Raw genomic sequence first — 115,343 nt, 5'->3', positions numbered from 1 at the left:
GAGCCACGCATACCCCGAGCCGAACCGCGCGACGCCGGCGGCGATGAAGTCGCGGCGGAACCTCTCCCAGCCGCCGAGCCCCGCGATGAGGTCGCCCACGTCGCCGGAAGGCGGGGGGCCGCCGCCGTCCGGCCTCATGCCCTCCCAGAAGAAGGTGTGATTCCAGACCTGAGCTGCGTTGTTGAACACCGCGCCCGAGCTCGCGCGCACGACATCGACGAGGGGCCCGCTCGCCTCGGGCTTGCCCTCGATCAGGCTCTTGAGCTTCGCCATGTAGCCCTTGTGGTGCTTCTCGTAATGAAACTCGAGCGTCTCCCGGCTCATGGCCGGCTCCAGCGCGTCCTTGGGGTAGGGGAGCGGCGCGACCGCGAAATCCATCGTGTCCTCCTTGTCTCGTCGGTGCGCGCTGCGAGGAGGCGCGCGCCCTTCGACCCTCGAACCTCTCGAACCCGGGGCGCTGCCCGTCAATCCGCGCCGGCGCCGGGATCCCCGCGTCGGCGCCGGCGGTGCCCGCCCGCCCCGGCGGCGCGGCGCCGTCGAGCGACCTCGCGTCAGCCCGGGCGGTCGCTCGACGGCGCCGCGCCGCCCACGGCGCCCGTCACTTCGCCTTGCGCTTGCCCGAGCGCGCCGGCGGCGCCGCCTCCGGCTCCACCGGCGCCTTCTCGGACCGCGTCGCCATCGCCACGACGCGGCCGAGCTCCTCGCGGAGCGCGTCGGCCTCGCTGGGGCCGAGCTGCTCGCGGACGTGCTTCTGGGTCCGCTCCCAGAGCGGGAACGCCGCCTCGATGGCGCGCTCGCCCTGGCGCGTGAGGAAGATGAGGCGGACGCGCGCGTCGTCGGGCGCGCGCGCCACGCGCAGCAGACCGGCCTTCTCCAGCGGCACGAGGTTCCGCGTGAGCGTCGTGCGGTCCATGACGAGACCGTCCGCGAGCGCGCTGAGCTTCACGCCCCCGTCGCCGCACGTCGCGACCGCGGCGAGCATCGTCAGCTGCGTCGACTGGAGCCCCGCGGGCCGCAGGCTCTCATCGTAGAGCCGCGTCAGCGCGCGGGACGCGCGGCGCACGCGCACGAGCGCGCACTGGTTGGCGATGGTCTGGGCGGCGCGCGCAAAATCAACCACAAAAGTGTATGTACACTGTCAACAGCGAGCCCGTCAAATCCAGCCGTTCAGGACTGCTTGACATCTGTACAGGTGCAGGTACACCTATCCCGTCAACGCGGCGCGCCTTGTCGGCTCGACGCGCTGGCTCGGCCAGGCCCTGAGGGCCGTGGCGCGCTCCGAGCGATCGGACGATCGATCGATCCGCCAGCCGTCCGGGCTGCGGTGGCGCCCCTGCGCGCACCGTCGCGCGGCCGGCGGTCGTGCGCTCGCCGGTGGCGCGCGGGCGATTGCGTGTAGGTACACATGTTTTGACGGTCCAGACGGCGCAGCGGTGAGAGACGGACGAGGCGCGGCGCCGGTACGCGGCGCCGGGTGTGCGTCGTCGTCCACGCCGCGCGCGAGGGCCGCGAGGAGACGATTCATGGGCGCGTTCTTCGTCGTTCCGTATTGCGTGAAGTTCGAGGACACCATGGCTTACGGGAGCCATCACTTCCTCACCAACTTCCGCTTCCAGTGCATCGCGCGGGAGACGCTCTACTTCGCCGAGGCCGCTGACGGGACGCTCCCGCACGAGGACGATCGCGCGGCGATCCGGCTGCTCACCACCGAGGGGTACAGCCGGAACCTGGCGCCCGTCCGCGTGGGGGAGCGCGTCGCGATCTTCATGACGCTCGGGGCCGTCACGCGCTCGAGCGCGTACGGCTACTTCCGCACGGTCCGGTTCGACGGCGAGCCGGTGGCGTGCGGCTACCAGCGGATCGTCGCCGTCGCGGCGGCGAGCGAGGAGCTCGCGCCGCTGCCCCGATCGGTGACGATGCACGCCGGGGCCCTCGACGAGCGCGTGGCGCACCCGCGCTTCGTCGAGCTCGCCCTGCGCGGCGGCTCGGCGCTGCGCGAGCTCTTCCCCGAGCACCTGCTCCAGCACGCCATCGAGGTGGCGCGCGGCCCGCTGCACGCGTCGCACCCGCACCGTAAGCAGTGGGGCGCGGAGGATGCGTCGGCGCGAGGAGGCGAGCCGGCGCGGGGAGGCGAGCCGGCGCGAGGAGGCGAGCCGGCGGAGGGAGGCCGCGCGAAGGTGGCGCTGCTCCTGCCCGGCCAGGGCTCGTTCGATCTGCGGCTCCTGCGCGGGCTCCACGCGCGCTTTGACGCCGCGCGCGAGGCCGTCGCCGCCGCGGAGCCCGCGGCGCGCGAGCTGCTCGGCGCGTCGCTCGCGGCGCTCGTGGCCGGCGGCGAGGCCGAGGCGCGGGCGGCGCTCGAGGCGTGCGCCGACCTCGACCAGCTCGGCATCCTCGTCCAGGGCCACGTCGCCGCCGCGCTGCTCCGGTCCGCCGGGCTCGCGGCCGACGTCGTGGCCGGGCACAGCTTCGGGGAGATCGCCGCGCTGGCCGCGAGCGGCGCCTTCTCCCTCGCCACGGCCGCGGAGGTCGTGTGCCGGCGGGTGCTCGCCCTCCGCAGCGCGCCGCCGGGCCGCATGCTCGCGGCGCACGCCGGCGCCGACCGCCTGCGCGACGAGGTGCAGGCGCTGGCCCGGGACGACGTGTTCGTCGCCGTGGCCAACGGGGCCGACCAGGCGGTCGCCTCGGGGACGGCGGACGGCATCGCGGCGCTCGAGCGGCGGCTCGCGGGCGCGGGCGTCCGCGCGACCGTGCTCGCGAGCCGCTATCCGTTCCATTCGCCCCTGCTCGCGCCGGCGATCGGCCCGTTCGCGAGCGCCCTCGGGCGCGCCGCCGCGGCGCGGCCGGCGCTCGCCACGTTCTCGCCGATCGATCGGGTCCACTACGGCGAGGGGCCGCTCGCGCCCGCGCGCCTGCTCCCCATGCACCTCGTGACGCCGCTCGACTTCGGAGCGGCGGTGCGCGACCTCGTCGCGGCCGGCTGCCGCACCTTCGTCGAGTGCGGCGGCGGCAGCACCCTGACCGCGCTCGTGCGGCGGAGCGCGCCGCAGGAGCCCGGCCTGCGCGTGATCTCGACGTTCCGCGCTGGCGAGGACGTCGCGGCCGAGCACCGGCGCGTCGTCGAGGCGCTGCGCGCCGCGGGGCACCCGCTGACCGAGGTCGCGCCGCTGCCCGGCGACGACCGGGACGCCCGCCGCCCGGGCGCGGGCGCGGCGACCGCCGGCGGCGCCGCCTCGCCGGAGGGCGCCGTGCCGATCGCGATCGTCGGCATGGGCGCCGTGCTCCCGGGGGCCGGCGGCGTCGACGCCTACCTGGCGCAGCTGCTCGCCGGCACGAGCGGGATCGTCGACAGCGGCGAGCGGAACCCGGCGCTCGCCACCGACTTCCTGAGCCCCGGCGGCCGCGCCGCCGACAAGACCTACAGCCTGCTGACCGGCACCGTCGACGCGCTCGGGCCGTACGCCGAGCGCACCGGGTACGACGCCCGCACCCTCGAGCGGCTGCCCAAGACGGCGCGCATGCTGGCGTGCGCGCTCGCGGAGGCCAGGTCGCGCGCGGACGTGCTCCGCGACCGCGCGCCGCTGCGGATCGCGTGCCTCCTCGGCTCGACCGCGGACGGCTCGATCGAGCACGACGAGGCGACGCTGCTGCTCGGCGTCGAGCGCGCGCTCGCCGGCGTCGCCGCGGACGCGGCGGCCCGCGCGGCCGTGGTGGGCGCGCTCGCGGACGAGCTCGGGCTCGACGCCGAGCGGCGCGCCGCGTGCCGCGGCCACCTCGAGCCGCTCGCGCGCGTCGTGCGCGACGTCGTGGGGGAGGGCGTGCACACGGTGGTCGTCGACGCCGCCTGCGCGTCGTCGATGCACGCCGTACACCTCGGCGCCGCGATGCTGCGCCGCGGCCTCGCCGACGTCGTGATCGCCGGCGGCGCCTACCAGCCCGGCCCGACCAACGCGTGCCAGTTCTCGCAGTTCGGCGGCCTCTCCGCGACCGGCAGCCGCCCGTTCGACGCCTCGGCCGACGGCGTCGTGTTCGGCGAGGGCGCCGCCGTCGTCGTCCTCGAGCGGCTCGACGACGCCTGCGCGCGGGGGGATCGCGTCGACGCCGTGCTGCTCGGCAGCGGCCTGTCGAGCGACGGCCCGAGCCCGTCGGTCACGGTGCCGCAGCGCCGCGGGCAGACACTGGCGATGCGGCGCGCCTACGCGCAGGCCGGCGTCGCGCCGCGCGCCGTGCAGTACGTCGAGGCGCACGCCACGGCGACGCCGGTCGGCGACGCCACCGAGTTCCAGGCGCTCGCGGAAGTGTTCGCTGACGACGCCGGCGACGCGGGCGCGCCGCGCATCGCCCTCGGCAGCGTCAAGTCGCTGCTCGGCCACACGGGCTGGACCGCCGGCGTCGCGTCGCTCATCAAGGTCGTGCTCGCGATGCGGGAGCGCACGCTCTTCGCGCAGCACGGGTTCAAGGCGCCGAGCGGGCGCATCGACCTCTCGGGCTCGCCGTTCGCCATCGCCACGGCGGCCGCGCCTTGGACGCCGTGGACGACGGAGGGGACCGCCGAGGGCGGCGGCACCCTGCGCGCCGCGCTCGACAGCTTCGGCTTCGGCGGCACCAACGCCCACCTCGTCGTCGAGGAGTTCCGGCCCGGCCGCCGCGCCTCGCGCCCGCCCCCGCGGGGCGCCGGCCGCGCGCTGTGCGTCGTCGGGCTCGGGGCCGTTTTCCCGGGGGCCGGCGGGGCGCCCGCGGACGCGCCCTCGGGCGTCCTCGCGTTCGACGAGCGCGCGCTGCGGCTCCCGGCCGGCGCGCGGGTCCTGCCGGACGCGCTCGAGGAGATGGACCCGACGCAGCTCCTCGCGGCCATGGCCGCCGAGAAGGCGCTCGCGGCGCTGCCCGCCCGCGAGATGGGCGACCGCATCGGCGTCGTCGTCGGCCACGAGGGCAAGACCCGCCGCGGCGCGCGCGCCAACGAGCGGATCTTCGGCGATCGCGTGGCCCGGGCGCTCCGCGCGCGCGGCGTGAGCCCGGCGCTCGCGGGCCGCGTCGTGGACGCGCTCCGCGCGGGATCGCCCGCGACCGGGCCCTACACGCAGCCGGGCAACATGCCCAACATCATCTCGGGGCGCGTCGCCAACGTCCTCGGCCTGCGCGGGCCGAACTTCGTGGTCGACACCTCCGCGACCTCGCTGCTCGACGCGCTCGCGGCCGCGGATCTCGTGCTCGACGGCGACTGCGAGGTCGTGCTCGCGGGCGCGGTCAACGCGTTCAGCGACGAGGTCGCCCGCGGCGCTTCCGCGGCCGACGACCCGCGGCCGGTGGGCGAGGCGGCGCTGCTCGTGGCGCTGTGCACCGAGGACACCGCCGCGCGCAACGCCTGGCCGGTGCTCGCGCGCCTCCACGTCGCCGCCGGCGGCGCGGAGGGCGGCCTCCCCGGCCGGGAGCTCTCGGTCGGCGGCCCGGGCGCGCGGCTGCGCGGGGCCGAGGGGGTCATCGAGCTCCACGCGGCGATCCGGGGCGCGGGCGTCGATCGACGGGCTGCCGCCGCGGTCGTGCGCTGGCCGTCCGACCCCCGCGCCGTCCAGGTGGCGCCTGCTGGCGCCGTCCAGGTGGCGCCTGCCGGCGACGCCCAGGTGGCGCCTGCCGGCGACGCCCAGCCCGCCGCGGCTGCCGCGCCCGCGGGCTTCACGACGGGCACGCCGATCCAGGTCTACGTCCCCGGGATCGCGCCCGCGCCGGCGAGCGGGCCCGCGGCGCGCGTCCCGTCGCGCGTCCTCTTCGTCTGCACCGACGCGGCGCTGGTCGCAGACGCGCGGCGCGCGGCGCCCGCCGGCGCGCGCGTCCTCGCCCTCGCCGGCGAGGCGGCGCCCGCTGCGGCCACGGCCGAGCCCGGTAGCCCGCGTTCCCTCGCGGCGCCGGAGGCCGCGGCCGGCGACGGCGGCAGCCCGTCGATCGACGCCCGCGACGAGGCGCGGCTCAGCGCGTCGCTCGCCGCCCTCGCGCCCGACGATGTCGACGCGGTCGTCGTGCTCACCCGCGCCGGCGACGCGCGCGCGTTCGTCGACGGCGCGCCGGGCTCGTACCGGCCGGCTCTGCGCGCGCTGTTCGGCGCGGCGCGCCGCTACCACGACGCCATCGCGCGCGGCGACGTGTGGTTCGCCGCCGTCGTCGTCGGCGCCGTGGACGCGGCAGCGCGGCTCGCCCCGCTGAGCGGCGCCGTCGGCGGCTTCGTGAAGTCGCTGGCGCGCGAGCTGCCGGGCGGCGACGTGCGGGTCGTCCACACCGACGCGCGGGACGTCGCGGCGGCGCTCGGCGCGCTCTCCGACGAGTGGCGGCGCGCCCGGCCGGCCGCGCCCGAGGAGGTGGTCGATCTCGGCGGCGCGCGGCACGCCGTGCAGCTCACCCGCGCCTCGTCCGCGCGGCCTGCCCGCGCGCGCGAGCCCCTCGGCGCCGACGCCGTCGCGCTCGTGACCGGCGGCGCGCGCGGCATCACGGCGCAGTTCGTCGAGGGCCTGCTCGACCGCTTCGGCTGCCGCGCCGTGCTCCTCGGGCGCTCGCGGCTCGAGGACGCCCCGCCGCGCACGGTCGCGATGACCGACGCGGAGTTCGACGCGTACGAGCGGGACTTCTACGCCGAGGCGCTGCGCGAAGACCGGGGCGCGCGGATGGTCGCGCTGCGCGAGCGCTACGCGCGCATCCGGGCGGCGCGCGAGGCGCACCGCGTCCTCGCCCACCTGCGCTCCCGGGGCGGGATCGTCGATTACCACGCCGTCGACGTCACGCGGGCCGAGGACGTGGACCGCGCCGTCGCGGCGGTCGCGGCGGCGTACGGCCGGGTCGACCTTGTCGTGCACGGCGCCGGCATCCAGGCGTCGAGCCGGCTCACGTCGAAGTCGCTCGACCTGTTCGAGCGGATCGTCGACACGAAGCTCGCCGGCCTCGCCCACCTCCGCCGCGCCCTCGCGCGCCACCTGCCCGCCGCGCGTCCGCACGTCCACCTCGTCACGTCCGCGTTCAGCGTGCTCGGGAACGACGGGCAGCCCGACTACGGCGCGGCCAACGAGGCGATGAACCGCGCCGCCGCGTACTTCGCGGCCGAGGCGGACGCCGGTCCGTGGTCCAGCATCGCCTGGCTCGGCTGGAACGGCGTCGGCATGACCGCCGGGTCCGAGTACAGCGCGCTCGGCGCGGCGCGCGGGCTCCGGGGCGTCGAGCCGGAGGAGGGCCGGCGCATCTTCCTCGACCTCGTGGCCGAGCGCCCCGTCGGCGCGGCGCAGGTCCTGCTCACGGACAGCGAGATCGAGCGCTTCGCCCCGCGCATTGCGGCGGCGGGCGCGCCGGCCAGCGCTCCGTCGGCGGTCGCGCCGAGCAGCACCTGGACGCTCGATCCGCGCGTCGACCCGTGGCTGGCCGACCACCGGGCGCGCTCGAGCGCCGTCGTGGCCGGCGCGTTCCTTGTCGAGCTCTGCGTCCGGCACGCGCTCGCGACGGCGGCGGAGGGCGGCGCGCTCGTCCGCGAGGTCCGCGACGTGCGCTTCCTCGAGTTCCTGCGCCTGCCCGACGGCGCGGCGCGCGACGTGCGCGCGGTGACGACCCGCCGCGAGCGGCTCGCCGGCGGCCGCGCCGCGTGCGCCGTCGAGGTGCGCGGCGACTTCGTCCACCGGTCGGGCGTCGTCCTCCGCGCCAACGTCGTCTTCGCGACGTGCGTCGTCGAGCTCGGCGCGATCCACGGCGGCCGCGACGCCCTCGCGCCGCGCCGCGCCGCGCGCGTCGACGGGCCCTTGTTCCGCGATCCCTACGCGAGCCCCGGCTCGCCGGTCCGGCACGCGGGCTGGTTCGATCACGTCGGGTCGTTCGTGCTCGGGGCCGCGCTCAAGTCCGCCCGGCTCCAGCTCACGTCCGACCCCGCCCTGGAGCGGCAGCGCGCGGCCGCCACGCCGTTCCTCCTGCTCGACGCGCTCCTGACGCTCGGCACCCTGCGCCGCGACGAGTCGGGCGCGTTCCCCGTGTGCGCCGCGGGCGGGGTCGACCGCATCCGCTTCGGCGCGGCCGCGAACGACCTCGCGATCCGCGACGCGGGCGGCCCGGTCCGGCTCGTCGCCACGGTGCCGGCCGCCGCGGACGATCGCGTCCTCGGCGCGTGGGCGCAGGCGCTCGACCCGGCGGGCGGCGTGCTCCTCGACGTCGAGGGGCTCGAGGGGCGCGTCGTCGGGCGCGTGGCCGCGGAGGCGCGCCCGGCGGCGCCGGCGTCGCTGTCGTCGATGGGGGCGCTGTGACGCCGCCGCTCGCGATCGCCGTCGCGCGGGCGGACGCCGACGCGGCGGCGCGCCTCGAGGCGTACCTGACCGAGGGCGAGCGCCGCGCTTGCGCTGCGCTGCGCGTCGCCGCCCGGCGGGCGCAGTCCGCGTGCGCGCGCGTCGCGGCGAAGTGGCTGCGCCTGGAGCTCGCGGCCGGCCGCAGCGCGCCGCTCGTCGCGCTGGACGCGGCCTCGCTCGAGGCGCACCCGCGCGCGGACTACCTCGCCTGCGCGGTCTCTGGCCCCGGGGGCGGCGCTCCGCGGTTCGAGGACGGCGCGTTCGCCGTGTCGCTCTCGCACGCCGGCGACCGCGCCGCGGCGGCCGTCACCACGGCGGGCGCCGTCGGCGTGGACGTCGAGCGCGTCGAGGCGCGCGCGGCGGCCTTCGCGGACGAGCACTTCACGCCGCGCGAGCGCGAGGGGCTCGCGCGCGGCGCGGCGGCCGGCGCGGATCGCGCCGCGCTCGAGACGCTGCTCTGGAGCGCGAAGGAGGCGCTCTACAAGACGGGGGCGCTCGCGCTGCCGGCGCGGTTCTCCTTCCGCGACATCGACGTCGCGTTCCCGCCGGGGGGCGCGCGCCTCGCGCAGCCCTCGGTCCGCTCCTTCGCGCTGAGCGCGCGGGGCGGGCAGTTCTTCGGCCGGGCCGTGCTGACCGGTGCGTTCGCGCTCGTCGCGACCGTCCCGGTCCCGCCGGCCGTCGCTCCTGGATGAATGTCACCCACCCATCACGCCAATCACGAGGAATTGACGATGCAATCTCATGATCTTCTCGAACACGTTCGCTCCGTCTTCGTGCGCATGACGCGCTATCCCGACGAGGTCGTCGTCGCCGACGCCGACCTGGAGCAGGACCTGGGCATCGACTCGGTGAAGCGCGGCGAGATCCTGGCGACCTTGCGCGCCGATTTCGGCCTCCCGGACGCGCTCAAGGCGACGCCCGACGAGCTGCGCACGGTGGCCAGCGTCAGCGACTTCCTGTCGCGAACCATCTCGGCTCGTCCAGGCGCCACTCCCCCGAACGGCGATGCGGGCGGCGGGGGGCGCGCGGAGGCCGCCAGGCCCGCGAACGGGCACGGGGAGGCCGCCAGGCACGCCGGGTACGCCAACGGGCATGGGGAGGCCGCCGGGTACGCCAACGGGCATGGGGAGGCCGCCAGGCACGCGAACGGCCACGTGGAGCCCGCCAGGTACGCGAACGGCCACGTGGAGCCCGCCAGGCACGCGAACGGCCACGCGGAGCCCGCCAGGTACGCCAACGGCCACGTGGAGCCCGCCAGGCCCGCGAACGGCCACGCGGAGCCCGCCAGGTACGCCAACGGCCACGTGGAGCCCGCCAGGCACGCCCCGGCCGCCCGGGCCGCGCTCGCGGGCAAGACGGTCCTCGTGACCGGCTCGAGCCGCGGCCTCGGCCGCGCCATCGCGACGAAGCTCGGGCGCACCGGCGCGCGGGTCGTCGTCAACAGCTTCCACTCGCGCGACGACGGCGAGGCGGTCGCCGACGAGATCTGCGCCGCCGGCGGCGACGCGGTGCACGTCTGGGGCTCCGTCGCCAACGTCGCGCACATCGACAAGCTCTTCGAGACGATCGAGCGCGACGTCGGCGAGCTGCACCACTTCGTCAACAACGCGTCCAACGGCCGGTTCGGCCCCCTCGAGCAGACGACCCCGGAGCACTGGGAGCTGGCCTTCCGCACGAACGTCATCGGCTACCACCAGTGCGCCCTCCGCGCGGCGCGCCTGATGGAGCGGCGCGGCGGCGGGCGCATCGTCGCGCTCTCGTCGAACGGGTCGTCGCGGTACCTCGAGCACTTCGGCGCCATGGGCGCCGTGAAGGCCGCCGTCGAGTCGCTCACGCGCGCCCTCGCCGTCGAGCTCGCGCCGCGCAACGTGCAGGTCAACTGCGTCTCGGCCGGGCCGATCTACGGCCACGTCACGAGCAACTACCCGGATCACGAGCGGATCCTCCCGTACTGGGAGTCGCGCACGCCGGGCGGCCGGCTCTGCACCGAGGAGGACGTCGCCGACGCCGTCCTGCTGCTCCTGTCCGACGGGGCGCGGATGATCAACGGCGCGACGCTCACCGTCGACGGCGGAGGCTCCCTGTGCATCTGAAGGCCGCGATCGCCGGCGCCGCCCCGCGCCTCGGTCGCCTCATCGCGCGTCCACCCGGGTTTGCTTGCATCGACTTGCGTCAGCTTGCGGAGAAGGAGGAGTCATGATTGCCAATCTCTATCGGCAGCCCCCGGGCCCTGGCCCGCTGTCCAGCCTGCGGTACCTGGCGAATTTCAGGACCGGGGACATGCGTCATTACGAGGAGCTCTTCGCGCGCCACGGCGACGTCGTGCGCCTGCGGGCGCCCGGCGCCGAGGACTTCATCATGGCGTTCCACCCGAACGACATCGCGCACGTCCTCCGCACGAACATCCGCAACTACCCGAAGGGCAAGCGGTATCACGAGCTCGCCCACGTGCTCGGCTGGGGCCTCGTGAACAGCGAGGGCGACCTCTGGCGGCGCCAGCGCCGGCACGTGCAGCCCCAGTTCAACCACGCCAACACCCTCAAGTTCGTTCCCATCATCGTCGACCACATGGAGGCGGTGCTGCGGCGCTGGGACGCCCAGCCGGACGAGTTCGAGCGCGACATCAACGACGACATGATGGATGTGACGTTCGGTATCGCGGGCGAGGCGTTCTTCGGCGCCGCGCTGCAGGCCCACACCGACACGGTCCGCGAGGCGTTCAAGTACGCGCTGTCGATCGCGCTCAAGCGGATGTACTCGCTGGTCAACCCGCCCCTCTCCTGGCCGCTGCCGAGCCACCTGCGCTTCCACCGGGCCATGGAGCGCGTTCACACGGTGATCGACGACATCATCGACGGCTACCAGCGCGGCGCGGGCGACGCCGACAACGTGCTCGTGCGCCTCATGAACTCGGTCGATCCCGAGACGGGCGCGAGGATGGACCGCGCGCAGCTCCGGGACGAGATCAAGACCATCCTGATGGTCGGGCACGAGACGTCGAGCGTCACCGCCTCCTGGGCGCTGTACCTGATCGCGCAGCACCCCGAGGTGAGCGCCCGGCTCACCGACGAGATCGATCGCGTCCTCGGCGGCCGGGCCCCGACGGCGAAGGACTTCGAGTCGATGCCTTACCTCGGCATGGTCTTCAACGAGTGCCTCCGGCTCCTGCCCTCCGTGCCGTTCATCCTCCGCAGCCCATTGGAGGACGACGAGCTCGGCGGCTACCACGTCGCCGCGGGGTCGACGGTGGCCATCGTCCCGTGGGTCACGCACCGGCACCCGGACTTCTGGGCCGATCCGCTGCGATTCGACCCCGAGCGCTTCGCGAACTACCGGCGGAGCGCGGACGACAAGCTCGCCTTCATCCCCTTCGGCGCCGGCCAGCGGATCTGCCTGGGCGAGTTCATGGGCCAGCTCGAGGGCAAGATCATGGTCGCCATGGCGCTCCAGCGGTACCGGCTCCGGCTGGTCCCCGGCTTCGACCCGCGTTGCCGCGGCTTCATCTCGCTGCAGCCGGTGAACGGGATGCGGATGATCCTCCGGCGGCGCGAGCCGGTGAGGGCGGCCCGCGCGGCGCCCGCGGGTCGGGGGCAGTCCGCCGCGGCGGAGCCCGCGGCCGCGGAGCCCGTGGCGGCCGCCGCCATGAGGGCCAATGGCTGCCCGTTCAGCGCCCGGGCGTGACACGGCGCCGATCGCGGGCAGGGCCGGGGTCCCGCCTACGGCGCCTGCTCGACCATCGCGCTCCCGCCCTGGCGGCGGACCGGCTCGGCGACCGCGGTCACCGTGCCGTCGCCGTTGAAGCGGAGCGCGGTGGCCGCGCCGATCTCGCCCCCTGTCGTGTTCGCGTCGGAGAACACGTGTCCCAGGGCGCTGAGCCCCTCGGCCTCCGGCGTGCCCAGGAACGCCGTCTCCGCGTCGCTCGACCCGTTGCTGGCGTTGCGCTGCGAGATGCGCGGCGCCGCGAGCGCCTTGTCGATCGGCAGGCCCAGGTCGATGGAGCTGACCAGGATCTGCAGCACGGTCGTGATGATGGTGGACCCGCCCGGCGAGGCGAGCGCGAGCTCGGGCTTGCCGTCCTTCATGACGATCGTCGGGCTCATGCTGCTGCGCGGCCGCTTGCCCGGCTCGGCCACGTTCGGGTGCGGCGCGGTCGGGTCGGACGGGACGTTGAAGTCGGTGAGCTCGTTGTTCAGCAGGAACCCATGGCCGGGGACGACCATGCCATTGCCGCCCTCGGCCTCGATGGTGCACGTATAGGACACGATGTTTCCGGCCGCGTCGCTGATCGTGATGTGCGTCGTCTCGTTGTCGCCCGCGTCGTTCGGTCCGGCGCCCATGTCCCGCTTCCGCGCCGACTGGCCGCCGCCCGGCGAGGGGCTCGGGTCGGTCTGGAACGCGAAGGGGTCGCCGGGCGCGGCCGCGCCGGTCGGGGCCTTGTCCAGGTCGATGAGGTCGCGCCGGGCATCGGCGTAGTCCTTCGAGAGCAGCCCGGCGACGGGGGCCTCCACGAACTCGGGATCTCCGAGGAAGGCGTTCCGGTCCGCGAAGGCGAGCCGCGAGGCGCCGAGGTAGCGGTGCAGCACCTCGACGGGCGTGAGGGTCTCGAGGTCGAAGCCCTCGAGCAGGTTGAGCGCCTCGGCCACGGTGATCCCACCGCTGCTCGGGAGGCCCATGCCGTGGATGGTGTAGTCCCGGTACGTCGTCGAGACCGCCGGGCGGACGCGGACCTCGTAGTCCTGGAGGTCGGCGGGCGCGATCACCCCGGGTCGGAACTTGAGCGTGCTACCGGGCTCGATCGGGGGCTCGCGGACGGCCGCGACGATGGCCTCGGCGACCTCTCCCTCGTAGAAGGCCCTCTCTCCTCCCTCGGCGATGAGGCGGTAAGTCCTGGCGAGATCCGGGTTCTTGAAGACGGCGCCGACCGGCCGCGCCTCGCCGTCGGGCCCGAGGAAGAGCTCCTTGCTGCTCGTGATCGCCTGGAAGCGCGCCAGGTTCCGGCCGGTCTGCTCGAAGAAGGTCTTGTCGACCGCGAACCCCGCCTCGGCGACCTGGATGGCCCGCTGGAGCACGTCCTTGAGCCCGAGGGTGCCGTAGCGGCGGAGCGCCTCGCTCCACCCCCGCACGGTGCCGGGCACGCCCACCGACAGGCCGCTCGTCACGAGCTCATCGAACGCGATCGGGGCGCCGTTCTCGTAGAAGGCGCTCGCCTCGAGCCCTGACGGCGCGGTCTCGCGGTGGTCGATCGCGACGACCTTGTTGTCGGCGGCGAGGTACACGAGCATGAAGCCGCCGCCGCCGACGCCGCACGAGAACGGGTCGGTCGCGCCGAGCACGCTCGCCGCGGCGACGGCGGCGTCCACGGCGTTGCCGCCCTTCTTCAGGACCTCGATGGCGGCCAGGGTGCCGCGCACATCGACGGTCGCCGCCGCGCCGCCCCGCCCGGCGGCCGTCGGCGCGATCTCCGGCAGCTCGGCGAAGAGGTCGTCTTTCGTCCCGGTCCCACCGCCGTCCGGCTCCGCGCCCGCGTCGCCCTTGCCGGGCTCGCCGCGGCTCACCGGGGCGAGCTTCTCGTTCGGGCTGCAGGCGGCGCACAGGACGAGGAGACCGAGCATGGCGAGGTGATGCTTGCGTTGGGCCATGGTCACGGACCCTAGCAGGGCTCACCCGTGCAGGGGGCATCGCCCAGGGCGCAGGCCATGGATTGCTGCCCAGCAAGCAGCGCTGTCTGGCGCGACGACTTCGGCCGTCTGCGGCGGACTGGCATGGTAGCTGCTTCTCAATTGCCGCTGAGCCCGCACGCGCTCCCGCAGGCCCCCTCCGGGGCCTGACGTGTCGGCATCTCCGTCGCGCATGAACAACCGCCCGCCGCACCCACGTGCTGTCGAGGTAGTGCCCGGTCTTGCGCCAGCTGATGCCGAACAACCACTCAGAGCCGGGATATCCGCACAGGCCGGCGTGCGCTTCATCGCCGCGGGCCGCACCTGGCCCGACACCACGGGGTGAAGGAGGGGAGCGAGCGTGATCCGGGATCAGGGGGCGAACGTGGCGACGAAGGCGTCGGAGCCCGCGGCGTAGGGGATCGGTCCAGTCCCGAAGTCCACCGCCGAGCTCGCGGCGCCGGTGAGGGCGATCGTGCCTGCCGGGGAGATCGTCATGTCGTTCGCGCTGGCCCCGAAGCTGAGCGCCCAGAGCTCCGCGCCGGTCGGGTCGAGCTTCGCGAGCCCGCTCCCGGCGACGACGATGTTGCCGTCGGAATCCACCGCGACGCCGTCGCCGAAGGGGACCGAGTCGCTGAAGACGTATGCGCCCGCGGCGTTCAGCTTGAGGAGCGCGGGGCCGGCGGGCAGCACGCCGCCGCCGAGGTCCACCGTCCCGTCCGTGATACCCGCCACGACGACCTCGTCGGCCGCGTTGACGGCCACCGACCAGCCCGCGTCTCCGGGGTCGCCGCCGGGCGGGATCGACGGCTCCGGCGCGAACGCCTGGCTCCAGATCACGGCGCCCGTCGGGGCGAGCTTGCTGACGGTGAGCTGCGCGACAGCGGACTCCGGCGCGGTCACCGCCAGGACGTTGCCGGCGCTGTCGATCGCGATATCAGCGTTGTACACCAACCATGAGTCCGAGTCCGTGATCTGTTGATTCCAGAGGACGTCGCCCGCGGGGCTCAGCTTCGCCAGGAAGGCGTTCGGCCGCTCCTCGCTGTTGACGTAGGCCAGGTACGCGTTGCCGAGCCCATCGACCTCGATCTGCTCCGGGGCGAAGGAGTCGAGGCCTGACGTGACCGGCGATACGATGGGTCCCTTCCTCCAGAGAGGATTGCCATCGCGGTCGAACTTGACCACGAAGGCCGCATCCGAGGGGAGGCCGTAGTCGAAGGGGGGCAGGCACTGGCCGAACCCCATGGCGGGGAGCCCCGACCCGTAGGCGCCGGCGAGCCACACATCGCCGCTCTCATCGACGGTCATGGCATACGGACGGTCCTGGAAGCGCTTGCTCCAGAGCAGCGCGCCCGATGGATCGAGCTTGAGCAGGAAGCCGTCCCTCCACGGCGGCGTGCTGGTCAGAGGGCCTGCGCCGAAGTCGACTGTTCCCTCGAAGGTGCCTGCGACGTAGTAGTTGCCCGCGGCGTCGTTCGCGATCTCCAGGCCCTCGTCGGCGCCGGTGCTGCCGTATCCGCGCGCCCACGGCGGCAGCACGGGGCACTGGGGATCGCCGTCGCAGTTCTCGTCCTCCGGCGTGAAGCAAGCCTCGTCGACGGGCGTCACCTCGCCGGTGCAGGGGCCGTAGCCGAAGCCGTCCGGCCGGCAGGTCTGCGTCCCGGCAGCGCAGGTCCCGACGCCCCTCGTCCCGGCAGGGCCGGAGTAGCACGCGATGACCGAGCCTGGCACGCAGGTCTCCGCCGGGTCGCCGCCCGCGCCGCCGCTGCCGCCCGCGCCGCCGCTGCCGCCCGCGCCGCCGCTGCCGCCCGCGCCGCCGCCCCCGCTCGACGGCGGATTGAACGTGGCAACATAGATATCCGAGCCTCCCGCGTACGCGATCGGGCCGGTCCCGAAGTCCACCGCTCCACTCACGCTTCCGGTGAGAGCGACCGCGCCGCTCGGAGCGATGGCGATATCCGACGCGCCGGTCGCGAAGTCGACCGACCAGAGCTCAGTGCCCTCGGCGTCGAGCATGGCGAGCCCGGATGCGACCACGAGGAGGTTGTCGGCGGGGTCGACGGCGATCTTCGTGCCTGGTACCGAGCGGTTGAAGACATGAGCGCCGTCCGCGGTCAGCTTGATGAGGATGGGTGAAAACGTATCATAGTTTATGACCGTCGCGAAGATCTCGTTCGTCGACGTGACCGCCACCGACCTGGCGAACCAATTCCAGGTGTCTCCGGGGCTCTGGTATCGCCACAGCAAATCGCCCGACGGAGAGAACTTCGATATGTAAAGGCCATTGTTGATGAAGTCGCCGAGGTAGCCTGAGCTCACTGTCACCACGTTGCCGGCGTTGTCGAGCGCGAGGCTTATGTCGCTGCTTGGATATCCTGGCATAGCACGCGTCCAGAGGGCGTTGCCCGCGGAGTCCAGCTTCCTTATTTCCGTACCCTCGCTGTCCTCGTACGCGATGTATGCATTGCCCAGCGCATCGGCGGCGATACGGTAGACGTAGACGTAGGCGTCGTAGCTGCCGGAGGAAGACGAGTTGAATCCCTTGCTCCAGATGTGGCCGCCGTCGGGATCGAGCTTGGCCACGAACATCGCGTTCCAGTCGGCGGGGCCGGGCATGGAGCACCCGCCGAAGTCGAGGCCTGTCGTCGTGAGCATCCCGTCGCTCTCGTAACGGCCGGCTAGCAGGACGTCGCCGTTCCCATCGACGGTCACGGCACTTCCGACCTCCTCGAAGGGCGTGCCGAAGCGCTTGCTCCAGAGCAGCGCGCCCGACGGATCGAGCTTGAGAAGGAAGATGTCGTTTTCTCCCGCGCTGGTCAACGGGCCGGCGCCGAAGTTGACCGTTCCTTTGAAGGAGCCGGTGACATAGTAGTTGCCCGTGGCGTCGCTGGCGATGGACAGTCCGGCATCGGCGCCGGCGCCCCCAAATCCGCGCGCCCACGCTGCTGGCTGAGGGCAATGAGCGTCGCCGTCGCAGCTCTCGTCTTCCGGCGTGGCGCAGACCTCCGTCGCAGGGGTCACCTCACCCGTGCAGGGGCCGTAGCCAAAGCCGTCGGAACGACAGGTTTGCGTCCCGGCAGCACAGCGCCCGACGTTCCTGGTTCCATCGGGCCCCGAGTAGCATGCGACGATGGAACCCGGCACGCACGTCCCTGGCGAACCGCCGCTGCCGGTCGAGCTGGCTTCGCCACCGCTGCCGCCGTCGCCTGCGGAGCCGCCGCTGCCGGTCGAGCTGGCTTCGCCACCGCTGCCGCCGTCGCCTGCGGAGCCGCCGCTGCCGGTCGAGCTGGCTTCGCCACCGCTGCCGCCGCTGCCGCCGTCGCCTGCGGAGCCGCCGCTGCCGGTCGAGCTGGCTTCGCCACCGCTGCCGCCGCTGCCGCCGTTGCCTGCGGAGCCGCCGCTGCCGCCGTCGCCTGCGGAGCCGCCGCTGCCGGTCGAGCTGGTACCGCCACCACTGCCGCCACTGCCGATCGAGCTGCTTTCCCCGCCGCTACCGCCGCTGCCGGTCGAGCTGGTAGCGCCACCACTGCCACCGTCGCCCGCGGAGCCGCCGCTGCCGGTCGAGCTGGTAGCGCCACCGCTGCCACCGTCGCCCGCGGAGCCGCCGCTGCCGGTCGAGCTGGTAGCGCCACCGCTGCCACCGTCGCCCGCGGAGCCGCCGCTGCCGGTCGAGCTGGTAGCGCCACCACTGCCACCGTCGCCCGCGGAGCCGCCGCTGCCGGTCGAGCTGCTTTCCCCGCCGGCGCCGCCGGCGCCGCCGTCGCCGCCGCTGCCGCCACCGCGCCCGATGGGGTCGCACGCGGTCATGGGAAGGAGAACCGCCAGTGAGCACGCGGCATGAGCCCACGGGCGAAGCCTGGATGCTGAACCGATCACCTCGGAGGGTCTGGTCATGGCCCCTCCGATGCACGGCTCGGTCGCCGCATTCAGCGCGCGACCGTGAGCCCTGGATTTTGGATCGGTTTACGAGTGCGCGTGGATAAGGGGCTCGGCGAGCGAGGCGATCATGGCGGTCCGAGGCGACGGCTCCGCGGGCACGAGCTCCCGAGGCCCCGGGCTCGGCGGTCGGGTTTGGGTTGGGACCATCGCTTCCGAGCGGGTGCGCTCCGTCGTCATGACGCGATCGCGACAGGCACCCCCAAAAACCGGCCGTACCGCTCGACGGCCCTTTGCAGGGCGGCCTTCTCGCTCTTCTTCAACCGTAGCGGGAGGTTCATCGTGACCGTGCCCGCCTTCCTCTGGATGGCGCGGCGCCAGCCGCCGACGACCCGGCCGTCGAGGACGACGAGGTGCGCCATGAGGGCGTCGCCGCCGCGGCTCGACAGCGCGGGGTCGAGCGTCGCGCTGTGGTCCTTGTAGGCGATGACGTATTCGTCGTAGTTGGGCAGGAGGTGAACGAGCGGCGTCTCGATCTCGCCGCAGGCTGCCTGTCCGGCCGCGAACCAGTAGACCTTGCCGCCGACCGCCTCGTGCTGGAGGTGAGCCTTGGCCGTCTCGATGCCGGCCCTGGCCTCCTTCAAGGTGAGCCCCGACCACCACGCGAAGTCCTTCACCAGCGCTGGCCCGTGGCTCGCGAGGTAGCGTCTAGCGAGCTCGGCCAGCGCCTCGTCGTACCTCAGCTCCTTCGCCCTCGGGGCCCTCTCGTCGAGCAGCGCATAGGTGAACTGCTTGCCGCGGAGCGGGCCGCTGCAGACGATCGCGTCCAGCTCGGCGCGCATCAGGAGATAGGCGAGCCGCAGGCCGCTCGCGCGGATGCCGGCCTCCTCGTACGCCCGCGCGATCTCCGTTCGAGTGAGCTGGGCGCCTCCCTGCAAGGCCTTCACGAGCGCGTCGTTGCTCCTGGCGAACACCGCATCGTCGAGCTCCAGCTGTCGATACTGGTAGGCGTTGGCGGCGTTCACGCGCGGGGCCGTGAGGCCGAGCATCCAGCGGATGTCCTGGGGCGTCACCAGATGCCACGTGGGCCGCAGGACATGGGTGCGGAGGATCTTGCCATCGTTGAACAGCCGATCGAGCGCGGCGTCCGTGACGTCGGTGGTCCGCTGCGCGATGGCCCATTTCGCCCCGGCGTAGTCCTGGGCCTGCACCGCACATAGCCATCGAACCACGTCCTCTGGCCGCTCGCACGGGCGCCCCGCGAGACGCTCGTTGTGGAGCCGCTGGCGGATGATATCGAGGTTGTCCACAGAATGCCGCCAGAGTACCAGCCGGCGCGAAGAATGAAACCGCCCTGAGCGGTCGCCAGGTCAGCAGCGCCAGCCGGCGATGCCTCACCTCGGTAGGAAATTCAATCGGCCACGGGATCTTCCACCGGCAACGGCGGGTGCAGCGCAAGGTCACGGACGCAGGCGCCCGCCCGCGCCGCCGGCTCCACACGTGCTCGTCGCCGCGCCGAGGGCGCTGATGCTCACGTTTCAGGTCCATGTCCGCGGCAAGAAGCGCGAGCAGGGGTCGTACTACTAGAGCTCTTGTTACAACGTGCAGATAAGCCGCTGGCCGCGGACGGAGTAGGCACCTTCGCGTTGCTCGATCCAGGCGATGAGCAGCTTGACGCCGAGCTGCGCGACGGTCGAGCTGAGGATCTGCGCGCTGCTGCCGTCCGGAAGGGCGAAGATCTGCTCCTGAGGGAGCAATGACTCACCCCTTCGCGTGAACCAGCCCAGAATCACGCTCTTTCCAGGGGGCGGCACCAACGTCACATACACGTTTTCGCCGTCGCTCATGGGGGGAGCCGGGGGGTTGTACTGGTTCACATTCTGGAGCTTGAAGACGGGAGTAAAGCCAGGCGGGGGGACCTTGACGAGCGACGAGAAGTCCCTCACGACGCCTACCTCCGCCGAGACGGCGAGCCTCGGCGGAGGAACAAGGTGCGCGATCAAGAGCGTGACACCATCGCCCTCGGGCAGCGGGAACGCCCCGAAGAAGGACTCCACCTCTTCAGGAGATGTGCTGAACTGGATCTGGTGCGCCACGCCGAGATCGGCGGCCGTGGCGCCCGTCCTGAAGAACGCTTGTCCGGTCGCGCTGTCGTCCAGCAGGAGGAGACGCTGGCCGTCCGTGACCGTGTAGAAGTGGACGTTGAGCGAGGCATCGTTACGTGGCCCCTGGGCCACCAGCGTCGGCGCAGGCTCGGCCGAGCCACCGACGACGAGCGATCGCGTCGAGCCGTCCGGCGCCGCGCACGTCGCTGCGTAAAAGGTCTCATCGCTCACCTGGGCGAACGCCATCGACGCTGGGACGTTGGGGCTCGAGCACTCCGGGGCGAGCGCGGGAAACCGCTCGAACGCCCCCCCGGACGACACGCCGTCGGCGGTCGTGGGGAAGACGAGCTGCCCGATGTCGGAACCCACCCTGCCCAGAAGGGTCACTTGCCCTTCCGACTCGCGGCCGGTGACGAAGGCCGCGCCGTCGGTGAGGGGGAACTCCGCTTTGGACCCGACAGGGTCCCGGAGCTCGTGCACCGTCCTGATCACGAGCCGGCTCGAAGCCTTGTCGATGACCGAGACGAAGACGCGATCGGGTCCGCTCGCGAGCACGAGCGAGGAGGTGTCGACCTCATGGCCTCCGAGGTCTTCGGACGTGAGGATGTCGAACGGCTCGAGGTCCAGCACGCACTTCGCCTCGGCCGGCACGCAGACGCCGTCCTGACAGACGCCGCCCGGGCACTCGAGAGGAACGCTGCAGCCTTTGCCGCCGTTGCCTTCTTGGTCCGGCTCCGCGTCGGTGCGCACGCCAGCGATGATCTGGCAGCCGGCGACGAGAAGAGCGCCCCCGGCGATGACGAGCTGCCATGGTCGCGTCTGGCGCATCTCAGAAGCTACCTCGCAACGACATCCCCGCTGTTCCCACCCCGACCGCAGGCCAGAGGCGCACCTCGAGCGCCGTCGGCGGCGCGGCCTGGCGCGACGGCGCGGTCAGGAGCACGACCAGGCCTGTGATGAGCGCCGCGCCTCCCACCGCGAACGCCACGTTGGAGATGTTGGCGGTCGTGTTGGCGTCCTGATGGAGCTTGACCCCCTCGGCGTCACAACGGGGAGGGTCGTCGTTGGTGCACCCGTGCTGGTCGCGCGCCTCGCTCATTTTCATCAGCGTATCGACGCCGAACGCGGTGCCTACCGCGATCCCGGCCAAGCTCACCCCGCCCAGCACGACGAGCCCCACGGTCCGCTGCGCGCTCCACGAGCTCGCCGCCGGCGCGGCGCTCGTGGCCACGCGCGCGCCCCGCTCGGGCACGGTGGGCGCTTCCAGCGCGGGCGCGTCCTCGAGCCGAGGGACTCGTACCGTGCTCTGCCCTGCCTTCGGCTCGATGAGCACCTTCGCGCTCCATGCCTTCTTGCCAGGCGCCGCCGCCTCGATCGTATGCTCGCCCGGATCGACCGGGAGCGCCGAGCCGAACAGCGCCGCATCGAGCCGCTTCTTGTTGCGCCGCACCTCGAGCCCCTCGACCCGGGCCTCCGGCGCCACCTCGATGACGAGCCTCGAGAGCTGCGGCTCGAGGAGACCCGCCCGCCGCGCCGCTTCCTTCGAGCGCCGCCGATCGCCCGCTTTGCGCGCCATCGCCTCGGCGTCATTGAAGGTCGCCCAGGCGCTCGCCGTCTCGCCATTGAGCTCGTAGCAATCCGCCAGGGCGAGCAGCGTCCCGGCCACGGGATCCAGCTGCTGGCTGGCGACGAGCTTCGAGCACCCCAGGGCGTGCCTGCCCTGCTTGATGAGCGCGCGCCCCTCGCGGAAGAGCACATCGGCGGCCGCCCGGTCCTCGGCGGTCGGGTCCGCGAGGGCGCGCGGCGCGAGCGATAACGATAGGATCAGCGCACTGGCAGCGATGACGCTGCGCTTGACACGCATCGGGCCTGGGCCACACACCGCGCCCATTATGTCGGCGCCCCTCGCCGCTGTCCCGGTGCTAGCGCCGGTCATCGTACGAAAACGTCGGCTCAGGCTTCGGGGTGGGAGGGCCCTTGGCCGGGGGCTTCGCCTGCAGGGGGGGCTTCGCCGCCTTCCGCGCGGCCGTCGCCGTCGCCGTCGCCGAAGGCAAGGTGGGCTCCGCCTGCGCTTTCGCGCTCGCGACGTGAGAGGCGATCGTGGAGGGCGGAGCCTCGGGTTCAACGGGCGCGGACGGGGCCGCGTCCGGCGCCCCCAGGGCGGCCGCCCGCGAGCCTGTCGTTGACGGGGGTGGCGCCCGCTCCTGCCTCCCCCCGACGAGCGCCGCGAGCGCAGCGCCCACGAAGAACGCGCTGGTGAGGAGAAGGAGAGCCCGGCGGGGCGGCTTCTCCCGCAGCACCTCGAAGAACGACGAGGTGCTGCGGGGCGGGTACAGGGTGAGCGCTGTCTCCGCCACGGAATTGAGCGGGACCGGCGCGGTCGCCTCTGCTGCCTCGGCGCTGGCCGGCGGCGGGCTGGCGCTGACCGGCGGCGGGCTGGCGCTGACCGGCGGCGGGAAGGACACCACGCGGCGCCCCCCCGGCTCGTCCTTGGCTCCCGACGAGGACAACCGCTGCATGTTGAGAACGCGCCAGACCCGCTCCGGATAGCCCCGCGCCCGCGCGGGCGCGTGAGGCGCGAGGGCGCCGGCGAACGCTGCCACGTCGCTCCAGCGCTGCTCGCGATCGTGCGTCAAACACCGCTGGATCACCGCGTCGAGCTCCGGGGGCACGTCGCTCCGGCGCTCGCGGAGCGGCGTCGGCTGCGCCGCGAGGATGCGCCCGTAGAACTCCGCCAAGGTGTTCGCGTGAAACGGCGTCTGCCCGGCGATGAGCTCATACAGGAGGACGCCGAGCGCCCATAGGTCGGAGCGCGCGTCGACGTCCTTCGACGAGTTCATCTGCTCGGGCGACATGTAGTAGGGGGAGCCGAGCGTCTGGTCGTCATCGGTGAGGGCGAGGTCCGCGCCGCTGATCTTCGAGATGCCGAAGTCGAGGACCTTGATGCACGGCGAGCCGCTGACGTCCTGCGCGACGAAGAGGTTCGCCGGCTTCAGGTCGCGGTGCACGATCCCGGCGGCGTGCGCCTCACCGACGGCCTCGCACGTCTGGAGGACGTACTCCAAGGCGTCGTCGAGCGAGAGCGCCCCGCTCTCCTTGAGCAGCGCGGCGAGATCTCGTCCTTCGAGGAACTCCATGACGATGTACGGCGCCCCGCCCTCGAGGGTGCCGACATCGAACACCCGGGCGACGTGCTGGCTACGCAGCCGCACCGCCGCGCGCGCCTCGCGCAAGAAGCGCTCGCGCGCGTCGGCGGTGACGTTGTGGGCCGAGCGCATGAACTTGACGGCGACGCACTGGCCGAGTTCGACGTGGACCGCCGCGACGACGATCCCCATGCTCCCCGTGCCGAGCAGACGCTCCACGCGGTACTTGCCCGCCAGGATGTCGCCGGGCTGGACCGGGACGTTGCGCATGGCTCGCCATGTGGTCTCAGCGGCTCCGGGAGGTCAAGCGCCGCTTTGATGGGCTCGCGTGCGCTCCGCCGCCCTGAAACGCGCTGGCAACCCCCGCATACCCGGAGAGATGACGCCGCGGGCAGCAGGAGCTTTTCCCGGTGTGGGACACAGTGCGCCATGTGCCGTTGCGACACACATCAGGTGCCCACGACAGTCACCGTTCTTCGCGGAGAACTCGAGCAGGTAAGATCGGGGATGGGCGGTGTCCGGAATGAGGCGTTATGTCCAGCTCTCTATTCTTCTTCCCCGCGGCTGGCCGTCGATGAAGACGCGCGCGCCGCTGGTCCCGGTCACGTGCAACCTCGCCGGCTTCGGCCTCGCCGGCTTCGGCCGCAGCACGCTGTGCCGCGCCATCAGCTCGCCGGGGGCCGCGATCGTCTCCTGGCGGGATCGTCGGGCGCGAGGCGCCTGGACTGCCGGGAGTGCGCTGCGTTACGCTCGGCGGCAGTCGCTGGAGGAGGTGCCATGAGCCTGTTCGACGTTCCGGTCCTGCCGCAGAACGACACGCCGGAGAACCGCGAGAAGCGAGCGCAAGCGCTCGCGCAGCAGCAGACCCGGTATCGGTACGATTACCCGTCCATCGTCGGCGGACTGCCGATGGCGGCGGCGCCCATCCCGGTCGATCTTTCCCTCGATTGGTCGCTTCAGGTCGCCGGGGTCGCCATCGCGCTCGGCGAGAACCTCGTCAGCATCCTCTTGCCGAACACGTTCAGCTTCGACGTCCAGATCCCGATCGTCCTCGGACAATCGGGCTTCAGCGATCGGGGCGAGGCCCAGCCCAGGGGCGAGGTCGTGAGCCCGGACCCGAACGTGGTGAAGGGCGACCCCGAGCTCGTGAGGCGGGCGATCGCGCTTCACGGATTTCTTTCCGAGCAGCGCGAGAAGCTCGGAAAGCTCGCGGAGAGGGCGCACGCGCAGAAGAGCCCGCAGCCTCCCGACCCGCTCTCGCTCGTCCGCCGCGCGAAGGCGGACGTGGCGCGCGTGCTCCCCACACAGCTCTCCAAGGCGTTCCCCGCGGCGCCCATCAAGGCGCCCGCCACGACCACCGAGGCAGCGGGCGGGACCGAGGTCGCGGACGCGAGGGACATCGGCCAGTGGCTCGCCGATCTGGTGAAGGAGATTCTCGACTTCTATCTCTCGGTGGTGGGCCTCCGGGGGCGCGCCGACGATCTCCAGCAATATGCCGCGCAGTTCCGCAAGATCCCGCTGCCCCCCTCCGCTGGCGTCTCGCAGACGGACGAGTTCTTCGCCGCGCTGCGCGTCGCCGGCCCGAACGCGATGATCCTCCGGCGCGCGACGCCAGCCGATCTCGCGGCGTTCCCCGTGACGGACGAACGATTCGCCAGCGTGACGGGCGAGCGCGGCGCGACCGTCCAGGAGGCCGCCAGCGCCGGGCGTATCTATATTGTCGACTACTCTGCGCTCACCAAGCTCGATCCTGGCACGACCCCGCAACAGAAATACGCCTGGGCCCCGAAGGCCCTGTTCTACGTGCCCGCCGCGGGCTCGGGTCGTCGCTCGCTGCGGCCGCTCGCGATCCAGACGGCCCAGGACGCCCAGAGCCCCATCTTCTACCCGAGCGACGACGTGTCCTGGACCATCGCCAAGCTCGTCGTCAACATCGCCGACGGGAACTACCACGAGCTCATCAGCCATCTCGGGCTCACCCACCTGCTCACCGAGCCTTTCGTGCTGGCGACCGCGCGCCAGCTCGACCCCACGCACCCGCTCAACATCCTGCTCACGCCGCACTTCGCGGGCACCCTGCTCATCAACTACGCGGCCCAGACGTCGCTCATCACGCCGGGCGGCCCGGTGGATCTCCTGCTCACGGGCACCAGCGCGTCGCTGAACGCGCTCGCCGCGAGCGCCGTCCAGGAGGTGCGCTATAACCAGACGTTCCTCCCCCAGGCGCTCGCCGCCCGGGGGGTCGACTCGAAGCAGGCGCTCCCCGATTATCCCTACCGCGACGACGCCCTGACGATCTGGAACGCCATTCACCGCTGGGTCTCGGATTACGTGGGCATCTATTACGAGAGCGACGGGGACGTCGCGGGCGACTACGAGCTGCAGGCGTGGGTGCAGGAGCTCGTGACTGCCGGCCACATCCAGGACATCGGCGAGGGCGCCCCCGGCGCGGCCGCCCAGATCAAGACGGTCGGATATCTGTCCACGCTCCTCACCCAGGTGATCTTCACGGCCAGCGCGCAGCATGCGGCCGTGAACTTCCCGCAGCGCACGATCATGAGCTACACGCCGGCCCTCCCGCTCGCCGGCTTCGCGCCGTTCCCCGCGCCCGCCGGCGCGCCGGTGACGCAGGTGCTCGACGTACTGGCGCCGCTCGGCGAGTCCATCCTGCAGCAGGCGGTGCTGGGGGGGCTCGGCGCCGTCTATCACACCGCGCTCGGCCAGTACGGCGGGAAATTCTCGGATCTGCGGGCGCGCGCCGCGCTCGCGAGCTTCCAGAAGCGGCTCCAGGCCATCGAGCAGCAGATCAACCTCGCGAACGGCCTCGGCGAGCGCACGGCCTACTCGACCCTCCTGCCCTCGGCCATCCCGCAGAGCATCAATATCTGAGCGGCGCCGGCGGGCTCCTGGACACGGAGGTGCGTCGTCAGGCACCATGGCGGCGAGGGGTCGATCGCCCGCGCACGCCTTCGCGCTTGCCGACGCGAGGAACGAAACTGCCTCGAGCGGTCGCCGGGTCGGCAGCGCCAGCCGGCGATGCCTGGAGACGCGCTGCTGGTCGATGATCCTCAGGGGATCTGGACATCCGCGGAGCCGATCTTCACCGGATCGTTCGGCTCGTTGAGGTTGTCCCAGCGCCGGTACAGCTCGACGGCGACTGCCCCCTTGCCCAGGCCCCCGAGCGTCATGCCGATATCGTAACGGCAGTCGCACCCGGCGACGGCGCCCGGGTCCATCTCCGTCGGCTGCACGAGCACCTCCACCTTGCCGCCGGCCTTCCGGACGAACCCTTCGACCTCCTGGTCGCAGCGAAAGTGCGCGGCGCGGTAGTCGAGGCGCACGGCTCCGCTCTCGGGCGTGGCCGCGAGCGTCTCCTTCACCGTCTCGTCGTACGCGCTCGCCATGCACTCGCTCTGCGTGAGGCCCTCGATCGCCTCCGCGTCCTCCCACCCCTCGGGCAGGTCCGCCCCGCCGCAACCGACCAGCACGAGCATGCCCGCCGTCACCATCCATTTGCGCATCGTGTCCCTCCGGTCGGCGGTCAACGCAAGGTGCGTACCGGCCTGTGCAGTCGAGAGCACGCCCGGCGGCGGCTGGCGTGGAGCGACACCGACGTCACGGGTGTGCCACCGGCGCCCGCGACGTCCGGCGCGACCCGCGGAGTCGCACGGGCCAGCGCGCGGTGCGCGAGTGGCGGAGATTTGCCGCTCCGTTGTATTCCAGGTGCGCCGTGGTATACGCGCGCCGCTGCCTGGAGGACATTCATGCGGATAGGGTTCGTTGCGCTCCTCGCGTTGGTCACTGGCTGTGCGGGACAGAGCAAAACGGCGCAACAGCGGCTCGCCGAGGTCAAGGCTTACCGCCGTGCTCAGGAGATCGAACAGCAAGAGAAGGAGAAGAAGACGGCCGGCCCGCCTCCGGCGGGCGCCGTCGCGGCGCCGGCGCCGGGCGCCGCGCCTGCGGGCCAGGGGGCGCCGTCGACGCTCGGCGCGCCTGCCGTCCAGCCGGGCGGGGCGACAGGCCAGCCTGGCGCGCCGGCCGCGGCGACAGGCCAGTCGGGCGCGCCGGCCGCCCCGTCGTCAGGCGCGGCGGATGACCAGGCGAGCAGGGGACCGCGCGCAGGGCGGGTCGGTCTCGGCGTCACGGTAGGCGGCGCGACGGCCGCGACGGGCCAGCTGCTCCCCATGAGCTCGAGCCTCGCCCTCCGCGGCTTCGTCAGCGACTCGGTATCTCTGGCCGGCGTGGCGGGGATAGGTATCGGCACGTCGGACAGCGAGACGGAGGTGAGCCTCGGGGCCGGAGCCGAGGTGGTCGTCTTCCTCGGCGACCTCGGCGAGCACGTTTACCCCTTCTTCGTTGGCGAAGCCGCGTACCACCGGCGCTCTGTCAGCGCGTCGGGCGACGGCGAGCCGAGCGGCCCGGGGGCCGAGGACGGCGCGGCCTCGTCCTCGTCGCTCGCCGCCGGAGGCGGGCTTGAATACTGGGTCGCGCCGCGGCTCTCCGTGAACGCGCGCCTGATGGTGGGCGGCGTGTTCGGCGAAGGCGGCGCCTTCTTCGAGACGTTCAGGCCTGGCCTCGGCGTGACCCTGTTCGGCAACTGAGCGACGCCCGCCCTGCGCGCGCGGGGCGGCGCCGTGAGCAGGGCGGCCGCGCCGCTGGTACAAGAGGCGGCGTGAGACGCCTCGCCGCCCTCGCCGCCCTCGCCCTCTCGCTGTGCGCCTGCGCGGGCAGCACGACCGCCGGCGCCCCCCGCTGCCTCACCGGGGCCACGCCGCGGGTGGGCCGGCCAGTGCCGGACGAGATGCTCGCGCTGGTGCGGCGCGAGCGGGAGCGGGCCGCCCGGGCGCCGTCCCCGCTCGTCCGCGCCCGCATCCTCGAGTCCCTCCCGGGCCTCTTCCCGGACGCGAGCGACGGCGTCGGCGAGCCCCGCTGCCGCGAGGAACTCGCGGCCGAGAACGCGGCGGCGCTGCGCGCCGAACCGCTCGTCTTCTCGCGGCTCCTCGTCGCCCGGCTGCGCACCGTGCACGACCCGCGGGTCCTCCTGCCGCTCGCCGCGGGCGGCGAGGAGCGCGCCACCGCCTACCAGCTCGGCCCGGACGAGCCCGGGCCGGCTCCGCCGCGATCCCTCGTCAGGCACCTCGCCCTGGCGAGCCTCCCTGCGTCCTGGCTCGTGAACGACCAGGCGGGCCGGCGGCTCGTGCTCGACCGGCTGCGCGAGGGCGCCGACGCCCGCGAGCTGCTCCTCCTGCACGGCGCCGCGGCCGCGCTGCTCCGCGAGGCGCCCTCGGGCGACCCCGCGCGCGCGCAGGGCGACGCGGGGCTGTCGCTGCTGCACGCGTGGCTGCCCGACCTCGCCCGGCGGCTGGAGGGCCCGGCGGACCGCGTCGCGCTGGAGCTCGTGCTCCGCCGGCTCGCCGACGTGGGGACGCACGCGGCGCGCCTCGGCGTGGGCCCCGAGGCGCGGGCGCTCGTCGAGAGGGTCCTCGCGGCGAGGGGCGAGCTCCCGCTCACGCAGGGGCTCGCCGGGGCCGCGCGCGACCTGGCCGAGGTGGCGCGCGGGGCGCTCCACGACCTCGACGTCCCGCAGCGATCGCCCGCCGGCGCCGACCTGCCGCCGCCACGGCGGGAGCGCTTCCGCGTGTGGGCGGACTGGCTCGACGCCGAGCCCGCGGGCGGCGAGGTCCCGGCGGCCGACGCGCTCGCGCGCGTGCGCGACCTCGACGGGGAGCTCGCGGCGCTGCGCTTCAGCGCGCCGCGCTGCCGCGTGATCGAGGAGCTCGGGCAGTGGCTCCCGCCTGACGAGGCGTCCCGGCGCTTCGACGCGCTCGTCGCCCCCGTGCTCGACGGCGAGCGCGTCCGGCTGAGCACCGAGGCGCTCTGCCGGATGCGCGTGGCGCTCCGGCTCGACGGCGTGGACGAGGCGCGGCGGGTGAGGCTCCTGCTCCGGCTGCTCTCCGCCACGCCCGCGCAGATCGGCCCGCGCGACACGAGCGGCGACGAGCCGCGCCCCGCGCTCGGGGCGCCCCTCGACGAGGAGCCCGTGGGCGACGTGGCCGCGCGCGCGCTCGCGCGGAACCTCGGCTGGGTCGACCGCCACGCGGACCTGCGCGCGTGGCTCGAGGCGCAGGCGCTCGCGCCCGTCCCGTCCGGCGCGCGGGCCGCGGAGCGCTGGAGCGTCCTCCAGCCCGCCTTCGAGCGCGTGCTCGCGCTGCACGCGGCCGGGGGCCCGGAGGCGCGCCCCGAGGCGGCGCGCGCGATCGTGCGCGCGTGGATGGCGTCCATCCGCGCGGCGGAGGCGCGGCAGGGCGCCGACCACGCCTTCGCGGGCGAGATCGCGAGCGCGCGCCTCCGGGCGCTCGGCGAGCACGGCGGGCGCGCCGGCCTCGCCGAGGAGGTCGGCGCGTTCCTGGGCGAGCGCAAGGACCAGCGGGCGGCGGTGATCGCGTCGTACCTGCTGACGCTCTAGCTCCGCAGGACCAGCGGGCGGCGGTGATCGCGTCGTACCTGCTGGCGCTCTAGCTCCGCAGGACCAGCGGGCGGCGGTGATCGCGTCGTACCTGCTGACGCTCTAGCTCCGCCCGCCAGCGGTCCGGCCGTGGATGGCCGGACTTCTGCGCCGCGTCGCGGCGGCTTCGCGCTGGCGGCGCTGGTTTTGTTCCCTCGGGGCCTCCGCTCGGGACATCACGCTGCACCTCGGCTGCAAGGGCGGCTATCCTGGCGGCATGACGAACCTTCGCGGGCCTGCGATGGCAGCGCTCGTCAGCCTCTCCGCCTGCAGCGTCCAGGAGCGCAACTTCGCTGGCGCGGGCGGGGCGGGCGGCGGTGATGGCGCCGGGACGACCGAACACTCCAGCGCGAGCACCGGCACGAGCACGAGCACGAGCGACGGCACGAGCGCCACGACCGGCTGCACGCAGGTCGAGGACTGCTTCAACGGCGGTGACGACGACTGCGACGACGCCGTCGACTGCGCGGACCCGGACTGCGCGGAGGGCGCGGTCTGCCTGACGGCCCCCACGAACTTCGAGCTTGGCGTCCTCTTGGACGCGGCCGAGCCGTGCCCCGACGGGTTCACCGAGAAGGAGACGCTCCTCTTCCGCGGCCTCTCCGGCAGCGGCTGCGAGGGGTGCGGCTGCACGCCGAACCCCACCGACTGCACGGCGGATCTCTACCTCTACGCCGACGCGTCGCAGTGCGAGGCCGACGAGGGCGGGACGCGCGGCACGCTCGCGAAGACGGTCGGGTTCACGTGCGATTCGAGGCCGATCAACAACGGGTTCGTCAGCTGGGGCGGCGTGCGCGTGGCCCCCTTCGACGTGATTCAGAGCTGCACCGCGACCGGCACGGCGATCCCCGCGCCGGCGACGTGGGCCGAGTCGAGGAAGTTTTGCCGCGCGAGCGCCGGCGCGGGCTGCGGGGCCGGCCAGGCCTGCGTCCCGAGGCAGGCGCCGGCGGCGCAATGCGCGCTCGTGTCCGGCAGCGCCACCTGCAGCGGCTACGCGCGGCGCGAGAGCGACTGGTTCCGGGGGTACAACGACACCCGGACGTGCTCGTCGTGCTCGTGCACCGCGAGCGGCGGCGACTGCAACTACGTGAGCGTCGAGCTCGGCAACGACTACAGCTGCATCAACCACGCCCGGATACAGCAGGGCGGGCGGTACTGCGAGTACGCCTACTCGCCCCCGGCTCACCTCGTCGGCGAGCCGACCAACTCCACCTGCACGTCGCGCACGACCCTCAGCGGCTCGCTGGATCCCACGGGGCAGTCGACGCTCTGCTGCGTCGAGTAGCGGCGCGCGCTCCCCCGCGCGGCGCGCGGGGTGGTCGTACCGGTCCTCGCGCGGCGGCGGCGCGCCGACGCCGGCTGCTCCCACAAGCGCATCGGTGAGCGGACCGGAGAGGCTTCGCGGGCTGGATCCCGGATCCACCTCGGTCGCGAAAAATAACCCGGCGCGTAGCGCGCTCCTTCGCGCGGCCTCCGCGAGATCGGCATGCTCGAGCGCCGGCCTGCGCTACGCTCATCGGCGGCCCGGAGCCTCTATGCGATCACTCGATGGGCAGCCCACGTCCGCCAGGTCCGTCTTCGAGGCGGAGGCGCGCCGCCACGACCGGACGGTCGAGCGACTCCTGCGCTTGCAGGCGATCACCGCGGCGCTCGCGGGCGCGCGCACCCTGGCCGAGATCGCGAGCACCATCATCGATCAGGGGATGCCCGCGCTCGGCGCCGAGGTGGGCGTCGTCGCGCGCCTGTCGTCCGACGGCGCCGCGCTCCGCAACCTCGGCTTCAAGGGGGTCTCTTCCGAGACCGAGGCGGACTGGGCGGAGTATCCGGTCGACTCCCCCGTTCCTGTCGCCGAGGCGGCGCGCGTGGGCGCGCCCGTCGTCGTGCCGACGCGCGAGGAGCGCAACGCGCGCTATCCCGTCCTCGCCAGCGTCCATGGCGTGGAGCACGGGGGCGCCGTCGTCGCGTATCCGCTCGTCGTCGAGGCGAGGACCGTCGGCTCGCTCGGGTTCTGCTTTCCTGCCTCGCGCGCGTTCGACGCCGACGATCACGCGTTCCTCCTCGCCATCGCCCAGCAGTGCGCGGTCGCGATCGAGCGGGTGCGCTGGCACGAGGTCGCGGAGCAGGAGATCGCGCACCGCCGGGCGTCCGAGGAGGCGCTGCGCGCCCGGGAGCGGGACCTCACCGCCCTCGTCGCCGAGCTCAAGCAGACCCAGGACGCCCTCCGGGACGCCGACCGGCGCAAGGACGAGTTCCTGGCGATGCTCGCCCACGAGCTGCGCAACCCGCTCGCGCCCCTCGTGAACGCCGTGGAGCTGCTCGAGGTGGCCGGCCCGTCGACGCCGGTGGTCGAGCGCGCGCGCGCGATCATGAGCCGCCAGATCGGGCACATGGCCCGCCTGGTCGACGACCTGCTCGACATCTCGCGCATCTCCCGGGGCAAGATCGCGCTGTCCGTCGAGCGCCTCGATCTCGTCGAGCTCGCGCGCGCCACGGCCCTCGACTACCGGTCGCTGCTCGAGGCGCGCGGCGTGCGCTTCGAGCTCGCGCTGCCGGCCGCGCCTGTGTGGCTCCGGGCCGACGCGACCCGGCTCGCTCAGGCGATCGGCAACCTGCTCCAGAACGCGAACAAGTTCACCGACGACGGCGGCTCGGTCCGCCTCTCGGTCGTGCCCGATCGCGAGCGCGGCGCCGTCTCCGTCGAGGTCGCGGACACCGGCGTGGGCATGGATCCGGCCCTCCTCGAGCGGATCTTCGAGCCGTTCACCCAGGCTGACCGGAGCCTCGCCCGCAGCCGCGGTGGGCTGGGGCTCGGGCTCGCGCTGGTCAAGGGGGTGGTCGAGCTCCACGGCGGCGGCGTGCGCGCGGCGAGCGCTGGCGTCGGCCGCGGCGCGGCGTTCACGATCACGCTGCCGCTGGGCTCCGCCGCGCCTCGCTCCGCCGCCGCAGCCGCGCCTCGCTCCGCGGCCGCGGCCGGCGCGAGCAGCGCGCGGCGCATCCTGATCATCGAGGACAACCTCGACGCGGCCGACAGCCTGCGCATGCTGCTCGAGCGCCGCGGCCACGCCGTGTCCGTCGCGCACAGCGGCGACGACGGCGTGTCCGCCGCGCGCGCCGCCCGGCCCGACGTGATCCTCTGCGACATCGGGCTGCCGGGCGAGATGAACGGCTATGGCGTGGCGCGGGCGCTGCGCGGCGAGAGCGCTCTCGAAGGGACGCTGATGGTCGCGCTCACCGGCTACGGTCAGGAAGAGGACCGGAAGCTCGCCCACGCCGCGGGGTTCGACGCCCACCTGACGAAGCCGGTGGCCCAGTCGACGCTGGAGCGGCTCCTCGCGGAGCTCGCGCCGTTGCCCGAGGCGGCGCGGGCCGCGCGCGGTTGAGCCGCCGCGGGGGAGCTCCCGGTGGAGGGACCGGGACAACGCTGGATCGCCGAGGCACCCTCATCGCGATTGAGCCTCTGCGCGAGAGCCGATGTCGCGTCACTGGCCGCGTCGAGGCGCTCGGCGCGCTGTAAGCGCTCCATGTGGGCCCCGAGCCCGCGCGGTCAGGCCCGGATCAGCGTCACCTGCCGCCCGCCCGGGGTCATCTCCGGCGCGGCCGAGAGGCGCTGCGCGAGGGGGGGCGCGTCCGTCCGGCGATCGAAGATCACCAGCCATCCGGTCGAGAGACCCAGGCCAGCCAGGTAGCCGTCGATCTGGTCAAGGCCCTCCTTGAGCGGGTCGGCGTCCGCCGGCCGCCACACCTTGATCTCGATCGCCAGCGCCTCGCCCCGATACCGCACGAGAAGGTCCATCCGCCCGCGGCCGATGGCGTACTCGCGCTCGATCGATCCCCCGTTCACCACCCGGTGAAGGAAGGCCATGAGGACGAGGTGCGGCGCGATCTCGTGATACGGCGCCGTGGCGAGCAGCGGCTCCCCGTGTTGCCGCCAGAAGTCGAGGAACGCGCGCAGGAGCGCCTCACGGTCGAGTCGGCCATCCGGCGTGAGCCATGTGGCCGGGATCTGCGGCAGAGCGTCGCGCGTCCCGTCGGCGAGCGCCCGCACGATGATCTCTCGGTAAATCGGGTTCGCCACCGTGAGCCCCCCGAGCTCCGAGCGACGCAGCAGGCCGAGATCCACGACGAAGCGGCGGTCGTCCTCCGGCACGTTGCCGGGCGTGCCGCCCGCGAGCATCGGCTCGACGATCGCGCGCACCCGCGGCTCCTGCAGCCGGTCCATGAGGCTGTCGAGGTGCGTGTCCTGCCGCCGGATCAGGATCTCCTTGGCCTGCTCGACGTGATCGGCCGTGATGGGCTGCGCCGGATCCCGCACCAGCACCTCGGTGAGCTGCTGGCCCAGCGCATTGACGAGCCACGGCTGACCCTGCGTCAGGTAGTAGGCGCGATCGACCGCCTCTGGCGAGAACACCTGGCCTGTCTCGCTGGTGTGCTGGCGATAGAGATCCGCCACCTCGTCGCCCGTGAAGTTGCGCATCGTGAGCGACTCGGCCTTGATGTTGAACGGGCTCGCCGTGCCCAGTCGTCCGGTGCCGCCGGACGCTACCTTGTAATCGCGCACGTCGCGCAGGCCGATGAGCGCCAGCGACCAGGGGAAGTGCCCCGGGCGCGTGGGGTATCCGGCGCGGATCTGCCGCAGGGCCGAGATGAGCGCGTTATCCTGGAGCGAATCGATCTCGTCGAGGAAGAGGACGAGAGGGCGGGGCGCGGTCTCGGCCCAGGCGCGCAGCGCAGCGCTGAGGCGGCTGCCGGGGGGCGCGTCTGGCCAGGGTGGTGGCTGCAAGTCGGGGGGGAGCCAGGCGGCCGTCCACCCCCGCCACGACTCGAGGATGGCCAGCTCCGCGGCGCCGAGATCATGGGGGAAGGGGGCGCCATGCTCCATCGGGAGCAGGACCGCCACGTACCGGCCCTCGGCCGTGAGCTCACGACCCAGGCTGAGCAGGGTCGTCGTCTTCCCGACCTGCCGCGGCGCGTGCAGGACGAAATAGCGCTTCTTCTCGATCAGCCTCCGCGCGTCAGGCAGGCGAGCCATCACGGGCAGGGTGTAGTGGTCGGCGGGATCGTTGGGGCCGGCCGTGTTGAAGGAGCGCGCCACGGCCGGAGCTTTCGGACGGAGGGCACCGGCGGTCAAGCCGTGTCGGCGCTGCGCTGCACGCTCGCCGGGCACGGCGGCGCGGCGCGCCGCCTTCTCCCGTTGAGCGCGCGGCGGTAGGATGTGGCTGCATGAGGGCGTCCCTGCTGATCGTCTCGCTCCAGCTCCTCGCGGCGTGTGCCCCCGAGTTGCGGCTCGGTGAGCTCCCCGGCTCCGGTCCTGGAGTGGGCGGCGGGGAGAGCGCCTCTGGCGGCGGAGGCGCCGGCGGGTCCGGAACGGACGCAGGTGGCGGGCTGAGCAGCGCCGGGGGCGGCGGGACCGCTGGCGCCAGCGCGGGCGCCGGCGGGGAGAGCGCCTCTGGCGGCGGAGGCGCCGGGGGGCGCGATTGCGCGCGGGGCCCGTCCTGCCTCGCCGACGATGGCCTGATCGCGCGCTATTTCCTCGACGAGGCGGCGGCCGGAGTCGCGCCCGCGCAGGTCGAGGACGCCGCGGAGGCGCCGATGCCGCTCGCGCTGACCTACGGGCCGGAGATGAGCTTCGCGGCGGACGGCGCGGCGCACAGCGGGCTCTCCTGGACGGCGGCCGGCGCCGACGGCCGGGCCTCCGCCGCGATCGATGGCACCAAGATCCAGAGCGCGCTGCAAGGCGCCGTCGCCGGCACGATCGAGGCCGTGCTCCGCATCGCGGAGGTGGTCGAGAACGGCTCGCGTATCGTTCATATAGGCACTGGCTCGGAGGCTGGCCGCTTCACGCTCCGCTCCGAGACGCCGGGCCAGATCGTGCTCTGGTGGAACGGCGACTACTGCGGCGGCGCGTGGGACGCCGAGCTCCCGGAGCGCGCGGTGGTGCACGGCGTGTTCGACTCGACCGTCCAGGAGCCCGCCGAGGATCGGGTCCGGCTCTACATCAACGGTGCTCCGGCCCGGCGGATCAGCTCGGTCGGCGGCTATTGCGGGATGCACGCGAGCGTGCCCCCGCTCGGCACGACGCTCGATCTCCCCGACGGAAGGCACCTCGTCCTCGGCAACCGCGAGCTCGGCGAGCGGAGCTTCTCGGGCGCGCTCTATTACGCGGCGCTCTACGCGAAGGCGCTCACGCCGGCGGAGATCGAGCGAAACGCCGCCGCGCTGCTCGCGAGCGACGATCGCCCGGTGCAGTGAGCGGCGGTCCGGCGGCCCCGCCTCATTCGCGTCATGGCCGGCCGCGGACCGCGCGCCCGCTCACTCGGCCGACAGCGCCACCTGCGCCGGCTCCGCCGGCCGCCCGCGGTTCCACGCGGAAGCGACGGCGGCGAGCGACGCCATGACGGCGTTCTGGTGCGTCCCCACCCCGAAGCTGCGCTTGCGCCCGATCGAGACGGCCACGTAGGCCACGGACCCGGCGCCTGCGCGCGTGTCGGCGCCTGCGCGCGTGTCGGCGCCTGCGCGCGTGTCGGCGCCTGCGCGCGTGTCGGCGCCTGCGCGCGTGTCGACCACGTGCTCCGCGTGCTCGTCCACCGCGATCGAGATCCCGGCGTGACGCGAGAGCGCGCTCGCGAAGGCCTCGACCGGTCCAGCGCCGGCGGCGCTCAGCACCTGGGCGACGCCGCGGATCTGCACGTGGAACTCGTGTCGTGCGCTCGCGCCCTGGCCGCTTCGCCTGTGCTCCACGACGCGCAGCGGCGCGCCCCGGTTCACGTACTCGCGCTCGAAGATCGCCAGGATCTCGTCCTTCTGCACCTCGCCCTCGGTCCGCTCCGCCCGGCGCTGCACGGCCTGGCTCAGCTCGATCGCGAGCCCCCTGGGCAGCTGATACCCGTGCTCGTGCTCGAGCACGTAGGCCACGCCGCTCTTGCCCGACTGGCTGTTCACGCGGATCACCGCCTCGTAGCTGCGCCCGACGTCCTGCGGATCGATGGGCAGGTACGGTACCTCCCACAGCGCGCTCCCGCTCTCCCGCAGCGCCTTCCAGCCCTTCTTGATCGCGTCCTGGTGGGAGCCCGAGAAGGCGGTGTACACGAGCTCGCCGACGTACGGGTGGCGCGGGTGGACCGGCAGGCGATTGCAGTGCTCGGCCGTCTCCTTGATCGCCTGGACGTCGCGGATCTCGAGCTCGGGGTCGACGCCCTGGGAGAACAGGTTGAGCGCCAGGGTGACGACATCGACGTTCCCCGTGCGCTCGCCGTTGCCGAACAGCGTGCCTTCGACGCGGTCGGCGCCCGCCATCAGGGCGAGCTCCGCCGCGGCGACCGCGGTGCCCCGGTCGTTGTGCGGGTGCACGCTCAGCACGATGCAGTCGCGCTGCTTCAGGTTCCGGTGCATCCACTCGATCTGATCCGCGTAGATGTTGGGCGTGGCCATCTCGACGGTGGACGGCAGGTTCAGGATGATCTTCCGCGACGGGCTGGGCCGCCACACGTCCATCACCGCCTCGCAGATCTCCTTCGCGAAATCGAGCTCGGTGCCCGTGAAGCTCTCGGGGGAGTACTCGAGCACGACCTCTGTCTCTGGCATGCGCGCCGCGAGCTCCCTCACGAGGGTCGCCCCGCGCACCGCGATATCCACGATGCCCGCGCGGTCCAGGCCGAACACCACGCGTCGCTGGAGCGTGGAGGTGGAGTTGTAGAGGTGCACGACGGCGCGGCGCGCCCCGCGGATCGCCTCGAAGGTGCGCTCGATCAGCTCGGCGCGCGCCTGGGTGAGCACCTGGATGGTCACGTCGTCCGGGATGAGCCCCTCGTCGATGATGCGGCGCACGAAGTCGAAGTCAGGCTGCGACGCGCTGGGGAAGCCCACCTCGATCTCCTTGAACCCCATGCGCAGGAGCTCGTTCCACATGCGGAGCTTGCGCTCGGGCCCCATGGGCTCGACGAGGGCCTGGTTGCCGTCGCGCAGGTCCACGCTGCACCAGCGCGGCGCCCTCTCGATCGCGCGGCTGGGCCAGCGCCGGTCGGGCAGGTGGATGGGCTGAAAAGGTTTGTACTTGTGGACAGGCATCGTGGACATGAGAGGACTCCCGGAAAGCTGAAGATGGGAGCCGTCGCGACGACGATGCGAGGACCCCCACCGGGCCAAGGAACCAAGGGGGGCCGGGCTGCGAAGAGCTGCGAAGACGAAGAAACGACGTCGTCAGCAGCGCGCGAAGCGCCCCGCAGGCCGTAGGCCTAGGCAGGGGCGTAGGGATCGCGCGCGAGGGACGGACATCGGGGAGCAATCTAGCGAACGTCCTCGTGCTTGTCCAGCGGCGAAACAGGGGGGGACGCCGGTGGACGCCGGCGCGCCGGATATGGATGGCGCATGTACGTGGACGCGCACGAGCGCGGGCCGACGATTTCTTTCGTACAGCCCTCCTCCGTGCTCCCCGCGAGCTCTTCGGCCGCTCGCCATCGAATCTCGGAGGCACCCCGCGCACTCGGACGGTCCCGTGCGAGGCGATCTACCGCTTCACGTGCCGGTTGCGCGCCGTCGCACGGCGGCAGGAGCGGTCGCTGCCCCCTGTGAACGAGCCGTATCGGTGGGTTCACGAGCTGCACGTGCGGCTCGTGCCGGGAACGCCGCTCTACATCGCTACCCAGTACGCCATCGACCAGGAGGCAGCGTGGCGGCGCTGTTTCACAGATGGCCGCTTCGAGATAGGTAACGGCGAAGTCGAGCGGCAGCTAAAGGGTTCTTCATGGGTGCGACCTCCCGAGTGGGAGTCATCCTTCAGAGTTTTTATCCGCTCGATTCTCCTCGGATCCCTCTGCGACTGCCGCGTTCTTCGGTCGCTCCGTCGTTGCTGCCCCGTCGAAGGGCGTAGTAGCATGCCGCACATGCCGACGGAACGGGGACGGACGGAGAGTGCGTACGGAGGGACATCTGCGCAACAGCCCAGCCCACGCGCGCCGGTCGCCGGCCGTCCATCGGCCCCCGGCGATCGACCGGAAGCCCCGGGACCGGGCCGGCCTGCGATCTCGGTCCCCAGGGGTGGTGGCGCCATCCGCGGCGTGGGCGAGAAGTTCTCCGTCGACGCCGCCACGGGCGCGGGCGCGATGACAATCCCTATCGCCACGAGCCCCGGCCGTTCGGGGTTCGGTCCGGCGCTCGCCCTCTCTTACGACTCCGGCTCGGGCAACGGCCCTTTCGGCTTCGGATGGTCGCTCTCCTTGCCCGCGATCACCCGCAGGACCGATAAGGGACTGCCGCAGTACCGCGACGCCGACGAGTCGGACGTGTATCTGATCTCGGGTGCCGAGGACCTCGTCCCCGCCCTGGGAACCGACGGCAAGAGGCTCGAGGACACGACCACGGCTCCGGGCTGGGTGATTCACCGGTATCGCCCCCGGATCGAGGGGCTCTTCGCCCGCATCGAGCGGTGGACGGAGACGGCGACCGGCGACGTCCACTGGCGCTCGATGACGACCGACAACGTGACGACCTTGTACGGCCGGGATAACGACTCACGCCTCTTTGATCCGGACGAGCCCGTCCCAGCGCACCCGACGCGCGTCTTCACGTGGCTCATCTGCCAGAGCTTCGACGACAAGGGCAACGCCGTCTCCTACGAGTGGGTCGCGGAAGACGACGCGCGGATCGACCTCTGCCAGGCCAGCGAGGCGCACCGGAGCCGCACGGCCGCCCGTTACCTGAAGCGCGTCAAGTACGGTAACCGCACCTCCCGCCTCGTCCAACCGGACTTGTCCAAGATGGAGTGGTTGTTCGAGGTCGTCCTGGACTACGACGAGGGCCACGTCGAGCTCCTCCCGCTCGACCCTGCGCGCCCCGCCGCCGAGCAGCACCGGTACGTGCGCGCGTCGTCGGCTCCGGCGCGCAGGTGGGCGGTGCGACCAGACCCGTTCTCCTCGTACCGCTCGCGGTTCGAGGTGCGATCGTACCGCCGCTGCCACCGCGTGCTGATGTTCCACCTCTTCCCCGAGCTGGGCGGCGTGCCCTGCTTGGTGCGCTCGGTCGAGATCGACTACGCCGACCTGGATTACTCGCAGCCCGTCTCCATCGAGGACGAGCTGTCGCACCAGGGCAGCACGCGGTTCGCCTCCTTCATTCGGTCCGTCACGCAGCAAGGGTTCGTCAGGGACCCCGACCGGCCGATCGTTGAGGCGGGCAGCGTCGAGTACGTCACGTACCTGAGGAAGGCGCTGCCGCCCGTCGAGCTCGAGTACAGCAAGCCGGTCATCGCCGACGAGATCCGCGAGATCGACGCGGGCAGCGTGGAGAACCTGCCGAGGGGCATCGACGGCGCCGCATATCAGTGGGTCGATCTGGACGGGGAGGGGGTCTCCGGCATCCTCACGGAGCAGGCGGGCGCGTGGTTCTACAAGCCGAACCTGGGAGCGGGTCGGTTCGGCGCGCTCCAGGCGCTCCCGACGAGGCCCGGAGCGTCCTCTCTCTCGCTCGGCGGACAGCAGCTCGTCGACCTCTCGGGGGACGGGCAGCTCGACGTGGTGAGCTTCGACCCGGAGGCCCCAGGCTTCTACGAGCGGACGCCTCAGTCCACCTGGGCGCCCTTCCGTGCTTTCCGGAGGCTGCCGCGCGTGCCCTGGGGCGAGCCGAACGTGCGCTTCGTCGACCTCGACGGCGACGGTCTCGCCGACGTCCTCGTCGGCGAGGACGACGTGTTCACCTTCTACCCCTCCCTGCGGGAGGAGGGCTACGGCCCGGGCCGGGAGGTCCGCCTGCCGCAGGACGAGGAGCGGGGCCCGCGCCTCGTGCTCGCGGACGCGGATCAGTCCATCTACCTCGCCGACATGACGGGCGACGGTCTCACCGATCTCCTGCGGATCAGGAACGGCGAGGTCTGCTACTGGCCGAACCTCGGGTACGGCCGCTTCGGCGCCAAGGTGACGATGGACAATGCGCCCTGGATCGACCGCTCCGCGGAGCTCGACCAGCGGCGCGTGCGCCTCGCCGACGTGGACGGCTCCGGCACCACCGACATTCTCTACCTCGGCCGCGACGGTGTTCGCATCTACTTCAACCAATCGGGCAATCGCTGGAGCGAGGCGCGCCCCCTCTCGCCCTTTCCGGCGGTCGACGATCTCACCACCGTCTCGGCCATCGATCTCCTGGGCAACGGCACGGCCTGCCTGGTCTGGTCGTCGCCGCTCCCCGCCCACGCCCGCCGTCCGCTGCGCTACGTCGACCTCATGGGCGGGCAGAAGCCGCACCTGCTCACGCGATCCGTCAACAACCTCGGCGCGGAGACCCTGATCTCGTACGCCGCCTCCACGAAATTTTACCTCGCGGACAAGGCGGCCCGCACGCCCTGGGTCACGCGGATCCCCTTCCCCGTCCACGTGGTCGAGCGTGTCGAGACGTTCGACCGCATCAGCCGCAACCGGTTCGTGACCCGGTACAGCTACCACCACGGCTACTTCGACGGGGTGGAGCGGGAGATGCGCGGTTTCGGCCGGGTGGACCAGTGGGACACCGAACAGCTCGCCACGCTCGCCGAGAGCGACGCCTTCCCGACGGGCGACAACGTCGACGCCGCGTCGCACGTCCCGCCCGTGCTCACGAGGACGTGGTTCCACACGGGCGTGTACCTCGGGCGGGACCGCGTTTCCCGCTTCTTCGCCGGCTCGGCCGACGGCAGGTACCCGGGCGAATACTACCGTCCGCCGGGCGCCACGGCGGCGGAGGCGCTCGCCCTCCTGCTCCCGGACACGGTGCTCCCCGACCACCTCTTGGCCGACGGCTCCGCCGTGCGCCTGTCGGCGGAGGAGGAGCGGGAGGCCTGCCGCGCCCTCAAGGGATCGGTGCTGCGCCAGGAGGTGTACGCGCTCGACGGCACCGACAAGGAGAAGCACCCCTACGCTGTCACGGAGCAGAACTTCACCGTCGAGATCCTGCAGCGGCGCGGCGAGAACCGCCACGCCGTGTTCTTCACGCACGCCCGGGAGTCGCTCGGCTACCGCCACGAGCGCGCCCTCTTCCCGGTCCTCGGGGGCCAGATCGTCGACGACGCCACCGCCGCGTCGAACCCCGCCGTCGAGTGGCTGCCCGACCCCCGCGTCACCCACACGGTCACCCTGGAGGTCGATCCCTACGGCAACGTGCTCCGGTCCGCCGCCGTCGCCTACGGCCGCCGCTTCCGGGACGCGCGCCTCCCGCAGGACGCCGACCGGGACGAGCAGTCGCGCACGCGCATCACCTGCCATGAGAACGACTTCACCAACCCCGTCGACGGCCCCGGCGACCATCGCAAGCCCGTGCCGTCCGCGGCTCGGGGATACGAGCTGACCGGCCTCGGGCTGCCCGCGGGCCGCGTGCGGTTCACGTTCGAGGAGCTGTCGGTCGCGACCGAGGGCGCCGCGCCGCTCGACTACGAGCAGGCGCCGACCAGCGGGTGGCAGAAGCGGCTGATCGAGGAGACACGCACGCTCTATCGCAGCGACGATCTGAAGATCGCGCTGCCGCGCGGCACGGTGGAGGCGCGGGCGCTGCCGTACGAGACGTACAAGCTCGCCTTCACGTCAGGCCTGATCGAACAGGTCTATGCAGGCCGAGCCACGAGCACGATGCTGGGGGACGAGGCCCGCTACGTCCACAGCGAGGACGACGGCCACTGGTGGATCCCCTCCGGGCGCACCTTCTACTCGCCGGATCCGACCGACGACGCCGCCGCGGAGCTGGCCCACGCCCTCCAGCACTTCTTCCTCCCGTGCCGGTATCGCGATCCCTTCCACACCTCCCTGGTGAGCACGGAGAGCTTCGTCGCATACGACGCCTACAACCTCCTCGTGCAGGAGACGCGGGACGCGATGTCGAATCGCGTCACGGCGGGCGAGCGTGACCCGGATCCGGACCGACCGCTGGTCCGGCAGGGCCTCGACTATCGCGTCCTCTCGCCGTCGCTCGTCATGGATTCCAACCGCAACCGCACGGCCCTGGCGTTCGACGCCCTGGGAATGGTCGCCGGCACCGCCCTGATGGGGAAGCCGGAGGACCTCCCGGCCCTCGGCGACGTGCTCGGTCCCGGGTTCCACGCCGACCTGACCCTCGCGCAAATCGACCAGTTCTTCGCCGCCCCCAAGGGCCCCGCCGCGGCCGCCCTGCTCGACGGCGCCACGTCGCGGTTCGTCACGGACGTCCTCGCCTACCATCGCGAGCCGGACCCGGACAAGAAGCCTCCCCCCTTCGCCGCCGCGCTGGTCCGCGAGTCGCACGTGAGCGACGGCGTCCCCGCGGGCCGCCCGCCGATCCAGTGCGCCTTCTCCTACTCCGACGGCTTCGGCCGGGAGATCCAGAGAAAAGTCCAGGCCGAGCCCGGGCCGGCCCCGCAGCGCGGCGCCGACGGAAGAGTCCTGGTGGGCCTGGACGGGCAGCCGCTCATGACCTCTGGCGACATCGATCCGCGCTGGGTGGGCACCGGCTGGACGGTCTTCGACAACAAGGGCAATCCGGTCCGCAAGTACGAGCCGTTCTTCACGGACACGCACCGCTTCGAGCTGGACGTGCGGCTCGGCGTGAGCCCCGTGGCGCTCTACGACCCCGTGGGGCGCGTGGTCGCCATGCTGCTGCCCAACCATACGTGGGAGAAGGTCGTCTTCGATCCGTGGCGGCAAGCGACCTGGGACGTGTCCGACAACGTGCTGGTCTCCGATCCGAGGGCGGACGCCGACGTGGGAGCGCTCGTGAGCCGCCTCCCGGACGCCGACTACCTGCCGAGCTGGTACGATCAGCGGAAGGGCGGCGCGCTCGGTCCTGACGAGCAGGCCGCGGCGAGCAAGGCGGCCGTGCACGCGGGCTCGCCCACCGTATTCCACGCCGACGCGCTGGGGAGGACGTTCCTCACGGTCCAGCACAACCGGTACAAGTACAGCAACACGCCGCCTGTGGATCCGCCGGTCGACGAGCGCTACGAGACCCGCGTCCTCCTCGACGTCGAGGGGAACGAGCGAGAGGTCCGGGATCCCCAGGGCCGGCTGGTGGTCCGCTACCTCTATGACCTGCTGGGCAACCGCGTGCGAAAGGCCAGCATGGAGGCCGGCGAGCGCTGGACGCTGGACGACGTCCGAGGCCGGCACCTCTACGGCTGGGACGACCTGGGGCGCCGGTTCCGCACGGCCTATGACCCGCTCCGGCGGCCGACGGACACGACCCTGAACACCGGCGGACCGGACGACCTGGTGATCGAGCGGTGCGTCTACGGAGAGACGGAGCCGAGCCCGGAGGTCAAGAACCAGCGCGGCAAGACCGTGCAGGTCTTCGATCAGGCGGGCGTCGTCACGGCCGACGAGTACGACTTCAAGGGGAACCCGCTCGTGAGCCGGCGCCAGCTCGCGCAGGACTACAGGGGCACGATCGACTGGTCGGGCGCCGTGCCGCTCGCGGACACGTTCTCCAGCGGTACGCGCTACGACGCCCTGAACCGGCCCACGCTGCTCACCATGCCGGACGAGAGCGTCGTCCGGCCCTCCTACAACGCAGCGGGGCTGATCGAGCGGGTGGACGCGAACCTGCGCGGCGCGACGAAGGACGGCCAACCCGTGTGGACGCCCTTCGTCACCGACATCGACTACGACGCCAAGTCACGACGCACCCGGATCGAGCACGGCAACGGCGCCCGCACGACCTACGCGTATGATCCGCTCACCTTCCGCCTCGCGCGCCTCGTCACGCGGCGCGAGCCCGCCGCCTTCCCCGGAGACTGCCCGGATCCGCCGCCCTCGGGCTGGCCCGGCTGCCAGGTCCAGAACCTGAGGTACACATACGACCCCGCCGGGAACGTCACGCGGATCAAGGACACCGCCCAGCAGACCATCTACTTCCGCAACACGAGGGTCGAGCCCGGCGCCGAGTACACCTACGACGCCAACCACCGCCTGATCGAGGCGACGGGGCGCGAGCACCTCGGGCAGGTCGGCGGCTCCCCCATCCCCCACTCGTACAACGATTCCCCGCGCAGCGGGCTCCCTCACCCCAACGACGGGAACGCGATGGGGCGCTACCTCGAACGGTACGTGTACGACTCGGTGGGAAACCTCCTGTCGATGCAGCACCGGGGCATCGGCCCTTCGAACCCCGGCTGGACACGCACGTACGCGTATCGAGAGCCCAGCCAGCTCGAGGCGGGCACGCGGAGCAACCGCCTGACCCGCACGACCGTGGGCGCCGAAGCCGAGATCTACAGCACGGCGGGAGACGGCTACGACGCGCACGGCAACATGCTGCGGATGCCGCACCTCCACGCTGTGGAGTGGGATTTCGAGGACCGGCTGCGGATGACGCGACGACAGGCGGTGAACGCGTCGGACGCGGACGGCGTCGCGAAGCAGGGCGAGCGCACCTATTACGTCTACGACGCGGCCGGGCAGCGCGTGCGCAAGGTGACGGAGCGCAAGGACGGCACGATCAAGGACGAGCGCATCTACCTCGGGGCGTTCGAGGTCTACCGGAGGCAAGGGGGCAGCCCGCTCGTGCGCGAGACGCTGCACGTGATGGACGGCGGGCGGCGCTTGGCCCTCATCGAGACCCGCACGATGGGGACCGAGGACGGCGCGCCGGCGCAGCTCGTCCGCTACCCGTACGGAAACCACCTCGGGTCCGCCGTCCTGGAGCTCTCCGATCAGGCACAGATCCTCTCCTACGAGGAGTACACGCCCTACGGCAGCACCTCGTACCAGGCGGTGCGCAGCCAGACGGAGGCGCCGAAGCGATACCGAAGCACCGGCAAGGAGCGGGACGAGGAGAACGGGCTCTACTACCACGGGGCGAGGTACTACGCGCCGTGGCTGGGGAGGTGGACGAGCGCCGACCCGGCGGGGATGGTGGATGGCCCGGGGTTGTACACGTACGTTCGAGGGAACCCGATCGGTCTCAGGGACCCGAGCGGCAAGCAGAGCGAGACCGACACACGCGTCGCCCAGATGACGGACGCGCAGCTCTACAGGCACCTGAAGGGAGCCTCCGCAGAGGCGCGTGCGTCATTTCGCGATTCGACGACGGGTCTCTTCAGGACCAGGACCCAGGCAATGCTCGACAAGTACGGCCTGGCTACAGCTTACGCGATCCCGGAGATCACCATTCACGGGGAGGTCCCCAGGGGACCCGCGCCACGCGCGTCTCCGCCGGTCGAGTTCAAGGAGGACAGGGGCGTCAACTTCGTCACGATGAGCGCGCCGGAGCCGTACGTCGTGGCTCGAGACGCCGGGAAGACATTCACCGATAGCGCCGTCGCGACGGATACTCCGAGCAGTACTGAAGTCGTGATCAATGCGAACCTGTATGAGAAGACGACGACATTGCCGTCGGGGAGCATGGGACCTGCGGACTTGTCTGCGTACAGGGCACAGGGCGAAGTCGTCAGCCGGAGTGCGGTTGTCGGAGGGCGACCCTCGCCGCAGACATTTTTCTTCGCATGGACCAGGTCTCCAGCCGCTGCCTGGTCGTTCGGCCAAGGCAATCCGCCGCACAACGCAGATGTCGCTTTCGGCGGAGGGATCCCCGTGATTGTCAATGGTATGCCGTACGGACCCACCAACCAGTACGCGTCCGGCGCCCCGGCCGGTCTCCCCGCCACGGGAGATCCGGGCGAAGGGAATCGTGGTCTCCTCGTCCAGCGCAGCAATGCCGCGTTCGCCGCTCAGGAGAGCAAGGGACCAGGGCTTGGAAAGGTGGTCATGGGCGTCCGGCCCGACAGCAATACATTGGTCATCGCGGTGGAGAGACATGGCGCATCTCCGGGGATGAGCCTTTCCGAGATTCGGGATTCGCTCATCAAGCTCGGCGTCGACAACGCGCTCGCTTGGGACGGATCCGACTCCGCGACCCTGGTCCATGACCGTGCGGTGATGGTCCCGCCTGGGTCCTGGAAGAACAATACGATTCCCTTTGGCATCGGGCTTCGACGATGATGAAGCTCATCGTCCCCGCTCTGATCTTCATCCTGTCGGTGACCCTGATCACTTACTCCGATTCGGGACGCTTTCTTTTTGCCGGCGGGAGCGACAGCAATCATACCCTATTGGCGCCGAACGGATATCTCATGCTCCTGGTGGTCGGCGTCATCGTGATCTGCGTCACGGCCGTATCACGCTCGCGTTCGCGGGCGGCGACCGTCGTCTGCCTGGCGCTGTCGCTGGTGCTCTGGGTCGCTTGCGGACGCACCGTGGCCGTCGTCTCGGATGGTCGCATCGTTGCAGGCTGGTTCTTCCTTCATACCACGACGATCGATTTGCGAGAAGATGACGAGGACCCGGAGGCGTACGCCGCTCGCACGCGTGTGACCGTATCACGTCCTTGGTGCCTCGATCTGCACACCGCGACGCGCAGCGCGCGGCTCTTCGTGGGACCCGAGCTGATCCGTCCGCTGGTCACCGTGCTCCGCTCCCGGGGCTTCACCATCGTCGAGGAGCGGCGGTGATGGCCGTACGCTGCCCGCCCGCAGTGACCCGAGGACCTTCCCACGAGGAGCCGACGACATGAACAAAGACATCCGTACCGTCCGTGGGTTCGTCCGGTTCGCGGACGGCCACCCCGCCCGTGGAGTGAAGGTCGCCGCTTTCGACAGGGATCTCCGCAGCGAGCGCGCGCTCGGGCACACCGAGGCCGGCAAGGACGGCGCCTACCGGATCGACTACTCCGGAGAGCAGGGCTGCGAGCGCGAGAGGGATACCCCCGATCTCGTCGTCAAGGCGTTCGGCGCTGAGGGCGCCCTCCTCGTCGCGTCGCCGATCCGGTTCGACGCGCCCCGGCTCGTGACGATCGATCTGACCATCCCGAAAGAGCGCCGCCGGCCACCGCCGCTCTTCGAGAAGATCGGGGAGGCCGTCCGCCCCGCGCTCTCGGGCGTGACGCCCGGGGAGCTGGAGGAGGACCAGGAGCACCAGGACCTCACGTACCTCGCCGGGGGAACCGGCTTCGACAAGGCGGCGCTCGCGCGGTACGTCCTCTCGCACCGCCTCGCGGCGCAGCACCTCCCGGCGGAGCTCTGGTTCGCCCTCCTGGGCGGCTCGGCGCTCCGTTACGACGACGCGCGCAGCCTGGCCGACAACCTGAAGACCGCGTCCGCGGCGCTGGCCGCGCTGGGCGAAGCGGCGGCGCGGAGGGCGCTCGCGGCGAGCATCGCCAAGGGCGACGTCCACCCGGCCTCGCCCGCGCACGTCGATGCCTGGATCGAGGCCTTCCTGGCGTGGAGCGCCCGCGCGGGCCTCGGCGACGCGGACGCCCCCACCTTCGCCGGGCAAGCGCTCGATCACGCGAAGATCGGCGTCGCGGCGAGGCGGGAGGCGTTCGCCCGGCTGTACGCGCAGCACCAGGCACCCACGCCGGCGCTCTGGGACGCGCTGGGGAAGGAGGGCTCGTTCAGCCACGCGGAGGTCGCGGACCTGCGCACGTCCTATCGCCTCGCGGACCTGACACAGGGAGACTTCTCCGTCGTCAAGGCGCTCAAGGACACCTTCGACCTCCGGCGACCCGAGCAGCTCGCGACGCTGGCGAAGCAGAGCGAGGGCGACTGGGTCCAGTTGATCCGGAGCAAGAGCGAGGCGCGCGCGATCCAGATCCCGATCGCCTTCGGCCAGGCGACCCCTGCGCAGCCGAGCGCGGCGGAGGTGTACGGAAAGGCGCTGAGCCGGAGCTTCCGCGAGGCGTTCCCGACAGCGGCGTTCAGCGGCGGGCTGGAGCGGGCCATGAAGACCGGCGGTCCGCGCGGGCTGCGCCACGGGAAGGCCCTGTCCGCCTTCCTCGACGCCCACGCCGGCTTCGACCTCGTACACACCCGGATCGACGACTTCCTGTCGCGGGAGGTCCGCGCAGAATTTCGCGGCCCGGCCGAGGATCCGAGCTTCCGCAGCGAGGTGATGGCCCTTCAGCGCGTCTTCAAGCTCGCCCCGACCTTCGAGGCGGCGGACGTGCTGCTCGCGGACGGCGTGCACTCGGCCCAGAGGATCTACCGGATGGGCGCGAGCGCCTTCGTGCGGCGCTACTCGGGACGCGCGGGCATGTCCGCGGCGGAGGCGCAGGCCGCCTGGAACCGCGCCGCCCAGACACACGCCCAGGCCCTGACGATCGCCCTTGACCTCAAGTCACTCGATCCCGGCACGCTGCCCGCGGCGATCCCGACCAGCGGCGACGCGCTCTCGACGTTCCCCGACTACGAGAACCTCTTCCGGGCCGGCGACGTCTGCTCTTGCGAGGACTGCCGATCTGTCCTCAGCCCGGCGGCCTACTTCGCTGACACCCTGATGTTCCTCCGCGATCGCAGGGCGAAGAACCCCGCCTCCTCGGTCAAGGACGTCCTGTTCGCGCGCCGGCCCGACCTCGGGTACCTGGAGCTCAACTGCGACAACGCGCTGACCCCGCTGCCGTACGTGGACGCCGTGTGCGAGGTGCTGGAGCGGGTGATCTCCGGCGGCGCGAGCGACGTCGAGCTGGCCGGCCTCGGCGCCGTGCCCGCGGCCCCCGCCCTCGCGAAGACGGCCGTGGCGAACGCGCTGTCGGCGGCGAAGCTCAGCGCTGGCGCCGACTTCACGCTCTCGCGGGTCGATCCCGCGAACCCGGACCTCTGGGTCGTGCACGGCGACGGTGCGACGTACCTGCTGAAGAAGAAGGCGACGCCCAACTTCTTCGCCGAGCTCCTGCCGAACACCAAGGCGAGCGCCGAGGAGCTGCGCGCCTATCCGGCCTACGTCGACCCGGCCGCGTACGCCGCCCTGCGGCAGGCCAGGTTCCCGGGGAGCTTGCCGTTCGACCTCTTCGGCGCCGAGGTGCGGGCGACCTTCGAGAAGTCAGGCCTCTCGCGCTGGGACCTGATGCGCACCCTGCGCGGTCCCGCGGCCCCCAACAACCCCTCGGACGGCGACATCGCCGCCGAGTACTTCGGCATCAGCAGCGACCCGGCCGCGGCGTTCGACGAGAAGCGGCTCCTCCTCGCGGAGGACACCACGACCGCGGGGCAGCAGGCCGTCTGGGGCGAGACGGGTAACCCCGGCTGGTTGAACACCTTGGCCAACGTGAAGACGTTCCTGCGCAAGACGGCCCTCGGGTACGAGGATCTCCTCGCGCTGCTCGATCTCCGCTTCATAAACCCGGCGTCGGACATCTCCATCCAGCACCTGGACGCCTCCTGCGACACCGACAAGAAGCGCCTCCAGGGCCTCACCCTCGAGAAGCTCGACAGGATCCACCGCTTCCTCCGCCTGTGGCGCAAGCTCGACGGCTGGAAGCCGTGGGAGGTCGATCTCGTGATCCGCGCTCCGGCCATCGGCGCCGGGAGGCTGGACGAGGCGTTCCTGGTGAACCTTCATTCCTTCGATCAGCTCAAGCGCAGGGCCTCCTCTCGGGCCACCGTGTCGCGGGTCGCCGCGCTCTTCGGCGCCCTGGACCATGACACTCACTTCACCCATGCCCACGAGAAGCGCGAGGACGGCCTCTACCAGAGCCTCTTCCTCAACAAGAAGCTCGTCCAGCCGCTCGATCCCGCCTTCGAGGTGGCGAGGGTGAGCGTCGCGGGGCCGACGGCGGAGAAGATCTCCGGCCATCGCCCCGCCGTGCTCGCGGCGCTGGGTGTGCGCGAGGCGGACCTCGACCTGCTCTCCGGCCTCATCCGCGCGTGGGACGGACAGCCGTACATCACCGACGATCTCACGCTGGCCAATCTGTCGTTCCTCTGGCGCCACGCCTGGCTCGCGAAGCTCCTCGCCCTCAACACGGACGAGTACGCCACGCTCCTCAAGCTCCTCGGGAAAGACCTCCAGCCGGTCGTCGACGCGGCGACCGGCCAGACCTTCGTCGATCCGAGATCGGCCCTGGCCTTCGTCGAGAGCGCGGATCAGCTCAAGGCGAGCGGGTTCTCGCCCGACGAGTTGAACTTCATCCTCACGGCGGACCGGTCCGCGAGGTCCGCCGTCAAGGAGGCTGATGCGGCGCGGTTCCTCATGGGCCTGCGCACGACGCTCCAGGCGATCCTCAAGGAGTACGACCCGACTCGATACCAGGCCCTGAACCCGCCCTCCGATCCCGACGCCCTCGCGACGTTGCTCCTGTCGCTGCTCGCCCTGCTCCACAGGGATGAGGCAGGCGCGCAGGCCTTCGTCGACACGCTCCGGGACGCGGTGTGCCTGCAGGCGGCGGCGCCGGGGCTCCCCGCGGGGTTCGATTTCCCGGCGGCGATCAAGGCCGCGATCCCGATCCGCTGCGGCGGGGCAGCGACCTTGCACTTCACAGGGCTGATGACGAACGCCCAGAAGAACGAGCTCTTGAGCGATCCGTCGCTGGTGGCCGTCGCCGGGATCGCCTCGTACCAGGCGGCCATTGAAGAGCTGTTCCAACGCCCGCGGCTGCTCCTCAAGGTCTTCGACCCGGTGTTCACGGCGCCGCTCCCGAGCCTGCCCGCGACGGTGGACTTCGACACGCTCGCAGACAAAGCGCTGGCTCAGAAGGTATCGTATGATCCCTCGCTGCGCGCGCTCGTCCTCACGGGCATCCTGTCCGCGGACGACAAGGCCGCGCTCGACGGCCTCTCCGCCGAGCCGGCCTACCGGCAGGCCGTCAACAGCCTGTTCACTCAGCCTGCCCTCGGCGCCTTCCCGGCGGACCAGCTCTGGCTCCAGGACACCGACTTACAGCTCCCGCTCACCAATCACCTCACGGACAACCTCACCACGGCCATCACGAAGGCGCTGGTCTACCTCGGCAGGACGCTGTCCGAGGCCGCGGTCGTCCAGCAGATGGCCGCCCAGCTCGGCCTGGCCGAAGGGCTGACGCGCCGGCTGCTCTCGGAGTACGCCGTCATGCCAGGGCAGCTCACGGTGCTCGCCCACCTGACAGGCCCGTTCGCGGCCACATCTGGCGTCGTGGACTACGCGACGCTCCCCGCCACGTTCGACGGGTGGTTCTGGGCGAACCGAGCCGCTGCTCTGTGGAGGAAGTGGAAGCTCACCCTGGCCGAATGGGAGAGCCTCCGCGCCATCGCCACCCAGGCGAAGCTGCTCGACTTCGCGACCTTGCCGCTGAACGCCGCGGCGCCGATCGTGCGGTTCGATCTCTTTCAACGAACGAGCCGCCTGATCCGCTTCAAAGCCGCGCTCCCCGAGACGAGCGCCGCGCTCCTGGACGTCCTCGCGGACCTGGCCGGTGGGGCGTACGCCTCGGCGGCGGACTTCGCGGCGGACGTGGCGCTGCTGAACGGTGTGTGGAGCAGCGCCGACGTGCAGGCCCTCACGGCGTCGCTCGACCTGGCGTATCCGGGCGACTACCTGCTCGCGGAGAGCTGGGAGCGGATGCGGAGAGCATTCTACTTCACCGACAACCTCAACGCGAGCGTGGACACCGTCAAGGCGTTCGCCGCCGCCGCCATGGCCCTCGATCACGCGAACACCCTCAAGGGCCTGATGCGCTCCAAGCTCGGCCATGACACCTGGCTCGGCCTGAGCGCGGAGATCCAGGACGCGCTCCGGGAGCGTAAGCGCGACGCCCTCTCGGCCTTCCTGCTCGCCCGGCCCCAGCCTCCCTTCGCCCCCACGGGTAAGTGGGAGAACACGAACGACCTCTACGCCTATTACCTCCTCGACGTGGAGATGTGCTCCTGCACGCTGACCAGCCGGCTGGTACAGGCGTCGGGATCGGTCCAGCTCTTCGTACAGCGCTGCTTCATGGGCGTCGAGCCCGACGTCGTCGTGAAGGACGACGGCGACGACGGCGACAGCGCGTGGCGCTGGTGGACCTGGATGCGGAAGTACCGCGTGTGGGAGGCGAACAGGAAGGTGTTCCTCTGGCCTGAGAACTGGATCGAGCCCGAGCTGAAGAAGGATCGTTCCTCGTTCTTCAAGGACCTGGAGAGGGACATCCTCCAGAACGACGTCAACCAGGACACCGTCCGCGGCGCGTTCGCCGCTTACCTCGAGAAGCTGGACGGGGTGGCGCAGCTCGAGGTCGCGGGCTTCTACCAGGAGGACGAGGGCGACGACACGATCGTCCACGTGTTCGGCCGCACGAGGGGCGCCGATCCGCACCTCTACTACTACCGACGCTTCGACTACCGGCAGTGGACCCCATGGGAGAAGGTGGATGTGGATATCCAGGGCGACTACCTCGTGCCTGCGGTGGTCGGCGGCCGTCTGTTCCTCTTCTGGCCCGTCTTCACGGAGGTGCCGGACGAGAAGGGCAACCACACCGTATCCACCCCCGACATCAACCAGAGCAATGTCCCGCTCCAGCCGGCCAAGAAGAGGCTCAAGCTCCAGATGGCGGTGAGCGACTACCGGCAGGGGAAGTGGACCCCCAAGCGCGTGTCCAAGGACTTCGACCGGAGCTATTCGTACGACGTGGAGATCGTGCACAAGCACTACGTCTTCTACCCTGTCGATCTGTCGGACGTCGACGGGCGGTTCGGCGTCTGTTATCGGGGCTACAGCGTCGACAAGGACGACAACGATCTGGCTTATCTATCAGGATCTTTCGAGGTCTCCGGCTGCCGGGGTATCCCCGAGATCTCGAATCTGTCTACCAGCTTCCGGCCCGCCCTCTGGCCCACGGCGGAGTCCGTCGGAGGGGACCCGACGTTCCTCCGGTGGGCGGAGCTCCCCGATCGGAAGGACGCGCCGGCGAACGACCTCACGCTGGTGAGCTCGGTGTCGGCCTCCCGCCGGACGGAGGTGCTGCAGCAGACGCCGTGGCGCTTCCAGGTGTCCCCGCCGTGGCACTTCTCCTACCTCGACCGGCTCCTCGCGGACGGGCTGCTCGCGCGCTCCGGGACCGCCGGCGCCGCGAATGTCTCGGCGTCCTATCTGGCCAGCGAGCTCCGCGAGACGCCGGTCGGGAGCTGGCTGCCGTTCTTCTACAACGACAAGAAGCGTACGTTCTTCGTCCTGCCGTCGACTCCCGTGCTCGAGAAGGGGAGGCCCCGCAGGTACTACCCGGACGTCAAGGGTCTGGTGAAGAAACTGAACGACCTCTTCGAGGGATGGGTCCGGACACGGGTCGATGCGTACGACCTTGGCACCTTGAATCCAGCGAAGCGAGCGTACGTGGAGCAGCTCCTCGCCGCGCAGTTCCCGGGCGAGATCGTCCCGCCCTTCACCGACGACCAGGTGAAGGACCTCCTCGTCCGGCACCTCATGCGGTTCGTCCACTACTACCTGGGCCTACGGTCGCTGATGATCTTTCAGTACCGGCAGTTCGACTTCCGGAGCTTCTATCACCCCTTCGTCTGCGACTTCTTGAAGCTCGTCTACGACCCGCTCCAGGGCGTGCCCGCGCTCATGACACGCGAGACACAGCTCAAGGACAGCGGCTTCAGCTTCGAGCACGTTTACCAGCCGACCGTCTGGGTGGTCGACCGGTTCGACCGGACCCGCTACCCCGCGGAGGTCGTGGACTTCACGCCGGACGGCGCCTATTCGTCCTACAACTGGGAGCTGTTCTTCCACGCGCCGCTCCTCATCGCCAACGCGCTGAGCCAGAACCAGCGCTTCGAGGAGGCGCGCGACTGGTACCACTATATCTTCAACCCGATGGGCGCTGAGAGCGCAGCGGCAGGCGGCTCGCCGATGAGCAAGTACTGGATCACCAAGCCGTTCTTTGAGACGACGGATCCTGCGTACGTGCAGCAACGCATCGACAGCATCCTGCGCATGCTCGCGGGCGACACGACGGTGACCGGCTATTCGGGGGCGACGAAGAAGGCGCTCGAGGATCAGGTCAAGGACTGGCGGACGAATCCATTCGACCCGCACCGGATCGCGAGCTACCGCACGGTGGCATACCAGAAAACCGTCTTCATGAAGTACCTGGACAACCTGATCGCCTGGGGCGATTTTCTGTTTCGTCAGGACAGTATGGAGAGCATCAACGAGGCGACGCAGCTCTATGTCCTCGCGGCCGAGCTGCTCGGCCCGCGGCCCATGAAGGTGCCGCCGCAGGGGAAGCCGCCCCTGGAAAGCTACGCCGAGCTGGAGAAGAAGCTCGACGTCTCCGCCGATGCGCTCGTGGAGCTCGAGAACCTCGTCCCGCTGCAGTCGGGCGGCGGCGGGAGTGGGCAGGACACCGCGCCGATCCCCATGCTCTACTTCTGCATCCCGCAGAACGACAAGCTGCTGGCCTACTGGGACACGGTGGCGGACCGGCTCTACAAGATCCGGCACTGCCTGAACATCGAGGGCGTGGCGCGGCGGCTCGCGCTGTTCGAGCCGCCCGTCGATCCGGGAGCCCTCGTGAAGGCGGCGGCGGCGGGCATCGACATCGGCGCGGCGCTCGCGGACCTCGACGCGCCGCTGCCGCTCTACCGGTTCGGCGTGCTCCTCGCGAAGGCGAACGAGATCACGGGCGAGGTGAAGGCCCTCGGCGCGGCCCTCCTCGCGGTCCTCGAGAAGAACGACGCCGAATGCCTCAGCCTGCTCCGGCAGGATCAAGAGATCCGCCTGCTCGAAGCGGTGAAGGGACTCCGCGAGAGCCAAGTCGAAGAGGCGAAAGAGAGCCTGGAGAACGCAAAGCGGGCGAAGGAGCTCGCGCAGATCAAGCATACCTACTACTCGAGCCGGGAGTTCATGAACGCTGGGGAGGCGGTGGCGGTCGAGCTCAACAAGGCGTCCACCGCGATCGACGCCGGGATCGCCATCGGATACACCCTCGCCGGCGGGCTGAAGCTCATCCCCAACTTCGTCCTCGGCGCCGCCGGTTTCGGAGGCTCTCCGGAGGCGAGCGCCGAGACAGGCGGCAAGTCCTTCGGCGACTCGGCCGAGGACCTCGTGAGGACTCTGGAGTCGATCGCAAAGGGGCTGGACAAGGCCGCGGCCCTGTCCGGCACGGTTGCCTCGTACCAGCGACGCCGCGACGACTGGAACTTTCAGAACGACCTCGCGACGAAGGAGATGGAACAGATCGACCGGCAGATCGCCGCGGCCGAGCTGCGGATCGCGATCGCGCAGAAGGAGCTCGATAACCAGGCCCTCCAGATCGAGAACGCGCGCGCGACGAACGATTTCATGAGGTCCAAGTACACGAACCAGGATCTCTACCGGTGGCAGATCGGCCAGATCTCGGGCGCGTACTTCCAGAGCTACAAGCTCGCCGTGGACCTCGCGAAGCGCGCCGAGCGCTGCTTCCGCTTCGAGCTTGGCCTAGCGGCCTCGAGCTTCATCTCGTTCGGCTACTGGGACAACCTGAAGAAGGGTCTCCTCGCGGGCGAGGCGCTCCAGTACGACCTCAGGCGGATGGAGGCCGCGCACCTGGCCCAGAACCGCCGCGAGCTGGAGCTGGTCAAGCACGTGTCGCTCAAGCTCCTCGACCCGCTCGCGCTCGTGAAGCTGCGCGAGACCGGGCGGTGCTTCTTCGAGCTTCCGGAGGAGCTTTTCGACCTCGACTATCCCGGCCACTACTTCCGCCGCATCAAGTCGGTGAGCCTGACACTGCCTTGCGTGGCCGGCCCCTACACGACGATCTCGGCGACGCTGCGGCTCCTCAAGAACAGCATCCGCACGAACACCAAGAACGGTGACGACGGCTATCCGCGCAATACGGACGAACAGGGTCTCCTGGCCGACGACGCGCGCTTCGTCGAGACGAACGTGCCGGTGAAGAGCATCGCCGCGAGCGGCGGCCAGAACGATAGCGGGCTGTTCGAGCTCTCCTTCCGCGACGAGCGCTACCTCCCATTCGAGGGAGCGGGGGCCATCAGCGTGTGGTCGCTGGAGCTCTTCAACGACCTGGCCTCCAACAACCCTGATCCGGCGAACCCGGACTTCGGCCGGCCGCTGCGGCAGTTCGACTACGGATCCATCACCGACGCCGTGCTGCACATCAAGTACACGGCGAGGGAGGACGCCGGCCCGTTCAGGAGCGCCGCGATCAAGCACCTGCGCGACCACTTCGCGCCTCAGGGTGCGGGGACGCCGTCGCTGCTCCTGCTCGACCTCAGGCGCGACTTCCCGACGCCGTGGAGCCGCTTCCAGCGTCCGACCAAGCCGGCGGACGGCAACGTGTTGGAGCTCGACATCTCCGCCGATACCTTCCCGCTGCGCGATGCGGGGAAGACGCTCCAGATCAACACGATCTGGCTGCTCGCCCGCTGCACCGGCGCTGCGGCCTACACCGTGACGCTGACGCCACCGCTGTCTGCGCCCGCGCCCGCGGGCGCGAGCACGATGAGCCTGAGCGCGTCCGGCGCCTACGGCGGCCTGCACTTCGGCCAGAAGGACGTGTCCGCAGCCGGCGTCACGGTGGTGCCGACGGCTCCGCCCGTCACGTGGAAGCTCAAGGTCACGCCCCCGCATGCTGGCAACCTGACGGTGGATCCCGTGGAGATGGGCGATCTGCTCCTCGTGCTGGGGTACGACTGGACATAGTGTCCCGGGTCGTTCACCTGCCGGACAGGCCGGGAGGCCTCCGGAATCGAGGCGTCGACCTCTCCTGGAGCCCTCCGGGCCTCTACCCGCCGCTCGGGCGCTCGTAGGCGCCGATGTCCGGCGCCGAACCCTGGGGCCGCGCGACCGGGCGGAAGCAGCCCTCGATGCCGCCCACGCTGGCGATGTACGTGTAGTCGGGCGCGTACTGCCACCACGAGACCGCCTGCCCCGACTGCTGCTTCAGGCACCGCGGATCGAACCCGATGTCGTCCGTGGGGGCCGAGGCGCTCGTGCCGGCGTCGATGAGCTCCGTCGCGCCGTCGGTCACGTGGAAGTCGAGCGCGCCCGACGTGCTGGTGAAGAAGGGCGCCGCGGCCCCGCCGTTCAGGAGCACGTTGTTCGACTGCGTGACGCCCGTCGCGCCGAAGAGGGCCTGGTTGCCGCTCGACGCGACCGCGACGTTGTTGCGCACCACGGCGCCGGTGCGCGAGCCCGCGTCCGAGAAGAAGATCTCGTGGTGGTACTGGACGTTCGGGTCGATGCCGTTGCCGAAGCAGGTGTTGTTCGCGATCACCGCGTTCGGGCTCCTCGTGATGCGAATGCACGACCCGCCGTTGCGGAAGCCGATGTTGTTCTCGAACGTGGCGCCCGTGCTGTTCTCGTCCAGGATGAACCCGCTGCCGTCCGACCGGTTGCTGGAGATGTCGATGTTCTCGAACGACACGTTGCCGTGCACCACGTTGTCCTGGGCCGTCCCGCCGACCTGGAACAGGTTGACCCCGCTCGACCAGGAAGGGAGCTTGTTGCCGTTGTGCGCGATGATGCTGTTCTCGATGCGCACGCCGGTAGCCTTGTAGAAGGCGATGCCGTTGATGCCGTTGTTCTCCGCGATCGTGTACTTGAGCTCGATATTGCTGGAGGGGTTGTTCCAGCCGTTCGCGAAGCCGCTCGACGTGTAGTTGCGCGCGGCGATGCCCATCACCCGGATGTACCGGACCGCCGTGCTGACCGGCTCGAACCCCGAGCCGTCGCTGCCGCCGCCGTCGAGGATCGGGAGCTCGCCCGGGTAGGCGCGGAACGTGATCCAGGCGGCCTGTGTCCCTGACTTCGTGGGGTGGATGCCGTTGGACCAGCCGGTGTAGGTGCCGCCGCGGATGTAGACTGTATCGCCCGCGTTGGCGGCGTTCACCCCCTTGCTGATGGTCTTGAACGGCCGATCCAGCGTGCCGGGGTTGCTGTCGCTCCCGTTCGTCGCGACGTAGTACTGCGCGCCGGTCGAGCTGCCCCCACCGCCCGCGCCGCCGGAGCCGCCCGCGCCGCCGGCCCCGCCCGCCCCCCCGGCGCCGCCCGCGCCGCCGCCACCGCCAGCGCCCGAGGTGCTGCTGGACGTGGAGGAGCTCGTCGTCGAGCTGCTGGAGCTGCTGGACGTGGAGGAGCTCGTCGTCGAGCTGCTGGAGCTGCTGGACGTGGAGGAGCTCGTCGTCGAGCTGCCCCCCACCGTCCTGAGCGAGAACTTCTGGTTGTCGCCGTTCCCCCAGCTCCACTGCTGCAGGCCGGTGCCGTCCGCCGTCGCCCTTCCCATGACGTCGAGCGCCTTGCCGCCGCCGCGGACGGTGATCCGCTGAACGCCGGTGGCGACGTCGGTGAAGGAGAATTGCTGGCTCGCGGCGGTGCCGCAGGTGGACTGGACGATCGTCGCGCCGTCCGCGGTCGACCCGCCGCTCGGCCCGAGGCACAGGCCGCTGTTCACGTTCTTGAGCCGGTAGTTCCCGCTGTCCGTGGGCTCCGCGCGGAACTGCTGCCGCGTCGTGCCGTTGCAGGTCGCGATCTGCGCCGCCGCCGAGCCCGCCGTGCTCCCGCCCCGGATCTCCACGCACTTGTTGCTCTGCACGCCGACGATCGTATAGACCGCGCCCGGCTCGATCGTGATGGCGCTGTCGAGCGCCTCTCCCTCTTCGCTGTCGATCGCCTCCTGGCTGACGACGCACGAAACGGCGAGGATGCCGGTCGCGGCGGCAAACAAGCCGTGCTTGAACCCGAATCTCATGATGTTCTCCCCGTCCTGATAAGTAAGTGAAAAGCGAGCTGTCCGTCGCTTGACGCCGCCTGCTGCCGGTCAGGTTCGCCCGTTGCGCGATGAAGGTTCCCGAGGACGCCGCGGCGGCCGTTGCCGCTGCTGGTGATCCCCGAACAAGGTGCGCGCGGAGCGGTTAAGTCAGTTTCGCGTGCGTCAGGCGGCGCGATGAGGGTGGTTCTTGTTACGAACTGCCAGTCGCGTCAAGACGATTGTGCATTGCGAGCCGGCCTCGGTGTCATGAAGGTGCGATACTATGAGTCGCGGAGCGATGGTGGTGGCGCAAGGCCCGACACGCTCCGTTGTCTCCGCGGAAGCCATCGTCCGGCGCGCATTTCGCGGGCGATGCGAGACGCCGGCTCGGCCGGCGAGCAGGCTCGAAAGAAAGGAGTGGAGTCAGCAGAAGGCGCGCGATCCAGCAGGGCCCCGCGTCCGGTTGTTTCGATCACGGAGGACGAACGGTGGCGCTGGGTGACGCGCGATCCACCCCAGCTGGGATGCGCTGTCGGGTAACGCGCGATCCACCCCACTGGCGTGTTGTCGAGAAGCTGCTGACCGGGGCGGGGGGTGATCAGTCGCCTGATCGGAGGGCATTCAGCACAACCTGCGAGGGCTCAACCGGCCTCCGCTGCCGGCAGATAAATCCTATCCACGAGAAACCCAAGGCCGAAGCAGCGGGGTTGCTCCAGCCGGGGATCGACCACCGCGACGACGGTCGCCGAGAGGTTCGTCGATGCACCGAATTGCTTACAAGACGGCGCTGACCTCGGTCGCCGCCATCGCGAGCATCCTCGCGAGCGCGTGCCTGGCCCAGATCGGGAATTCGAACGATTCCGAACCAGACGGAGTCTCGTCGAGCGGAGGGAGCGGTGGATCCTCGTCCTCCGGCCCTGGCTCCAGCTCTGGCTCATCGGGCCCCACCGGTTCCAGCGGCGTCGGTGGCCCCGGCGGCTCCACCGGCTCCGGCGGCCCCCCGGTGGCGGGGTGTGAGCTCGGGTATAGCGAGCTCCCGAATGGTAAGGGCGGGACGAACGTCGAGGCCGTCTGCCTCTCGGACGACATGGGCTTCGACAAGGCCAGGTCGCTGGAGGCCTTCAAGACCACGGTCTACCCGCTGCTGACGGCGAACTGCTCGGGCTGTCACAGCACGACGAGCCGGGCGCAGTCGCCCATCCACGCCGACGTCGATCCGGCGCTGGCCCACGAGTACGCGCTCACCCGCGTGAACTTCAGGAAGCCGATCGACTCGAAGCTCGTCGTCCGGATGGGCATCGACAGGCACAACTGCTTCGGACGCGACTGCAAGGAAGCGAGCGCGCAGATGCTCGCCGCCGTCGAGGCGTGGGCGGACGCGGTCAAGCCGGGCCTGCCGGAGACCCCGCGCCTCGTCCCCGAGGGCGAGAAGGTCACCGAGGCGCAGGTCAAGGAGTGGATCGCCGCGGACAGGGCCACCGTCGCCGCCGCCGACGCGGAGTTCATCAAGTACGCCTCGCTGCACGAGATCCACAACGCGGGCGTCTCCGCGGACGAGCTCAACGTGGCCCGCGTGGGGCTGTCGAAGGCCCTGAACTCGACCGCGCGCTGGGCTCCCGTGATCGTCAACCCGGTCGACATCAACGGCAAGGGCATCGTCTACCGCTTCGATACCCGCGATTACTGGGGCTACAACAAGGGCGTCACGAAGCTCCACTTCGGCGGGTCGGACGACGACGTCTTCTTCGGGAGGACCAGCGTCAACTACCTGGGCGAGCCGGTCGGCTCCGACGTCACCACGAAGGAGAAGCACCGGTACACCGCCGAGGTCCAGGAGGACCCGAGCTTCGCGAAGCTGGTCTGGGGGCGCGTCGAGGCCGGCAACGTCGAGGGCGCCACGGACAGCAAGGTGCTGCCGCCCTACGTCGATGGCTTCAAGGACGACTACATCGAGGCGAGCCAGCTCGTCTACACGGTCACGCGGCCGGACGTGTACAACGCGATCATGGCGATCCCCTGGTACGCCCAGGACCTCGAGAACGAGCTCGGCGTCATCAAGGACGAGGGGATGAAGTCGTACGAGTACATGGTCACGAAGCAGGCCATCACCATCGACTCGCGCATGTACTGGCGCGCCAGGACGAAGAGCGGCGGCTTCTACTGGAAGACGTGGGACGTCTTCACCGGGCAGCTCGAGGGCGACGTGCAGACGATCGAGCAGGCGTACGAGACTGGCCAGATCCGGTTCCCCTTCTGGGCGCACCCGATCCCGAAGTTCATCGCCGGGACCGGCGGCGGCGTGACGGCGAGCACGTTCAGCTTCGTCGCGACGCTGGCCCAGCCGTTCAACTCGGAGCCGGCGGGGTGCGACGGGCAGCCGAACTACGGCGGCTCGCAGTTCCTGAACTGCCGCTATTACACGGGGACCGAGGGACTCCAGCAGTCGGCGGAAGAGGTCATCTGGGACCTGCCGAACGGGCTGCAGGGGTATTCGCTGTGGGGTGGCTTCAACCAGCGCCGCGTCGACGCCTTCGTCAACATCGTCCGTGATCCGCGCATCACCCGCGAGGACGCGGACGCGGTGATCACGAGCCGGATCGGCTTCGCCAGCACCGACCGACGCCTGAACACCGGCAGCGCGTGCATCGGCTGCCACGCGGACGGCATGAACCGCGGCGACAACGACCTGCGCGACTGGCTGGACGAGGGCGGCGCGCGCCTCCCGAAGGGCGAGCACGGCGTCGACGGGTGGATCGACGACGCCGCGACCGTGGCGCAGGTCAAGGAGCTGTACCCGCCCTCGAGCGTGATGCGGCCGCGCATGGAGGACGACCGCCGGGTCTTCCTGTCGGCGATGTCGAAGATCAAGCGGGAGATGATCGCGGGCACGGACAAGAACGTGTACGTGGAGCCGACGATCTGGACCATCGAGTGGGCGCAGAAGTTCTACAAGTACGCGCCCACCCGGTCCAATTGAGGTGAGCCCCACGCGCCTGCGCATCACCGGCTCAGGGCCGGGCGGCGCTTGACAGGTCCCCGGCGGCACGATGACCTCGGGAGATGAGCTTCTCCCACATCCACCTGCTTGTCGCGCTGCTGCCGGCTGCCTTGCTCGCAGCCGCCTGCCCCGCCGCGCCGGACCCGTACAGGGCGCCGCCCGCGGCGTCCGGCGCCGGCGCGGCCGGGGTGGGCGCCACGGGGCCCGGCGAGGGCATGGATCTCGGCGGCGGGCGCGGCAGCGGCGGGACCGGGAGCGCCTGCTCCGCGGACATGAGAGAGGTCCTCGACGACGAGGGGAATGTCGTCGCGGCGTGCCCGCCCGAGCTGGGGTGTCACCAGGGGCAGTGTATCCCCGCCTGCGAGGCCGCGGAGAAGGCGGGCGGATCCATCGGCTGCGACTACCTCGCTCCGTCGCCGCCTTTCTTCGGGAACGAGCTGGGCAGCTCCAGCTACAGCGGCGCGTGCCACGCTGTCTTCCTCGCGAACACCTGGGCTCGCCACGCCAGGCTCCGTGTCGAGCTCGGCGGCGAGGCGCTCGACCCGGCCGAGTTCGCCTACCTCCCGCGCGGCATCGGCCCGAGCACCACGTACGCGCCGCTGCCCGAGGAGGGGATCCCGCCCGGCGAGGTGGCGGTGCTGTTCCTCTCTCACCTGCCGGGGGCGGGGACCAGGTACGGCACCCTCGAGTGCCCGCGGCCGCCCGCCGTGCTCGCCGACGTCGCGGTCCACAACAGCGGCGCCGGCGTCGCCTTCGAGGTCGCGTCGGACACGCCCGTGTCCGCGTACGACATCCTGCCTTACGGCGGGGCGGCCAGCTTCCTCCCGAGCGCGTCGCTCCTGCTCCCGCGCAGCACGTGGGGCACCAGCTACCAGGTCCTCGCGCCGCACGCGCAGGGCGCAGGGGTCCTGTGGATGACCGTCGTCGCCGCCGAGGACGGCACCACGGTCGATCTCGTCCCGCGCGCGTCCCTGCCCGGCGGCGCCGGCGTCCCGCCCGCGCGGGCCGGCGTCGCCACGCGGATCACGCTCGGCGCCGGCGAGGTGGCGCAGTGGATGGGCGAGGACCCGAGCGGCGCGGCGCTCCGGTCGAGCAAGCCCGTCGGCGTCTGGACCGGCAGCACCCTCCTGGAAGTGGCCACCGCCACCTCGCCGGGCGCGGGCGGGCAGGACGCCGCCCACCAGCAGATCGCGCCGATCAGCGCCCTCGGCAGCGAGTACGTCGGCGCAGGCATCGTCTCGCGGCTGCGCGACGAGGAGCCCGAGAGCGTCTCCTACCGCCTGCTCGGCGTGGCGAACGGCACCGCGCTCGCCTGGGATCCGGCGCCGCCCGAGGAAGCGCCGGCGACCCTGGACGCGGGCGAGGTAAGGGAGTTCGAGACGACCTCGCTGTTCTCGGTGCGCTCGCAGGACGGCGAGCACCCCTTCCTGCTCACGCAGTACATGCCCGGCGCTCCCGGCGCCACGCGCCCCGGCTGCGTGGCGGAGATCCCGCTCCCCGGCCAGCAGTGCGCGCTCGGGGACGAGGAGTGGGTCGTCCAGCTCCCGCCCGAGCAGTTCCTCGAGCGCTACGTGTTCTTCACCGATCCCACCTACGGCACGACCAACCTGGTGATCACCCGCGTCCGCGGCCCCGACGGCTTCGCGGAGGTACACCTGAGCTGCCTCGGCCCGGTGACCGGGTGGCAGCCCGTCGGGAATGCCGGGGACTTCGAGGTGGCCCACGTGGACCTCAGCCGCGGCTTCGTGGGCGCGACCCCCGCGTGCGAGACAAGCCAGCACGAGGCGAGCAGCGCGGGCGCCTTCGGCGTTACCGTCTGGGGCACCGACGACTACGCTTCCTACGGCTACCCCGCCGGCGGCAGCGTCGCGAGCATCAACGACGTCGTGATCCCGCCGATCCCGCAGTAGCACCTCGCCGCCCGAGAAGCGAAGTCGCGGCGGCGAGCCGGCGCGATCCGTCGAGATGGGGTCGGGGCCTTCTTGGGGATTCGCCCGCTGCCCGGGAGCGACCGTCCGCGGCCGGAGCACAGGCCGCACACCGGCAAGAAGCCGACAGCCAGCGATTGTGCGGAGAACGGCGATAAACCAGCGTGTACCCCGAGATTGTCCTTGACGATGCGCGCCGCCGATATGTCAAGATCAGGGCACAGGCGTTGTGGCTGAGCGTGGATGACCCTGCTCGACGCTCCGGAGGCCGCTTCGCACCTCACACCCAGGCTGGTCCACGCACACTGTCCACGCACACTCCCCGAGGTAAGCTCATGCACGCCACGACGACTGCAGCGCCTGACACCGGAGAGGAGGGCTCCGGGCGCTCGCTGCTCAAGACGGCGTTCGCGCACACCTTTCACCCCACGATCATCCTCCTGGCCCTGCTGGCCTGCCACTACCTCCACCGGCGCCCGGAGCTGTTTCTGCCGATCGGGATCGGCTTCACCTTTCTCATGACCGCGCTGGAGCAGCTCATGCCCGCGCGGCGGGAGTGGAGGCCGCTGTCGAGCTTCAAGCAGACCGCTATCAACTTCGCGTTCTGGATGGTGGGGTATTTCTTCGTCTGGGGAGCCGCCGTTGCCACGTTCTATGACCGGGCGCTCGCGCCGAGGCTGATCGGCGCGCGAGAGGGCCTGGGGCTGCCGGAGTTATGGCCGAGCAGCTGGCCCGTCGTGGCCAAGCTCTGCCTGGCCTGGCTCATCGCCGACCTCATCTCGTACTGGTTCCATCGCGCACAACACCGGTGGGGAGCCGTGTGGCGCGCGACCGCTCACGGCGTGCACCACTCGCCGACGGAGATGTACTCGATCAAGGCGGCGGTGAACCACCCCTTCGAGTTCTTGGTCTTGCTCTTCCCGATACCCCTCCTGATGGGCCTCGGCGCCGGCCCGGAGGAGATCAGCTGCCTCACGTTCATGATATGGATACAGATCCACTTCACGCACTGCAACCTGCCGCTGAAGTACGGGGCGACCGGGTGGATCCTGCAAACAGGGCAGTACCACCTGCAGCACCACTCGGTCGTCCATGAGGAGCAGAACACCAACTACGGCTGCTGCATGAGCCTCTGGGATCGCCTCTTCGGCACGTTCCGAGAGCCCGGCCACATCGCGTCGACCGGCGTCGCGCCCGGCGCGTCGCTGGGGCTCGGGCAGCAGCTCCTGTTTCCCGTCCGGCCCGTGTACTCGGCCCCGCCCCCCGGGCCGTGATCCCGGCGCGACGAGCGCCGCCGCCTCACGCGAGCGGCGCCATCGCCGTCCTCAGCTAGGCGCGCGCGAAGTACGTGCCTTGCTCGAGGTCGGCGAGCAGGCCCGCCTGCTCGGGCTTCCAGCCGAACCGCGCCTGCGTGAGCGCGCTCGACGCGGGGGTGTCGAGCGCGAAGAACCCGCCGAGCCAGCCGAAGTGCTCCCGGGGGACCGGCTCGACCGGCAGGCCGAGCTTGCGACCGATCACGCCGGCGATGTCGCGGGTCGGGACACCCTCGTCGCCGACCGCGTGGAGCCGCGCGCCGGCCGGCGCCTTCTCCAGCGCGAGGAGGAACAGCCGCGCGGCGTCGAGCCGATGCACCGCCGGCCACCGGTTTGCGCCGTCACCGACGTACCCGGAGCGCCCGGTCTTGCGCGCGATCTCGATCAGCATCGGGACGAACCCGTGGTCGCCGTCCCCGTGGACCGACGGCGGCAGCCGCAGCGAGGAGACGCGCACGCCGCGGCTCGCGAACGAGAGGGCGAGCTGCTCGGAGGCGGCCCGCAGGCCGCCGGTCGACGTGTCGGGCGTCTCGTCCTCGGTGCCAACGTGGCCCGGCGTGAGGCGCGCGAGACCGGAGGCGATGACGAGCGGGCGCCCGGAGCCCGCGAGCGCGCCGCCGAGCGCCTCGATCGCGCCGCGGTCCTTCTCGCAGTTGCCGGCGTAGTCGTTGAAGTCGTCGTGAGAGAAAGCGCAGTGGATCACCCCGTCGCAGGCGGCGGCGCCGCGGCGCAGGCTGTCGAGATCCGTGAGCGCGCCGCGCTGGACGTCGACGCCGGCGGCGGCGAGCCTCCCGGCGGACGCGTCCGAGCGCGCGAGACCGAGCACGCGGTGGCCGGCGCGGACGAGCTCGGGGACGATGGCTGAGCCGATGAAGCCGCTGGCTCCAGTGAGGAAGACACGCATGGGACACCTCTCCTTGGTTCGCGATCCACCATGGCACCGCCGCGGCGCGCGCGAAATACACGGGCGTCTCCGGTTCTTGCCCGATCGTCTACGCGCGGCTAGGCTGCCACCCTGATGCCCGGGCGCGACCAGCCCGATCGTCCGTGCGAGGCCAGGCTGCCACCATGATCTCAGGGCGCGATCAGCTGAAGGATCTCATCGCGCGGTGGTGCCCCGGCGACGGCGTGCACGCCTCGCCGGTGCCCGGAATTTCTTGCATCAAAGTCTCGCGCCCGCAGCAGCGCGCGAAGCGGCACTGGCGCGCTTCGTTCTGCATCGCCGTGCAGGGCACGAAGGAGATCCTGCTCGAGGGGCAGGTCTATCGCGAGCGCGAGCCGCACTACATCGTCAGCCCGATCGACCTGCCGGTGACGAGCCGGGTCGTGGGCGTGTCGCCGGCGCAGCCGCTCCTGTGCTTGAGGATGGACTTCGACGCTGTCGCGCTGCGCGAGGTCGCGGCGCAGCTCGACCGCGCGCGGCCGGACGACCTCGAGCACGCGGGGCGCGCGATCTTCATCGGCAAGGCGAGCGACCGTATGCTCGACGCGGCGATCCGGCTGGGCGCGCTGTTCGAGACGCCCGACGACGCGACAGTGCTCGCGCCGCTCGTGAGGAAGGAGCTGATCTTCCACCTGCTGAAGGGCCCCGACGGCCCGGCGATCCGCCAGCTCATGCGCGCGGGCAGCCAGGCGCACCGCGTCGCCGAGGCGGTCTATCACCTGCAAGCAGCGCTCGACGAGGACGTCGATATCGCCGCGCTCGCGCGCGCCGCAGGGATGAGCCGGGCGGCGTTCTTCAAGCGGTTCAAGGAGGCCACCGCGATGAGCCCGCTCCAGTACCAGAAGCGCCTGCGCCTGCTCGAGGCGCGCCGCCTGATGGTCGAGGAAGGCGTGGGCGCCGAGGCCTCGGCGTTCCGCGTCGGCTACACGAGCGCCTCGCAGTTCAGCCGCGAGTATTCGCGCATGTTCGGCAACCCGCCGCTGCGCGATGCCCGCGCGCTGCAGCAGACGGCGGCGGTCGTCCAGGACATGTGATCTGACCGCGTCCTCACCGGCGGCGCCGGATGCGACTAGCCGCCGGACACGGAGGCTTGAGGGGAAGAGGGGCCAGGGACCGGGGGCTCGCCGGGGCGGGAGGCGATCGCGCTCCTCGGCATGAGGAGGACCAGCATGAACGGCCGGTGGCCATCGCGCTCTTCCCCGGTGAAGCGTACCAGCGCGTCGCCGCCGCGAGCCCGGAGGCTCGCGCGCACGATGTCGAGCCCGACACCTCGACCGGCTACTTGCCCGATCGTCTCCGCGGTCGAGACACCGGAGAGGAAGATCTGGTCGGCCAGGGCTTCATCCGGCAGCGCGCGATTGCCACCCCGCTGGTGCAGCTTCTCGAGGGAGAGTCCGGCGCCGTCGTCGAAGAGCTGCAGCTCGAGCGCGCTCGGCCCGCTCCGCACGCGAACATGGATGCGGCCCTGCGCCGGCTTACCGGCGCGCTCTCGCGCGTCGGGCATCTCGATGCCGTGGTAAAGGGAGTTGCGAAAGCACTGAACCAGGATGTCTCTCACGAGCCCCGTCCAGTCGCCAGCCAGCTGCGCCTCGGCGTGCTCGGTGAGCACGGCGGGCGCGGGCTTCCCGAGCTCGGCGGCCAGGCTCGGCAACATCTCGCGCGTCTCGTCGATCACGCGCGCCACCGAGGTGTGGTCGAGACGCGCGAGGATTCCACGCAGCTGGCGCGCCAGCTCCTGCGCCCCGTCGCTGGAAGTCGCCGTCGCGACCAGGCCCCGGATGTCTCGAAGGACACGCTCGCTCCGTTCGTCCGGCTTCTTGATCACGGCCGTCAGCTTCTGCTGGCAAACCGACTCGTATTCGGCGACCGTTCGCTCGACGGCATCCAGATGCTCGAGCAGCGCGTGCCTGTCGATCTGCTGCTCTGGCGGCTTCTCTGCGGGCTTCTCTGGCCCTCGGCGCGACGCCTGGTAGGCGTTCTCCGCAGCGTGCAGGCAGTCCACCAGGTGCGTGAAGCCGTGCAGGCGAGCGTTGCCTTTCAGGGTGTGGAGGTTGCGAAGCGCGTCGCTGAGCTGCTCGGACGTCTCGGCGTCCAGGCCGAGCGCCGCGCGATTCACGGCCAGCAGCTCGCGACAGCTCACGCAGAACGCTCGTGTGGCGTCGACCCCGCGGTCGAGCGCCTGCACGATGATGTCGACCTCGCGCTCCTTGCTGCGCGCCGCTTGTCTCAAGCTGCGCAGCAAGGTCACGTCGCGAACCGTGACCAGCATGCGCTCGACCAGACCTGCTTCCGACGCGATGAAGTTCCAGGAAATCTCCAGGAACTGAGGTTTGCCGCCGGGACCCGCGCGCTCCACGTCACGGACCAGGTGGTCGGCGTTCAGCTCCGCCAGCCACGGTTCTTGATCGAAGGCGCAGCAGAGCGCCGCCTCTGCCGCGCTCCGCGCGTCCGGCCGCGCCCTGGAGCCGTCCAGCAGCAGCGCGAGGCAGTCTCGGCCGACCAGCTCGGCCGTGCCGAGGATCTCCGCCAGGCGTCGCGAGTATCCCGGTTCGACGCGCCTGTCTCGGCCGATGGTGAAGACACCCTCGTCCAGATTGTCGAGCATCGAAGCGATCTGACGGTTCTTGAGCGCCAGCTCCTCGGTGCGCTGGGCGACGCGCCGCTCCAGGTCCTCGTAGAGCTGCGCGTTGTAGATCGAGATCGCCGCCTGACTGGCGATCACCTGCAACGCAGCCAGTCGCTCACGGGTGAAAGCATACGCGCTGACGTTGTTCTCCACGTAGAGCGCGCCCAGGACGTCTCCCTTGCGCATGATGGGGGCGCACAGCACCGAACGCACGCCCCGCTCTCGGATCTGCGGGTCCGTGCGGAAGGCGCCGGCCTTCGACGCGTCGTCCAGCGTGACGGCCTCTCCCGTGCGCAGCACGTAGCTGACGACGCTGGGGCACAGGAACTCGGCTTCCGGGTACGCCACGCGCCGCGAGAGGCTCGTGATCGGGCGCTCCACGTGGGCGCGCGCCTCCACGTAGTACGTGCGATCGGCGTCGTCTCGCAGGACGAGGCAGCCGTGCTCTGCCCCGGCGTTCTCGATCAACGTGGCCATCAGCGCGGCGAAGAGCCGCTCGGGCTCGACCTCGACGAAGATGCTCTGCGTCGCCTTGAGCAGGGACGCGCTGTCGAAGACCTGGCCGGCCGCCACCGCGCCGCGCGGCGCCGCGATCTCTCCTCGGACGATGTCCGCCAGCAAAGCGGGGTGCTCGCGCGCCAGCGACTCGAGCTTCGCCGTGGCGCCCCAGTCATCGTAGAGCCGGTAAGCCGCCTCCAGGCACGTCCTGGCGTGAAGGGGCTCGTCCAGCGATAGCCACAGCTCGGCCTGGTGCTCGTGGGCGAGCGCCCGCAGGTGGATGAACCCGTCTCCGGCCGTCCTGATCGCGTCGCGGTAGCGGGCGAGCACGACCTGCAGCGGCTGCCCCGTCAGGCGCGCGTGCTCGGCGGCGAGGAGGTGGACCTTGTGAGCGAAGTTCTCCGGGCACAGACGGGACCAGGCCTCGAGCTGCTTCAGGTTCTCCTCGATGACGGCGAGCAGCGCCTCCCGCGCCTCCGGGCCCCCTTCGCGGCACGCGCGCGCCGCCAGCAGCCCTTCGATGAGCTTGTATTCGGGGAGCGAGAACTGCCCCGCCGCGATGATCAAGAACTCCCGGGTGAACTCCATCCACTGCCGCGCCGAGGCGAAGTCGCCCAGGATGAAGCTCGTCGTCATCTGGGCTTGCCCGTAGGCGTAGCAGTACTGGGTGCTCTTCTCGGCGACCACCACGGCGGTGGCTTCGCGGTCGGCCGCGGCGACTGCCTCCTTCTCCGACTCGCTCGCCATCAACCGCGCGACGGCTCGGTCGGCGACCAGCGCGTCGACCTGCTGACCTGCCGCCGCGATGTGCGTCAGATACCGCTTCAGTTCCGCGATCTGCTCGCGGCAGGCCCGCAGCCGCACGCCGACAAGGAACGCGCGCTGGGCGCGATCGTTCCTGGCGTAGGCGACGTGCTGCAGGTCGCCGAGCATGAGCCCGCTCTTCTCCGCTCGGTCGTAGACCGCGAACAGCTCTCGGTAAGGCGCCTTCCAGTGCGCGAGAAAGCCCGCGTACACGAAGCACACGCCCGACTCGACCGGGGTCGGCGAGAAGCGCTTCAAGAGCTCGAAGGCAGCCAGGCCCATGCGATGGGCTGCATCGTAGTCGCCCAGCACCGCGAGGAGGATGATGCCGCAGTCGACGAAGTTCTTGCACGAGACCGCGTCGACGCCGCGGCTCAGCGAGAGGTCGAACATGATGAGCTCCGCCAGGAAGAACAACGGCGGATAGGTCTGGAACGCCGGAGAGATCACCCGCGCCAGGAGCTCGAGGACCAGGCGCGACTCGGCGTCCTCCGCCTTCGGGAGCGCCGGCAGGCCCTCGATCGTCACGCGTCCGAGGTGCGCTTGCAGCTTGCCGATGCCCTCGGCGATGCCCTGGTTGATCTCGTCGGGCGCCTCCGGCAAGCGCACGCCGAACTCGCCCAGCGCCGCGCGCACCTGGACCACGGCGTCCTGCATTCGCCCGCCGTGGTCGAGGATCCGGGTCTTCAGGACGTGAACCCGGCCGCGCGCCAGGCGGTCGGGGGCGAGCCTGAACGCCTCCTCGCAGAACGCTTCGACGCGCGGATCAGCCAGGACGAAGGCTGTCTCGGCGCGCGCGACGATCGCTCGAAAGGCCAGATCCGCCGGACGTTCGCCCTCGCAGCTGGCCAGCAGCTCGACGGCGATCTCGGTGTGGGTCCCCGCGATGCTCCACGCGCCGCTCTGCAGGGCCTGGTCGCTCGCGATCAAGTTGAGCTCCACGAGGTCGAGCCGCTCCTCTCGGTCATGGATCGCGCCGCGAGCGGCGTTCAGATGATGAAGCACCTCGAAGATCCCGCTCGGCACGCGCTCGCCCCGCAGGCGCTCGCGCAGGATCCGCCCGATGCGCGCGTGGAGCCCCACACGCTCCGCGTCGCTGGCGCGTGAGAGCGCCGCCTGCTGCACGCGCGAGTGTTCGAAGGCGTACGACGCGGACGCGTGGCTCGGGACAGGCCCTGACTGCTCCGTTCGACCTTCGACGGAGACCTCGGACAGGAGACGATGGGCCAGCACCTCCCGGACGAGATCGAGGCAGGCCGCGAGCGGTCTGCCCACGGCCTCCGACAGAGTTCGCAGATCGAAGCGCATGCCGAAGCACGCTGCGGCAGACAGCAGCCTCGCCGCGTCGGGGCCGAGGTTCTCGAGGCGCTCCGCCATCAACGCGCCGACGTTGTCGCAAGCGGGGTGCGCTTCCGCGCGCTGCACGTCAGCGGACCACCGGCCGCGTTCGACATCCAGGCGCAGGACGCCCTGTCGATGCAAGGAGACGAGCAGCTGACCGATGAAGAACGGGTTCCCGTCGGTCTTGCGCCGCACGATCTCCGCGAGTCCACGGACCTCGGCGACAGGCGCGCGCAGCGAGCGCGCCACGATCTCCGCCACCGCGTCGGAGGACAGCGGCGCGAGCGGCAGCGTCAGCACGGCCTCGTTCGCCTGGTGCAACGCCTTCTGCAGGTTCAGGAGCGTCGGTGCGTCGCGGACATCACCGCCGCGGAACGCGGCCAGCACCATCACGTGGCTCGACTCGGGATCCGTCAGAATGGCAGACAGCACGTCGGTGGAGGCGGCGTCGAGCCACTGAGCATCGTCGAGCACGAAGGCGAGAGGGCGCTCCGGCGTGGCGAAGACACGGATGAAGGAGAGGAAGACATGCTTCGTCCGGCGCTGCGCCTCGATGGGATTCAACGCCACGACGGACGTGGAGGGGCCGGTGACGCAGGAGAGCGCCGGCACCAGCGCGGCCATGAAGCCTGCGTTGTGCCCCAGGGCCGCGGTCACGCGCTGCCGGAGCTCGGTCAGCTCGGCTTCGGAGAGCGACAGCAGCTCCGCCGCCAGGCCTCGCAGCGCTTGCGCCAGACCGGACAGCGGCACTGCCTGGAGCCGCTCTTCGAACGCCGTCGACAGCAGGCGCGCCGGCCCTCCGCCGTGCTGTTGCAGGAACTCCGCGAGCGCGGCGGACTTTCCGGCACCCGCGGCTCCTGGCATGAGCACGAGCCGCCTCTTGCCGGCGCGCACGTCGTGGAGGGCGCCCCCCAGCGCCGACAGCTCGGCGTCGCGCCCCTGGACGTCTCGACTGACCACGAATTGACTGGAAGCGTCGTTCGCCCCCAGGACCAGGGCAGGGAGGGCCTGCGTCTGCTGGAAGCTCTCGCAGAGCGTGGTCAGGTCGCTCAGCAGCCCGTGGTCGCTCTGGTAGCGTTCGTCAGGGTTCTTCGCGAGCAGCTTGGACACGAGCTGCGCGACGACCGGCGGCACGTCGGGCGACAGCTCGGTGACGAGCGGAGCGCGCCTGGACACGTGCGCGTGAGCCCAGCCGATGGCGTCGCTCGCCGCGAACGGCAGCTGGCCCGTCAGCATCTGAAAGAGCGTGACGCCCAGAGAATAATAGTCTGCTCGGTGGTCGGGGCGACGGTTGAGCCGGCCCGTCCGCTCTGGCGCGACGTGGGCGAGCGAGGGCGCGGCCTCGGAGACGGCGCCGCCCGCCGCGTCCTCGGAGACCGCCAGGAGATCGGCGAACTCGACGCGTCGCGTCGCGAGGTTGACCAGAAAGCTGCCGTGGCTCACGTCCTCGTGGAGCAGCCCTTGCTCGTGCAAGCGACGCAGCAGGCGAGACATGCCGAGCGCGAGCTCCAGGCAGGCTCCGAGCTCCAGACCGTGCGCGGGGACCGCGAGCGGCGCGCCGCCGAAGTCCTCCACGATCAGCGAGAGCTCGCCGTCTACCTCGCGCACGTCGCCCTCGATCGCGAGCGTGCCGAGTCGACGCCATCTCTGCAGCTCGAGCTCCAGGACGCGACGCGGCTGCGCGACCCCGCTCCGGAGCGAGCGCAGCAGCACGCTCGCGCCGGAGGTCGCGTGGCGCGCGCGCCGCCAGATGCTGCGCGGCAATACCGCCACGGTTTCGGTGACGTGATAGGCGTCCTCGCTGGGGTGCGCTTGACTGTCTCGGCTCATTGAATCGTGTTCCCGTTCGCTTTCGTCGGCCGACGCTGGTCCTGCCGGCTGCTCGAGAGCGGCGCTCAGCCTGGAGGCACGCGTGGGCTCAGCGCTTCGCCACCCTCTGGCGACGAACCGCTCACCCCCTGCTCCCTGCGTCGCTCCCGCTCTCCTCCTGGCACGCAGCGCCAACCCTGGCGCCCCCCGACGGAGAAGGAAATCCAAACGCCCTGGAAACGTCAAGCCCCAACTCCCTGCGGCGCGCAGCAGACCGGGGCGGGCGAGAGGGGCGCGGTCGTGCTGCCGTTCCGCGCCCCCCCTCGGTCGACTCCAGGGACGGGGGAGTCCGCTTGAACGCGTTGCAGCACGCTGCCCCGGACCCGCGGCCGACGCGCCGCGCGACGTCCGTCCGTACCGCTGGCGCCTCTGGCCCGCCGCCGCCGCCGCCGGCGAGCCACGCGAGCTGGGCCCTCCTCGTGGACGACGGGGCCGGGCACCCGGACGAGCGCGCCCGCGTGGGTATCGCGAAGCTCACGCCACGCCGCCTCGGCGGCAACGTCCAGCGCTGTTGAGCTGTCGGCGTGATACCGGGCGTCGAGCTTGGTTGATTTTTACCGGAACACCGCACGGGTCTCGCTATCTGCCGGCGCAGCGCACCTGCTACCGGGGTCCCCGGGGCGCCGCTTTCGCGCGCCGCCGCGATCGCGACGGCGGCGCGCGAAAGCGGCGCAACAGCTGAGCGCAGTACCGCATTGCGCGTGGCACGCGATGCGGAGCGACACACCCGTCGCTGCCATGCATCAACGAGATGACATGCCACGGGATCGCCATCTCGAGCGCGATTAGGACGTAGCGCCGCACGCTGCGCTGGATTACATTATCGTGCCACAGGGGGTCTTCAAAGCTGCTTTCGATCGTCGGATCGACCCGAGCGAGCTCACACGCGCCGTCGCCTGCCAATCGGCGACGGCGCAGCGGACGGTCGATCTACCCCGGCGCGATTCACGATGACGTGCCGGCCGCGATCGACGCCAGTTCCCCACAGGCCCCTGCACAACAGAGCCGAACCAATGCTGAACAAGAACCTGAACCGAAAGCCCAACGAGACCGTGCTGAAGGAGATGCAGGCATGGTTCCGGGATTGTCTCGGTTGCGTCGCAGGGAGACGAGAATTTCTCCTCGGGCGGTACATGATCACGGTCCTCGACGACGCGGGCGACGGCACGGCGGTCGTGGATACCTATCGTCAGTTCCGCCGCAGCGTGCTGACGTACGAGAAGGTCGCGTGCCTCCTCGTCTTCAATAACCCCGAGCTCTACGCGGAGTCCGGCAGCACCGCGCTCGACACCATCTCGTACCTCGCGCAGCAGATCGCGCCGCTCGCGCGCGAGCGACCCGAGCGGCTCATCCGCGGCGGGAGCGTGCACCAGCGCCACGCGATCAAGTGCCCGGTCACGAGCGCCCTCACGCTCTTCGACGACTTCGACGCGATCGCGTTCTCCCCGCAGGCCGACGACAAGAACGATCCGCTCTACGACCCGCTGATGGCCGCTCCCTACCCGTGCGTCAACATCAGCTCCGACGTGTTCGGCTTCTCGATCTTCGTACGCGATCGCTTCCTCCGCAAGTACAACCGGGACATATCTCGCGCACGGCCTGACGATGATCTTCAGGGGCATCTGACCGAGTGCGGAGCGCTCTGGCAGAAAATTGCCGCCAAGACCATCCGCAACTACATCGCGATGACGGACACGACGCTGTGCCCGACGTACCTGTCCGAGGACGAGCGCTACTGGATCGCCAACCACCAGGACCCTGCGTTCGCCGAATCCGAGAAGAGAGCCTACCGCCACGAGATGCCGGTCGCTTATACTCCGCAGCTCATCGATCGCTGGGTGCGCCGGATGAACGGTCACGTCGACTATCGGCCCGATGCGGCCGCCACGAAGCCCGGAGAAATCATGTGAAAGCCTTCGCCCTGTGCTGCTTCCTGCTCAACACGATGCTCTGGGCGACGTTCTACGCGGTCTCGAAGGAAGCGCTCACCCGCATTGACAATTTCGTGTTCTCGTTCCTCGAAGTGGGCTCGCTCCTGCCCGCGGTGGCGGTCATCCTCTGTGTCTCCTGGCGGCGAGAGCGGGCGGCGTTCACCCGTGGGCTCGTCCTGAGAGGCGTGAAGCTCGGGGGCGTCCTCGCGCTCGCCATCTTCACGAGCACGCTCGCGCTGAAGCACACCACGGCGACGAACACGGCGTTCTTCCCTTCGCTCAACGGCATCATGGCCGCGCTGATCGCGCGAGGGCTGCTCAAGCGGCCCATCGCGGGGGCGACATGGATCGCCGGGCTCGTCGCGTCGGCGGGGGCGCTGCTCCTGATCTTCGAGGGGCCGATCAACGGCGCTGACTGGCGAGGGGACCTGATCGCGCTGCTCGCGGCCTTCTTCTACACCTGCTACATCTTCCAGGTGGATCACGACATCCACCAGGAAGATGCGTCGCCGTGGCCGCTCTTCGGGATCGAGCTCGCGACCATGATCGTGCTCACCGGGCTCGGCGCCGCGCTGCTCGGCGACTGGAGCGCCGTTCATCCGGTCTTCCCCAAGGACATCTTCGTCGTGCTGTACATCGGATTCGGGACGACCCTGCTCCCGACCGCGATCTCGATCTTCATGCAAAAGCGCGTCTCGCCGGTGACCGTCGCGTTCCTCTACGTCTTCGAGCCGATCTGGAGCGCGGTCCTGGCGCGCCTCTATCTCGGGGAAGCCCTGACCCTGCGCGGATACCTCGGGGCAGCGCTGATCATCTCGGGTGCGCTCATGCACACCTGGCACGCCGTCAAGCCCGCCAACGCCGCGCTCGCGGAAGCCTAGAGCGCCGATCGGCTTGAAACACCCTGGAATGAAGAGATTTGAACCACAGAGGCACAGAGGACACAGAGGAACAACAAAAAAACTCTGTGTCCTCTGTGCCTCTGTGGTTCATTTTCTCCGGGCTTCAACCTGTTCGGTGTCCTAGCCGCGGCGCTTCATGTACTCCCAGATGCAGCCATCGAGCGTGGCCGGGTCGACGGACAGGAGATCGGCGGTACGGCCGATGATCGCCTTGGCGTCGGCATACCCGGTGACCTCGACGCCCGCGGACGCGATGAACCGCAGCACGTGCACATCGATCGCGCACGTCCGGGCGCCACAGAGCATCTTGAAATAGTCGATCGTCTTGTCGCCGATCCCGCCCAGGCGCCTCAATCTCTCCTGGTTCTCGTTCGATTCGAGCCAGGAGCGGAGATCGAGCTCCGTCTCGACCTCGCCATCGCGGAGCAGCTCCGCCGTGCGGTGCACGAGGAGCGGCTTGCGCCCACGGAAATCGAGCAGGCGGGTCGGCTCGATCCGCCGCAGGAGGTCCAGGAAGGCGGTTGTCGTGGCGGCCTCGGGGTGACGCGCCCGGAGCCGCTCGACCCTCGGCTTGACCACGGTCTCGTAGCTGATGCCCGCCTGGAGGATCGCCTCGGAGATCGTGGCGCCCATGTGGGCATGGACCTCCTGGTCGAGGCTCACCGAGAGCAGCCCAGGGATGCGCTCCGCGAACGCCGCCAGCGCTCGCGACCGCGCATCGAGGGCGCTGGCGTCATCGATCGACGGCCTCTTCGTGCGCACCATACGTGGATCCAGCTCCAACCACCGTGGCGCGCGAGCGTCAACCGGGGCGCGGGGCATCGGCTGGAGCTCCGGGCCGGGCGCGCCGGGCGCGCCGGGCTACCGCGTCAGGGGGCCGCGCTCGCCTGCGCCTCGCCCGGCCCGGCCGTTGTGAGCCGCGACGCCACGCGCGACGCGAGCCGCTCCGCCACGTCGTGGAGGGCCGCGCCCATCGCCGCGGCCATGTTCTCCGGATCACGAGGGTTCCCCCGGATCTCGACCTCCACGGTGATGCTCTGCGCGTCGAGCACGCTCCGGTCGTCCTGCACGGCGTAGTGGAGCGTGACCCGCGCGGCGCGGCCGTCCTTCCGCTGCACCTCGTCGAAGGCGAGGAGCTCGACGTCGAGCGTCGGTCCGGCGCCGGCCAGGGCCTGCACGAGGGGCCGCTCCTCGAAGAGCGCCTGCGCCAGCGCGCGGCGGACGTACTCCTCGGGCTTCTCCGTCCAGCGCCGGTCCTCGTACATCGCGACCTCCACGTCGGAGGAGCGATAGACGATGCGGTTGCGCAGGTGGGAGCTCGACGAGATCTGGCCGAGCCGGAGGCGCGGCCCCTCCGCGCTCGGGCGCTCGGACACGCGCGACGCCGCTTCCCATTTCGGGGTGAAGTAGCGGACCGACAGCGGGTCTGCCTTGGAGGTGAGCGCGCAGCCCGGGAGCGCGAGCAGCAGCGCGATCGAGAGCGTCTTTGCGATGGTCACGGCGCCTCCTTCACGGCACGACCCTTGAGCAGCATGTCGGGGTCCTTCTCCAGCGACTCGACGAGATCGCGGACCGCGTCGATCGTCTCGCGGAACTCGCGCAGCGTCGTGTCGAGCTCGCGCGTCGTCCCGTGGGCGCTGCGGCCGACCTCGCCGAACGCGTCGGTCGCCCGCGTCGCGCTCGCCACGAGCCCGGTGTCCCCGTCGAAGCGCCGGAGCACCCCGTCGAGCCGCGAGACGGCCGAGTCCACCTTGGCGAGCGTGCCGGCCGCCTTCTCGGGGATATTGGCCTGATTGACGCGCTTCACGGTGTCCTTGAGCTCGGCCAGCGTGTCGTTCACGTTCGTCAGGGTGACGACGGTGCGCCCGGCCAGGTTCTCCTCCTGCAGCTGCGCGAGCATCGTGTCGATGTGATCCAGGGCCGATGAGATCCGCGTCGCCATCACGGGGAGGCTGTCCGCGGCCCGCACGATGCTGTCCTCCAGGCTCTTCATGAGCGACGGCGCCGCAGGGATGTAGTTCGACGGCGGCTCGAACGGCAGCGCGGGAGGCGGGTTGGCCTCGAGATCGAAGAAGTCGAGGGCGAGGAACTTCACGCCGGTGATGCCTTGAGACTGGAGCTGCGTCCGGAGCTCGGGCGGCACCGAGAACCGGACTGGCCCGCCCTCGCCCGGCGGCGCCGTCTCGGTGAGCCCGAGCCGCCGGATGTTCTCGAGATCGAGCTCCGCGCCGACCTGAACGTGCCGTCGATCGGGGGCTATCTCGATCGCCGCGACGGTCCCGATGGTCACGCCGCGGTACTTCACCGGCGAGCCCACGTCGAGCCCCTGGACAGACTCGTTGAAGTAGGTGTAGTAGGCGAGCGTCTGCCGCTCCACCTGGTTTGCCCCGAAGGCGACCGCCGTCGCGAAGGCGGCGGCGAGCCCGAGGAGGACGAAGAGACCGATCTTGAAGTAATTCGTGGGGGAGGACATCAGGCGGCCTCTGCGGTGCGGTTGAAGAAGCTGTGCACGCGCGGATCCTCGCTGTCGCGCAGCTCGGCGGGCCGGCCGCGCGCGATGATGCTCCGCGTCTCCTTGTCGAGCATGATGCACTGATCGACGATCGCGAAGATGCTCTCCAGCTCGTGGGTCACCACGACCACGGTGAGGCCCACGACGCGCTTCAGCGTGAGGATGAGCGCGTCGAGCTCGGCGGACGACACCGGATCGAGGCCCGCCGACGGCTCGTCGAGGAAGAGCAGCTCGGGCTCGAGCGCCATCGCGCGCGCGATCGCAGCGCGCTTCTTCATGCCGCCGGAGAGCTCGGAGGGGAGCTTGTCGGCCGCCCCCTCGAGGCCGACGAGGCGCAGCTTGGCGCGCGCCATGGCGTGCACCACGTCCGGCGGCAGCTGCGTCCACTCGCGCAGGGGGAGCGCCACGTTCTCCGCCACGGTCATCGAGCCGAACAGGGCGCCGTGCTGGAACATCACCCCGAACTGCGGGCGGCCCTCGCCGAGGCTCGGCGCCCCGATCCCGTCGAGTTCGATGCTCCCCGAGATCGGCTGTTCGAGCCCGGTGAGGAAGCGCAGCAGGGTCGACTTGCCACACCCGCTCCCGCCGAGGATCGCGAACACGTCGCCGCGCTCGACGCGGAACGTGGCGTTCTCCTGGAGCAGCTTGTCACCCCAGCCGATGGTGAGGTCGCGGACATCGATCATGGGAGCTTTCATACGCCGAACGCCCTGAAGATCATGGTGAAGAAGGTGTCGATGAGGACGATGCAGAAGAGCGAGGAGACGACGGTCGACGTGGCGCGGCGCCCCACGCCCTCGGCGCCGCCCGAGGTCGCGAACCCTTGCTGGCACGCGATGAGCGCGATGGTCACGGCGAACGCCGAGCTCTTGATGATCCCGGTGATGACGTCGAAGGGGCGGACGGCGATCAGCGTCTCGTTCAGGTAGCCGCGCGGGCTGACGCCGAGCGACGTGGACGCCACGAGCGTCCCGCCGGCGATCCCCACGATGTCCGCGATCAGGGTCAGCACCGGGACGACGAGGAAGAGCGCCAGCGCGCGCGGCAGGACGAGGTAGCTGACCGCGCCGAAGCCCATGGTCCGCAGCGCGTCGATCTCCTCGGAGACCTTCATGGTGCCGAGCTCCGCGGCGATGGCCGCGCCCGACCTGCCGCAGACGATGATCGCGGTCATGAGCGGCGCGAGCTCGCGTGTCACGGAGATGCCGACGAGGTCGGCGACATAGATGTTGGCGCCGTAGGTCGCGAGCTGCTTGGCGGCCTGGAACGCCATGACGAAGCCGACGAGGGTGTTGATGAGCAGGACGATCGGCAGCGCGTCGACGCCGGTCCGCTCGACGAAGGGGAGCGTGTCGCGCCAGTTGCCCCTGCTCGGCCGCCGCGCCACGCTGACCGCCGCCACGGACATCTGCCCGAGGAAGTCGACGATGAGCCGGGCCTCCTCGAGCACGGAGACGGTCGCGCGGCCGATCTGGTGGACCACGCCTTCCGCCTTCTTCTTCGCCGGGCGCGCGACCCGCTCGTTCCCGCCGTAGAGCTCGATGAGCGCCGCGAGGCGCTCGTTCGCCCCGGTGAGCTCGAGGCGAGCGCCCCGCTCCGCCAGCACCGCGCGGAGGTGCAGCAGGATCGACAGGACGCCGCCGTCCATGACGCTGACGCGCGCGAGATCGAAGGTGACGGTCCCGTCGCGGACGTCCGCGACAGCGGCCGACAGCTGCGACCAGAGCGCGTCGGCGTCGCGCATGCGCAGCTCGCCCTGCAGCGGGATCAGGCGTGCGGTCGAGGATCCCTGGTGAGGGACCAGCATCACTCCGGGCGTAACGAGCTCAGCGGTCGCCATGGGGGTTCTCTGGCGGCCAACTCAGCAGGTGTCGTGCCGGGGTTGGACCGGCAGGAAAACCTCGACCGCCGGCGCCAGCGCGAGACGTTCTGACGCAGCTGTGGCGTTAGGACACGAGCGTGGGGACGCGGATGAACCCCGGCGTGGGCGCCAGGACAGCCTGGGGCAGGGAGGCCCGCCCGCAAGCGGGCGCAGGGCGCTTCACGATCCCGGTCGCCACGGCGCGGCGCTCGGTGGCGCTACGCGACCTCGTCTCCGAAGAGCGCGTCCATCTCCAGCTCCACCTCTCCGAATGGCTCTGCCCTGACCCGCTCACCGCGTTCGGCGGTCAGGATCAGCAGATAGCCTTCGGACGTCCACCGGTAGACCATCAGCGTCTGGTCCTCGGGATCCACCATCCAGTAGTGCGGCACCCCGCACCGCTGATAGACGCGCATCTTCTTCACCCGATCGTTGCGCGCGTTGGAGGGCGACAGCACCTCGCACACCCAGTCCGGCCGCACCAGGATCGGGGTCGTCGCCGGCAGCTCGGGCAATCGCTCCCGCCGCCATCCGAGCACGTCGGGCCGATAGACCTGGTCCTCCTCGAGCTGCACCTCGGTCTCGGTCACGATCCACCACCCGCCCGGGAGCCGCCCGCCCGGCCGCCGGTCGTAAGGATCGCCGATGCGGCCTCCGAGGACGCGCTGCGCCCTCCCGTGGGCGCCGCTGGGCACGGCCTTGCGCACGAGCTCACCGTCGAGGATCTCGTGAAAGCGCTGCTCCTCGGGGATGGCCAGCACATCGGCGAGGGTGGCCCGGGGCCCGAGCTTGACGGCGACCGGCATCCCGCGAGCATACCGCAGCCGCCGCTGGTCAGCCGCGGCCGGTGCTGGTCAGGGTACGAGCCAACCCCCTGGGGCGCTCCGGCCATGGCGGGCGAGCTGCCACAACTTCGCCACAACCTCTCCGCGTTCGTTCCTTGTGGCGGGCGCGGGCGCGCCTCGCGCGGGGGGTACTCCCATCGAGGCCTGCGACGGCAGCGCGTACGCCGGTCATTCTGGACCGATCGTTCTAGAACGATCAGTCCAGAATGACCGGCCGAGCACGCCGCGCAGCGCTCACCCCCACGGAGGTCCTGTGCAGGCGCAAGCTCCCTGTCTTCTCATCCCCTCATCGCCGGAATCCGGCGTGGAAACCGGCGTTCCCGAGCCCGCGGAGCGTCGTGGCGACGCCACGGCATCGCCCGCGGAGCGTCGTGGCGACGCCACGGCATCGCCCGCGGCCGGCGCCTCCGCCGGGCCCGAGGCGCCCGCGACCGCCGCCGCCGGGCCCACGGCGCCCGCCGGACACCCCGGCTGGACAGCCTCTCTCCTCGCGGAGCGGCCTGCCCCGGACCTCCGCGGCGACCTGTCCAGGTTCGGCGTCGGCGTCGGCCTCGCCTCGCTCTACGGCCTGGCGCTCGGCGCGCGGCAGGGCGGCGTGTCGTTCGCCCACCACGCCGCCGGCGTCCCTGCCGCCCTGGTCGCCGTCGCTTGCCTCGGCGTCCCGGCGCTGACGATCGTCCTGACCCTCTTCAACGCGCCGCTCGACGCGCCGCGCGCGCTGTCGGCCACGGCGCGCGCCGCCGCGGCCACGGGCCTCGTGCTCGGCGGCCTCGCGCCGGCCGCCGCGCTCTTCGTCGTCACGAGCGCGTCGTATGTGACCGCGGCGATCATGGGCCTGCTCGGCCTCGCGGTCGGCGGCGCCGTCGGCGTCGTTTTCCTCCTGCGCGACCTCCGGGACGCCCTCCAGCCCGACGGCGGTCTCCTCCGCCTGGCCGGGCACGGCGCTGCGCTCCTCGGGTTCGCGGGGTTCGCTGTCGCGCTCGCGCTGCGCGTCTGGTGGGGGACGCTCCCGATCCTGAATGGACGTGCCCTGTGAGCGCCGCCGTCATGGGCCGGCTCCTCCGCGCGCCGTCCGAGATCGCCGCGAGCTGCCGGGAGGACCGGGACATCCGCGCCATCGCGCTCGCGTCGCTCGGCGCCATCGCCCTCGGCTCCGCCGTGTTCGGCGGCGTGATCGGGAGCTTCCGGGGCCCGCAGCAGATCCTCTATGCGGCGATCAAGGTGCCGCTCGCGATGCTCGTCACGCTGGCGCTCTGCGCCCCGGCGTTCCACGCGCTCGCGGCCGTCCTCGGCCGCCCGTGGCCGATGCGGTCGATCATCGCCCTCGCCCTCGCGTCGGCGGGCCGCTCCTCGCTCGTGCTGCTCGCTTTCGCGCCCGTGCTCTGGCTGCTCATCGACCTGGGGCTCGGCTACCACGCCTCCTCGGTCGCCGCCTGGCTCGCCTACGCCGTCGCGGGCCTCGCCGCGCTCGGCGTGCTCGTGCGCGGCATCGGCGCGGGCCGGGGCCGCGCGCTCACCGCGCTCGCCTTCATGGCCGTGTTCTTCGCGGTCGGCGGCCAGGCCGCGTGGATCCTCCGGCCCTACCTCGGGCGGCCGAGCGCGAAGGTGGTCCCCTTCCTGCGCGCCCGCGAGGGGAGCTTCCCCGACGCGCTCTTCCGGAGCTTCCGATCTGCGCGCGGGATCTACGACGACGCCGTGTACCCGCCCGATCCGGACGACTACCCGTGCGGCTACCCGTACCCGTATGAGAGCCAGGAGTGCCCCGCGGGCGACGGCCCGACGGAGGGCGCGCGATGAGCCTGCGCGACCTGGCGGTCCTGTACCTGATCGCGGGGCTCGCGTGCGCCGTGGCGGTCTACCGCGCCGCGCGCTCCAGCGCCGACGGCGCGCGCGGCGCGCGCCACCGCGCCGCCTTCTCCGCGGCGCTCTGCGTGCCGCTCTGGCCGCTCTGGGCGCCCGTCGCGCTCACCGCGAGCGCGAGCCGCGGGGAGCCCGGCGGCAGCCCGGGCACCGCCGCCGCGGCCGCGCGCGTGCAGGGCGCGCTGCGCGAGGGGGTCAGCGCGTGCGCCGGCACCTCGTTCGAGGCGCTCCTTTCGCGCGAGGCCGCCTCGCGGATCGAAGCCGAGGTGACGCGCGCCGCCGCCCGCCACGCCGAGCTCGACGCGCTGCTCCGCCAGAGCGGCTTCGACGAGGCCGCCGCCGCGGCGCGCGTCGCCGAGATCGAGCGCGGCGGCGCGCCTGGGCGCGCCCTGGCGACGGCGCACCTGCACCTCGAGAACATCCGGCGCCTGCGGGCGATGCGCGACCGCGACGCCCGCGCCCTCGAGGAGCTCGCCGACCTCGTCCAGGCGCTCCGCACGCAGCTCGTCCTGGCGCGCTTCGCCGGATCCACGGTCGAGGGCGTCGGTGGTATCGTGTCCGAGGTCTGGGCGCGCGTGGAGGGCCTCGGCGCGGCGATCGACGCGCACGGCGGCGCCGGGTACGAGGAGCCGATCGAGACGTGAGCAAGCACATCCTGGTCGTCGACGACGAGGCGCGCATCCGCGAGGTCCTGCTCTACGCCCTGCAGAAGGAGGGCTACACCGTGACGGCGGTGGCGGACGGGCGCGCCGCGGTCGAGGCGGCGGGGGCGGGGGGGGTCGACCTCGTGGTGCTGGACGTCATGCTCCCCGAGCTCGACGGCCTGGAGGTGTGCCGGCGCCTGCGCGCCGCGAGCCGGACGCCGATCCTGTTCCTGTCGGCGCGCGCGGACGAGGTCGACCGGATCGTCGGCCTGGAGCTCGGCGGCGACGACTACCTCACGAAGCCGTTCTCGCCGCGCGAGCTCGTGGCGCGCGTGCGCGCGCTGCTCCGGCGGGCCGAGGCGCCGCCTCCCGCGTCGCCGCCGGAGGCGCGCGCGGCGGTGCTCCGCCACGGCCCGATCGAGGTCGACACCGACCGCCACGAGGCGCGCTACCTCGGCCAGCCCGTCTCGCTCACCGCGACGGAGCTCGGCGTGCTCGGCGCGCTCCTCGAGCGGCCGGGGGTGGTGCTCTCGCGCGGGCAGCTCATGCAGCGCGCCTACCGCTACGACAACCTCATCACGGAGCGCACCATCGACACCCACGTCCGCCGGATTCGCGCGAAGTTCCGCGCAGTTGGGGGCGATCCGATCGCGACCGTCCACGGCGTGGGCTACAAGGTGAACGGGGCGTAGCCGGGCCGCGCGATGCCACGCCCTACGAGGTGCCGGGCCCCGCGATGCCAGGCCGTGCGACGCGAGGCCGTACGATGATCGAGCGCCTGCGCCGGGAGCTCGGCCGGATCCGCGTCCGGCTGCTGGTCGTCAACCTGGTGGTGCTGCTCGTGCCGGTGGCGGGGCTCGAGTTCGCGCGGCTCTACGAGCGGCAGCTCCTCGGCTCGCTGGAGCGCGACATGGAGAACCAGGCGGTCCTCGTGGCGGCGATGCTCGCGTCGGGCCTCGACCGGGGGCTCGAGCTCGACGCGCCCGAGCACGGCGACGTCCTGACCCAGGCCGCGCGGCGCACGCGCACGCGCGTCCGGATCCTCGATCGGGCGGGCGCGGTCGTCGTCGACTCGCACGAGAACGGCCCGCCCGAGGGGCCGGAGCCGGCGCGCCCCGTGCTCATCCCGACGCGCAGCTATCGCGGCCATGGTCCGAGCTCGGCCGACCTCATCGAGCTGGCCGAGCGGGTGCAGCCGATCGCCCAGGGGGCGCGCGAGCGCTGGTCCGAGGTCCTGGATCGTCCCGAGGTGCACGAGGCGCTCGCGGGGCGCCGCGCCGCGCGGACGCGCGTCCGGGAGGAGCCGCCGGCGGTCTTCCTGTTCCTGGCCGAGCCGATCCGCCGCGGCGGCGAGGTGCTCGGCGCGGTCTACGTGGTCCGCTCGACGCAGCCGGTGCTCGTGGAGCTGCACCGGATCCGGTCGGGCCTCATCCGGGTGCTCGTGGTCGCGAGCCTGTTCACGGGCCTCGTGACGCTGGCGCTCGCGTGGACGATCTCGAGGCCGCTCGGCAAGCTCTCGCGCGCGGCCAAGCGCATCGCGGCCGGCGAGCGCGACATCGTGGTGCCGGTGTCGGGGAGCGGCGAGGTCCGCGAGCTCGGCGCGTCGTTCGCGGCGATGAACGAGCGGCTCGGGGCGCGGCTGCGGTACATCTCGGACTTCGCGGCGGACGTCGCGCACGAGTTCAAGTCGCCGCTCACGTCGATCCGGGGGGCCGCCGAGCTGCTCGACGAGGGGGCGGCGGACGATCTCGAGGCGCGGCGGCGCTTCCTGCGGAACATCGAGCTCGACGTGGCGCGGCTCGACCGGCTCGTGTCGAGGCTGCTGGAGCTCAGCCGGATCGAGGCCTCGAGCGAGGCGATGACCGTGCTCGACCTGGAGGCGCTCGCGGCGCGCGTGGTGGAGCGGTGCGAGAGCCCGGAGAAGCCGGTGGTGCTGCGGTACGAGATGCCGAAGCGGCTGCTGCGGGCGCGGCAGACGGACCTGGAGACGGCGCTCCTGAACCTCGTGGACAACGCGGTGAGGTTCTCGCCGGACGGGGAGGCGGTGGTGGTGGCCGTGGAGGAGGGGGCGGGCGGGGAAGGCGCGGAACGTGGGAGAACGGCGAGGATCTCGGTGCGCGACCGGGGGCCGGGGATACCGGCGCAGCACCAGGCGCGGATCTTCGACAGGTTCTTCACGACCGACGAGAGCCGCAACGGGACGGGGCTGGGGCTGGCGATCGTGAAGAGCGTGGCCGAGGCGCACGGCGGGGTGGTGACCGTGGAGAGCGCGCCGGGGGAGGGGGCGCGGTTCGTGGTGGAACTGCCGGTGCGGCGGTAGGGGAGGGGGGAGGGCGGGCTGCGGGCAGCGCGGGCCGAGGCAGGCTTCGAGGAGACTCAGCCGGCCAGCACCTTCCGGATCTGCGGTTCGAACACCGTCCAGAAGAACCGCACCGATTCGACTATCTGCGCGCGGTAGGGCGCGAGGTCGTTCCAGTATTCCCCTGTCGCGCGCTCGTAGCGGTATGCGGGCCACCAGGCGGCGGTGGTGGCGAGCTGGTGCTGCTTGAGGAGGTTGGCCTCTCCGAACGCCGCACGAAACCTCCTCGACAGATCCTTGCCGTGGTCGAGATCGCAATGTGTCCACACCCCTGTGTAGGGGCAGCTGGGAGACATCGTGAAATTGAGATGTCTCGATTTGTGCCACTCCAGGCCGATCCCGACCTTCGGCTCGAGCTCGCCTTCGAACGATTCGAGCCATTCTGGCAAGATCAAGAAGATCTTCGGCCAGTCCTCTTCCAGTGTTTTGTAAACCTGGATGTCCGGAGACAGCTCGGCGGCGAGCCCGGCGATGTCATCTGCGCAAGAGCACAGAAAGGCGTGCGCGAGCTCGGCGGCGGGCTCGCCGAGGGCGGCCCACTCCTCGATGAGCTCCTGATGCCGGAGATAGAATACGGCACGCGGATCGTCGATGCGGTTCATTGGAACTCCCTCTCCAGTGTGGCAAGATAGTTGGACGCCACCTCGCGTCCGTGCGCCGTCGCGCCCTTCCCCGGCGCGCAGGCCAGCGCGTCGCGGAGCATCACGGCGAGCTCGGCGTAGCTCATCGTCTTGAACGCCTCCCGCGCGTCCCCCGTCGCCGTCACGGGCGCTCGTCCCGATGGGGACAGGAAGACGAACAGGGCACCTGGCTCTGGACCGAAGCTCTCGTAAAGCTTGTCGCATTGCCGCGGCTGTTCATGTGCATCGATCTTGTTCGCGATCACGAGGTAGAGCCCAGGTCCAGCGACGACGACATCGGCGTGGACCTTGCCCTTGCTCACCTCGAGGTCGGGCCGGGCGCGGTTCAGCTCGGCTGTCGGCGGATCGGGCGTGCAGCGGCGGAGCAGCGCCTCGAGGAAGCCAGAGCCGAAGCCGTGTCGGCCCTGAGGATCGAGCAGCCACGCCAGCAGCGCAGAATGATACGGCTCCTGTCGACTTTGCCCGAGGATGCTCAGGAGATCGTCCGGTCCGGCCGCCCAGTGGCCATCTCTCAGCAGCGCCTCTTGCTCGGCGCGGAGCTCGGTGAGCTGTGTCTCCCACGCGGCGACCTGTGCCGCGCGGGTCTCCTGCTCCCTCGCCACGATGGCACGCCATTCGGTTGCGAGGTCGGCGATCCGGGACTCGTCCGCCTCGGGCCCTGACGCGAAGAATGCCATGTATCTACTCCACCCTGTCCTCTCTGCGGACCCATGTGCCGCCTCGCGTACACGGGCCGTGGCCGGCGGCGGCCGCCTCCCCAGCTCGTCCCGCACGCCGCCCACTCCAGCGCGAGCCGCGGACGCGGCGGTCGCTCACGGGGAGCTCGAAGCGGGCCACCAGGGCCAGCAGTCCGTCCCGGGTGAGATGGGTCAGAAGGTCTCGCTTGGCCGGCATGGGTGGGAGCAGAGTACGACCGCACCGGATCGACAAGCAATGCCGAGCGCTTCACATAAGCCGCCGCGAGCGCTCGGTTGCCGGCGAGGGTGTCAGAGCATGGCCGCCGTCGGCCTACCTCTGCGGCTGTCGCTTCGCCCGCGTGCTGGGCGGCCTACCGCGCGTCACCGCGGGCAGAGCGGCGCGGCGCAGCAGGACGCCGGGCTCGACACCGAGCGCGTCGGCCAGCCGGACCAGGACGACGACCCCCACCGCCGCCGCGCCCACCAGGCGCTCGCGCCGGCCGACCGCCCTTCGGCACGCGGAGGCGCGCGATGAAGCTCGCCCCCACCGACGTCGCCGCGATGTCCGACGCGGCCCTGCTGGAGCTGGTGCGCGGTCTCCCTGAGCTCGGCCGCCGACCCCTCCCCGCCGAGGACCTCCCGTCCCGCGCGCGCCAGTCGCCCGTCGCGCTGGCGGAGCGCGCCGAGCTCGCCCTCCATGAGGCGACCCGCCTGGCTGCCGCCTTCGAGCTCGGCCGGCGCGTTCACGCCGCCCGCGCGCGCCGCCCGAAGCGCCTGCGGCCCCTCCAGGATCACGTCATCGTGACGCCTGCCGGGCGCTTCGCCTCGGTCTTCCGCGCTGGCTCATCCCGCTGAACGACGCTGCCAGCGGCTGTGGTCCGCGACCTCGCGCCAGGGCTCTGCCGCTGCCGTGAGATCACCTCACCCGCCAGCCGAGGGAGCCCATGCGACCCGTCTCCGCCACGACGGGGTGCGCGTCGATGGGCTTGAGCAGACGCCGCAGCGCCTGCTGAACGTCCGCCGGATTGATCGCGCGCGGCCGCAGCGTCGAGTGCTTCCTCGGTTGTTCCAGGTGGAGCACGACCCGCAGCTTCCTCGCGCCGAGCACGGCGGTGGCCATCTTCGCCTCCTCGGCGTCGCTGGCGTTGATCTTCGCCGGGAGCATCGCGGCGAGCGTGTCGAAGACCTTGCGCGCGACCTCATCGTCGAGCTCGGAAGGCTTCGTGCGCTCGTGGGCTCTGTAGTCTTTGACCTCGATGAGCCACGCCGTCCGATCAGGATCCACGGCGAGCAGATCGACCGACTTGATCCCGTCCCGCATCGCCGAGAACTGCTTGCGGTAAAACTGCCAGTCGTCGTACTTGCTCGCTCTCCACGTGCTCGGAAAGTCGAAATCGAGGCCATCGACGGCGACGGTCGGCATCGCTCAGGCTCCCGGGCTCAGGAAGCGGTCGGATTGCTCGAGCTCCTCGTCGAGCGCAGCGATGGCGCCCATGTCGTCCACGGACGGGCCTTGCTGCACGGACACGCCGGCGTCCGACAGGTGCAAACCGAAGAAGCGCGCGTCGACCTGCCGGTCCCCAGCGGCGAGCAGCATCTCGATCTCGCGGAGCAAGAACAGGCTGTGCGTCGCGATGAACACCTGGATCCCGCCGAGGCTCAGATCGACGATGCTGCTGGCGACCCTCTTGATGATGCGCGGGTTGAGGTTCGCCTCCGGCTCGTCCCAGAACAGGCAGCCCTTGTCGAGCAGCGCTCCGGTCGCGATGAGGCGAGCGAGCATGCCGAGCTTGCGGAGGCCCTCCGCGACGAGCGGCATCTCCATGCGGCCGCTCCCGCTGCGAAAGTAGAATCGACCGTTCTTGTCGAGCTCGATCGACCCGCCCATCGCCTCCTCCAGCGGCTCGAGGAGCTCCCGGACGCGCTTCTCCTTGATACCCCGCTTCAGCGGCGCGCCGAGGAGAAGGCAGGTGTCGCGCCATGTCTCGTCGAACTCGAGATAGTGGTTCTCGTAGACGGACACGAAACCCGGGTAGATGGTGAGGAGCTCCCGGGTGGGGAGGTAGGCCGGCGCGGCGTCGATCCACGCCGCGGGGAGGGTGTCGATCGTCACGTCCGACTTGCTCTGCGTCGAGAAGCCGAACGAGATGTTCCAGGCCTCGTCGCTGCAGGTCATCCGCACGTCGCAGCGCTCGCGGCCTTGCCGCCGCCGCGCGAGGCGCCCCAGGGCCTCGGGGCGGAATACGCTCACGAGCTTGTCCGCGAGCCGGGTCTGCAAGGCGGCCTTGGTAGGGGGGGCGGCGCTCGGCTTGCGCCCCTCCTCCCAGCTCGTCGCGAGGGTCGCGTAGGCGAGCTTCAGCGCGTGGGTCTTCCCCGTGCCGTTCTCCCCCACGAAGACGTTCAGGTGCTCGCCGAAGTCGAGCTCCGCATCGCTGAAGACGGTGAAGTTCTTGACGTGAAGTGACCTGATCATGGGGTGCCTGCAAACAGGTCGAGCTGGTGCTTCTCTCCCGGGGCCCCGCTGCCGTGGCGCGAGCCGCTGCACCGTAGCCGGACCAGCTTCGCCCAACAAGCGCCGACCACCGAGGCGCGATGCGGGACAGCTCCTCCGCTCCTGTTGGCCGCCCGCCCCCCGCCGCCGAGCCTCCCCGTCGGACCGCCCCCACGGCATCCGGCCGGCAGCTCCGTCGACGTCGCTTTCCTGCCATGTCGCCGGCCGAACGCCCAGACACAGCGTCCGTCGTCCTCTCCTGGCCAGAGCGATGCCAACCTAGCTATCCCCCCGACATCCCTCGCTCTTCTCACCACGCCTTCCCTCGCGCTACCCGCCGCACGGCAGGAATCCGACACGATAGCTTCTTCTATGAACCATCTTCCCATCCAGTTTGCTCTGGACGCCTCTCTTCACATCATGAATAGAGGACGCTTGCCCGTCTGGCATTCCAGCGCAATCCCGCGCTCCTGCCACGGACGAGGGTGATCTCATGAGCAAATACACCGCCTCTGAAGTGATCCAGCTCCCCCGCTTCACGGCCGTCGGCGCGATGGCGCTCGGCGAGCAGCTCCTCAGCGCGGCGAAGCCCGTGAAGAAGCAGCTCGCGAAGGGCATCGCGCGGGTGCTCGCGGCGCTGTCGTCGCGCCACGGCGAGCTCGCGTCGGCGCTGCGCGATCAGGTGTCGCTCGCAGAAGGAGGGGAGGAGAGCGAGGATGCCGTCCAGTGCGACCGCGTCCTCGACAATTGCTGGAGCGCGCTCAACGACTTCCTGACCGCGTTCACCAAGCTGCCGCCCGGCGCGCCCGAGGTCGCGGAGGCGAGCGCGCTCAAGGCGGCCCTCTTCACCGGAGGGCTCAAGTTCCTCCAGCTCACGTACGTCCTGCAATGGTCCGAGAGCGAGCTGCGGATCCAGCGGATCCACAAGAACGGCCTCGACGCGCGCATCGAGGCGCTCGGCGGCAAGCGGTTCCTCGCCGCCCTGGAGGCCGCGCACGCCGCCTACGGCAAGGCGCTCGGCGTCACCGCGCCGGCCGCCGCCGCTGCGGGGGCGCCGCCGAGCGTGCGCGAGGCGCTCGACGCCTTCACCGAGGCGCTGCGCGCGTACGTGATCAAGGTGATGGGCGCGGTCGAGCCCGACGAGCCGGAGACGCAGGAGCTCGCCGACAGGCTGCTCGCGCCCCTCGCGAGCTGGAGCGTCGGGCCGAGCGGCCGGGGCGCAGCCCGCAAGAACGGCAAGCCCGAGGGCGAGCCCGCGGCGCCCGGCGTGCCGCTTCCGCCGGATGTGCAAGGCACCGAGCCGGCGCCGGCCGACCTCTGAGCCCCCTCGCGTGATGCACGCTCGCTGCTGACGCAGCGAGCCCCTCCGCGCGTTCCCCTCATCACCCCGCCTCAGGCGCGCGCTTCCGTCGCCCGCCGAACTGTCCACGGCGCCAGCAGCGTCCGGGCGTTCCGTCCGGCCCCGTTCTGCCCGCCGCGGTCTGCCGCGGAGCGAGCGGCGACCGTAGCCTGTGCCAGGTCACCTTGATCTGTGCCAGAGGAGGGGGGTCGAACACTGGCTCAAACGCAATGCATTGCGACACACCGGGGTCCGGACCCCTCGAGATCGCTCCGCACTGCGTCTTCGAGAGCAAAACTGTGCCAAAATTCGCGCTTCAATGCGTAATTCTGTGCCAGGGACCCCGCGAATGCCCTCGATCTTGTGCCAGATGGGGGGTCCGGACCCCTCCGGACCGCAAAGCAGAGCGCTCGCGAGGGGTCCGGACCCCTCCGGACCGCAAAGCAGAGCGCTCGCGAGGGGTCCGGACCCCTCCGGACCGCAAAGCAGAGCGCCTGCCGAGGGTCGGGAACGCTCCTCGGCGGCTCGCGGAGCAGACTACAGGGGCGGGGTGCTCGTGCTGGTCAGGGCGGGTCGGTGCGGAAGACGGCCTCGAGGTCTACCAGGGTCGCCATGAGCCGGGCGATGTTCTGCTCGGAGCGCGAGTACACGATATCGATGTCGAGAGTATTCACCGGGACGCCCTGCAACGCAGCAGCCATGCCTCCCACAACGATGATCTCGACATGATGGTGTACCAGCGCGTGCAGGATGTCAGCGAGCGCCATCGGATGGCGCGCGCACGCTCATGACCAGATCGATCGAGCTCTGCACCTGCGCCAGCCGCTCCGTGGGGGACAGGCTGAGCATCCAGCGCACGAGGGAGCGGTCCACGCCGTTCTCGTCGTAGGGGCTGTCGTCTCGCTCCCCAGCGGCATGGTCCAGAGGTTTGGCCACGCTCCGAATCTAGCACCAGGCGGGCCGGCAAGCTGCGGGGACGCTGCCCCGTCTTCCCATCGTCAACCCGCCCCGGGAGCACGCTCCCGCCCCCGTCTGTGGGGGGTTCCGCCGCGAGGAACGTTCCGTCCAGCTTCCTGCCGCCGCCACCCAGCGAGCAGGGCGCGCCCGTGACGTCGCAGGCAACCAGCGCGGGATCGTGGTCGCCACCATGGATGTGCTGGGCCGCAAGGGCCGAAGGAGGCGCCAGCGGCTGTCCGGCTGGCGCTCGGCGGGTCCTGGTCTGACGCGGCGCGGATGTCGGCTCGATCCTGGAGCCCGCCCCGCTCTTCGAACGCCGCGTGGCCTGTGCTAGCGTCCGGCGCCCGCGAAGGAGGCCACCTTGCACGTACCGAAGATTCTCCGGATCCGGATCGAGAAATTCCGGCGCATCCAGGAAGCACTCGAGATGGACTTGACCACGCCCCGGGGAGACTCAGTGCAGCAGGCCGTCTTTGCCGGTCCCAACGGCTGCGGGAAAACCAGCGTGATCGAGGCGGTGCTCCTCGGCTTGGGGATGGGCCCGCTCATCGTGCGCGACCTCGAGCGCTCCCGCAGGGAAGAGCACTGGCGTGTCGTCGTGCCCGAAGGTGCCATCATCGAGATAGACGTCGCCATCGACGGTGCGAATCCAACCACCTGGATCCGCACGGCCGATAAGCACGTTCACCGTCTCCCGGACGGCGCGGAGGAGCCGATCCCTCCTCAGTGGTTGCAGTTCCTGGCCGTCGAATACTTCTCTTCATGGCGCGCGCCGGAGCTGGTAGGCCCGATCAAGCCGCTGGTCGGGCGCGGCGGGCGTCCCACGGACAACGAGACCAATCGCCTGTGGCGGCTCAAGCAACGGATCAACGACGAGCGCGCGCGAGGAGGGTACAAGGGGACCCTGCCGGGGCTCGGAAAGGCGGATGCATGGCTCAAGCGGCTCAACGAGGCGTGGAGCCGCTTCCACGGGGACGACGGCACCCGCATCGACGCCCAGATCGTCGAGCCCGACGATGAAGAGCTGCTCGCCGACCTCTTCGTGGTGTCCGGGGACGGGAGAAGGATCTGCTCCATTGACCAGATCAGCTCGGGCGAGGTCGAGCTCCTCTCCTTTGCGGGCTGGATCATCCTCAACGACTGGAAAGGCGGCCTGCTCGTCATCGATGAGCCCGAACTGCACCTGCACCCGCAATGGCAGGCGACGATTCTACCGGCCCTCCACGCGCTCGCCCCGGACGTGCAGATCCTCGTTGCCTCGCACGCGGATGCGGTCTGGGACCAGACGGCCAGCTACGCGCGCTTCCTCCTCGTGCCGGACACCGATCCCCGCTCGCGCGCATGGCGGGAAGCGCAGCCTCTTCCGCGCACGCAAGAGGCCTCATGAAGCCGTCTTCGGACGTGACGGGCCTGTACCGGAATTTCCCTGTCTATCTCTGGGTCGAGGACGAGGAGACGCGCACGTATCTCCAGACGGCGTGGGAAGGTGAGTCGCACATCAAGGTCCTCGTCGCCGGTGGTCACGGATACCTGCACGCCGTCGTGAATGCCGCACGCAATGACTACAACACGCACGTCTTTGGCTTTCGCGATCGAGACTTCGGCGTCTCCAATCGGGCACGGTGGGACGAGAACACCGTGGTGATCCTGACGGCGGATGTCGTCGAGATCGAGAACCTGCTCCTCGACCCGGATGCCATCGCCGCCTGCCAGGTCAACACCTCGAGCCTCAACGCTGCGCAGGTCGAGCAGGAGCTCACGATGCTGGCGACGCCGCTCACCTGGTGGATGAGCTGCCGCCGTACGATCACAGAGATCCGGGATGCGGTCGTCGACGACTTTCTGGAACATCCGGGGCGGGATCGCGTCAAATCGCAAGGTGACGCGCAGGCCGCCATCACCGGGAGCCCGTGGTGGTCGCGAGTCCTTCCCACGCTGCATCCAACCTGGGGTAACGCGGACATGATCACGAGGAAGCTCACGGATCACGAGGCCAGCTACCGTGCGATGCTCAGCACAGGCGCGTGGCGGCAGGAGTTCTCCGGGAAGGAGCTCCTGCGCGACCTCACGACCAGGATCTGGACCAGGAAGCGTCCGAAGGATCCTGAATGTCGTCTCACGTTCGTCCAGGAGATCGCCAGAGCTCAACTCGCGCTGAATCGGGTGCCACAGGAGATCCGCGAGCTGCGGACCACACTCCGGCGTCGCATTGGTCACTGAGTACGGGCTCTCTTTCGCCAGATCTACCGCGGCGCCACCTCACCCAGGCGTGCCGAGCGTCGAGAGCGAGACCGGCCGCGCGCCCGCCGCGGGGGCCGCCACGATCGCGCCGCTCACGGGAACCACGCCGCGATCTGCACCGTCTCACGCGCCGCACCGGCCAGGCCTTCGTTGCCCCTGAGGGCGGCGATGAGCGGCCCGACCTGGACCGCGCCCGCACGCCCCCGCTTCCCTCTCCCTTCCCCCCGTGCGACCATCGCGCCGTCATGGGCAAGGTCACCGCGCTTCACATGGACACCATTACCGAGAAATCCGGCCACCAGATGACCGGAATGGCGGTGAGCGTGTGCCTCACCCCCGCCGCCCCGAGCCCGTTGCCGATTCCCTATCCGACGATGGGCACCGTGGCCGAGGGGGTCATCGACCCGTGCATGCGCACCAAGATCGAGGGCGCGAAGATCCTCACCGTGGGCGGCTGCATGAAGGCGTGCCACGGCAACGAGCCCGGCACGCTCAAGGAGGTCGTCAGCCTCAACACCGGCGGCCCCTGCTTCCCCTGGCTCGGCGCGCCCAACGTGCTCATCGAGCTCGGCATGGCCGGCATCACCGGCAGCATGGGCCAGATGAACAAGTCGATCACCGTCGGCGCGGGCGCGACAGCGAGCAGCGCCGGAGGCAACGCCGGCGGCGGAGGCGGCGGCGGAGGCGGCGCCGGCGGCCCGGGCGGCGGCGGGCCGCAGGGCGGCGGCAACGGCGGCGGCGGGGGCGGCGGGAGCAACCAGGGCGCAGGGCCGCCCAGCCCGCCCGCGGCGCCAGGCGCCGACGGCCAGGCCGACGCGGGGCACCCCGTGGACATCGTCACCGGCACGATGTTCACGCCGCCGGAGACCGACTTCCTCCTGCCAGGACCCCTGCCGGTCAGCTGGATCCGCACCTACCGCACCTCCTCGGTCCAGCGGGACTGCGGCATCGGCCGCGGCTGGTCCCACTCCCTGTGCTGGCAAGCCGAGTTCCAGGGGGACCGGCTCACCCTCATCGACGAGACCCTCCGCGCGACGACCCTCGTCGCCCCAGCCGGCGACGTCCAGGCGCTGCTCCCCTTCGGCCGGCGCGTGTACTGGGAAGGCGACGCCCTCGTCGTCGATCTCGACGACGGCATCCTCCGCGTCCTCGCGCGCGGCCAGGCGCCAGGCATCTTCCGGCTCGCGCAGCTGCGCGACCGGTCAGGCAACCTCGCGGACATCACCTGGGACGACCGCGAGGTCGTCCAGATCGTGGACTCGGTCGGCCGCCGCGCCTGGCTGGTCCGGGAGGGCCAGTACAGGAGCTGGTGGGTCGCCGCGACCGGCGCGGACGGCGTGGAGCACACGAAGCGCCTCGTGACCTACGAGCTCGACTCGAGGGGCGACCTCGCCCGCGCCGTCGACGCAGGCGGCGTCGAGACGCGGTATTCGTACGACGACGAGCACTACCTCGTCCTGGAGCAGCAACCGGGCGGCCTCCGGTACAACTTCGTGTACGCCGACGTCGCGGGGGAGCGGCGCTGCGTGGAGACCTGGGGAGATCTCGAGGGCGCCGACATCCTCCAGGAGATCGGCGCGCCGGAGGCCTCGATGGCGCCGGCGGCGCGGCCAAGAGGCCTCTTCCACATGCGCTTCCAGTACGGGCCCGGATCCCACGAGACCACCGTCATCGACGGCCTCGGGTACAGGTTCCACTACAAGGGGAACGCGCTCGGCCTCGTGGAGCGGTACCAGGATCCGGCGGGGCAGCAAAAGCACCTCTCCTACAACGCCGTCGGCCAGGTCGTCTCCTCCACCACGCCGGACGGGACCGAAAGGAGCGCCTATGACGCGATGGGGCGACTCGCTTCCTTCACCGACGCGATGGGCCGGTCGTTCAGCCTGAAGCGCCGCGAGGACGGCGCCATCCTCGAGGTGCGCGACCCAGCGGGCGCCCGGTACACCTTCGATGTGGGCGCTGACGGACAGATGCTCGAGCGCACCGACCCGCTCGGGGCGAAGACCCGGTATGAATACGACAAGCGCGGGAGGGTGGTCGCCATCGTCGCGCCCGACGGCTCCGCCGAGACCTTCGAGCACGACGCCCACGGGAACCTCGCCGCGCGCACGCTGCCGGGCGGCGGGACATCGCATTACACGTACGACCTCTTCGGCCAGCTCGTCCGCGTCGAGATGCCTGGCGGCGCTGCGGTCGAGATCAACTACGACAGCCGGGGCCTCCCGGTGCGGGTCCGGGCGCCGGGCGGCGTCGTCGTCGAGACGACGTTCAACGACGCGCGCCGCCCCGTGTCGGCGCGCCATCCGGGCGGCGGCGTCTCGTCGGCGCGCTATGTAGGGCACCTCGTCGTGGAAGAGACGCAGTCGGACGGCAGCCGGTACCGGCTCGGCTACGACGCGCGCGGGCGGCTCACCTGGGTCAGGAACCCGGCGGGCGAGTCGCTCACCATCGAGCGGGACGCCTGCGGCCGCGTGGTCCGGACGAGGACGTTCTCCGGCGTCGAGACGACCTACGAGCACGACGTGCGCGGCCGCATCGTGCGCGCCGAGGTGGCCGGAACCACCGTCCGGAAGATCGCCTATGACGCCTGCGGCGACGTGATCCGGCGGGAGGACGGCGACGTCGTGACGGCCCTCGAGTACGACGACCGCGGCTTCCTCCGCCGCGGCGCGCGCGGCGCGACCGAGGTGCTCCTCGAGCGCGACGCCGCGGGGCGCATCGTGAGCGAGGAGCAGCGGGTCGGGGGGTGGCGTTACCGCGTGGATCGGGCGTTCAACGCGAAGGGCTGGGCCACCGCCAAGCGCTACTCGACGGGGTGGCAGGTCCAGATGGGCCGCGGGCCGAGCAGCGGTATCGAGTCGATCACGCTCGAGTCAGCGGCCGGCGTGGAGCGGATCCTGCGCGAGGTCGACGCCCACGGCCGGGAGACGGCGCGCGTCCGGGAGGACGGGTATGCCATCCGCACCGAGCGCGACTCCATGGGTCGCCCGGTGGTCACGGCGCTGGAGGACGCCGCGGGGCAGCCGGTCCGCGCGCGCCGCTACGCCTGGAGCAAGACCGGTCCGCTCGAGCAGATCGTCGACAGCACCTCGGGCAAGCGCACGTACGAGCTCGACGTCTACGGACGGCCGCTCGCGGTGAGCGGGCTCGGGGCCCAGGAGCAGATCCGCTACGACGCGAACGGGACGCCGCTGCGCTCCGCCGAGGACCGGGTGGGGCCAGGCGGGCGCTTGCTCCGCACGGCCGCCGCCGCCTTCACGTGGGACGCGCAGGGCCGGCTCGCGTCGCGAACGGCCGAGGGCGGCGCCGGGAGCTGGACCTACGCGTACGACGGGCTCGACGCGCTGGTGCGCGCGGCGCGGAGCGACGGGCTCGTCGTCCAGTACCACGTCGACGCGTTCAACCGGCGGCTCGGCGAGGTGCGGAGCGACGGGGCGAGCACGTGGTTCGGCTGGGACGATCAGACCCAGGTCGAGGAGGTGAGCAGCAGCGGCGCCTCGGTGCGGCGGGTGTTCGCCGATGACGAGATCACCCCGCTGCTCGAGGGCAGCGACGCGGGCGTGTGGAGGAGCGTCGTCACCGACGCGACCGCGACGCCGTGGCTGATGGTCGACCCGACCGGCGCCGCGACGGGCCAGGAGCTGGGCGCGTTCGGCGCGGTCACCCGGCGGGAGGGGCCGTTCACCGCGATCCGGTTCGCCGGGCAGCGCCACGACGAGCTCACCGGGCTCACTTACCACCGCGCCAGGTACTACTCCCCGGAGCTCGGCACCTTCACCACGCCCGATCCGCTCTGGATCGACGCCTCCATGTTCGAGCTGGCGTTCGTTCCCAACGTCACGCTCTGGGTGGATCCGCTCGGCCTCGCCATCCTGCTCCTGAGCGACGATCCGAAATGCGTGAGCGGCGCGAACGCGCGCCGGGCGGCCACGGGGCAGAACATCGTTCACTATAGCCAGCTCGGGAATCCGAGGGCGCTTGCCGGCGAGACCGAGCTCTACGTTTACGGGCACGGATCGCCGGGGATGATCGAATACGCGGATCGGAGCGGCACGTTCACGGGGTCGACGATGACCGGCCAGCAGCTCGCAAGCGGCATCCGGGACTCCGGCTTCACGGGCAGCAGGATCCACATGACGGTCTGCCATGGCGGCACCGATCCCCCCGGCCGGCCGGGCGGCTCGATCGCGCAGTCGGTGGCGGACGCGACCGGCGCGACCACGGTGGCCTGCGTCGGCGACATGATGGACGACCACCCCACGATACCGGGCGTCACGATCGCCGGCCCTGCCGGTTCGATGCAGCCGTTCAACCGCCGCTTCTGATATCGAGGTCTTATGACATCCGTCTGTGCGAGCCTGTCCACGCCGTTCTCATCCCCCCGGGAAGACGTCGTCTTTTGCGCCGCGTTCGCGCTCGCCTGGGAAAAGCTGCGGGCGAGGTTCGGCCCGATCGGCATGGAGCCCCAGCCGGCCCTGGCCGACGCGCTGAACGCGGCGACGCTCGGGGCCGAGGTGGTGGACCCGGCGTGGAGCGTGTCGGGCGCCGGGTTCGGCGGGGAGGGCGTCGTGGAGGCGCTGCGCGCCGAGCTCTTCTCGAAGTTCCCCGAAGCGAAGCCGGAGTACCTGCCGGAGGCGATGTCGGCCGACGACCTGCTGGCGTATGGCTACCTGAGCAAGATCCTGAAGTTCGAGACGCGCTTCGCGGTGCGGGAAGGGACGTTCAAGAGCTCACGGGTCCGAGCTTTCGGGCTGGACAACAGGGCGTTTGGCCCGGACCCGGCGCGCAGGGCGCAGGTCGTCGTGCACGACTGGGCGGCGCAGGAGGACTTCGTGATCGAGCTCGTCGCGGACGATCCAGACAGCCGCGTCCTCGTCGCGCAGGTCGCGCCGGCGGAGACGCTGGCGGCGACGGTGGCCAGCGCGGTCGCCCGGCTCGATAGGCTTCACGGAGAGGCGCGGCAGGTGGCGCCGGACGAGGCGCTCTCGATCCCGCGGCTGAAGCTCGATATGGCGGCGACCTTCGGCGACCTGATCGGGCGGCCCCTGCTCGGCGAGGCGCTGCGAGGCAAGCGCTTCGGCGAGGCGAAGCAGCGGGTGCAGTTCCACCTGAACGAGGGCGGCGCCGGGGCGACGTCAGAGGCCGTCATCGGCTCGTACGGGCGGCCGCCGCCGCGGTCCTTCAAGGTGACGGCGCCGTTCCTGGTGCTGCTCCAGCGGCGCGGGGCGAGCGCGCCCTACCTGGCGGCGTGGGTGGAGAGCACGGCCTGGATGGAGGTGCTCGGCCCGGTGCCGCCGCCGCCGGTGACTCCGCCGGGGTGGGGAGCGGGGTGGGGACCGCCGGCGACGTGAGGACCGCCGCCCTTCCGGCACGACGCGAGGGTGCCGGCCGCCGGAGCTGCGCGCGGTCGTCGCACGACGAGCATCCGCGAGCCTCGCGCGGCTCCGGATGGACGCACTGAACCGGTTCATCTTCCACCGCGAGGGCGGATGATCAAAGCTCCGCGCCGCGGGGAACCCCGGGGTCCCCCGCGGCAACAAGGAGCCATCATGCGAACATCTTCGTTCTTGGGACTTAGCTCATCAGGTATTCTCCTCCTCACGGCGATCGGATGCGGCGACTCCTCGGGCGGCTCGTCCTCGGGGGCGGGCGGCGACGCGGGCGCTGGCGGTCAGGTCGCGACGAGCAGCGGGAGCGGCACCGGCGGCGCAGGCGGCGATGCGGCGGGCACGGGCGGCGCTGGCGGCGCGGGCGGCGACGCGGCCGGTACGGGCGGCGCGGGCGGCGCGGGCGGCGACGCGGCCGGCACAGGCGGCGCGGGCGGCGGGGCGCCGCCGGGGCCGGCCTGGGACTGGAGCGGGATCGTCGGCACGGGACAGAGCCTCTCGGTCGGCGCCGAGGGCACGCCGCCCCGCGGGACGGAGCAGCGCTTTCACAACCTCAAGCTGTCGCTCGGGGCCGCGAGCGTGCCCCCGTGGGATCCGGCGAGCGACGCCCTCTCCCTGGTGCCGCTCGTCGAGCCCATCCGCGGCTTCGCGACGACCTACCCCAGCGCCTACCCGAAGAACATCTACGGCGAGACCCCGCACACGGCCATGGCCGACCAGATCTCGACCCTGGCGCAGGCGGGCGCGGGCGGCGACCTCGTCACGGTGCACACCGTCGTCGGCGAGAGCGGCCAGCCGATGAGCATCCTCCGCAAGGGCGCGAGCGAGATCATCGACGGCGACAAGACCCAGGCCCGCGCCTACGCGGCGACGCTGTTCGAGGCGGCGGCGATCGCGCGCCTCGCCAGGGAGGCGGGCAAGACCTACGGTATCGGCGCCATCATCATCACCCACGGCGAGTCCGACGCCGGCAGCGCTACCTACGAGGACGACCTCTTCAAGCTGTGGTCCGACTACAACGAGGACCTCCGGCCCCTCACCGGGCAGGCGCAGAGCATCCCCCTGCTCGTGTCCCAGCAGCACTCGGTGCCCACCGACGCGGGCGCGCGGTCGACGTCGACCCAGGCGCAGTGGCACGTCGGCGTCGAGCACCCGGGCGACATCGTCTGCTCGGGTCCGAAGTACCAGTATCCGTACGCGACCGACCACATCCACCTGAACGCGGAGGGGTACCAGCTGCTCGGCGAGAAGTACGGTCAAGTCTATTTCGAGAAGGTCGTCCTCGGGCGCGACTGGCAGCCTCTCCAGCCGACGCGCGTCGAGCGCAGCGGCGGCGTCATCACCGTTCACTTCCACGTCCCGGTGCCGCCGCTCGCCTGGGACAACGCGCTGCCGGCTCCTCACCAGAGCGCGAACACCGAGTGGTCGCGAGGCCGCGGCTTCGAGGTCTGGCGCGGCAACACCCGGATCGAGATCAGCAGCGTGGAGATCGCCGGCGACTCGGTGAAGATCACCTGCCCGCCGGATCTCCCCGCCTCCGGCGTGACGGTCGGCTACGCGGCGACGACCGACGGGACGGCGATGGCCGGCGGCACGGCGCGCTGGGGGCAGCTGCGCGACTCGGACCCGTTCGTCGGCTCGCTCTCGGGCAAGGCCCAGCCGAACTACAGCGTGGCGTTCGAGATGAGCGTCCCCTGAGCCCGGCGCACGCGCCTCGCGCCAGCGCCAGTATCCGTTGTGCAGGATGACTCATCCGTTATAATGGACGAATGATGCCCGCCTCGCTCGTGCAGGCCACCGCCGTCGAGCTCCTCGCGCTCTACCGATCCCGGAGCGCTTCCCCCGTCGAGGCGCTCCGCGCCGTCCTCGCCCATGTGGAGCGTCACGGCGCTCCGCTCAACGCGTTCGCGCTGCTCGACGAGGAGAGGGCCCTCGACGCCGCGCGCGCTTCCGAGGCGCGGTGGGCTCGCGGCGCGCCGGTGGGGCGCCTCGACGGGGTCCCTGTCTCGGTGAAGGACCTCCTGCTCACGCGCGGCTGGCCGACCCTGCGGGGTTCGCGCACGGTGGACGCGAGCGGCCCCTGGACCGAGGACGCGCCCGCGGTCGCCCGGCTGCGGGAGCAGGGGGCGGTGCTCTTCGGGAAGACGACGACGTCCGAGTTCGGCCTCAAGGGCCTCGGCGACAGCCCGCTGACGGGGATCACGCGCAACGCCTGGGATCCGCGGCGCACGCCGGGCGGCAGCAGCGCCGGCGCGGTCACCGCGGTCGCTGCCGGCTTCGGGCCGCTCGCGGTCGGAACGGACGGCGGCGGCTCGATCCGCGTCCCGAGCGCGTTCTCCGGGGTGGTGGGGTGCAAGCCGACCTTCGGCCGGGTTCCAGCGCACCCGGCGAGCGTCGTGGGGGTGCCGCCGCATGTCGGCCCGATCGCGCGCACCGTCGCCGACGCGGTGCTGCTCCTTTCGGTCCTCTCCGGCCCCGACGACCGCGATCCGTTCCGGGCCCCTCCGGCGCGCGAGGACGCGCTCGACGCGAGCGACGCGCGCTCCCTGCGCGACGTACGGATCGGCGTGAGCGCCACGCTGGGCTACATCGATCCGCCGGGCGAGACGCGGGCCCGCTTCGGCGCGGCGGTCGCGCTGCTGCGGCAGCTCGGCGCCGAGGTGGAGGAGGTGGAGCCGCCGTTCGCGGACCCGGGGGGCGTGCTGCGGACGCTCTTCGCTGCGCGCGCCGCGCACACGGTGCGGGAGCTCGGGCCGGAGCAGCGCGCGCGGCTCGACCCCGCGGTCCGGAGCGCGGCCGAGCAGGGGGAGGCGCTGAGCGCGGTGGCGTACCTCGAGGCGGAACGGCAGCGCGCGGAGCTCGGCCTGGCCATGGCCGCGCTCCACCGCCGCTTCGACCTGCTGGTGACGCCGACGTCGGCCGGGGCCGCTCCCCTGATCGAGGGCGGCGGCGCGCTCCCCGCCTCCTTCGCCGGGCCCTTCAGCCTGACACGCCAGCCGGCGATCAGCGTGCCGATGGGGCTCACCAGCGCCGGCCTGCCGCTCGGCCTGCAGCTCGTCGGGCGCCACTTCGAGGAGCCGCTCTTGCTGCGCGCCGCGCTCGCGTTCGAGCGCGCGAGCGCCCCGCTCGAGGCGCCGCCGCTCCGCGCGAGCTGAGCGGCCGCGCGCGGCCCCCGCGCGCCCGGCCGGGGCTCACTCCGCGGCCGCGCGCGGGCGCGGAGTGAGCCCCGGCCGGCCAGCGCTCACTGCGCGTGCCGGATCTCGTCGGAGAACCTCACCGCCTCGCGGAGCACGTGGTCCGCGAGCGCGGGGTCGATGATGCTCTTGATCTGCCCCGTCTCGATGCCCTGCTCCGCCGCCGTCTTGAAGTCGATGACATCGTCGGCCATCATCGCGAGCTGCCCGCTCGCGACGAGCTGCGTGTTGGCCTGGTACAGCGTGTCGGCGCGCGCGTTCGCCTGCTCGACGAGCGCGCGCTCCTGCGGGTCGAGCAGGTGCGCGATGAACTCGAGGTGCTCCGCCATGATCCGCGTCCAGAACGCCCTGACCTCGTCGCGCCGGAGCGCGGCGAAGCCGGTCGTGTACAGCTCGAGCCGGGCGGCGAACCGCTCGGCCTCGCGCGCGATGTGATCGAAGAAGAGCGGCCAGACGAGGCTCTTCAGCGTGCCGGCCTCCTGCGCGCGCTGCATGCGGCGCTTGTACTCGATGAGCTCGAGGACGCTCGACCGCGTCGCCGCGAGCAGCGGATAGAGCTCGTCGTCGCGATAGTGGTTGTCGCGTGCCGAGATGAAGTGCTGGGCGAAGAGGACCTGGAACTGCCGCGCTTCGTTCCGGGCCGCGCGGAGGCTGTCGCCCGGCATGAGCAGCGCCATGAACATCGCATGTTCCATCATGATGTCCGTCCAGAAGAGGACCTCTGCGACGGCGTGCGCCGCGTGGCCGGCGTTCAAGCCGGCCAGGAAGATCGGCTTGCGCGCGCGCTGGTCGGCGACGACGCCGGGGGTGAGGGCGACGCCCTCCGGGAGCGATAGCGGCCCGACCGGCTCGCAGATCTCGGGGCCCTTGCCGGCCGCGAGCGCGAGGCCCGGTGTGGCGAGCAGCGAGACACCGGCGGTCGCCGCCGCCCTGCCGGCGAATTGCCGGCGTCCAAGTTTCCCTCGTGAAACATGCTTCTCCATCGACGCTCCTCCAGGTTCGTACAGCGGTGTGAGTCCGAGCGTGAGGGTGCATGTCCCGCGCCTGGGCCCATGAGCTTGCTCCGCGGGCGGTCCGCCGGTGCGCGCCCCGTGGATCATCACGACGGGCGAAGCAGGGAATCGCCACGCCCGGGCGCCTCATCACGAGAGGCGCCGCGGGAGCGCGCCCGGCGTCGCTCTGTGGAATCCGCCCTCGATGGGCGGTCCGACGACCGGCGGCTGCGAAGGCCGAGCACACGACCCCTCATCTGCCGGCGGTCTGCGACCGTCGAGCACATGGCCCCCGGAAGACGACCGGAGTCTCGGCCGTGGCTGGACGGTGCTGGTCTGCGCGGGGCAGACACGTGACCGGGAGCGGGCTGGGCGGCCTCACCCGTCCGGGCGGGGCTCGCGCTGTCTGCGGTGCGCGTCGACGTCCCCGTCGCGCCTCGGCTTGACAAGACAGACCTGTCTGTATTACTCAGCGGTCGTGAGCGATGTACGGCGCCACATCCTCGAGGTCGCGGAGCGGCTCTTCTACGCCGAGGGGTATCGCGCCGTCGGCGTCGATCGCCTGATCGCCGAGGCGAACGTCGCGAAGGCGACCTTCTACCGCCACTTCCGGACCAAGGACGATCTGCTCGTGGCGGTGCTCGACGCGCGCGACGCGCGCTTTCGCGAGTGGCTGGCCGGGCGCGTCGAGGCCCTCGCGGTCGACCCGCGGGTCCGGCCGCTCGCGGTCTTCGACGCGCTCGGCGAGCGGTTCGCCACGAATGATTTCCGCGGCTGCGCGTTCCTCAACACGATGGTCGAGGTGGCGAGCCGGAGCCACCCCGGCCACGAGGCCGCGCAACGCCACAAGCAGCGGCTCATCGATTACCTCGAGGGGCTCCTGCGCGAGGCCGGCGCGCCGGAAGCTGGCGCGCTGGCGACGCAGTTCCTGCTGCTGATCGACGGCGCGACGGTGACCGCCGTCCGCGAAGGGGGACCGGGCGCGGCCGCGCGCGCGCGATCTCTCGCCGAGCTGCTCCTCACCACAGCGCGGCCAGGGAGGCGGCGAAGATGAGCGAGATTGCGAGTGTCCCGGGAGGGTTGAACGCACGTGACGAGCAGCGCCCGCAGCGCGCCGCTGCGGAGATCGGCCGCGCCGCGCGCGCGCCGCGCCTGTCGCGGAGGCGGCCGGCGGAGGCGTTGGCGTCGGTCGCCGCGCCGCTGGTCGCGCTCTTCCTGGCGGGGTGCGCGCCGGCGGGGCGCGCTGAGCCCTGCGCCTCGCCGACCAGCGCCAGCGCCAGCGCTTCGCCGACCAGCGCCAGCGCCGGGCCGGCGGCCGACGCGAACACCGACGCCGCCGGCGGCCGCCTCCAGTGGCGCGGCGGTCCGACGGCGATCCTCGAGCGGGACGGCCTCCGCCTCCTCACCGATCCCGTCCTCGGGCCGCGCGGCCCCGCCGTGTTCGTCCTGCCCCGGCACCCGTCGACCGGCGTCGAGAACGCGCCCATCGCCCGCTACACCGATCCTCCCGCCGAGCCGCTCGGGCGCCTCGACGTCATCCTCCTCAGCCATAACCACGCCGACCATTTCGACGCCGTCGCGAAGGAGACCCTCCCGAAGGACGTTCTGTTCGTCCTCCCGCCGGACGCGGTCGAGGCGGCGCGCGCCGCGGGCTTCACCAGGCTGACGCCGCTCGACTGGGACGCCGAGACGGTCATCCCGACCCGCTCTGGCCGCCTCCGGATCCTCGCCGTGCCGGCGAACCATTCCCACGACGCGGCGCTCGACGCGACGCTCGGAAAGGGCAACGGGTACGTGCTGCGCTGGGAGGGCGCGGCGCCCTACTCGGTCTACTGGACCGGCGACGCTGTATTCACCGAGCCCATGCGCGCCGTGGCGGCCCGCTTCGCGCCCATCGACCTCTGGCTACCGCACCTCGGCGCCGTCGGCGTCGACGGCGCGCGCGGGCTCCGCACCATGGACGCGGAGGAAGCGGTCGCCGCCGCGGCGCTCCTCCGCGCCCGTCACGTGATCCCGATCCACCACACGACGTTCGGCCATTACCGCGAGCCGGTCGCGGCGTTCGTCCAGCGGGCCGGCACAAAGGGCCTGTCCGCGCACGTCCACGTCCCGACGGACGGAGCGTGGATGTCCCTCCCGCGCTGAGCCGCGCTCAGCGCCCTCGCGGCTCAGCGTGGCTCTCCGGCACGGCGGGCGGACTCTGCCTCTCGGCCGGCGACGTCGTCGTCGGCGGCGGCTACGAGGAGCGCCCCCTGCGGCTCGCCTCGTCGCGCGCCTGTTCGCGGGAGGTGGCCTCTGTCTCGAGGCGATGGAGGTGCCGCTCCTCGGCGAGGAGGTCCGCGCGCATCGCGGCGAGGTTCCTGGGGATCTGATCCAGCGGGGCCGGCACCTGATCGGCGGGGCCGAGCTGGCGCAGCTGTTCCTCGGTCGCGTCGAGGAAGGCGCCGGCCTGCCGGTGCGCCGCGCGCGCGGCGGCGAGGAACTGGAAGCGCCAGGGTGACGAGGCGGCGCGCTCGGCGCTGCTGAGCCACGTCTTCATCGCCGTGAGCTGGCTCGCGCCGCCGCGGATCGCCGCGAAGATCTCGTCCAGGTAGCTGGCGCTTCCCGGGGTGGCGCTCACGGACGAGGTCCCCGCGCGCGGAGGCCACCCTCTGAGCCCGTCGCGGGCGCGGCGCCGTTCAGACAAGCCATTCTGGCGTGCGATTCTAACGAGTTCGCCCCGGGGGTGCGAGGCCCAAGCCCGCGGCCGCTCCGGGCGCGCCTGCGCCGGGAGGCGCGGGGAGTCCCGATCGGCCGCGCGCTCGCTGGATTGACGCGCGCGCGCCTGCGCCCCCGGCGGGGAGGCGGCTCGTGCGGTCCGCGAGGGCCGAGCGTGGACCGACGGTGGAGCGCTGCGCGCGGAAAGGGGTTGCCTGATCCGGGGGATTCGACGAAGGTTCGCCCAGGTGCACCCGTGAGCCAGGAACCCGCTGAGTCGCGCCCGCCGCTGCCGCCTTTCACCGCCGAGACCGCTGCCCGGAAGGCGCGGCTGGCGGAGGATGCCTGGAACAGCCGTGAGCCCGCGCGCGTGGCGCAGGCGTACACCGTCGATAGCCGCTGGCGCAACCGGGCGGAGTTCTTCCAGGGGCGGGAGGCGATCGAGGCGTTCCTGCACCGCAAGTGGCAGCGAGAGCTCGACTACCGCCTGATCAAGGAGGTCTGGGCGTTCACGGGGGACCGGATCGCGGTGCGCTTCGCCTATGAGTGGCGCGACGACAGCGGGAGCTGGTACCGGTCCCACGGCAACGAGCAGTGGGAGTTCGACGCGCAGGGGCTGATGCGTCGGCGCGAGGCGAGCATCAATGACGTGCGGATCGCGGAGGCGGACCGGAAGTTCCGCTGGCCGCTCGGGCGGCGGCCGGACGAGCATCCGGGGCTGAGCGAGCTCGGGCTGTAGGCGTCGGGGCGCCGGGCCGGGCCGGACCCGCGTCAGCGAGGGCGCCCGCAGCTGCGTGACCAACACAGGATCCCTGTTCAAACCATGTCCACCTCTTCGAGCAAGCCCGAGATCGCCACGGCTTACGACCGCTGGGCCGCGACGTACGATGGTGATCCCAACCGGACCCGCGAGCTGGCGGCCACCGTCCTCCGGCAGCGCGGGCTTTCGCTGGCCGGCCGCGACGTGATCGAGATCGGGTGCGGCACCGGGCGCAACACGCCCTGGCTGGCCGAGCACGCGAGGAGCGTCCTCGCGCTGGATTTCTCCGAGGGCATGCTGCGGCAGGCGAGCGCCCGCGTGCGATCTCCCCACGTCCGGTTCGTGCAGCACGACATCCGCTCTACCTGGCCGGTCGCGGAGGCCTCGTCGGACGTGGTGATTGCGATGCTCGTGCTGGAGCACATCGAGCACCTCGAGGCGATCTTCGCCGAGGCCGCCCGCGCCCTGCGCGGAGGAGGCGAGCTCTTCCTGTGCGAGCTGCACCCGATGCGTCAGCTGCGCGGCGGTCAGGCCAACTTCGTCAACCGGGAGACCGGCGAGCCCGAGCGCGTGACGGCGTTCCTGCACGACGTCTCCGAGTACGTGAACGCTGGCCTGTCGTCCGGGTACGAGCTCGTTCACCTCGGCGAGTGGCGCGACGATGAGGCCCTCAGGAGCGACCTGCCGCGGCTCCTGTCCGTGCACCTCCGGCGCAGTTCAGCTCCGTCCGGACAGAAATCCGATTCTTGACGGAGCCACCGGCGCTGTCGCGCTCCTTGTCGCGGAGGCGCAGGGCGAGGCGGGTCAGCGCGGCACGCCGAGCGACGCGAGCGGGGACCTGTCGCTGAGCGCTAGAACGTATGTTCGTGTTCTGGCATGCTCCGGACCGTTCCACCCGACATCGAAGGAGAGTGCGATGAAGCTCTATTTCAACCCTCAGAGCCGCGCGGTGATCACCAAGTGGATGCTGGACGAGTGCGGCGCCACGTACGAGCTCGCGCCCATCAGCTTCGAGAAGCAGGAGCACAAGGCGCCGGCGTTCTTGAAGATCAACCCCGCTGGCAAGCTGCCGGCGCTGGTGGACGGCGACGCCAGGGTCTTCGAGAACGCGGCGATCTGTCTTTATCTTGCGGACAAGTTCCCCGAGGCCAGGCTGGCGCCCCCGGTCGGCGCGCCGGAGCGGGGGCGTTATCTGTCGCTGATGGTCTATTCGACCTCGCAGGTCGAGCCGGCGATGGGCGACCGCCTGCTGAAGGTCGAGACGCAGCCCCAGCGGGGCTGGACCGATTTCGAGAAGGTCATGGACGTCGTCGAAGGCGAGCTCGGGAACGGGCCTTACCTGTTCGGCGACTGGTTCACCGCGGCCGACGTGATGGTCGGCTCGATGTTCATCTGGATGCGCCTGTGGGGCGGCCCGACGGGTCGGCCCGCGCTGGAGGCTTATGTCGATCGCTTGCAGGCGCGTCCGCATGGCCCGAAGCTCGGGAAGTGAGCCGGCCGGCGGGCCGCTGTCGTCGAGCTGACGGCGCTGCCGATCTCGACAGCGCTGCGCCGCTTCAAGCGCGGATCACGGCCACCGTCCTCCCGCCGCCGGTCTTCGCCTCTTCCCGCCGCGTCCTCTCCGCGAGCGGCGGCAGCCCGCTCCGCTGGTCGAAGATCACCAGCCACCCCCGATCGAGGCCGAGCCCTGCGAGATAGCCGTCCAGCTGCTCCAGCCCCTCCTTCAGGGGATCTGGCCGATCGTCTCGCCAGACCTTGAGCTCGATCGCCAGGGTCTCTCCCCGGTAGCGCACGCAAAGATCCATCCGGCCTCTGCCGATCGCGTACTCTCGCTCGATCGACCCGCCGCCGTTCACGACCCGGTGCAGGAAGGCCATCAGCGCCAGGTGCGGCGCGATCTCGTGGTAGGGCGCCGCGCCGATCAGCGGCTCGCCGTGCTGCCGCCAGAACGCGACGAAGGCCTCCAGGAGCCGCTCGGTGGACAGCTTCCCATCCTCCGTGAGCCACGTCGGCGCGATCGCGGGCAGCCCGGCGCGCACCGGGAAGGCCAGCTCGCGCACGATGATCTCCCGGTAGATCGGGTTGGCCACGTCGAGCCCGCCCTCCTGGGTCATGCGGACCAGCCCGAGGTCGACGGCGAAGCGCACGTCGTCGGCGGGCACCTCGGGCAGCTTCGTGCCGGCGAGCATCGGCTCGATGAGCGCCCTGATCCGCGGCTCGCGCAGGCGGTCCACCAGGCTGTCCAGGTGCGTATCCTGCCGCTCGATCAGGATATCCCTGGCTCGGTCCACCGGGGCCGCGGTGATCGGTTGGTTCCGGTCCTCGACGAGCACGTCGACGATCTGCTGCGCGAGCGCGTTCACGAGCCAGGGCTGCCCCTGGCTCAGCGCGAAGACCCGATCGATCGCCTCGGGCAGGAACTCCTGTCCTGTCTCGGCGGTGTGCTGGCCAAGCAGCGCCGCGACCTGCTCGCGCGTGAAATCGTGCAAGGTGAGCGACTCCACCTTGATGTTGAACGGGCTTGATGTCCCGAGGCGCGCTGGATCTCCCCCGCTCGCCACCTTGTAGTCCCGCACGTCGCGGAGCCCGCAGAGCGCCACCGACCAGGGGGAGTCCTGGGGCCGCTCCGCGTAGCCGGCGCGGAGCTGGCGAAGCACCGAGCGCAGGCTCTCGCCCTGCAGCGCGTCGATCTCGTCGAAGAACAGGACGAGCGGCAGCGGGCACGCCTGGGCCCACGCGGCGAGGCCGGTGCCGAGCAGCGACAGCACCGGCGCCTCGGGCCAGGGCTGCGGCGGCTGGAGCTCCGGCGCGAGGGCTCGCGCCGCGCGCCGCCGGATGGCGTTCAGGAGCGCGAGCTGCGCTTGCTCCACGTCGTCGCCGGCCGGCTGTCCTTCCTCGCAGGTGAAGTACAGCGCGGCATAGCGTCCCTCGGCCGTGAGCTCGTCGGCGAGCGCGCGCAGCGTCGTGGTCTTGCCCATCTGCCGAGGCGCGTGCACGACGAAGTAGGCTCCTCGCTCGATCAGCCGCCGCGCCTGGGGCAGCCGCTCGGCCGCGGGCAGCATGTAGTGCCGCTCCGGCTCGCACGGCCCGGCGGTGTTGAAGAAGCGCATGCCCGGACCTTGGACCGGGGCCGCCGTCGCCGTCAACCGACCGGGCGCCGTCCCTGGCAACTCGCGATCTCCGGCTCACCCATCGAGCTGCCTCAGGCTTTCATCGCGAGCTCATCGCTTTGCCGCGGGCCGCGGCGCGCGCGTCCGCCGTGGCCGTCGTCGTTCGGGTGACGCGGGCCGCTCCATGGGTCTACCATGCCCGCCATGAGGCCCTCGTCCCGTCGCCGCCACGCGCTCGCGTCCTCGTTCCTCGTCACGGTGGCCGGCGGCGTGGCCGCGTGTGCCTCGCCCCGACCGCCGTCGGAGCCGCCGGAAGAGACGTCCAACCCGCCGCGCCCGGAGCTCGCGCAGCCGAGCGGAGCGACCGGCGCGGAGGACGCGGCTGCGCCCGGTGCGCTCCAGGACGGCGGCGCGACGGCGGCGACGGGCGCGGCGGCCTCGGAGACGCCGCAGGACGCCGGATCGGCGGCCCGCGATGCCGCAGCGACGGCGCCGGACGCGGCCGCGCCCGGCGCGCGCCCGGGCGCCAGCGCGACGGCGGCGCTGGATGAGGAGGACGGGCCGCTCCCGCCGCCCGCGCCCGGCGGGAGCGTGGTCCGGTCGCCGGACGGCACGTGCAGGCAGGTCTTCCCGAACCCCTGCCCGAAGCCGCGACAGTCTCCCGACGGCGTCATGATCATGTGCAACCCGCCGCCGCCCAGGCAGGTCGCGTGCCCGCCGGAACGCGGCCAGCGCTGATCGCGCGGCCGCCCGGGGCGCCGGCGTGACGGCTCCTGTCGACCCCGCCGTCCTCGCCCGCGCGCTCGCGCTCGGGTGTGGCCGGAGGCTGCCTGAGCGCCTGGGAACGGTGGGATGGCCGCTGGCAAGCGGCTATCGATGGAACGACATGGCGTCGAGCCAGATGTCGAGTGCTTCCCGAACACCCTGACCGAGCTGGCGCTGCGACTGACCGGCGCCCGTCGCCAGGCACCCTGTCGTCAGAGCGCGCCGACCGCGGCCGGCCGCGGGGCGAGCATCGGGTGCAGCTCGGCGATCCCGAGCCGCGCGCGCCCCGCGAACTCGTATGCGTCGTCGGTCGCGGCGATGTGCTGCGTCGCCGCGTGCAGGTCGCGGAAACACCGCTGCAGCGGGCTCGCCGCGTACAGAGCGCCTCCGCCGCCGGCGCGGTACGCGAAGGCCGCGACCTCCGCGGCCACGTCGGTCACGTACGTCTGGGCGACCCGGATCGCGGTCCAGTCCTCGATCGAGAGCGCTTCCCGGGCGCGCGCCCGGTCCCACATCCGCCCGAGCGCGTCGAACGCATAAGCGCGCGCCGCGTCGAGCTTCGCCTCCGCGCGCCCGAGATCCATGTGGAAGGCCGCGTGGCTGCCCAGCGCGACCTGCGGCCACACCTTCACCCGGCGCGGAGCGACCGCGGCGATCTCGTCGAGCGCGCGCCGGCCGACGCCGAGCGCGAAGCCGACGTGGCCGGTCGCGACGAGGGCGATCAGCGGGAGCGAGTACATCGCGCCGCCGCGCCGCTGCGGCGCCGTCGGGAAGGGGCACGTCAGCGCCTCGGGCACGAGCGCGCCCTCGATCCGGTAGTGATCGCTCCCGGTGCCGCGCAGGCCGGCCACGTCCCACGTGTCCTCGACCACCACCTGCTCGCGCGGGACGGCGACGCTGATCATCTCGGGCGGCCCCGCCGCGGGCGCTCCGCCCTCCGGCGCGACGATGGCGCAGGTGAACAACCACCGCGCGTGCCGCACGCCGCTGCCGAACGCCCAGCGCCCCTCGAGCGCGTAACCGCCCGCGACGCGCCGCGCGAGGCCGGTCGGCACCTGGAGCCCCGCGAACGTGGGGAACGGCCCCGCGAACACCTGCCGGGCCCCCTCGTCGGGCAAGGTACCCCCCGCCAGCGCGGCGAGCAGCGCGCTGATCATCAGCGACCACCCCGCGGAGGCGTCCGCGCGCGCCATCGCCTCGAAGACCTCCAGCTGCGTCAGCGGATCGCTCTCGGCGCCGCCCACCACCCGCGGCGCGGCGACGGCGAAGAGCCCGCTCGACTGCAGCGCGTCGACGACCGCCGGCGCGAGCGTGCGCAGCCGCTCGGACTCCTCGGCGTGGGCGAGGGCGACGGCGCGCACGCGCTCGACGGCGGCGAGGTGGCGTTCGCGGTCGGGGGATCGACGGGGCTCGGACATACGGGGCTCCTTTCCTGGATGGGTGCGGCGCGCCGGCATCGTCTGGGCCTCTCCAGCCCGCCCGCGCGCCCGATGATGACAGCAGCAACATCCGGAAAGTTTCCACCGCCTACATTTTTGTCCGGCCGCCCTCCTGCCCTGCGGGCGGCGGCCTTCGTGGTATCGTGCGCGCCTCTGCTGTGGCTTCCCCCTCGAGGCGCCGCCGCCCGCGCGCGCGCACCCCACCGGCATCCGCGCCCCCCTCCGTCGAGCGGCCGTACCACCATGGCGACCTCCGGCGCGCGGTGCTGGAGGAGGCGCTCTCGCTCATCGAGGCGCAGGGGAACGCGCGCTTCACGCTGCGCGAGGTAGCGCGGCGCATCGGCGTCTCGCACGCCGCGCCCTACCGCCATTTCCCGGACAAGCGCGCCCTGATGACGGAGCTCGCCGTCCAGGCGAGCACGGCGCTCCGCGCGCAGATCAAGGCCGCGATCGAGTCGGCCGGGGGCGACCTCCGGGCGCGCTTCCTGGCTGCCGGCTTCGCCTACGTCCGCTTCGCGCTGGAGCATCCGGCGCCCTTCCACGTGATGTACTCCAGCGAGGTCGACGCCGAGGACCCGCGCGTCGCGGCGGCCACGTCGCAGAGCCTGGGGCTCTTGCTCGAGTTCATCGAGGAGGCGCAGCGGGCCGGGGCGTTCCCGCCGGGCGAGCCGGGGGCGCTCGCGGTCCCGATCTGGGCGATGCACCACGGCCTCGCGACCCTCGCGGCGTCGGGGGCCCTGTCCAAGGCGGGGCCGGCGGAGCTGCGGCGCGTCGTCGACGACGCCCACGCGCGCCTCCTCGACGGGCTGCTCCACGCCGCGCCGGGGCCGCCGCGCGCCTGACCGGCGCCGCGAGCGCCGTGCGGCCGCCTCACGGAGCCTCACGGAAGGCGCGGGCCGCCCCGCGGCGCGCGCCGCCGCGGGGGCGTGCCCAATCCCCTGCGCGCGCCGCGGATTCCCGCGCGCGCCGCGGATTCCCGCGCGCTGCCGCCTGCGCTACGCTCGCCCTCCTTTGCGTGCCATCGCTGCGATAACGCTGTCCGCCGCCCTCGTCGCCCTCGTCTCCCTCTCGCCTGCCGCCGCCGCGGAGCCGTCCCCCGAGCTCACGTACTGGCCGGAGACCGACCTGCCCATCACCGTCGTCGGCGGCGCCGCCTGGGTCGCCACCGAGCTCGCCAAGAAGGGCCTCGCGCCCGCGTCGTGCCGCTGGTGCGCGGTCGGACGGCTCGACGCTTCGGTCCGCGACGCGGTGGTCTGGAGGGGCAACCCCGACACCGCCCATGATCTCAGCAACGTGACGGTCCTCGGCGTCGCGCCCGCCTCCGCGCTGGGCCTCACCGCGCTCGCCGCGTGGCACGACGGTCGGTCCGAGAACATCACCGCCGATCTCCTGATCGTCACCGAGGCGATGGTGGTGGCCATGGACCTGAACCAGCTCACCAAGTACGTCGTCGGCCGCCAGCGGCCCTATGCCCATTTCGGCAACGACGACGTGCTTTGCTCGCACGGGGGCTGCTCGCCCCCGGTCCCGCACGACGCCGATCTCTCCTTCTTCTCGGGCCACACCACCGCCGCCTTCTCCCTCGCCGCGGCGAGCGGCACCGTGGCGTCGATGCGCGGCTATCGCGCGGCGCCGTGGGTCTGGGCGCAGGGAATGGCGATCGCCGCCCTCTCCGGATACCTGCGGATGGCCGGAGACCGCCATTACCTCACCGACGTGCTCACGGGCGCCGCCGTCGGCTCCGCGGCCGGGGTGCTGATTCCGTATCTATTTCACGGCCCGCGCCCCGGTGTTGCCGGCCCGGACACGCGGAGTTTTCGCCTCTCGATCGCCCCGGCGCACGGCGGCGCCGGCGTGGGCGTCGCCGGCCATTTCTGAGCCGAGTGGGGCGAGCGCGAGCCTCGACAAGTGATCTCACTGCATTCCGACGGCCAATGTAAGTAGTCTTGACAAGCTGAGTTTCACTTTTACACTACCCCTGTCCTCACGGAGGCTGGCGCTCGGCGACCGTTGCTGGAGCGCGAATCGAATCTGTCGATACGCCGTGCCGCCCCGGCGGCGCTGGCGACGTCGAGCTGCGGTCCGGGACGGGCATGCACGCTGTTGCGGGCCCGTTTCGACGGAACTCCGTCAGCTCGACCCATGAAGGAGTCCGGCGACATGAATGTCGTTCACCATTCGTCACGCAATGGATGGATCGCGGGTGGCTTCGCCGCCTCGCTCCTCGTCCTCCTCGCAGGCTGCAGCGATCAGGCGCTCGGGGCGCCGATGCCGGCGTCAGGCGCCGAGCCGCCGCCTCGCGACGCGACCGCTGCCCGGCCCTCGGCGCGCGCCATCCAGGGCCAGCCCGCGCCTCGTCCGGCGGCCCCGGAGGCCGCGGCGCTCGAGCGCGACGCGCTGCTCCGGGAGGCCGGCCGGCTCGCGGAGATCAGG

At 71.5% G+C, this 115,343-nt stretch carries 73 protein-coding genes (2 of these 73 only partly in view); 43 read left to right on the top strand and 30 right to left on the bottom strand.

Annotation, left to right across the window (positions count from 1 at the left end; genetic code table 11):
- Both WME85_RS30555 and WME85_RS30550 read right to left on the bottom strand, forming a co-directional pair.
- Positions 1–378: the 5' portion of a superoxide dismutase gene (locus tag WME85_RS30555; RefSeq protein WP_437826357.1), read on the bottom strand. Its footprint begins 210 nt before the window's first position; only the first 378 of its 588 coding nucleotides appear in the window; it begins with the start codon at positions 376–378; its stop codon lies off the left edge, out of view.
- 220 nt (positions 379–598) lie between these two features.
- Positions 599–1,120 (bottom strand): MarR family winged helix-turn-helix transcriptional regulator, encoded by a 522-nt coding sequence (locus WME85_RS30550; protein ID WP_437826355.1) that lies wholly within the window; start codon positions 1,118–1,120, stop codon positions 599–601.
- A gap of 403 nt (positions 1,121–1,523) precedes the next feature.
- Here WME85_RS30550 and WME85_RS30545 point away from each other — a divergent pair, with 403 nt between their 5' ends.
- The 4 genes from WME85_RS30545 (at position 1,524) to WME85_RS30530 (ending at position 11,981) form a co-directional block, all read left to right on the top strand.
- Positions 1,524–8,261 (top strand): SDR family NAD(P)-dependent oxidoreductase, encoded by a 6,738-nt coding sequence (locus WME85_RS30545; RefSeq protein ID WP_437826353.1) that lies wholly within the window; start codon positions 1,524–1,526, stop codon positions 8,259–8,261.
- Positions 8,258–8,992, top strand: a complete 735-nt coding sequence (locus WME85_RS30540) for a 4'-phosphopantetheinyl transferase family protein (protein WP_437826352.1) — start codon at positions 8,258–8,260, stop codon at positions 8,990–8,992. Before WME85_RS30545 ends, WME85_RS30540 begins: the two co-directional genes overlap by 4 nt.
- Positions 8,993–9,031: 39 nt before the next feature.
- Entirely contained in the window at positions 9,032–10,393 is a 1,362-nt protein-coding gene (locus WME85_RS30535) for an SDR family oxidoreductase (protein WP_437826350.1), read from the top strand.
- A 103-nt stretch (positions 10,394–10,496) separates the two neighbouring features.
- Positions 10,497–11,981 carry a cytochrome P450 gene (locus tag WME85_RS30530; RefSeq protein ID WP_437826348.1) on the top strand — a complete coding sequence of 495 codons (1,485 nt, stop codon included), beginning with the start codon at positions 10,497–10,499 and terminating at the stop codon, positions 11,979–11,981.
- Between the two features lie 35 nt (positions 11,982–12,016).
- On the opposite strand, the gene ggt is transcribed toward WME85_RS30530, so the two are convergent.
- The 6 genes from ggt to WME85_RS30500 form a co-directional block, all read right to left on the bottom strand.
- Positions 12,017–13,939 (bottom strand): gamma-glutamyltransferase, encoded by a 1,923-nt coding sequence (gene ggt, locus WME85_RS30525; protein ID WP_437826347.1) that lies wholly within the window; start codon positions 13,937–13,939, stop codon positions 12,017–12,019.
- Between the two features lie 390 nt (positions 13,940–14,329).
- The gene (locus WME85_RS30520; protein ID WP_437826345.1) at positions 14,330–17,764 is read right to left on the bottom strand and encodes a hypothetical protein; all 3,435 of its coding nucleotides are present in this window, start codon (positions 17,762–17,764) and stop codon (positions 14,330–14,332) included.
- Between the two features lie 305 nt (positions 17,765–18,069).
- The gene (locus tag WME85_RS30515; RefSeq protein WP_437826344.1) at positions 18,070–19,143 is read right to left on the bottom strand and encodes a winged helix DNA-binding domain-containing protein; all 1,074 of its coding nucleotides are present in this window, start codon (positions 19,141–19,143) and stop codon (positions 18,070–18,072) included.
- Positions 19,144–19,428: 285 nt separating this feature from the next.
- Positions 19,429–20,766: a hypothetical protein gene (locus tag WME85_RS30510; RefSeq protein ID WP_437826342.1), complete on the bottom strand. Its 1,338-nt coding sequence runs from the start codon at positions 20,764–20,766 to the stop codon at positions 19,429–19,431.
- 1 nt (position 20,767) lies between these two features.
- Complete coding sequence (locus WME85_RS30505; RefSeq protein ID WP_437826340.1) at positions 20,768–21,802, bottom strand: hypothetical protein; 1,035 nt, start codon at positions 21,800–21,802, stop codon at positions 20,768–20,770.
- A gap of 58 nt (positions 21,803–21,860) precedes the next feature.
- Positions 21,861–23,354: a serine/threonine protein kinase gene (locus WME85_RS30500; protein WP_437826338.1), complete on the bottom strand. Its 1,494-nt coding sequence runs from the start codon at positions 23,352–23,354 to the stop codon at positions 21,861–21,863.
- Positions 23,355–23,607: 253 nt separating this feature from the next.
- Between WME85_RS30500 and WME85_RS30495 the strand changes: the two genes are divergently transcribed.
- Together WME85_RS30495 and WME85_RS30490 are read left to right on the top strand one after the other, a co-directional pair.
- A complete protein-coding gene (locus WME85_RS30495; protein ID WP_437826336.1) occupies positions 23,608–23,865 on the top strand; it encodes a hypothetical protein in 258 nt (85 codons plus the stop codon).
- Complete coding sequence (locus WME85_RS30490) at positions 23,862–25,973, top strand: lipoxygenase family protein (protein WP_437826334.1); 2,112 nt, start codon at positions 23,862–23,864, stop codon at positions 25,971–25,973. The genes WME85_RS30495 and WME85_RS30490 overlap by 4 nt, the downstream gene beginning before the upstream one ends.
- Positions 25,974–26,152: 179 nt before the next feature.
- On the opposite strand, the gene WME85_RS30485 is transcribed toward WME85_RS30490, so the two are convergent.
- Positions 26,153–26,605 (bottom strand): hypothetical protein, encoded by a 453-nt coding sequence (locus WME85_RS30485; protein ID WP_437826332.1) that lies wholly within the window; start codon positions 26,603–26,605, stop codon positions 26,153–26,155.
- Between the two features lie 243 nt (positions 26,606–26,848).
- Here WME85_RS30485 and WME85_RS30480 point away from each other — a divergent pair, with 243 nt between their 5' ends.
- The 4 genes from WME85_RS30480 (at position 26,849) to WME85_RS30465 (ending at position 32,969) form a co-directional block, all read left to right on the top strand.
- The gene (locus WME85_RS30480) at positions 26,849–27,685 is read left to right on the top strand and encodes a hypothetical protein (protein WP_437826329.1); all 837 of its coding nucleotides are present in this window, start codon (positions 26,849–26,851) and stop codon (positions 27,683–27,685) included.
- Positions 27,686–27,756: 71 nt separating this feature from the next.
- Positions 27,757–29,550 (top strand): hypothetical protein, encoded by a 1,794-nt coding sequence (locus WME85_RS30475; protein WP_437826327.1) that lies wholly within the window; start codon positions 27,757–27,759, stop codon positions 29,548–29,550.
- Positions 29,551–29,806: 256 nt separating this feature from the next.
- A complete protein-coding gene (locus WME85_RS30470) occupies positions 29,807–30,874 on the top strand; it encodes a hypothetical protein (RefSeq protein WP_437826326.1) in 1,068 nt (355 codons plus the stop codon).
- A 250-nt stretch (positions 30,875–31,124) separates the two neighbouring features.
- Positions 31,125–32,969 carry a hybrid sensor histidine kinase/response regulator gene (locus WME85_RS30465; RefSeq protein WP_437826325.1) on the top strand — a complete coding sequence of 615 codons (1,845 nt, stop codon included), beginning with the start codon at positions 31,125–31,127 and terminating at the stop codon, positions 32,967–32,969.
- Between the two features lie 164 nt (positions 32,970–33,133).
- Here WME85_RS30465 and WME85_RS30460 read toward each other — a convergent pair whose 3' ends face one another.
- Positions 33,134–34,681: an ATP-binding protein gene (locus tag WME85_RS30460; RefSeq protein ID WP_437826323.1), complete on the bottom strand. Its 1,548-nt coding sequence runs from the start codon at positions 34,679–34,681 to the stop codon at positions 33,134–33,136.
- 128 nt (positions 34,682–34,809) lie between these two features.
- Here WME85_RS30460 and WME85_RS30455 point away from each other — a divergent pair, with 128 nt between their 5' ends.
- Positions 34,810–35,838, top strand: coding sequence for a LamG-like jellyroll fold domain-containing protein (locus WME85_RS30455; RefSeq protein WP_437826322.1), 1,029 nt, complete (start codon positions 34,810–34,812; stop codon positions 35,836–35,838).
- A 60-nt stretch (positions 35,839–35,898) separates the two neighbouring features.
- Here WME85_RS30455 and leuA read toward each other — a convergent pair whose 3' ends face one another.
- On the bottom strand, positions 35,899–37,662 hold the full coding sequence (gene leuA, locus WME85_RS30450; RefSeq protein WP_437826320.1) for a 2-isopropylmalate synthase: 1,764 nt from the start codon (positions 37,660–37,662) through the stop codon (positions 35,899–35,901).
- Positions 37,663–37,946: 284 nt separating this feature from the next.
- Between leuA and WME85_RS30445 the strand changes: the two genes are divergently transcribed.
- Genes WME85_RS30445 through WME85_RS30435 form a run of 3 tightly spaced genes read left to right on the top strand, consistent with a single transcriptional unit; the run spans position 37,947 to position 56,939 of the window.
- A complete protein-coding gene (locus tag WME85_RS30445; protein ID WP_437826318.1) occupies positions 37,947–46,511 on the top strand; it encodes a SpvB/TcaC N-terminal domain-containing protein in 8,565 nt (2,854 codons plus the stop codon).
- A complete protein-coding gene (locus tag WME85_RS30440) occupies positions 46,508–47,020 on the top strand; it encodes a hypothetical protein (RefSeq protein ID WP_437826316.1) in 513 nt (170 codons plus the stop codon). The genes WME85_RS30445 and WME85_RS30440 overlap by 4 nt, the downstream gene beginning before the upstream one ends.
- A 58-nt stretch (positions 47,021–47,078) precedes the next feature.
- Complete coding sequence (locus tag WME85_RS30435; protein ID WP_437826314.1) at positions 47,079–56,939, top strand: neuraminidase-like domain-containing protein; 9,861 nt, start codon at positions 47,079–47,081, stop codon at positions 56,937–56,939.
- Positions 56,940–57,021: 82 nt separating this feature from the next.
- Here WME85_RS30435 and WME85_RS30430 read toward each other — a convergent pair whose 3' ends face one another.
- Positions 57,022–58,986, bottom strand: a complete 1,965-nt coding sequence (locus tag WME85_RS30430) for an RICIN domain-containing protein (RefSeq protein ID WP_437826312.1) — start codon at positions 58,984–58,986, stop codon at positions 57,022–57,024.
- Positions 58,987–59,746: 760 nt separating this feature from the next.
- Here WME85_RS30430 and WME85_RS30425 point away from each other — a divergent pair.
- The 3 genes from WME85_RS30425 (at position 59,747) to WME85_RS30415 (ending at position 65,186) form a co-directional block, all read left to right on the top strand.
- Entirely contained in the window at positions 59,747–61,963 is a 2,217-nt protein-coding gene (locus WME85_RS30425) for a hypothetical protein (RefSeq protein ID WP_437826310.1), read from the top strand.
- An 83-nt stretch (positions 61,964–62,046) separates the two neighbouring features.
- Positions 62,047–63,894, top strand: a complete 1,848-nt coding sequence (locus tag WME85_RS30420; RefSeq protein WP_437826309.1) for an IgGFc-binding protein — start codon at positions 62,047–62,049, stop codon at positions 63,892–63,894.
- A 353-nt stretch (positions 63,895–64,247) separates the two neighbouring features.
- Positions 64,248–65,186, top strand: coding sequence for a sterol desaturase family protein (locus WME85_RS30415; RefSeq protein WP_437826307.1), 939 nt, complete (start codon positions 64,248–64,250; stop codon positions 65,184–65,186).
- Between the two features lie 55 nt (positions 65,187–65,241).
- Here the strand turns inward: WME85_RS30415 and WME85_RS30410 are convergent, their stop codons facing one another.
- Positions 65,242–66,129 carry an SDR family oxidoreductase gene (locus WME85_RS30410; RefSeq protein WP_437826304.1) on the bottom strand — a complete coding sequence of 296 codons (888 nt, stop codon included), beginning with the start codon at positions 66,127–66,129 and terminating at the stop codon, positions 65,242–65,244.
- A gap of 164 nt (positions 66,130–66,293) precedes the next feature.
- Here WME85_RS30410 and WME85_RS30405 point away from each other — a divergent pair, with 164 nt between their 5' ends.
- On the top strand, positions 66,294–67,202 hold the full coding sequence (locus WME85_RS30405; protein WP_437826302.1) for an AraC family transcriptional regulator N-terminal domain-containing protein: 909 nt from the start codon (positions 66,294–66,296) through the stop codon (positions 67,200–67,202).
- Between the two features lie 35 nt (positions 67,203–67,237).
- Here the strand turns inward: WME85_RS30405 and WME85_RS30400 are convergent, their stop codons facing one another.
- Positions 67,238–73,267 carry an AAA family ATPase gene (locus WME85_RS30400; RefSeq protein ID WP_437826300.1) on the bottom strand — a complete coding sequence of 2,010 codons (6,030 nt, stop codon included), beginning with the start codon at positions 73,265–73,267 and terminating at the stop codon, positions 67,238–67,240.
- Positions 73,268–73,599: 332 nt separating this feature from the next.
- Between WME85_RS30400 and WME85_RS30395 the strand changes: the two genes are divergently transcribed.
- The 3 genes from WME85_RS30395 (at position 73,600) to WME85_RS30385 (ending at position 76,118) form a co-directional block, all read left to right on the top strand.
- Positions 73,600–73,821: a hypothetical protein gene (locus WME85_RS30395; protein WP_437826298.1), complete on the top strand. Its 222-nt coding sequence runs from the start codon at positions 73,600–73,602 to the stop codon at positions 73,819–73,821.
- 498 nt (positions 73,822–74,319) lie between these two features.
- The gene (locus WME85_RS30390) at positions 74,320–75,216 is read left to right on the top strand and encodes a hypothetical protein (RefSeq protein WP_437826296.1); all 897 of its coding nucleotides are present in this window, start codon (positions 74,320–74,322) and stop codon (positions 75,214–75,216) included.
- Entirely contained in the window at positions 75,213–76,118 is a 906-nt protein-coding gene (locus tag WME85_RS30385; RefSeq protein ID WP_437826293.1) for a DMT family transporter, read from the top strand. Before WME85_RS30390 ends, WME85_RS30385 begins: the two co-directional genes overlap by 4 nt.
- 141 nt (positions 76,119–76,259) lie before the next feature.
- On the opposite strand, the gene WME85_RS30380 is transcribed toward WME85_RS30385, so the two are convergent.
- The 6 genes from WME85_RS30380 to WME85_RS30355 all read right to left on the bottom strand — a co-directional run bounded on the left by WME85_RS30380 (position 76,260) and on the right by WME85_RS30355 (position 81,318).
- Complete coding sequence (locus WME85_RS30380) at positions 76,260–76,904, bottom strand: hypothetical protein (RefSeq protein WP_437826291.1); 645 nt, start codon at positions 76,902–76,904, stop codon at positions 76,260–76,262.
- 104 nt (positions 76,905–77,008) lie between these two features.
- Positions 77,009–77,638 (bottom strand): ABC-type transport auxiliary lipoprotein family protein, encoded by a 630-nt coding sequence (locus tag WME85_RS30375; RefSeq protein ID WP_437826289.1) that lies wholly within the window; start codon positions 77,636–77,638, stop codon positions 77,009–77,011.
- On the bottom strand, positions 77,635–78,612 hold the full coding sequence (locus tag WME85_RS30370; RefSeq protein WP_437826287.1) for an MlaD family protein: 978 nt from the start codon (positions 78,610–78,612) through the stop codon (positions 77,635–77,637). The genes WME85_RS30375 and WME85_RS30370 overlap by 4 nt, the downstream gene beginning before the upstream one ends.
- A complete protein-coding gene (locus WME85_RS30365; RefSeq protein ID WP_437826285.1) occupies positions 78,612–79,337 on the bottom strand; it encodes an ABC transporter ATP-binding protein in 726 nt (241 codons plus the stop codon). The genes WME85_RS30370 and WME85_RS30365 overlap by 1 nt, the downstream gene beginning before the upstream one ends.
- Before the next feature lie 8 nt (positions 79,338–79,345).
- Positions 79,346–80,491 carry an ABC transporter permease gene (locus tag WME85_RS30360; RefSeq protein ID WP_437826283.1) on the bottom strand — a complete coding sequence of 382 codons (1,146 nt, stop codon included), beginning with the start codon at positions 80,489–80,491 and terminating at the stop codon, positions 79,346–79,348.
- Between the two features lie 239 nt (positions 80,492–80,730).
- Positions 80,731–81,318, bottom strand: a complete 588-nt coding sequence (locus tag WME85_RS30355) for a Uma2 family endonuclease (RefSeq protein WP_437826280.1) — start codon at positions 81,316–81,318, stop codon at positions 80,731–80,733.
- A 343-nt stretch (positions 81,319–81,661) separates the two neighbouring features.
- Between WME85_RS30355 and WME85_RS30350 the strand changes: the two genes are divergently transcribed.
- The 5 genes from WME85_RS30350 to WME85_RS30330 all read left to right on the top strand — a co-directional run bounded on the left by WME85_RS30350 (position 81,662) and on the right by WME85_RS30330 (position 86,181).
- Positions 81,662–82,393, top strand: coding sequence for a hypothetical protein (locus WME85_RS30350; protein WP_437826278.1), 732 nt, complete (start codon positions 81,662–81,664; stop codon positions 82,391–82,393).
- Positions 82,390–83,154 carry a hypothetical protein gene (locus tag WME85_RS30345; protein WP_437826276.1) on the top strand — a complete coding sequence of 255 codons (765 nt, stop codon included), beginning with the start codon at positions 82,390–82,392 and terminating at the stop codon, positions 83,152–83,154. The genes WME85_RS30350 and WME85_RS30345 overlap by 4 nt, the downstream gene beginning before the upstream one ends.
- A complete protein-coding gene (locus tag WME85_RS30340; RefSeq protein ID WP_437826274.1) occupies positions 83,151–83,861 on the top strand; it encodes a hypothetical protein in 711 nt (236 codons plus the stop codon). The genes WME85_RS30345 and WME85_RS30340 overlap by 4 nt, the downstream gene beginning before the upstream one ends.
- Positions 83,858–84,553, top strand: coding sequence for a response regulator (locus WME85_RS30335; protein ID WP_437826272.1), 696 nt, complete (start codon positions 83,858–83,860; stop codon positions 84,551–84,553). The genes WME85_RS30340 and WME85_RS30335 overlap by 4 nt, the downstream gene beginning before the upstream one ends.
- 74 nt (positions 84,554–84,627) lie before the next feature.
- A complete protein-coding gene (locus WME85_RS30330) occupies positions 84,628–86,181 on the top strand; it encodes a sensor histidine kinase (protein WP_437826269.1) in 1,554 nt (517 codons plus the stop codon).
- Positions 86,182–86,237: 56 nt separating this feature from the next.
- On the opposite strand, the gene WME85_RS30325 is transcribed toward WME85_RS30330, so the two are convergent.
- Both WME85_RS30325 and WME85_RS30320 read right to left on the bottom strand, forming a co-directional pair.
- A complete protein-coding gene (locus WME85_RS30325) occupies positions 86,238–86,822 on the bottom strand; it encodes a hypothetical protein (protein ID WP_437826267.1) in 585 nt (194 codons plus the stop codon).
- Positions 86,819–87,538, bottom strand: coding sequence for a PD-(D/E)XK nuclease family protein (locus WME85_RS30320; RefSeq protein ID WP_437826265.1), 720 nt, complete (start codon positions 87,536–87,538; stop codon positions 86,819–86,821). Before WME85_RS30320 ends, WME85_RS30325 begins: the two co-directional genes overlap by 4 nt.
- A 531-nt stretch (positions 87,539–88,069) precedes the next feature.
- Here WME85_RS30320 and WME85_RS30315 point away from each other — a divergent pair.
- The gene (locus WME85_RS30315; protein ID WP_437826264.1) at positions 88,070–88,393 is read left to right on the top strand and encodes a hypothetical protein; all 324 of its coding nucleotides are present in this window, start codon (positions 88,070–88,072) and stop codon (positions 88,391–88,393) included.
- A gap of 61 nt (positions 88,394–88,454) precedes the next feature.
- Here WME85_RS30315 and WME85_RS30310 read toward each other — a convergent pair whose 3' ends face one another.
- Positions 88,455–88,961, bottom strand: coding sequence for a hypothetical protein (locus tag WME85_RS30310; RefSeq protein ID WP_437826262.1), 507 nt, complete (start codon positions 88,959–88,961; stop codon positions 88,455–88,457).
- Positions 88,962–88,964: 3 nt separating this feature from the next.
- A complete protein-coding gene (locus WME85_RS30305; RefSeq protein WP_437826260.1) occupies positions 88,965–90,011 on the bottom strand; it encodes an AAA family ATPase in 1,047 nt (348 codons plus the stop codon).
- A 511-nt stretch (positions 90,012–90,522) separates the two neighbouring features.
- On the opposite strand from WME85_RS30305, the gene WME85_RS30300 reads away from it, so the two are divergent.
- Positions 90,523–91,350, top strand: coding sequence for a hypothetical protein (locus tag WME85_RS30300; RefSeq protein WP_437826259.1), 828 nt, complete (start codon positions 90,523–90,525; stop codon positions 91,348–91,350).
- Between the two features lie 581 nt (positions 91,351–91,931).
- On the opposite strand, the gene WME85_RS30295 is transcribed toward WME85_RS30300, so the two are convergent.
- On the bottom strand, positions 91,932–92,069 hold the full coding sequence (locus tag WME85_RS30295) for a hypothetical protein (RefSeq protein ID WP_437826257.1): 138 nt from the start codon (positions 92,067–92,069) through the stop codon (positions 91,932–91,934).
- A 52-nt stretch (positions 92,070–92,121) separates the two neighbouring features.
- A complete protein-coding gene (locus WME85_RS30290) occupies positions 92,122–92,304 on the bottom strand; it encodes a hypothetical protein (RefSeq protein WP_437826255.1) in 183 nt (60 codons plus the stop codon).
- Between the two features lie 382 nt (positions 92,305–92,686).
- Here WME85_RS30290 and WME85_RS30285 point away from each other — a divergent pair, with 382 nt between their 5' ends.
- From WME85_RS30285 to WME85_RS30260, 6 genes are all read left to right on the top strand, one after another.
- Positions 92,687–93,712 carry an AAA family ATPase gene (locus tag WME85_RS30285; RefSeq protein WP_437826252.1) on the top strand — a complete coding sequence of 342 codons (1,026 nt, stop codon included), beginning with the start codon at positions 92,687–92,689 and terminating at the stop codon, positions 93,710–93,712.
- Between the two features lie 14 nt (positions 93,713–93,726).
- Positions 93,727–94,545: a hypothetical protein gene (locus tag WME85_RS30280; protein ID WP_437826251.1), complete on the top strand. Its 819-nt coding sequence runs from the start codon at positions 93,727–93,729 to the stop codon at positions 94,543–94,545.
- Between the two features lie 290 nt (positions 94,546–94,835).
- Positions 94,836–98,891, top strand: coding sequence for a PAAR-like domain-containing protein (locus WME85_RS30275; protein WP_437826248.1), 4,056 nt, complete (start codon positions 94,836–94,838; stop codon positions 98,889–98,891).
- Between the two features lie 12 nt (positions 98,892–98,903).
- Complete coding sequence (locus WME85_RS30270; RefSeq protein WP_437826245.1) at positions 98,904–99,917, top strand: hypothetical protein; 1,014 nt, start codon at positions 98,904–98,906, stop codon at positions 99,915–99,917.
- 198 nt (positions 99,918–100,115) lie between these two features.
- The gene (locus WME85_RS30265; RefSeq protein ID WP_437826243.1) at positions 100,116–101,651 is read left to right on the top strand and encodes a dockerin; all 1,536 of its coding nucleotides are present in this window, start codon (positions 100,116–100,118) and stop codon (positions 101,649–101,651) included.
- A gap of 71 nt (positions 101,652–101,722) precedes the next feature.
- Positions 101,723–103,108 (top strand): amidase, encoded by a 1,386-nt coding sequence (locus WME85_RS30260; RefSeq protein WP_437826241.1) that lies wholly within the window; start codon positions 101,723–101,725, stop codon positions 103,106–103,108.
- An 86-nt stretch (positions 103,109–103,194) separates the two neighbouring features.
- On the opposite strand, the gene WME85_RS30255 is transcribed toward WME85_RS30260, so the two are convergent.
- Positions 103,195–104,130 carry a DUF2935 domain-containing protein gene (locus WME85_RS30255; RefSeq protein WP_437826239.1) on the bottom strand — a complete coding sequence of 312 codons (936 nt, stop codon included), beginning with the start codon at positions 104,128–104,130 and terminating at the stop codon, positions 103,195–103,197.
- A gap of 487 nt (positions 104,131–104,617) precedes the next feature.
- Between WME85_RS30255 and WME85_RS30250 the strand changes: the two genes are divergently transcribed.
- The gene (locus WME85_RS30250) at positions 104,618–105,193 is read left to right on the top strand and encodes a TetR/AcrR family transcriptional regulator (protein WP_437826238.1); all 576 of its coding nucleotides are present in this window, start codon (positions 104,618–104,620) and stop codon (positions 105,191–105,193) included.
- The gene (locus WME85_RS30245; RefSeq protein WP_437826236.1) at positions 105,190–106,284 is read left to right on the top strand and encodes an MBL fold metallo-hydrolase; all 1,095 of its coding nucleotides are present in this window, start codon (positions 105,190–105,192) and stop codon (positions 106,282–106,284) included. The genes WME85_RS30250 and WME85_RS30245 overlap by 4 nt, the downstream gene beginning before the upstream one ends.
- Positions 106,285–106,375: 91 nt before the next feature.
- Here WME85_RS30245 and WME85_RS30240 read toward each other — a convergent pair whose 3' ends face one another.
- Positions 106,376–106,759, bottom strand: coding sequence for a hypothetical protein (locus WME85_RS30240; protein ID WP_437826235.1), 384 nt, complete (start codon positions 106,757–106,759; stop codon positions 106,376–106,378).
- Positions 106,760–107,092: 333 nt separating this feature from the next.
- On the opposite strand from WME85_RS30240, the gene WME85_RS30235 reads away from it, so the two are divergent.
- From WME85_RS30235 to WME85_RS30225, 3 genes are all read left to right on the top strand, one after another.
- Positions 107,093–107,575 carry a DUF1348 family protein gene (locus WME85_RS30235; protein WP_437498037.1) on the top strand — a complete coding sequence of 161 codons (483 nt, stop codon included), beginning with the start codon at positions 107,093–107,095 and terminating at the stop codon, positions 107,573–107,575.
- 84 nt (positions 107,576–107,659) lie between these two features.
- Positions 107,660–108,346: a class I SAM-dependent methyltransferase gene (locus WME85_RS30230; protein WP_437826233.1), complete on the top strand. Its 687-nt coding sequence runs from the start codon at positions 107,660–107,662 to the stop codon at positions 108,344–108,346.
- Positions 108,347–108,512: 166 nt separating this feature from the next.
- Positions 108,513–109,088 (top strand): glutathione S-transferase family protein, encoded by a 576-nt coding sequence (locus WME85_RS30225; RefSeq protein ID WP_437826232.1) that lies wholly within the window; start codon positions 108,513–108,515, stop codon positions 109,086–109,088.
- 64 nt (positions 109,089–109,152) lie between these two features.
- On the opposite strand, the gene WME85_RS30220 is transcribed toward WME85_RS30225, so the two are convergent.
- Positions 109,153–110,706 (bottom strand): AAA family ATPase, encoded by a 1,554-nt coding sequence (locus WME85_RS30220; protein ID WP_437826230.1) that lies wholly within the window; start codon positions 110,704–110,706, stop codon positions 109,153–109,155.
- Between the two features lie 204 nt (positions 110,707–110,910).
- Here WME85_RS30220 and WME85_RS30215 point away from each other — a divergent pair, with 204 nt between their 5' ends.
- On the top strand, positions 110,911–111,444 hold the full coding sequence (locus WME85_RS30215; RefSeq protein ID WP_437826229.1) for a hypothetical protein: 534 nt from the start codon (positions 110,911–110,913) through the stop codon (positions 111,442–111,444).
- 239 nt (positions 111,445–111,683) lie between these two features.
- Here WME85_RS30215 and WME85_RS30210 read toward each other — a convergent pair whose 3' ends face one another.
- The gene (locus tag WME85_RS30210; RefSeq protein ID WP_437826227.1) at positions 111,684–112,889 is read right to left on the bottom strand and encodes an acyl-CoA dehydrogenase family protein; all 1,206 of its coding nucleotides are present in this window, start codon (positions 112,887–112,889) and stop codon (positions 111,684–111,686) included.
- Between the two features lie 164 nt (positions 112,890–113,053).
- Between WME85_RS30210 and WME85_RS30205 the strand changes: the two genes are divergently transcribed.
- The 3 genes from WME85_RS30205 to WME85_RS30195 all read left to right on the top strand — a co-directional run.
- Complete coding sequence (locus WME85_RS30205; RefSeq protein ID WP_437826226.1) at positions 113,054–113,752, top strand: TetR/AcrR family transcriptional regulator; 699 nt, start codon at positions 113,054–113,056, stop codon at positions 113,750–113,752.
- A 169-nt stretch (positions 113,753–113,921) separates the two neighbouring features.
- Positions 113,922–114,788 (top strand): phosphatase PAP2 family protein, encoded by an 867-nt coding sequence (locus WME85_RS30200; protein WP_437826224.1) that lies wholly within the window; start codon positions 113,922–113,924, stop codon positions 114,786–114,788.
- A 282-nt stretch (positions 114,789–115,070) separates the two neighbouring features.
- Positions 115,071–115,343, top strand: the 5' portion of a protein-coding gene (locus tag WME85_RS30195) for a hypothetical protein (protein WP_437826222.1). 228 nt of this gene lie beyond the right edge of the window; the window shows 273 of its 501 coding nt (coding positions 1–273); the start codon lies at positions 115,071–115,073; its stop codon lies beyond the right edge, outside the window.

It is taken from the genome of Sorangium sp. So ce1153 (assembly GCF_051521595.1).
In the GTDB taxonomy this organism is placed as follows: Bacteria; Myxococcota_A; Polyangia; order Polyangiales; family Polyangiaceae; genus Sorangium.
This window is presented reverse-complemented; position numbering and strand designations above follow the sequence as displayed.

What these genes read in the sequence shown, in the direction of transcription:
- WME85_RS30545 (WP_437826353.1), top strand. Translation starts at nt 1,524, where the DNA reads ATGGGCGCGTTCTTCGTCGTTCCGTATTGCGTGAAGTTCGAGGACACC.
- WME85_RS30535 (WP_437826350.1), top strand. Translation starts at nt 9,032, where the DNA reads ATGCAATCTCATGATCTTCTCGAACACGTTCGCTCCGTCTTCGTGCGC.
- WME85_RS30530 (WP_437826348.1), top strand. Translation starts at nt 10,497, where the DNA reads ATGATTGCCAATCTCTATCGGCAGCCCCCGGGCCCTGGCCCGCTGTCC.
- ggt (WP_437826347.1), bottom strand. Translation starts at nt 13,939, where the DNA reads ATGGCCCAACGCAAGCATCACCTCGCCATGCTCGGTCTCCTCGTCCTG.
- WME85_RS30520 (WP_437826345.1), bottom strand. Translation starts at nt 17,764, where the DNA reads ATGACCGCGTGCGACCCCATCGGGCGCGGTGGCGGCAGCGGCGGCGAC.
- WME85_RS30510 (WP_437826342.1), bottom strand. Translation starts at nt 20,766, where the DNA reads ATGCGCCAGACGCGACCATGGCAGCTCGTCATCGCCGGGGGCGCTCTT.
- WME85_RS30505 (WP_437826340.1), bottom strand. Translation starts at nt 21,802, where the DNA reads ATGCGTGTCAAGCGCAGCGTCATCGCTGCCAGTGCGCTGATCCTATCG.
- WME85_RS30500 (WP_437826338.1), bottom strand. Translation starts at nt 23,354, where the DNA reads ATGCGCAACGTCCCGGTCCAGCCCGGCGACATCCTGGCGGGCAAGTAC.
- WME85_RS30495 (WP_437826336.1), top strand. Translation starts at nt 23,608, where the DNA reads ATGAGGCGTTATGTCCAGCTCTCTATTCTTCTTCCCCGCGGCTGGCCG.
- WME85_RS30490 (WP_437826334.1), top strand. Translation starts at nt 23,862, where the DNA reads ATGAGCCTGTTCGACGTTCCGGTCCTGCCGCAGAACGACACGCCGGAG.
- WME85_RS30485 (WP_437826332.1), bottom strand. Translation starts at nt 26,605, where the DNA reads ATGCGCAAATGGATGGTGACGGCGGGCATGCTCGTGCTGGTCGGTTGC.
- WME85_RS30480 (WP_437826329.1), top strand. Translation starts at nt 26,849, where the DNA reads ATGCGGATAGGGTTCGTTGCGCTCCTCGCGTTGGTCACTGGCTGTGCG.
- WME85_RS30470 (WP_437826326.1), top strand. Translation starts at nt 29,807, where the DNA reads ATGACGAACCTTCGCGGGCCTGCGATGGCAGCGCTCGTCAGCCTCTCC.
- WME85_RS30465 (WP_437826325.1), top strand. Translation starts at nt 31,125, where the DNA reads ATGCGATCACTCGATGGGCAGCCCACGTCCGCCAGGTCCGTCTTCGAG.
- WME85_RS30455 (WP_437826322.1), top strand. Translation starts at nt 34,810, where the DNA reads ATGAGGGCGTCCCTGCTGATCGTCTCGCTCCAGCTCCTCGCGGCGTGT.
- leuA (WP_437826320.1), bottom strand. Translation starts at nt 37,662, where the DNA reads ATGTCCACGATGCCTGTCCACAAGTACAAACCTTTTCAGCCCATCCAC.
- WME85_RS30445 (WP_437826318.1), top strand. Translation starts at nt 37,947, where the DNA reads ATGGCGCATGTACGTGGACGCGCACGAGCGCGGGCCGACGATTTCTTT.
- WME85_RS30440 (WP_437826316.1), top strand. Translation starts at nt 46,508, where the DNA reads ATGATGAAGCTCATCGTCCCCGCTCTGATCTTCATCCTGTCGGTGACC.
- WME85_RS30435 (WP_437826314.1), top strand. Translation starts at nt 47,079, where the DNA reads ATGAACAAAGACATCCGTACCGTCCGTGGGTTCGTCCGGTTCGCGGAC.
- WME85_RS30430 (WP_437826312.1), bottom strand. Translation starts at nt 58,986, where the DNA reads ATGAGATTCGGGTTCAAGCACGGCTTGTTTGCCGCCGCGACCGGCATC.
- WME85_RS30425 (WP_437826310.1), top strand. Translation starts at nt 59,747, where the DNA reads ATGCACCGAATTGCTTACAAGACGGCGCTGACCTCGGTCGCCGCCATC.
- WME85_RS30420 (WP_437826309.1), top strand. Translation starts at nt 62,047, where the DNA reads ATGAGCTTCTCCCACATCCACCTGCTTGTCGCGCTGCTGCCGGCTGCC.
- WME85_RS30415 (WP_437826307.1), top strand. Translation starts at nt 64,248, where the DNA reads ATGCACGCCACGACGACTGCAGCGCCTGACACCGGAGAGGAGGGCTCC.
- WME85_RS30410 (WP_437826304.1), bottom strand. Translation starts at nt 66,129, where the DNA reads ATGCGTGTCTTCCTCACTGGAGCCAGCGGCTTCATCGGCTCAGCCATC.
- WME85_RS30405 (WP_437826302.1), top strand. Translation starts at nt 66,294, where the DNA reads ATGATCTCAGGGCGCGATCAGCTGAAGGATCTCATCGCGCGGTGGTGC.
- WME85_RS30400 (WP_437826300.1), bottom strand. Translation starts at nt 73,267, where the DNA reads ATGAGCCGAGACAGTCAAGCGCACCCCAGCGAGGACGCCTATCACGTC.
- WME85_RS30390 (WP_437826296.1), top strand. Translation starts at nt 74,320, where the DNA reads ATGCTGAACAAGAACCTGAACCGAAAGCCCAACGAGACCGTGCTGAAG.
- WME85_RS30380 (WP_437826291.1), bottom strand. Translation starts at nt 76,904, where the DNA reads ATGGTGCGCACGAAGAGGCCGTCGATCGATGACGCCAGCGCCCTCGAT.
- WME85_RS30370 (WP_437826287.1), bottom strand. Translation starts at nt 78,612, where the DNA reads ATGTCCTCCCCCACGAATTACTTCAAGATCGGTCTCTTCGTCCTCCTC.
- WME85_RS30365 (WP_437826285.1), bottom strand. Translation starts at nt 79,337, where the DNA reads ATGATCGATGTCCGCGACCTCACCATCGGCTGGGGTGACAAGCTGCTC.
- WME85_RS30360 (WP_437826283.1), bottom strand. Translation starts at nt 80,491, where the DNA reads ATGGCGACCGCTGAGCTCGTTACGCCCGGAGTGATGCTGGTCCCTCAC.
- WME85_RS30355 (WP_437826280.1), bottom strand. Translation starts at nt 81,318, where the DNA reads ATGCCGGTCGCCGTCAAGCTCGGGCCCCGGGCCACCCTCGCCGATGTG.
- WME85_RS30340 (WP_437826274.1), top strand. Translation starts at nt 83,151, where the DNA reads ATGAGCCTGCGCGACCTGGCGGTCCTGTACCTGATCGCGGGGCTCGCG.
- WME85_RS30330 (WP_437826269.1), top strand. Translation starts at nt 84,628, where the DNA reads ATGATCGAGCGCCTGCGCCGGGAGCTCGGCCGGATCCGCGTCCGGCTG.
- WME85_RS30325 (WP_437826267.1), bottom strand. Translation starts at nt 86,822, where the DNA reads ATGAACCGCATCGACGATCCGCGTGCCGTATTCTATCTCCGGCATCAG.
- WME85_RS30320 (WP_437826265.1), bottom strand. Translation starts at nt 87,538, where the DNA reads ATGGCATTCTTCGCGTCAGGGCCCGAGGCGGACGAGTCCCGGATCGCC.
- WME85_RS30315 (WP_437826264.1), top strand. Translation starts at nt 88,070, where the DNA reads ATGAAGCTCGCCCCCACCGACGTCGCCGCGATGTCCGACGCGGCCCTG.
- WME85_RS30310 (WP_437826262.1), bottom strand. Translation starts at nt 88,961, where the DNA reads ATGCCGACCGTCGCCGTCGATGGCCTCGATTTCGACTTTCCGAGCACG.
- WME85_RS30305 (WP_437826260.1), bottom strand. Translation starts at nt 90,011, where the DNA reads ATGATCAGGTCACTTCACGTCAAGAACTTCACCGTCTTCAGCGATGCG.
- WME85_RS30300 (WP_437826259.1), top strand. Translation starts at nt 90,523, where the DNA reads ATGAGCAAATACACCGCCTCTGAAGTGATCCAGCTCCCCCGCTTCACG.
- WME85_RS30295 (WP_437826257.1), bottom strand. Translation starts at nt 92,069, where the DNA reads ATGGCTGCTGCGTTGCAGGGCGTCCCGGTGAATACTCTCGACATCGAT.
- WME85_RS30275 (WP_437826248.1), top strand. Translation starts at nt 94,836, where the DNA reads ATGGACACCATTACCGAGAAATCCGGCCACCAGATGACCGGAATGGCG.
- WME85_RS30270 (WP_437826245.1), top strand. Translation starts at nt 98,904, where the DNA reads ATGACATCCGTCTGTGCGAGCCTGTCCACGCCGTTCTCATCCCCCCGG.
- WME85_RS30265 (WP_437826243.1), top strand. Translation starts at nt 100,116, where the DNA reads ATGCGAACATCTTCGTTCTTGGGACTTAGCTCATCAGGTATTCTCCTC.
- WME85_RS30260 (WP_437826241.1), top strand. Translation starts at nt 101,723, where the DNA reads ATGATGCCCGCCTCGCTCGTGCAGGCCACCGCCGTCGAGCTCCTCGCG.
- WME85_RS30255 (WP_437826239.1), bottom strand. Translation starts at nt 104,130, where the DNA reads ATGGAGAAGCATGTTTCACGAGGGAAACTTGGACGCCGGCAATTCGCC.
- WME85_RS30245 (WP_437826236.1), top strand. Translation starts at nt 105,190, where the DNA reads ATGAGCGAGATTGCGAGTGTCCCGGGAGGGTTGAACGCACGTGACGAG.
- WME85_RS30230 (WP_437826233.1), top strand. Translation starts at nt 107,660, where the DNA reads ATGTCCACCTCTTCGAGCAAGCCCGAGATCGCCACGGCTTACGACCGC.
- WME85_RS30225 (WP_437826232.1), top strand. Translation starts at nt 108,513, where the DNA reads ATGAAGCTCTATTTCAACCCTCAGAGCCGCGCGGTGATCACCAAGTGG.
- WME85_RS30220 (WP_437826230.1), bottom strand. Translation starts at nt 110,706, where the DNA reads ATGCGCTTCTTCAACACCGCCGGGCCGTGCGAGCCGGAGCGGCACTAC.
- WME85_RS30215 (WP_437826229.1), top strand. Translation starts at nt 110,911, where the DNA reads ATGAGGCCCTCGTCCCGTCGCCGCCACGCGCTCGCGTCCTCGTTCCTC.
- WME85_RS30210 (WP_437826227.1), bottom strand. Translation starts at nt 112,889, where the DNA reads ATGTCCGAGCCCCGTCGATCCCCCGACCGCGAACGCCACCTCGCCGCC.